The sequence below is a fragment of the Pseudomonas batumici genome, from assembly GCF_000820515.1.
GTDB classification, from domain to species: domain Bacteria; phylum Pseudomonadota; class Gammaproteobacteria; order Pseudomonadales; family Pseudomonadaceae; genus Aquipseudomonas; species Aquipseudomonas batumici.
On sequence record NZ_JXDG01000041.1, the window covers coordinates 1 to 91,601 of the forward strand.

The window sequence follows — 91,601 nt, forward strand, 5'->3', positions numbered from 1 at the left end:
ATCTTGTCGGTCGGCAGCACCACGCCATCGGCGAGGGCGCGCACCTGATCGAGACGCCGCTGCTTTTCGCTGCGCCGCCGCGTCCAGCGCGAGTCGGGGGATATTGTTGTTGTCATGACCACTCCACGGGTTCGCTGTCGTGGAGTTACCTTAGGAGCTAATGGGCAGAGGCATCAATCAAGCCGGGAACCAAATCATTACGGTTAGGTTAACGATAAAGTTTATTGAGGGATTGTGTGCCATCGTGAGTTTGGGAAGCGCAGAGCTGTGAACTTCGGCCACACGAACACCAAGTCGGCTTTGGAGATGGTTTGGACACCTCGGCGGCACCAACGTTTCTCTGGGGCAGTTCACTGCCAGGGCGGTGCAGGAAGTAGCGCTATCGCTTGATACACATGGGGGTCAGGCACGACTCGATCGTAGCCAATGATGAGGGGGAAAGGTTCAGCCCCATGCGCTCGGCGAGTTCGCGGAGTGGTCATCGCCGATCTCCCTTTCGGCTCTTATCAGGCCTCGGCGGAACAATGCTTCCACACCGCCGTCCGGTTCATGAAGGAAGGCGGTGCGCATGCGGTCAAACTCGAGGGAGGAGTTGAAATGCTACCCCAGGTCGAGAAACTCGTTCAGTCCGGCATTCCCGTCATGGCTCACATCGGCTTCACGCCGCAGATGGAACATCAACTAGGTGGCTATCGTGTTCAAGGTCGGGGCGAAGACGCGCAGCGCCTGATAGACACCGCCAAAGCGTTTGAAACAGCAGGGGCCTTCGCTGTTCTGATTGAGATGGTGCCCGGTGAAGTAGGCCGCGCGATAACCGAGGCTATTTCAATTCCGACCGTCGGAATTGGCGCCGGCAACCAATGTGATGCCCAGGTGCTGGTCTGGCAGGATATGGCAGGACTACGCAGCGGCCGCCTACCGCGATTCGTCAAACAGTACGCCGACCTTCGTTCGGTGCTTCACACGGCGGCAAGAGACTTTGCTCTTGAAGTGGGGGCCGGAACGTTCCCAGGTCCCGAACATACGTTTTAACTGCGCAGGAGTCGTTATGAAGAGCCCCAGAGAACGCGCGGCTGAAGGTTTACAGATAGGCGACCGCTTCATGATATTCCGTTGTTTTTCAGATGAGGACATTCGCCAATTTTCGCAAATTTCCCGCGACTACAATCCGGTTCACTGTGATGCACGCTATGCGCAACTGCGCAGGTTCAAAGCGCCCATCGCCCATGGCCTGCTCACAGCCAGTCTCATCACTGAAATTGGCGGGCAAATCGGCTGGCTGGCGACAGGGATGAACCTTGCATTCAAACGGCCGGTTTACCCGGGAGAGTCGATCGCCTGCCACTGGTTGATCCTTGACATCGATGAACATGGTCATGCAAAAGCCGAAGTCAGGGTACTCAACGCAGAGGGCATCACAGTGCTGGAGGCGACCACAACTGGCGTTCTCCCCGGAACCTTCTTTCCGTCTGCCGCCTTCTCTGTAGCAAAAATTAAGCAACCTGTTTCGGCTCCAATCACCAGCACTGTCGCTGCTATGCTTGAGTTCTTTTGAATGGGGTCGGCAACCGTGGCAAGCGAGTACTCACTGGCGGATGTGCTGGAAAGGATTTATCAAAATCAACTAGCCCTGGAAGCGGCCGTGATGGAGGTGACTCTGTGGGCTGAGCGGCAAAACGCCGCAGAGCGGGCGATCAAACCGTTTGTGATCGGACGTAAGGCTTGGCTCTTCAGCGATACGCCCAAAGGGGCAGACGCCAGCGCACAAATCTACAGCCTAGTCGAAACCGCCAAGGCTAACGGCCAGGAGCCCTATACGTGGCTGCGCCACGTGCTGGATCGGTTGCCGCACGCCTCGTCGGTCGAAGACTACGAAGCCTTGCTGCCGTGGAACTGCTCGCCAGAGATGCCACGGTAAACCGTTGTCCCGTCTTGCGGTAGGTGGGGTTCATGGAGCGCATACAATGCGCAGACCATCCTTGCTTCGTACATTGCCTATCGCAAACGCCGGCCCGAGCTGCATGCGAAATCGACCTACAAGATGCCCGGCGGCGTACTGATGGCCTGGTTCTCATTGGCGTTCATGGGGTTTGTTCTCTGCCTTCTGGCATTGAGACCTGACACCCGGATTGCCTTGATGGTGATGCCGGGGTGGTTTATTTGGCTGGCGATTGCTTATCAGTTGACCCACTCCAACAAGCCCAAACCCGTTGCGGATTCGGCAGGTCATTACAGCTGATGTTCATCTTTATCCGAGGGGCAACTCCGTAACGCCTGGAGTTGCTGTTTCACAACTCATTTGCAACGCAGGCTGGAATCGTTTTTCAACGATTCCAGCCTGCGTTATGGGCGGCCTGTTATTTGGCTACCGGCATTGAGAACTCCGCCCCTTTCCCGATAGCATCCGGCCACCGTTGCATGACGCTTTTATATCGGGTGTAGAACCTGATTCCTTCTTCCCCATAAGCGTGGTGATCACCAAACAACGACTTTTTCCATCCACCAAAGCTGTGCCATGCCATCGGAACCGGAATGGGCACATTGATACCGACCATACCGACCTTTACTTGTCGAGAAAACTCGCGAGCGACCCCACCGCTAGTCGTATAACAAGAAACACCGTTTCCAAATTCATGGTTATTGATGATGCTGATGGCTGTCGCCATATCCGGGACGCGTACGACCGCCAACACCGGGCCAAAGATCTCTTCTCGATAAATCGTCATATCGGTAGAGACATGATCAAATAAGGTTGCCCCTACAAAGAATCCGCTTTCGCGCCCCTTAACGGTATAGTCTCGACCATCAACGACCAGTTGCGCCCCCTCCTCAATGCCCTTATTGATATAACCCACTACTTTTTCTTTATGCGCCGCGGTAACGAGCGGGCCCATCTCGGAGTCGGGATTAGCGCCGTCACCAATCACCAGTTTTTTGGCCCTGTCGGCGATTTTTTCAACAAGCGCGTCACCTATATCACCCACTACAACGGCGACAGAGATCGCCATACAGCGTTCGCCCGCGGAGCCGTAAGCCGCGCCGATCAGAGCGTCTGTTGCTTGATCAAGGTCCGCGTCAGGCATCACCACCAAGTGATTTTTGGCACCGCCAAGGGCTTGTACGCGCTTTCCGAGTTTGTTGGCTTCGGTGTAAATGTATTGTGCAATTGGGGTTGAACCCACAAACGACAGCGCATCAACCTTAGGGTGCGCGATCAACGCATCGACAGCTGTTTTACCGCCCTGCACGACATTGAACACGCCGTCGGGCAACCCCGCCTCCTGAAGCAGTTGTGCCAGCATTATGCTCGCAGAGGGATCTCGCTCCGAAGGTTTGAGGATAAATGTATTGCCGCAAGCAATCGCGATGGGGAACATCCACATCGGCACCATGACTGGAAAGTTGAACGGGGTGATCCCTGCGACAACGCCTAACGGCTGCCGAAGGTTCCAGTTATCAATGCCACCGCCGATATTGTCGCTGTGATCACCTTTTAACAAATTGGGTATGCCGCACGCGAATTCGACGATCTCTATGCCACGAGTGACTTCGCCCATTGCATCGGAATGAACCTTGCCATGTTCTCGAGTGATCGCTTGTGCAAGAGCGACATGATTTTTATCCAGCAGCTCCTTGAATTTGAATAACACGCGGGATCTTTTGAGTGGTGAAGTCTCCGACCATTGAGGAAAAGCTGCCGAGGCGGCTTCTACTGCCGCATCCACATCAGTTGGAGATGCCAGAGCAACATTGCAAATGACGGCGCCTTTCGCCGGATCAAACACCGGAACGATGTCCCCGTCAGAATTAAATACAGTTTTGCCACCAATGAAATGCCCGATTGTGCTCATTACTTTACCCTGCTTAGTTAACGACCTTGCCGGCCATGTACTCACCAACCACTTGCTTCATTGCCTGTTCGGCAGCGACTTCGTAGACGATACGACCGGCGCTCATGACAACGACCCTGTCGACCAGCCCCAGCAATTCATCCAGATCCTCCGACACCAGCAGTACAGCGGCCCCGGCATTACGCGCCTCAAGTATTCTTCGGTGGGTTTCTTCGCACGCCAGAAAGTCCAGGCCAAAGGTCGGGTTGGACGCAATTAAAACGTTGACCTTCTGGGTTAGCTCTCTTGCCAAAACAGCGCGTTGAACGTTCCCACCCGATAGGGTGCTCATCCGGACACCCAAACCACCCGCCTTGACTTTAAAGTCCTTTACCAGGCTGGCTGCTTGCTCGGTCAACGCTTTTCTATCCAGCAGGATCCCTCGACGAATAGGCGGACGATCATAGTTTCTGAGCGCCAGATTCTCCGCCAGCGACATCCTTGGCACGCAGGCGTTCTTCAAAGGTTCCTGAGGCAGTCCATACACGCCCAGGTGAGTTATTTCGTGGCGCGTACCCTTGAAATCGTTGCCTGCAATTTTCACCGTACCGGTCTTGTCGCGCTGGCCCATCAAGGCCTCTACCATTTCGGTTTGACCGTTCCCTGAGACTCCAGCAACCCCGACAATTTCGCCGGCGAGTACGTCGAGATTGAGGCCTGAAACGACATTCAGACCGACGTCACCTTTTACGGTCAGGTTGTGAATGCTGAGCAATGGTGTGCCGACACTTGGTACACGTGAATCGCGCTCGACAATGGCTCGAGTGCAGGGAGCGCCAATCATTGCCTCAGCCATTTGTTCGTTTGTCAGATTGGCAACAGCGCCAGTGGCGATGCACATACCCTTGCGCAAGATCGTCACGTCGTCAGCAAATCGCCGAACCTCATCAAACTTATGCGTGATGAGAATCGCGCTGAGCTGTTTATGCCGGGTCAGTTGCTGGACATAACCGAGCACCTGATCTGCCTCGGCAGGCGTCAAGACCGAAGTAGGCTCGTCAAGAATCAACAGCCGGCGGCCGAGATAAAGTTGCTTGATAAGCTCCGCCTTCTGCTTTTCACCCGCAGAAAGCTGAGACACTCTTACATTCAAATCTATTGCGAATGGCAAGCCTTCGGTAATAGTAGATAAACGTTGCAGTTCTCTTTTCCAGTTGATCAACGCGGGTAACTTTGCGGCACTGACCACAAGATTCTCGGCGATGGTCATCGATGGCACGAGCGTAAAGTGCTGGTAAACCATCCCGATGCCCAGAGCATCAGCATCTTTAGGTGAGCCGATGGGACAATGCTTACCCTCGACGTGAATTTCACCCTCATCGGGCTGATAAAAACCTACCAGGCATTTGACCAAGGTACTTTTCCCGGCACCGTTTTCACCTAGTAGCGCGTGAACAGTTCCGGGGGCTATCGAAATACTCACTCTGTCGAGCGCTGTCATGTCTCCAAAGCGCTTGGTCATATTAAACAATTCATACTGTACGGCCGTCATGTCACGCACCTCTCCGTTCCTGGTCTGCGTTCCTATCTACCTGTGGTTATCAACGGTGCAAGTTCAGTTCACCAGGCGCATCCACGAAGGGCGCTGAACGTGAGGTTGAAGCGATCATAATTGCCAGGGTCAGAAGGTAAGGAGCCGCGTTGAACAAGTAGTAATATCCGGTGACGCCCATGCCCTGGAGCGCGGGGCCGATTGCGCCAGCACCACCAAACAATAGCGACGCCCACAGCGCCCGAAGTGAACGCCAACGTGCAAATATAACCAGCGCTACCGCCATGATGCCTTGGCCGCTCGATAGCCCTTCGCTCCAGCTGCCGGGGTAAGAGAGAGAAAGAAAACTTCCGCCTACCCCTGCCAGGAAGCCACCGGCCATGGTCGCGAATATGCGAGTACGCAACACCGGGAACCCCAACGCTTTAGCAGCATCCTCACTATCGCCAACGGTGCGTAACATCAGTCCCCAACCTGTTCGATTGAAGAAAAAGTACACTGCAATCGCCAACGCAATGCCGACGAGAAATAGCGCATTTACATCCAGAGCGGCTCGAAGTTGGGGAGTATCTGACCAGTACCCAAAATCAATGGACGGCAACGGAGGCGCTTTAGGCTGAATCAATGGTTTGCCCAGGCAAAAAGCCAACCCTGTGCCCAGTACCATCAGACTGATCCCGATGGCAGTATCATTGACTCGTTTCACGCTACAAAGAAGGCCATGAAGCAGACCAAACAGCATCCCGGCTACACCTGCTGCCAGAACGCCAAGCCAGGGTGAACCGCTGAGATATGAAACGGCATAACCGGCCATTGCGCCCAATATCAAGTTCCCTTCAAGTCCGAGATTGATTCTTCCGGACTTTTCAGTAATGCACTCGCCCAAACTCACAAATATGAAAGGCGTTGAGACACGAATCGCCCCGCCAATAATTGCAAGCGGCAAGCTGGCCCAACCGATATCGATGATATCCATGATCAGCTACCTTTGGCGTCGTTGGATTTCTGTGCCACTGCGTCAGCCAACAGCACACATACGAAGATAAGCCCCTGGAAGACCAGGATCGTGGCGTCAGGAAGATCCAGACGCCTCTGCAACAGGCTACCGCTTGCCTGAAGGCCCCCGATCAAACAAGCCACTGGAATGATTGCCAGCGGGTGATGCCTCGATAAGAAGGCAACCAGGATTCCGCTGGTTCCGTAACCTGCGATCAGCGATGAGTTCGCCGTGCCTTGCACTGCAGACACTTCGATTGCACCCGCCAGACCCGCCATCGCGCCAGCGATCGCCGTTGCGCCGATCACCCACCGGTTAACCGATATACCCACCATCCTGGCTACTTTGGCGCTACCACCTACGACCTTGAGTGCGAACCCCCAGAAGGTGAATCGCATGATAAAAAAAACCAGTAATGCCAATACGATGCTGATGACCAGTCCAATGTGCACATTGATCCCGGGAATCACCGGAAGCATGTAGCTTGGATCTATAGGGTAGGTAGACGGTTTATCCAGGCTTGCCGGGTCACGGAAAGGCCCTTCAGTGAGATGGTGAAAGAAGGCAATTCCAATGTAGGAAAGTAGCAAGCTGGAAATAGTCTCATTCAGCGCCCGGTACTGGCGTAACGCGCCAACAATCGCGAACCAGCCTGCTCCCATCAATGCACCCGAAGCGAGGATGAGAAGCTGCATCGGCAGAGCAGGTTCTCCTACAAATGGCAGCGAAACCATTGCCCCCGCGAGTCCTCCCAATACCAACGCACCTTCACCTCCGATGATGACCATCCCGGCCTGGGCCGGGATAGCTACAGCCAGCCCGACAAGGATCAGCGGCGCGGCGCGAGCCAGGGTGTCCTGCCACGCAAATCCGCTACCAAACCCACCGATATAAACGAGAGTGAAAACCTCCAGCGGGTTCTTTCCATAGCAGGCAACAAAAACGGAAAAGAGTAACGATGCAATGACAACGGCTGCAAAGAGATATCCGATGTTTGCCTGGATCGCACTTGGCTTCCAGGGAACTCGATGTGTGCTAACACTCAGTACCTGTCCCATATGCGCTCCTAAATCTCACCCACCACGCCTTCGACGAGGTAATTGATCGGATCAAGGGCACGGTCGCTATCCTTATAAGCAGTACCTTCAGGAATAACTAAGTTGCCTTTATTGTCTTTGAGTGGGCCAGAGTAAATGACTCTCGTGCCTGCAATCAGCTCCGCACGGGCTGTCTCGAAGGCACTCTTCGCCTCCGCCGAAACAGCCGATCCGAACGGCGTATTTATGACGAAACCTTCTGCTAAGCCACCGCGAAGAACGTGCGCGGGAGACCGGCCTTCTTGTACCCCTGCTACAAACTGCAGGTAGGGAACAATCCAGTGCCATTGGGCACCTGTTAAAAAGCCTTTGGGCCCAACATCCGCTTGACTCGAGTGATACCCGATAGACATCGCGCCACGCTTCTCAGCGGTTTCGATCACGACCTTGGGGCTATCGATGCTGCACGCAATCACATCGACACCCTGATCAACGAGCGAGTTGGCAGATTCCGCTTCCCTGACAGGCAGCACCCAGTCGCCCGTAAAAATAACGTTCACCGTTATTGCGGGGTCTACCGAACGAGCTGCGATGGTGAATGCATTAATGCTTCGAACTAAATTGGGTGTAGGTTTGGCCGCCACTACGCCGAGCTTTTTAGACTTTGTCATATGGCCCGCGACAATACCGCACAGGTACTGCGCTGCAAAAATATGCCCGTAAAATGTGCCGACATTATCTGGCATTCCCTCTGTCCATAGTCCACCCGTATGAGCAAACGTCACCTCTGGAAACTTTTTAGCCATCTCCAGTACATGAGGTTTGAAGAAACCAAACGACGTGGCAATGATCAACTTGGCGCCATCCTGCCGAATCATCCCCTCCATGCTTCGCTGGGCAGCGATGGTTTCCGGAACCCTCTCCTCTTCTACAACCTTTATCCCGGGGATTTTTTTCAACTCGGCTGCTGCCAGCGCGTGGGACTGGTTATATCCATAATCCTGCTTGGACCCTGAATATAAAATACCCACTGTCAATGGCGTATCAGAACCAAAAGCGAGGTTGTTCGTAATGCCATAGGCCATAACGCCTGATGCGGCCATTAGCTGTAGAAAGGTGCGACGGTCAAAATTGCCAGTACTCATGATGATCTCCAAAGCGACAGGGTGGGAGATAAAGCTGGGCAGTGAACGGGTGAAGCGCATCGCTGAGTGGGCATACTCGCCATCTATAAGCCGCCTCTATTTGTGTCTCTCAGCAACGATATTTCAGTTAATGCTTAGCTGACGGTGATGCCCGGCGCGTTACAGCGACGCAGGTCTTCTTCCAGCTCTTTTTTCTGGGACAGCGATAACGGTCGAATAGGAGGTCTGACGGAACCACCCACCAGACCGATCAGGTCGCACCAATGCTTGAGCGCTGCATTTGGCATATGGCCTCGCATCAGTGGATCCATAATCCATTTGTTGAACACTTGGCGCATCGGATCAATTTTGTCGAATTCGACACGTATAGCTGTCAACTCTTCGCCGTTATCAAATTGTCCGATGTAATTCGATACGGGACATATGCCGGGAACCTGGTAAAGATAGGGCTCCGGGTCTGCGTACAGAATCGGCTGTTGATGAGCAACCCGGCTATCAAAGTAGTGCTCCTCCAGCGGATCGGAAACGATCACGCCGTTACGTGCCGAAGACCTCAGCGCCTCGTTCTGCTGGTACGCGGTCGTCTTGAGCATTCTGATTTGAGGGATTTCACATACCTTCTCAAAGGTGCGGGCTGACAGTGCGCTGCCTGCAGCAGTTGCTGCGTTGAACAAGACCACCGGCATATCGAGTGCACTGCAAATCAGCTGGAAATAATCCACTTGCTGTTCTTCCGATCGCGGGCCCGCGGTGGGAACCATCAGCACAACATGATCTACGCCCTGCTGCTTTGCGTGCAGACCCAGCGCGAGGGTGTCATCTATCGATGCTGCAGTGATTACCACGGAGACCCCTAGCCGACCACCTGACTCGTTACATAGGGTTTCCACTACGCGCTTTCGTTCATCGATCGACAGTGCCCACACCTCGCCCATGAGTCCATTGCAGAAGACTCCGCGAATTCCTACCTCCAGGTACCGGCGCACGTTGTGCCTGAGTCCGTCCTGATCCAGCTCCAATGTAGGCAAAAATGGGGTGGGGATGGCCGCCCATACCTCAGTGCTCGACTTTTTCAGATTTGACGAAGCCACATCGCAGTCCTTTCAGCTATTTATTCGGTTTGTAGTATTTATCATGATAAATAGAACTGATGCAATAGGGTATACTGCCCGTTCGGCGCCATAGCGTTTGAGCCCGTCACGCTCGAGCCTGGTCGTCTAACGAATTTTCTGCGTCCATGGAGTCTTCTGATGTCGAGCGTTCCTCCTTCCATACCCTCCCCTGTGCGAATCAAGCAGCCCAAGCGCGCCGATTTGGTAACCGAGGATGTGAAGCGACTCATCACAGCGCGCAATCTCAAGCCTGGAGATCGCCTGCCAAATGAAAAAGATCTTCAAGAGCTTTTTGGTGTGAGTAAAAGCACGACCCGCGAAGCGTTGAAATCTTTAGAGGTTCAGGGATTGATTACGATCAGTACCGGCCCGTCCGGCGGAGCTACCATTCGCGAGGTTCCTTTGGAACGGACCCTGCAGCTGATGCAAAACTATTTGTTTTTCCAAGACATCAGCATGAAAGATCTCTATGCAGCCAGAACCATTCTGGAGCCCGAGCTGGCAGCAGGCGCAGTTGCCAATTTGACCGACGAGCAGCTGGCGAGACTGGAGGCGAATATAGAGACCTGCCAACCCGCCTGTGGCAGCAACGCTACATTGCTTGATCAACGCCAATCCGATCTGGATTTTCACGATCTGCTCGCCGAAGCGAATGGCGATCCTTTCCTTCGATTTCTTTGCCAATTGATCAATGAGCTGTTGCGCCGTCTTGTGGTCTACAGCACCGACACGCCTGCAGATGAACATGTGAGTTTCGGGTGCGCGAACGTCCGTTGCCACACAGCCATTTTGAATGCCGCGCGAAATCGCGATGCGGACGAAGTGAGAAGGCTCATGAAGGAACACATGGAAGAGGCAGAATCGTTCGTAGCTCGCCTGAATGGTTGTCTCGATGGCCGTTTGATTCTGGATTCCGAAATGGCCCCGCAACTGCGAGGATTCGAGCCTCGTTGACGGTCTGTCGGGACGGTGGTCAGAACCCGGCAGGCAGACGGGCTTTGTTGCGGATAGCCGCAAATGTGACGCATATCGACAGTCCGCGCCCATTGAGTCCTTGTTGAGTTTCAATGGTAGCGCAGTGATGCCGGGCAATGCCTGCGACCAGGGACAGTCCAATTCCGCTGCCCCGTTCTTCTGTACGCCCGCCTTGCGGTAGAACCGCTCGAAGATTAAGGCTCTCTCCTCTATGGGTACGCCGGGACCGTTGTCAGCTACTTCGAGATAGACGCGCCGATCTGTCCCTGCCCGGTAACCACAACTGACGTGTACATGCCCGCCTTTGTCGGTATAGCGCAGTCCATTGTCGACAAGATTGCGCAGCAGAATGCCTATTTCGTTAATATCGCATCGCACCATGCAGGGCGAGATAGCAAGTGACAAGGTGCGCTCTTGCTGGGTGGCGTAGATATCGAACTCATGGGCAACGTGCAGCACCAATTCGCTTAGGTCAGCGAGACCGTGATTGGGCGCTCGGCCGCCTGCCGTGAGTCGGGCCAGGTCCAACAATTGCTCGGTAAGACGCGAACTTTGCTGAGCCACCATCAGCAGCTTCGATAAAGCTACATCCTTGTCGGCTGCCAATGGTGCACGCAACGCTATCTGAGCGTGTGCCTGCAAAGTGGAAAGCGGTGCAGTTCGTGTGCCGCGTTACCAATGAATTGACGCTCGGCCTCAACCGCCTCGTCTAGCTGCTGGAGGATGTGGTTGAAGGAGGCAACCAGTGGATGAAGCTCCCTGGGTAATCTCGCTGTCGGCAGTTGTGTCAGATCAAAACTACGCCTCTCACGCATAGTCTTGCCCAAAGCTACGACAGGCATGAGCGTGTTGCGCAACACACACCACATCAGCGCTCCCGCCAGCAGTAACAGAAATGTCGCGAGCCCCACTGCAATCAGCGTTTGATGTTGAATTTCCTGATCGACAATGCTGCGCAGATTAGCCGCTTGCACGTTGACCAGGCCGGTACTGTCAGCCACGGAATAGACGCGCCAGCGTTGGTCTCCAATAACACTTGAGGTAGCGCCATCCTTGAAGTCAGGCCGCAGCGCTTCATTGGGCGCATTAGGCGTGCTTGCTACTAAATTGCGTTGGTTGAACCAAACCTGGAAAACCAGATTTTCCTTGTCAGCCAATGCCGGATTGCCCGGTTGCATGCCCTGTGTTCGCATGCCGGCTAATTTGCTGTTGGCGGGTATTGTCATGAGGATCTGGGTAGCGATGATCTTTAGTTTTTCATCCCAGGTACTGGTGGTGTTGTAGGTAAAGTAGGCCGAGAGTATGGCAAGAGCGCCCACCCAGCACAATGCAATCACCACGGCTGAAACCAACATTATTCGAGCATGCAGTGACGTGGGCTTCACGAGGCGGGTGACCCGATGATGTAACCGTGGCCGTGCACGGTGCGGATCAGATCATCGCCAAGCTTGCGCCGCAATTGATGGATGAATACCGCTATTGTGTTGCTTTCCACCAGGTGCGAGTTGCCGTAAACCCTGCCCTGCAGATAGTCACGGGGCACCACATGGCCAAGCCGATCAAGCAACGCCAGTAGCGTGCGGTACTCCTGAGCGCTGAGCGGCACGTTGACCCCTCCCTTACTGACCAACCTGCGACTGCGGTCGACTTGAAGGTCTCCTTGAGTAAACAGTGGAATGACATTTCCGCGACTACGACGTAACACAGAGCGCAAACGCGCCCACAGCTCGTCAAATTGAAACGGCTTGACCAGGTAGTCGTCTGCACCTGCATCCAGTCCTTCAATTCGCTCGCTCAATTGGCCCCGAGCCGTGAGTATCAACACCGGGGTCGCGTCGCAGTTCAAACGCATCGAGCGCAATACCGCCAGCCCTGAGTCGCCGGGCAGCCCTATATCCAGCAGTACAGCCGCATAGCCATGGTCGACCAGCGCTATGCGCGCAGCTTTGCCATCGATGGCACGATCGATGCTCCAGCCAGCCTGGCGAGCACCATCGCAGATGGCCTCGCCGAGCATGGCATCATCGTAAGCGCTCCATAAACCCCACCGACTCCAAGATGGGTGGCGCTTTCAGCTAGGCGACACCGGCGAGCAGTTCCACGGCAGGAGAGCTTCGTAGTCTTCAACCAAGGATGCCAGTGGTAGGCATTCCAGTGCGTGGCGTAGCCACGCATAGGGTTCTTGGCCGTTGGCTTTGGCGGTCTCGACCAAGCTATAAAGTTGTGCGCTGGCCGTAGCGCCCTTGGGCGTGTCGCTGAACAGCCAGTTCTTTCTACCGATGACGAAGGGCCGGATCGCACGTTCGGCAGCGTTGTTGTCTATCGGCAAGTAACCCTGCTCGACATACCGTTCAAGTTTGCTCCAGTTGCTCGCCAGGTAGCCGACGGCTTTGCCCAGTGGGTTCTGAGCCGTGACCTGTGGCTGCGTCTTTTCCATCCAGCTTTTCAACTGAGCCAGTACCGGCAGGCTGCGCTCATGGCGACCGGCTTGGCGATCTTGATCACCGCTATCCTTAAGGTCACGCTCGATGCCATAAAGCTTGTTGATCAGGTTCAGCGCGATGTCGGCGCGTCCCGTCTTGCCTTTGGGCTGCACTTTTTGCGCTTCAAAGAATTTGCGCCGCGCGTGGGCCCAGCAACCTAGGCGCTCGACGCCGGCCTGTACGCTCAGCACGTTGTAACTGGCGTAATCGTCGGTCATCACGTAGCCGCGATAGCCATCGAACAGGCGCAACGGCACCTCCTGCGCTCGGCTGCTGGTGTAGTCAAAAAGAATCACCGGCCTGTCTGGAGGACCACCGGTTTGCACCCACATCCAGGACTGGCTGCTTGGCTCCCGCCCCGGCTCCTTGAGCACCTGCACACGAGTTTCATCGCAGTGAATGATGCGGCTGGACAACAGGCTATCGCGCATCAAATTCAACAGGGGCTGAAAGTGTTCACCGCACTGGATGACCCAACGAGCCAGGGTCTGGCGCGGAATATCGACACCGTGACGCCCCAGCACTTTTTCAAAGCGATGAAGCGGCAAACCATCGACGTATTTGGTCGTCAGCAGCATCGCCAGAACGCTTGGGCTGGCCATGCTTTTTTCGATCAGTTGAGCCGGTTTGTCCGCAGTGACCGGTGCTGTCTCGCAGCCACGACAACCATAGACTTTACGAACGTGTTTGATCACGCGGATTTGCATCGGCACGATTTCAAGCTGCTCGCTGACTTCCTCACCGATGGCGTGTTTACGGCAGCCACAGGCACATGTCAGTTCATTCTCGGGAAGTTCGTGGATGACTTCGACACGCGGAAGATCAGCAGGCAGAGGCTTGCATTTACCACGACGCCTGGCCGGGGCAACAACTTCCTCTTCCGAAACTTCGTCGCCAGGTTCCGCAACGCTTTCCGCCTCATTGAAAAGGGCCAGTTGCGGCGTCGCTGGATCTACCGTTTGCTCAGTTTTACGCCCAAACGGTCGCTGGCGCAGCAGTGCGTTCTCTTCTTCAAGATGAACAATCTTGCCCTTGTCGGACGCACGCTCATTGATCATCTGCTCAAGCAATTGCTTGAGCAGAGCAGGATCATCAGGAAGGTCTTGGGGCATGGAAATCATGCCCGGAATTATACCGAATCAGGCCACGTATCGAGGCGTCAAAACTTGATGAGGGCGGTTGCGCCAGAGGTCAAAGCCGTCAAGCAGCCAGTTAAGTTCCTGCACGGTCAGGACAATGGCCTCGTCGGTGACAGCGGGTGATGTTTTGAAGCGCTCTGATTCCAGGCGCTTGAGCCACAGGCAGAAGCCATTGCGTTCCCAGTACAAAATCTTCACGCGGTTGCGAGGCTTGTTGAGAAAGACAAACAGTACGGGGTCGAACACTGCGACCTTGATGTCCAGCTCGACCAAAGCGGCCAGGCCGTCGATGGATTTTCGGAAGTCTACAGGCTTGGGATAGAGATAGACTTTTTCGACTTTGGCATCGGGTCACATCATGGTGAGCTGGCTCCGGAGGGAATTGGGAGCACAGCATCAGGGATCCGGTGGCGGCTTAGAATGTGGGTTTCATGGAGCGGTTACAATCAATGCGCAGGCGCTCGACGAAATTGACGACGGCGGGCACTTCAGACTAACAATGCGAACCTGCGTCGCTGCGCTCCGACTGCCTGGCCGGATGAGCGTGGAACAGGTGGCCGGATGTGTGTGGAATGACTGGCCGGATGGCGTGGAATCCGCATCCAGGAACGCCCAGCTTTCAAGGTCGCCCACATATGCTCGAAAGCGGCGGCGGGCATGTCCGGGTGCCTGACGATGTTGTGGCTTTGTCCTTGTAGTTCAGCCTCGGTAAAACCGCTGATCTTGATGAAATCCGAGTTGACGTAGGTGATGAAACTCTGTGTGTCAGTTGTAGAGAGGATGTTGGCATCCTGTGGGAGTTCGAGATTACGCCCCGTTACCGGCAGGTTCTGTCGCATAGCAGCTCCTAGAGACAGCGCTATTGGTGTTGGTTTTGGTAATGGCGCATCCACGCTACATTGAGCGACGATCTTGCATTACCACCCCCCGAACATCCCTGCTTTATGAGTCTCCCTCATAGGTAAACAACAGAACGTCTATCCCTTATAGCAAGGGTTTGCAGATGCAGAAAAATCAAGCCTCCATGGCGGTCAACCGGATGAGCGCCACCACTGAAGAAGTCACCGCCAACACCATTGCATTAAGAGGCAAAAGTAAAAGGGAGCGCCCATTAACACTCTTACAACACAATGAAACCTCCACAATGAAATGCGCCTACATGTGAAAGCCAGGCGCAACAAAGGCAGCAGCGCTTAGAATTTAATAAATCCGTTCAGCATCAATGTATCACCCTTACTTGTATTCCGGGCATAGACGTCGCTTTGATAAGTCGCGATAACGCCCCAATCCCGATTTGCATAGCCAAACTGCGGACCGACCTTAATTGATTTGGTACGATTACCAATATCATCGCCACGGAGTTGATCGTCACTCAACTGCGTTGAAACATACCCCCCGATACCCGCCAACCAGTTCTGAGTCAGGCGATAATTCACACCGTAGTCAGCAACCACCTGCACACCGGACTTATAATCGGTTTTGGGGTTTTCAAAACTATAGTTAACGCTGATCTTCGAGCTCACCTCGACCTGCGGCAATGGAAACCAAGTGAAGGCATAAGCGGCATAAATCGCCTTGCTATTGTTACCTGGATTGACCAGGGCATGCGGATCATATTTCCCCCAAGGGGTTACAAAGTCCAACTCCACGTTATGAAGGTAAGTCGGAGACTGCCAACTGACCAGGGCACCGAATAACGGATCGCCCATGCCATTCGAGTGGCCGCTACCGGCCGGCCCCAATGCAGGGATGTCCAAGTGACCATCAATGTAAGGGACTGCAACCTGCAATGAAACGTTACCGCCGAGCAATGTGAGCCCATCAAGCGTATGTGTTACCCTTAATGCGTGAGCGTGGATTTTTCCTTTTGCCTCAGGAAACACCTTATTCCCTTGTCCATCACGAACGGAATCAATGTCAATAAGTTTGTTGTAGCTGTAGACGGTGGTGTCGCCGGGTGCACCCACTGCACCACTCATGACGGTCACAATACCCTCTGGATAGCTGGAAGTGCCACCCTCGAGAGCCATTGCCTTACCGACGAACAGTAAAGCGCCCACACAAAAAGCCAGACGATAATCAGCTGAAATCTTCATCACGTTTTCCTTCTTGTTCTTATTTTCGGCAACAGTAATTGACGCACACGCAAAAGGAATAGCCGTTCGGCGCAAAACACCTGAACACTTATTCCCCCAGGAGAAATACCTCTCCCACCTCAGTCACTTCCAACTTCACAGCGGTCAAGTACTGACCAAGACAGGGGCCTTTTATGCACAGACCTGAAGCGATCTCAAACAACGCGCCGTGCCCACTGCAAACTATGTATCGGGAGTCGTTATCGAGATAGCGATCCTTCAGCAATGGCATGGTTGAGCCAGGCCAATGGGGGCAAGAATTTTTGTAGCCAACAATGCTACGGCCATCGTTGACTAAAAAAAGATCATCGTGACCTATGCTTTTCGTCCTGAATCCCAGAGCGCTACCTGGCGCAAGTTGTTCGAGATGGCAAAGCCTTAGGCGATTGGCGTTTGCCATCCTCGACTTAACCTCCTACTTATTCAGGTTTTCCTCCTGGCGCCCATTTTTCACGCCAGTGAAACAGGAACACCTGAGAATTATCGACAATGCCAGGTGCCAACCGTGGCGACCAATCATCATCATGTTGATCCATATCGGCGTCATACTCGATATGGCAGCCCATTGGGCTGTTAAAGTACCAGAACCAGTTCGAACCAAAACGATGGCGCCCCGGGCCCCAATACGATTCCCACCCTTTCTCAGCGAAGGCGTAGCCGGCTTTCATGACTTCCGTCGGCCCGCCCATATGGAACGTAAAATGCTCACATCCCTGCAGCTGAGGCGGCGTTTGGATGAAGAAGAGCGTGTGGTGATCCGAAGTGCCGGCAGGACGCAGAAACGGGCCCATTCCGATGAACTTGTCCGTGACCTTGAAGCCAAGACGATCGGCGTAGAAACGCTCAGCCTTTTCGGCATCAGGAACGAAATAAACCACATGGGAAAGCGTCCGCGGCTTGGGAGCGGGTTCTGCGGTGTCGATGCTGACGCCGGTGATGTTCGCGGGGCGGTGAACATCACCCGGAGCGTTTACCCGCTCTGCCTTCAACTGATGCGGCTTTCTTACCGAGATCTGAAACCCCAGCACGAAGCCGAGATCATCAACCAACTCCAACGAACCATCCGCCAAAACCTTGACTTCACGCTCACCGTCGAATTCTTGCTTGATGCTGTCCAGCGTGGCGGCGTCTTTCACGCCATACACGGTCTTGCGCAACATATTTGCAGTAGGCAAGTTCCAAGCAGGCAGGCTTGGATCATCGCCACGCTTGATGACCACACCGGTTCCGTCTAGCGCCTCGAACCGACCGTCCCCTACAGGCTCAAGACCGTAATCCTTCAGGAAGCGCTCGCAGAGCGCGACATCATCAACACCAAAATACAATGTGTCTGGGCCAAGGATGTTCATTTCAACACCTAATCAAAGATTGAGTTTTTGTTGTGTCAGGCCCACTCTTCAAATCGGGCCTGATATCTTCGATGTGCTCGTGAATGACACGCACACGTCACATGAACGGCTTACGTTCCTCAGGCCACCAGAGGCCAGCGATCGGTTGCCCCATCGTGTTGCGAAGCGTTCCGACTCCTTCGACGATCATTTCGACAACGTCACCCGGCTGGAGCCTGCGATCCAGTTCAAGAGCGGACCCTCCCCCCATCGTACCCGAACCAATTACATCGCCCGGCACAATGGTTTCGCCCAGGCTTGCCCAAGCAATGAGCTCAGCTATCGTCCACAATTTATTGGAGCTGTCTCCTTTACCCCACGTCTCGCCATTGACTCGAACTTCCATGCCGATCCGATCGAGATCTTTGAATTCGTCCACCGTGGTGATCCACGGCCCGATACCGTAGGCAAAATCCTTGCACTTGGTCGGCCCCATCTGAATCGGCATCTCGATCGCTTGACGATCCCGGGAGCTGAAATCATTGAAGATGGTAATGCCGAATAGATGATCAAGCGCGTTCTCAGGCCGCAGACTTTCGCCACGCTTACCGATGACATAGCCCAGCTCGAGCTCGTAGTCCATATGCTCGATATAGCCTGGCCACGGGACTTCCGCTTCATGCCCGATGACCGTATGGGGCGTGCCTTTGAAATAGCCAGGCACCTTTAGAAGGCTAGGAGTAGGCGCATGCTTGAATTTCTCATGAAAGCCTTTGATGTGGCCTACGAACGTCAAGCCATCACGCACGACCGATGGGTCTGATGCCGGCAACCACTGCACGTGCTCGAATGAAGTGGAGTACGCATCCGGCCGCTTTGCGTTGATCCTTTCGGCCGCCTGGATAAATGGCGCACCCAGGGCGATTGCCGCCGACATGCTGCCCGGGAAAACAGCCTCTGCGTACTTCAACGAAGCTTCACGAGTAGAGCCCTCCTTGACCAACTGCTCCTGGAGCACACGTTTCAGGTCGATGACGCGCTTCTCTTCTGGCACTACGAGCACCAGACGCGCTTCCGCTCCGTCGGGCCCATTTACAGAAATTCGGCCTAGCTTCATGTGTTCTCCCTCTTTTTATTGAAATGACTCTTGAGAGCCGGCATTTAGGTTTGCACGGCTAAAACATATACGGCACGTACCGTTTTGTAAAGTGCCGCACGTAGGTTGATCTATCTGCTGCATTCCCGAGCGATGGGCCTCCCCTGCGGCAGCGTGTTCAGCAACCCGATGGGCGCGGTGCCATCAACATTCGCTTTTTCGGTAAACGCCAAATATACTGATCGAATCGTTTCGTTATGCTTAAAAAATGTTCAAAATCAGCCAAACGGCGTCGTTCATCGGAGTAAAGGAACCCTATCAATGCAGGTCAAGAAAGCCGCATCGAGTGACAAATCACCTGTTGGTCGCCCGCGTAGCGAAGCGACGCGCCGTCAAATCCTGGATGCGGTTATCCACCTGCTGCAGGACAAATCGATCCAGGCCATCTCCATTGAAGCGATTGCTCGAGAGGCAGGGGTGAGTAAGGCGACCATCTATCGGTGGTGGGATTCAAAGGCGTCGGTGGTCATCGATGCGTTCATCGAAAACCACTTGGTAAAAACGACGTTTCCGCGTGGCATGCGCCCACGGGACGCCATAGCGCATCATTTTCGCTCATTGGTCGCACAGTACTCTGGATGGCCTGGGCGATTGGTTGCTCAACTTATTGCCGAAGGTCAATCCGACCCCAGCATACTTCGCGCCTTTCGGGAGCGCTTTCATTACGGAAGGCGAGCCGTTGTCAGAGAAATGCTTGAGGAGTGGAAAAGCAGCGGCGACATTCCAAGCGACAGCAACGTCGAAGTACTTATGGACTTGATCTATGCCCCAGTCTACATGCGCCTGATGATCGGGCATGCCCCTCTGGACGAGGCCTTTGCTGAATCACATATTAATTATCTCTGCCACTTGCTGGGCTCCAAGCCCTGAGCAGATTATTGCAACACAACATCCAAAAAGAACCGGCCTAGCGGCCGGTTCGTATCGGCAGGGCTAAACGCCCCGTTAGCAAGGCTGAGCGATAAACTGGTAACTCTCCATCAGCAATTTTGCGCTCTTTTCGCGGTTTTCCAGGGGATTTTGCTCATAGACTGAAAGTTGATAGGACGCATCGAAAATTCTTTTCACCCGATCAAATCGACGTTGGCTGTACATATTCAAAGCCTCATCAACAGGATGATCTGATAATACTTGGGCCAATACCACGGCATCTTCGACGGCCATGCCTCCACCGGAAGTAAGCTGCGGTGTCGGAGCATGCGCAGCATCGCCCAGCAACACGATACGGTTCCGGTGCCAAGGTGCAGGAACCAACGTGATATCAAACGGCCGAAACAGCACATCAGCAGGCGATTTTATTTGCTCCAATGCATCACGAATCAGAGGGGCATCATAGGAGCGAAGCCGTTCGATCAGTAACCCGTCAAGCTCATCATCAGGGTAGCGGAGGTGTTCTTGGCTGTTCTCCATGTGGAAGAGATAGCAGCTTTCTGCCGACGTTGGCAGAACACCAACCGCCGTACCATTCGCCGCTCGGAATATATGAAATCCGTCAAGAGATGCCGGTCGCCGAGCATTGAAACGCCAAACACTTTGCTTGGCAAATCTTGGGCGAAACTCCTGACCAAAAAACTGATCTCTCAATCGCGAGAACGCACCGTCAGCGGCGACCAGCAAATCATATTCCGCTTCGGAGCCATCGGTAAACCTCACCAACACAGCGCGGCCATCATCGCGCACCGACTCTATTGAAATATTTTTACTCAGTATTGCGCCACGCCGAGTCGCGTGCGACTCCAGGACATGTGAAAGTTCAGGGCGTTTGATACCACAGTTGTCCCCAATTGGACAAGCCATGATCGAACTCCCAGTTGAATCAAACTCACGGAACATATGAAAAGGCGCACCACGCTCCAAGCAATCACTTTTCAACCCGATCGAATCAAGCGCCCGCAAGGTGTTACCTAATAGACAGATACCCGTTCCTGCCGCAGAAATGCACGGTTTGTTATCGATGGCATGAACCTCAATACCACGATCCGCAAGTGCACAGGCTAACGCACCGCCGCCGATGCCAGTGCCTACAATCAGTACCTTATTGATCTTTTGCATTTTGCTCCACCCTTAACTTATTTTTGTATTTAGGACAGACAATGATTTCATAAGAAGGGAAAGCCCCCTCAACGCCTGACGATTAAGAGACTAGAAAGCCGTGTTAGACGCCCCCTTCAACGCGAGCATTTCGCGCGCCTCGTCAGGGGTAGCGACTCCAAAGCCCAACTCCTCAATAATCTTCCTGATTTTTCGAACCTGGGCCGCATTCGAAACGGCCAGTTCGCCACGACCGATATACAAGCTATCCTCCAGCCCCACCCGGACGTTTCCTCCCATGATGGCAGCAAGCGTCGCCAGGGGAAGCTGTTCTTTACCCGCACCCAGCACAGACCAGTGGTAGTCGGAACCAAACAAACGATCCGCGGTACGCTTTTGATGCAGCACATCCTCGATGTGAGCCCCCATGGCGCCGCGCAGCCCAAAAATTGTCTGAATGAACAGCGGAGGCTTAACCAGGCCCTTGTCCAAAAAGTACTTCAGCGTGTACAGGTGGCTGACGTCGTAGCACTCAAACTCAAAGCGCGTCCCGGATCCGCCAATGGTTTGCAAGATCCACTCAATATCGGAAAACGTGTTTCTGAACACGAGATCTTTGGTGGCATTGAGATGCTCCACTTCCCAGCCATACTTCCAATTTCGTTCCTTGCTGGCCATCTCGGAAAGGTTGAGATTTATTGACCCCATGTTCAAAGAACACATCTCCGGCTTCAAAGCGACGCCGGCAGCCGCCCTTTCGTCAATGGGCATGCCCGGACCGCCACCGCCAGTCGAAACGTTCACAATCGCATCCGTTTCGGATTTGATCCGGGACACGAATTGACGGAAAATCTCAGGATCGCCGGTAGGCCGACCATCCTCGGGATTACGAGCATGAAGATGAACGATCGCGGCTCCCGCCTTGACTGCTTCAATGGCTTGATCGGCAATCTCTTCAGGCGTAACCGGCAGATAAGGCGACATCGACGGCGTATGCGCCCCACCGGTAATGGCCGCAGTAATGATGATTTTTCTCACAGCGCCTCTCCTTCATTCAATGCCAGCAAAACAAACAGCATTCGGCAATTGCGACCTGACCGATTCGACCAACTGTGGTTGGTGGCTCGCTGAACCAGAACGTCGCCAGGGTGCATGACGGTCTCACCCCGATCCATCAGGGCGACAATTTCACCTTCGAGTACCACGGCGTAATCAAGCGACTCCGTCTTGTGGAACCAAAAATGCCGCGGTTCGTTCTTGTCCCGAACACCTTCACTGTCGAGAAACTCGACCAGCTTTTCTTGGTCATAAGTCTCGTCAGGGGGGAAGTCGACGATGCGAAGCAACGAACCTTCTTCAGAATGGAACCCGAATTTGTGTCCTGCCGGCGCAGGGTCCAGACCCACAGCGCGTCCTGCCCCTGTGGCCCAGACAACCTGAGCGACAGGCTTACCAGGTTGAGCGAGCACATTGGGCGTATTTCCATCGCTGGTGAAAACCGATTCGCCGGCTTGGTTATGCCCCGTCACGATCCGGCGAACAGGCTTGTAATCCAATTTAGTCATATTATTCATTTAACTGCCTTTAAAAACGATACGTATAGTATTTTAATTATCTAAAATTTTTTGCCGTATCACGCTGCCTGGAAACGATTGACCGCCATGACCAGAAAGGTTGCCGAGGCACTGGCAACGAGCAGTTCGCGCTGTGGGTCATACAGCTCAGCTTTGGCGAATGCGATCTGACGCCCCACACGTTCCACAGAAGCAACGGCCTTCAACAGCGACGGTCGAGCCGCCGCCTGCATGTTCACTGTGATGCTTGTTGTGGCGCAGGTTTGACCACAAGGGAGCTTGCTGAGCACAGCAAACGCCATGGCATAGTCGAGCATGGTCATCAATGTACCGCCACAGACCACCCCGTTACCTTGAATGGTCGTTGCAGGTGCTTCGAAACTGAGTTCGACCGTTCCAGGCTGGCCTTTAACCAGGCGTGCGCTGAGCGCGCTTAGCCCAGCGGTCAGCTCAAGAGGGATATCGAACCGAGCCTCTGAAATGACACACTCCAAGAAAGCGCGGTCTGGATTGTCAACGATCGTCTGCATTACCTGTCACCTCAACCGTTGTGACTGACGCACTTTTGCCGCTGCACACCCAGCCCGGCAATCTCGCCAACCATGATGTCGCCGTCGTGCAAGAAGCGATTGTAGTGAGTGCCATTACCTGCGGGCGAACCGGTGCAGATAACATCGCCCGGCAAAAGCTTCGCGTATTTCGAGATATAGGCAATCTGCTGTTCGATGCCGAACAACATGTCCGCGGTAGTTTCGTCTTGCATCGTCTGACCGGACACGGTCAATCGCATGGAGAGATTGTGCGGATCTTCTATGAATTGCTTTGGAACCAGGTACGGGCCAAGCGGAAGAAAACCGGGTTGACCTTTTGACCTCATCCAATCCGTACCCAGCATTTTGTAATCGGTACGAGGGATGAGGTCACGCGCGGAGATGTCATTGACGATCGTATAGCCGGCCACATAATCCATGGCGTCCTCCGCCCGAATGTTATAGCCCTCCTTGCCGATCACCACGGCCAGCTCCAGCTCCCAGTCCGGCTTGGTGGTAGTGGGTGGCAGCACCAAGTCCTCATAGGCACCCGAGATCGCGGAGACGGGCTTGGTGAACACATAGGGTTCTCCATTCGCCACCCTTTGATCCATCATCTCTTCAGCCCACTTCCTGAGCTCTTCCTTACTCAAACCTTCGGGCCCGACATTGGAGTCAACGGTCAGATCAACGACATGCTTGCGGTAGTTCGCGCCCGTGCAGAATACCTGGCGGGGAAGGTCAATGGCGGGGTGGAAGGTCAGTTGATCTTCAGCGTACCAGGAGGAAGTGGATGGTTTTCCTGCAACCCGCTCAAGCGCGGCCAAGCTGGTTTCCCAATTTTCGAGTAGCGCCAGGACGCTTTTCCCCTTAAGGGCGTCGACACCAAATTCCTCGGCCAAACTGCCGATGGATGCGACCTTGCCTTCTACAAAGAGCCCAGCGAAACGTTGCTGAGGAGTGGACTTCAAAGAAAACGTCCCAAGCGAAAATTTCTTCATTTTTCTCTCCGAAAACTGTTACAGAAAAGAGCAATCTACAATTTGCTCATACGTGGACTCTGCGCCTGGCAAACCCAGCTCAGCTCGCTGCGCGATAAGAAGCTCTATGCCTCCGCGATCAGGGGTCAGCGTTTTAGGGAATGTGTTAATCAGCGCTGTTACCGCTTCCGAGGGAAGACCAAGATCCTCCAGGGACTCTTTCAGCCTGACCTCGTTTGCAGGCAAGGTGCTCAAGGATTCCTGCAGCAGGAAAACCCAGGTTTTCAAGCTCTCGAGGGCATGTCCTGCTGACTTCCTCACCACCAAGCCCTGGCCAGGGAAGCTGGGGAACACGTCTTGAATCGTTGCGAGCTTGTTGTGCCCGCGCTGTACAGCCATGGTGTCGAACGGGGGGCCTAGCAAGGTTGCATCCCCCTCCCCTTCGATGAGCGCGGAGAAACGCTCACGTACACCGCCTATGGGCGTGAGTCGATAGTCGTTCAGGCCCAATCCGGTTTGCTGCAAGAGCGCCCTGAGTGCGATGACAAACCCATTCTCGGGCGCATCCACGAGAATCTTGGCGCCGGCCAAGTCCCGCGGCGAGAACACATCAGGGGATCCGATCAACTGAAGCGGCGTAGTGGTTTCAACCTGGGCAATGACCACGAAGTCTTGAGGGCCTTGCCGCTGATTCCAGTGCAGCACGTTGTCGATCGAGGTTACGACCGCGTCGACTGTGCCTTCACACAGCGACAGGTACTGCTCATCAGAAGATTGCGTCCTGGAGGACTCGAAATTGAAACCGGCTGGCGTTTGCCAGGAGGCTGCCACGGCAATGGCAGGAGGGACGAACCACATCACACGAAGAGTGTTATTGGACATTTTTTTATTCTCGTTCTGGGTGCCACAAATCTAATACTAGACGTATCGTATTGTCAACGAGCCAGGTCAATGTGCTGAGATCCCTCTAACAAGCTCATAAAATCAAACAGATATGTGCTCATCCCAGGGATTTCGATGGCTATCCATCAGGACGGTGGCGTTACAGGTCCAAGACCATACGAGACGTCTTGCTTCCAGAGCAGCAGACAAAGATCGTTTTACCCGCCTGTTTTTCTGCATCGCTGAGAATTGAATCGCGATGGTCTGGTGTCCCTTCGAGCACGCGGACTTCACAGGCACCACAGATGCCTTCGCGACAGGAATGCATCACCTCCACGCCAGGGTGGTTGGAAATTACTCCACTCAGTGAAAACCCGCTCGCCCGCTCCGACACCCCTGGTCAGTGACGAGCCTGAAACTCGGTCGTTGTAGCACAGGAGCAAAACACCGATTCGGCATGGGAATCAGGGCTTGATTTTTTTGAGATCCTCGAGCAACTCCAGCAAATCCTGCATTTTCTTCTCGCCGAATTGCCGCTGGATCTCGAGGTAATTGCGCTCCATTCCCTCGCTCATCGACAAGAAGCACTGGTGCCCCTGCCCCGTCAGGCTGAGGAAAATGCGTCGCTGGTCTTCAGTCGATTTCCTGCGGATCACCAAGCCATCGCGCTCCAGGCGCTTGAGCACACCACTCATGCTCGGTTTGAGGATACAGGCCTGATGAGCCAACTGATGACTTTCCAGTTCTCCCTGCTGGCGCAGGATCCTAATCACTCGCCATTGCTGCTCGGTCAAGTCATGTTCGTTCAAGCCGGGTCGAAAAAATGCCATCACTGCTTCGCGGGCCTGGAGCAAAGTGAGGGTCAGGGAAGGTCTGGGGTTGGCCATGGGGACTGGGCTGAGTAGAGGAGCCGACAGCTTAAGGTCGACGCTCCAACAGCGCAACCGGCTGAAACAGCAGGACCTTGCGCTAAAAGCAAGGCCTCAGCGTGCTCCGTATGACAGGCCTGGCATCCCAGCGGCGCCATGCCGTTTCTTGGGCAGAACCAAACCCGACTGCACAGGAACATTACCTGTTAGCGAAAGCCCGGTTGTCGTTGACGATACTCTCCGGGCGTCATCTCGGCATAGCGCAGAAAGAACCGGCTGAAATACGCCGGATCCCTGAAACCGAGCAAGTAGCAGATTTCATTGACCGAACTGCCAGTGAATAACAGCAAGCGCTTGGCTTCCTGCATGACCCGCTCGAGCACCAGGCGCTTAGATGGCAGGTCGGCAATACGACGACACACATCATTGAGTCGCGCCTCGGTAACACCGATAGCTTCGGCATAGCGGTGAAGCGCCCAGTGTTCAAGGTAATGGGCTTCGATCAATGCATTGAATCGATGAAATATCTGCAAGTCCTCACGCCGCGCGGGCGTTGCCTTCAGGGAGTTGGCGCATAGGCGCAGCAGGCTGACCATGATCAGCCTCGTCAGGCTTAACAGTGCGGCACTGTGCCCGGCGACTGCGCTATTCATTTCGCGTCGTAGCTCCTCGAACAGAAACTCCAGGCGCCGCGCCTCACCCTGCAACTCAGGTTCAAGGCGGCCAAGCGCCACGCAAGCAGGGGCCAACTGCGCACCGGGGGCCAGCCCGGGGTCGCTTTCGATCAACTGCCAGACCAGTTGCTGGCGCACGGTGAGCACATGCCCATCAGCGTCTGCTTCAGTAACAAAGGAATGGGCCACTGTCGGTGGCGTAAGGAAAAACATCGGCCCCGACTCAAGGTACTGCTGATCATCCAGATAGACCCGCACCGCACCGCTCTTCACGTAATGCACCTGAAAGAACCGGTCATGCCGGTGCACCGGCATGTTGCGACCGAAAAATCCCGCCAAATTACCGAGTTTGTCGTAGTGCACTTCGGCATCGCTGTAGCGCTGGTCGTAGACCTGACCGATGTTGATATTGGGGATCGGCTGACGATCGCTCATCACGAGATGCTCTTTCTTGTTGGGGTATTGGCCGTGCAACGGGGTCCATCCTGCGCCGGTTTTCGGCAGCTCACCAGCGCCGAACGACTCTGCCACGCTTGACGATAGTTAACATATTAATTATAACGTTAATAGGTTAACGAATTTTCGACGGAGCAGTCACTGCCCCGCCACTGCCAGGAGAAAAGCATGAGCCGTGCCCTGCATGATGTTGCGAGCGGCACCCTGTTCGGCGTTGCGCTGAACTATCAGGGGTTGCTGAACCAACGTATCGCCGAATTCGAGCAAGCGCCTTACCAGAAAGCACCGGTCAAACCGGTGCTGTTCATCAAGACGCCCAACACCCGCAATGGCCAGGACGGCGTAGTGCCGCACCCGCACGGCGAACGTCTGCAAGCGGGCCCGGCGCTGGGTGTGGTGATCGGTAAAAGCGCCAGCCGCGTCAGCGTTGAAGATGCTTTGGAGCACGTAGCCGGCTACACCGTCGTCAATGAGTTCAGCCTGCCGGAAGACAGCTACTACCGCCCGGCGGTGAAAGCCAAGTGCCGTGACGGTTTCTGTTCCCTGGGCCCGGAGCTGGTGACGCGTGACCAGGTCGCCAACCCGCACCAGTTGAGTCTGAAACTCTTCGTCAACGGTGAACTGCGCCAGCAAAACTCCACGGCCAACTTCGTGCGCGACATTCCCCGACTGATCGCAGAGATCAGTGAATTCATGACCCTGCACGCCGGCGATGTGCTGATCACCGGCACCCCGGAAGGCCGTGTCGATGTCCAGCCCGGCGACACCGTCGAAGTCGAAATCAGCGGCCTCGGTCGCCTCGTCAACCACATCGTGGCCGAGTAACAGGAGCTTCCATGAAACACGCCCGTATCCGCTTTGAAGGCGAAGTCCACCGCGTCCAGGTCGAAGCGCATAACGCCGTGCGCCTGACCGATGGCCGCCTGCTAGCCGAGCATCAGGTCGAGTGGCTGCCACCGGCCACCGGCAGCATGTTCGCCCTGGGTCTGAACTACGCCGATCACGCCGCAGAACTGGCTTTCAAACCACCGACCGAGCCGCTGGCCTTCATCAAGTCCCCCGGCACCTACACCGGCCACAATCAGACCACCTGGCGTCCGGATAACGTCGCCTACATGCACTACGAGTGCGAACTGGTGGCGGTCATCGGCAAGACCGCGCGCAACGTCAAGCGCGAGGATGCCCTGGAGTACCTGGCCGGCTACACGGTGTGCAACGACTACGCGATCCGTGACTACCTGGAAAACTACTACCGGCCCAACCTGCGGGTGAAGAACCGCGACGCCACGACGCCCGTCGGCCCATGGATCGTCGACGTCGCCGACGTGCCAGACCCGGGCAACCTGAAATTGCGCACCTGGATCAACGGTGAACTGCGTCAGGAAGGCACAACCGGCGACATGATCTTCGACATCCCTTACCTGATCGAGTACCTGTCCAGCTTCATGACCCTGCAGCCCGGCGACATGATCGCTACGGGCACGCCAGAGGGCCTGGCCGATGTGGTGCCTGGCGATGAAGTCATTGTGGAAGTGGAAGGCGTCGGTCGCCTGGTCAATCGAATTGTCAGCGAAGCGGAATTTTTCTCCGCCCGTAAAGAGGCTTGAGCAGCATGATCAAACACTGGATCAACGGCCGTGAGGTCGAAAGCAAAGATGTTTTCGTCAACTACAATCCAGCCACCGGCGAAGCCATCGGTGAAGTCGCCAGCGGTGGCGCCGAGGAAGTCGCCCAGGCCGTGGCCGCGGCCAAGGAAGCCTTCCCGAAGTGGGCCAATACGCCGGCCAAGGAGCGCGCCCGACTGATGCGCAAGCTCGGCGAACTGATCGAACAGAATGTTCCGCATCTGGCGGAGCTGGAGACGCTGGACACCGGCCTGCCGATCCACCAGACCAAAAACGTGTTGATCCCGCGCGCCTCGCACAACTTCGATTTTTTCGCTGAAGTCTGCACCCGCATGGACGGTCACAGCTACCCGGTCGACGACCAGATGCTCAACTACACCTTGTACCAACCGGTGGGTGTCTGTGGTCTGGTGTCGCCGTGGAACGTGCCGTTCATGACGGCGACCTGGAAGACCGCGCCGTGCCTGGCGCTGGGCAACACGGCCGTGCTGAAAATGTCCGAACTGTCACCGCTGACGGCCAACGAACTGGGGCGACTGGCCGTCGAGGCCGGGATTCCCAAGGGCGTGCTCAACGTCATCCAGGGTTACGGTGCCACCGCCGGTGATGCGCTGGTTCGCCACCCCGACGTACGCGCGATTTCCTTCACCGGCGGCACCGCCACCGGCAAGAAAATCATGCAGACCGCCGGCCTGAAAAAGTACTCCATGGAGCTGGGCGGCAAGTCGCCAGTGCTGATCTTTGAAGATGCCGATCTGGATCGCGCCCTCGACGCGGCACTGTTCACTATCTTCTCGCTCAACGGCGAACGCTGCACTGCCGGCAGCCGGATCTTCATCCAGGAAAGCGTTTACCCGCAGTTTGTCGCCGAGTTTGCGGCCCGGGCCAAACGCCTGATCGTCGGCGACCCGCAAGACCCGAAAACCCAGGTTGGCTCGATGATCACCCAGGCCCACTACGACAAGGTCACTGGCTACATCAAGATCGGCATCGAGGAAGGCGCCACCCTGCTCGCCGGTGGCCTGGAACGTCCGGCCAACTTGCCAGCACACCTGAGTAAAGGCCAGTTCATTCAACCGACAGTGTTCGCCGACGTGAACAACAAGATGCGCATTGCTCAGGAAGAAATCTTCGGTCCGGTGGTGTGCCTGATTCCGTTCAAGGATGAAGCCGAAGCCCTGCAACTGGCCAACGACACTGAATATGGCCTGGCGTCCTACATCTGGACTCAAGACATCGGCAAGGCGCATCGTCTGGCCTATGGCATCGAGGCCGGCATGGTGTTCATCAATAGCCAGAACGTGCGTGACCTGCGTCAGCCGTTCGGTGGAGTGAAAGGTTCCGGCACCGGTCGTGAAGGTGGCCAGTACAGCTTCGAGGTGTTCGCCGAAATCAAGAACATCTGCATTTCCATGGGCAGTCACCACATCCCACGCTGGGGTCTCTGAACAAACGGTGGTTGCTGAAAACTGCGATGGGTCGCGCATCGGCTCATCGCAGATTTCATTGGCCGCCAGATTGAATCGAAAAACAACAATTTCAGGAGAATCATCATGGGCGAAGTTGTCCTGGCCGCGAAGATCTGCCACGTACCTTCAATGTACCTGTCGGAACTGCCTGGCAAGCATCACGGTTGTCGCGAAGCGGCGATTGCCGGGCACAAGGAAATTGGCCGGCGCGCCCGTGAACTGGGTGCCGATACCGCCGTGGTGTTCGACGTGCACTGGCTGGTCAACAGCGGCTATCACATCAACTGCGGCGAGCGATTCCAGGGCATCTACACCAGCAACGAACTGCCTCACTTCATCAAGAACATGGAATACGCCTACCCGGGCTGCCCGGAACTGGGCGAGTTGATCGCCGCCGAGGCCAATCTGGCCGGGGTGCGCAGCATGGCTCACAACATCCCGAGCCTGGAGCTGGAATATGGCACGCTGGTGCCGATGCGCTACATGCACATGGGGGTCCCCGACGAGCAGAAGCTCAAGGTGATTTCCATTGCCGCCTGGTGTGCCTGGCACCGCCTCGAAGACAGCTTTGCCTTTGGCGCCGCCGTGCGCCGGGCCATCGAGAAGAGCGACCGCAAGGTGCTGGTACTGGCCTCGGGGTCGCTGTCGCACCGTTTCTCCGATGACCGCGAAGCCGAAGCCAACATTCATAACTGGACCCGCGAGTTCGACAAGCAGATGGACCTGCACGTGGTCGAGATGTGGAAGCAAGGCCGCTTCAAGGAGTTCTGCGCCATGCTCCCGGACTACGCCGAGCACTGCTTCGGCGAAGGCAAGATGCACGACACGGCGATGCTCCTCGGCCTGCTCGGCGGGCCCGAGTACAACAAGCCGGTGGAAGTGCTGACCGAGCCCTTCGGCAGTTCCGGCACGGGCCAGATCAACGCCATTTTCCCCCTCTGAGATGCGCTCACGGGCAACCGCCGGGTTGCTCGTGGCCCAGGAGACGCACATGCCACATTTCATCGCCGAGTACACCGACAACATCGAACAGCAGACGAACCTGCCCGCGTTGTTCGAAAAGGTTCACGCCGTCCTGGGAGACAGCGGCGTATTTCCCCTGGGCGGTATTCGCAGTCGCGGGGTGCGCCTGGACACCTGGCGCATGGCTGACGGCAAGCACGATTACGCCTTCGTCCATATGACCCTCAAGGTCGGTCACGGTCGCGACCTGGCAACCCGGCAGAAAGTCGCCGAGCAACTGTTCAACGTCATCACTGAACACTTCGCCGAACTGCAAGCACAGCGGTTGTTGGCGCTGTCATTCGAAATGATCGAGCTGGACCCGGAGCTGAATTTCAAACAGAACAACGTGCATGCCTTCCTGAAGAACCAGGTGGGCTGATTCACGCCCGCCCTCCGCCAATGGCCACTCAGACAAAAAAGTACAACATCATGAGCACAGCCAATATCGCCGACAGCCGCACCGTTGCCGAGCGCGATCGCACCCACGGCATAGTAACTCGGCGACTGCTGCCATTGCTGCTGGTCTGTTACCTGTTCGCCCACCTGGACCGGATCAACATCGGTTTCGCCAAGATGCAGATGAGTAGCGACCTGAACTTCAGCGATACAGTCTACGGCCTCGGTGCCGGGCTATTCTTCATCGCCTACGCGCTGTTCGGTGTGCCGAGCAACATGGCCCTTGACCGGGTGGGACCACGGCGCTGGATCGCCAGCCTAATGCTGGTCTGGGGAGCACTGTCGAGCAGCATGTTGTGGATCGATAGCGCCAACGGTTTCTATGTTCTGCGCTTTCTGCTGGGGGTGGCCGAAGCGGGTTTCTTTCCCGGGATCCTGGTCTTTCTCAATCGCTGGTACCCGGCCCGGCGCCGCGCTCAAGTCACGGCACTGTTTGCTATCGCCGTGCCCATGGCCGGAGTGATCGGCGGGCCGCTGTCCGGCGCCATTCTCGAGCGTTTCCATGACTTCGGCGGACTGCGCGGTTGGCAGTGGATGTTCCTGATCGAGGGCGCGCCAGTGATTATTCTCGGCCTGGTGCTGCTCAAGTGCCTGCCGGACAGCTTCGAAACGGTGAAGTGGCTCAACCCCACACAGAAACAACAACTGCGTGCGCAACTCAGCAGTGAAGAACAACGCAAGTCCATCACCTCCTTCGGCGGCATCGTGCGCAATCTGCAGGTCTGGCTGCTGGTGGCGATCTATTTTGCGGTAATGCTGGCGGTCAATACCCTGGCGTTCTGGATGCCGACCCTGATCCACGGCAGCGGCATCGGTCGCGACAGCCAGATTGGCCTGCTCAGCGCCGTGCCCTACCTGGCCGGGTGTTTCTTCATGATCGGTTGCGGGCGCTCGTCAGACCGCAATCTAGAACGTCGCTGGCACCTGTGCGTGCCGCTCCTGATGGCCGCCGCCGGTATTGCCGTGGCCGGCCTGGCGCCGGGCAATCCGCTGTGGGTAATGGGCGGACTGATCGTCGCCGGCATGGGCGCCAGTGCCGCGTTGCCGATGTTCTGGCAACTGCCCCCGGCATTTCTTTCCAACGGTAGCCAGGCTGCCGGCATCGCGATGATCAGCTCGTTCGGCAGCGTCGCCTCGTTTCTCGCGCCCTACCTGATCGGCTGGATGCGCGACACCACCCAGAGCGCCAGCCTGGCCCTGTATGTCCTGGCATCGTTTATCGCCCTTGGCGGCTTCCTGGTCCTGCGGACCCACGCGGCCATCGTCAACCCACAGTAAAGAGATCTTCGTCATGCTCGATCAACAGCAAATCCTGCAAGCCGCCGCCCGACTGGACCGCGCTGAACGCTCCCGGGAGCAGGTCCGGCAATTTTCCCTCGATCACCCGGCGATCACCATCGAAGACGCCTATGCCATCCAGCGCGCCTGGGTCGCGCAGAAAATCAAGGACGGACGCAAGCTGGTCGGGCACAAGATCGGCCTGACCTCCCGGGCCATGCAAGTGTCCTCGAACATCAGCGAACCGGATTACGGCGCCCTGCTCGACGACATGCTCTTCGATGAAGGCACCGACATTCCTTTCGAGCGCTTCATAGTTCCGCGGGTGGAAGTGGAGCTGGCGTTCATCCTCGGCAAACCGCTCAAGGGCCCGAACTGCACTATTTTCGACGTGCTCGACGCCACCGAATGGGTGATCCCGGCGCTGGAGATCATCGACGCACGGATTCAACAGATCGACCCGCAGAGCAAGGCGACGCGCAAGGTCTTCGACACCATTTCCGACAACGCCGCCAACGCCGGCGTGGTCATGGGCGGGCGCGCCGTGCGGCCGACCGAAATCGACCTGCGCAAGGTGCCGGCGGTGTTGTATCGCAACGGCGTGATCGAAGAGTCCGGGGTTTCCGCCGCCGTGCTCAATCATCCGGCCAAAGGCGTGGCCTGGCTGGCGAACAAGCTGGCGCCTTACGACGTCACCCTGCAACCGGGGCAGATTATCCTCGGCGGCTCGTTTACCCGCCCGGTGGCCGCCAATCCCGGCGATACCTTCCATGTCGACTACGACATGCTCGGCTCGATCTCCTGCCGCTTCGTCTGATCCCTGGAGGACCATTTCATGGACATGCCCATCAACCGCTTCAAACAAAGGCTGCAAAGCGGCGAAACGCAAATCGGCCTCTGGCTTGGCCTGGCTGACGCCTACTGTGCCGAGTTGGCAGCGAATGCCGGTTTCGACTGGCTGCTGATCGACGGCGAACATGCGCCCAATGACCTGCGCGGGATGCTCGGCCAGTTGCAGGCCGTCGCATCCTACGCGAGCCAGCCGATCATCCGCCCGGTGATCGGCGATAGCGCGCTGATCAAGCAGGTGCTGGATATCGGCGCCCAGACCTTGCTGGTGCCCATGGTCGAAAGTGCCCAACAGGCACGGGAACTGGTGCGCGCGATTCACTATCCGCCCCAGGGGATACGCGGCGTCGGCAGCGCGCTGGCGCGGGCATCACGCTGGAACAGCATTCCCGGTTACCTGGACCAGGCCGATACACAGATGTGCCTGCTGGTGCAGATCGAGAACCGCGAAGGCCTGGCCAACCTGGATGCCATCGCCGCGGTCGAGGGGGTCGACGGGGTGTTTATCGGCCCAGCGGATTTGAGTGCGTCCATGGGCCATCGCGGCAACCCAGGGCATCCCGAGGTTCAGGCGGCCATCGAGGACGCCATCGTGCGGATCAAGCGAGCCGGCAAGGCCGCCGGTATTCTCAGTGCCGACGAGGCGCTGGCCCGACGTTATATCGCGCTGGGCGCTGCGTTCGTTGCCGTGGGTGTCGACACCACGGTGCTGATGCGTGGCCTGCAAACTCTCGCAGGTAAATTCAAGGATGTTCCGGCCTCGACAAGTGCGGGCGGCGTGTACTGAACACACCGCCCCTCCGTAGGAGCAGCCGGTCAACGTTCGATGCTCGCTCCTACAGAGGCGGTGTTTGCATTGGCATTCAACGCCTGATGGTCTTCAACTCATTGAGCAGCCCGAGCAAGGTCTGCAATTTCTCCTCGCCCAACTGCGCCTGCAGCCGCTGGTAGTTCTCTTCCATGCATTGGCTCATGGACTCAAAGCTAGCCTTGCCCTTCTCGGCCAGGCTCACCAGCACCCGCCGCTGATCCTGCTCGGCCTTGCGCCGCTGAACCATACCCGCCGCCTCCATGCGCACCAGAACACCGGTCATGCTCGGCTTGAGGATGCAGGCCAGCTCGGCCAGTTGGTAGATCTCCAGCTCGTCGTGCTGGCTGAGAATGCGGATAACCCGCCATTGCTGCTCGGTCAAACCATGCTGGTTGAGCGAGGGACGGAAGAAACTCATGGCCGCTTCACGGGCCTGCAAGAGGGTCAACGTCAGGGACTGTCGGGGTTTGAGCATCGGCGTCAGGATCACGGCATATTTAGTTAATAATTTAACGAAATTCTAGCATTGTCCAACCCGCTACACCTACACCTACACCTACACCTACACCTACACCTACACCTACACCTACACCTACACCTACACCTACACCTTCCAGATGATGTTGCGTTTGTCCCTGTCTACCATGAAGCAAAACGGCGCCCCAGGCGCCGTAGAACATTGAAGGCCGCTCAACAATGGCTGATGAGCTTCTTCAAGACCGTCTTGAAGGTTTCGATCTGCTCTTCGCTGAAATCGGCAAACACCTTGTCCTGCTGCTCCCGGGCAATCGCCCAGAGGTCCTCGGTCTGCTCAATGCCGGTGGCGGTCAGGCGCACGCGGTGGTCATCGTCGTTGACCAGGCCTTTGCGCTTGAGGTTGGCCACCGCTTCATCAATTTCCCGCACAGGCATCGCCACCTCGCGCAACAGATCGCTCACGCTCAGGCCGGCGTCGCTCTCCAGCACCATGAGCATCCGCGCCTCGCTGGTACGTAGGCCGGTAGACAATTGCCGAGGTTGGTAGCTGGACTGATATGCCCGTACCGCCTGGGTCATCAAGTAATACAGGTTGTGGCTCAGGCGCCCCTGGAAATGACTGCTCGGCGGTTGGTTTTCATCACGTTTGGTCATGCGGGTATGCGGCAGGACCATGGAGTAGGCGCCCTGGTGATAGAGCAAAGGCGAGCGGCCGAAGTCATCGAAGGCGATGACTTTACCGATCATGATCCAGTGATCGCCACCGTCTAGCTGCTGATATTTCTCGCAGTGAAAACGCGCCGAGCAATCGGCGAATACCGGCGAACCACCCTCGCCCGCTTCGAATTCGATTTCGGCGAAGCGATCTTCCTTGGGGCGGGCGAAATTGTTGGAGAGGTCGATCTGGTCCGCCGCCAGCACGTTGACCGCAAAATGGCTGGCCTGCTCGAATACCTCGTGGCTGTTGGAGCGTTTGTCGATGCTCCACAGCACCAGAGGCGGATCCAGGGACACCGAGTTGAAGCTGTTGGCCGTAACGCCGACCTTGCGCCCGGAAGCGGTGGCGGCGGTGACCACGGTCACGCCAGTGGCGAAGTTGCCCAGGGCCCGGCGGAAGGCCCGTGGATCGAAGGTCGTTTCGATGGCGGCGCAAGCGCTGTTTTGAGACATGCAAGACTCCCGGACTGCTTCCAGGAGCAGTCCTGATTGTTGTTATGGGGGCGTTGTATAGCCGTTCGACTTAGGCCAGGCTCGGATCGGGCTCCAGGCCCATCAGCTCGCGGCCGAGGATCTGCGCACAGACGTCATAATCGGTGTAGGCATGGGCCCCGGTCATGTGCGAGTCGCGGAACAGACGCTGCATCTCATTGTGCTCGAACCAGGCGTTGCCACCGGCGACTTCGAACAAGCGATCTACAGCCTGAATGCACATCTTGGTCGCGTACGCCTGGTTAGTGCGCCAGAACGCCAGGGCCTCGCGACTGGGATAACGATGCTGCTCACTGTGCTCGGCGTGTTCCTGCCAGGTCTTTTCGAGAAAGGCCCGGGCGGCAGCCACCTGATGAGTCGACTCGGCCAGGCGCATCAATGCCGGGGTCGCCGCACCGACCGCCGCCCCGGTGTACGCACGCACGCGGGTCTTGGTTTTTTCACGGAACACTTCCAGCATCCGCTCGGCCACCCCCAGGCTCACGGTGGCGAAACCACTGGCGAAGTAAGGACGATAGGGCGAGTAGAAAATCTTGCTGTCCGGGTACAGGCCGAAACCTGCGGACTTGCCTTCCATCATGTCCTTGGCTTTCTGGATCCGATGTTCTGGCACCAGCACATTGTCGATGATCAAGGTCTTGGTGCCGCTGCCTTTCATGCCGGCGGCGAACCAGTCGTCACGGATCTGGTAGTCACTGCGTGGCACTACCGCAAAGCAGTAGTCTTGGGAGCCCTCAGCGTTTTTGCGACGGAAACCAACAATCGCCCATTCGGCGTGATCGGAACCGCTGCTCCAGCCCATTTCACCGCTGAACAGGACACCGCCTTCAGTTTCTTCAGTGCGGCCGAACGGCGCGATACTGCTACTGGCCGTGGCATCCGGGTCATCGCCCCAGACCTCCTGCTGCAATTTGGCCGAGAACAGCGCCAGTTGATGGCTGTGGGTACACAGCAGGCTCATCGCCCACGCGGTGCTGGCACAAGCGCCGGCGAGCAACGCAATGCAGTCGGCAAATTGTGGCAGTGAGATTTCCATGCCGCCGAACTGGCGCGGCTGGAAGGCACGGTGCAGACCGATGCTTTTGAGCAGCGCAATGTTCTCGTCGGGGACCTTGCGCTCCTGCTCGGTCCGAAAGGCATTGGCGGCGATGGTCGGCAGAATGGACTTGAGGTCTTCGAGGAGCGGGTTTGACTTTTTCATGGATGGCCCTGCTTATTATTGGATGTCCGGCAGACGTTCAAAGCTGTGCAACGGCGCCGGATGCAGGGCCAGTATGGTGCGATCGATCACGCTGAAAAATGCATCTTCCAAAGCCAAGATTGTACTTTCCATAGGCAACCAGCCAAGCAGGGCACACACACCTGCAATCCATCTGACAGACACCGACATGCCCCTCCGCGGTCAAAACAAATCTTCACGGATAGATACACCTTCCTGACCTCAATGGTCAGGGCAATCGCTGGCGGGGTTATAGTCGAGCAGCCCCTCGGCAATGGCGAAGCGGAACATCTCTTTGAGCCAGCCTCGGCACTTGCCAGCAGTAGACAAGGCGTTGCGTTTCTCTATACGGCGGATTGTCATGAGCAGATCAGCCCGCTGTATCTCTGGCACCAGGAGCTTGCCCAGTCCGGGCAGGATATCTTTCTGAAAGAAACGATCGATCTGCACCAGCGTGCATTGCCGCCCCATGCTCAAGCGCTTGGCCTTGAAGGCCCGCCAGCGCGCAAATACGGCCTCAAAGGCATTGCTCAACTCAGCATCGTAATCGAGCTGCTTACGTCGGTGCAGACGCGGATCAATGCCCTTGACGACCAGCGATCGCGCTTCCTCTCGCAACTCGCGAGCGTCCTTCAAGGAAATTTCCGGGTAAGGCCCCAGGGACATTCTCTTGGTCTGCCCTCTCCACTGGAACCTGAAATGCCAAAGCTTGGAGCCATTGGTTGGCACCATGAGCGAAAGGCCTCGGCCATCACACAGGTAGTAGCTACATTTTTGAGGTCTAGCCTGCCGAACGGCAGTATCGGTTAAAGACATACGGCACCTCCGTCCGAGTCTCTCCCAACAGTGGGCTAGCTCGGGACTGATGACATGAACCCCTCAATTGACGGGGGCAGTGTGATCAGCGAGGTGAAGCGTACGAATCGTTTTTGAGAGACCAGAGCTGTCCGTTTTCGATGACAAGATTCAGGACAACTTTTTTCTGGCTGGCAGGAGCCCTTGATGGAACTCCACAATCGGCATAGGGGACGGCCTTCATAGGCCGCTCCCCTGCCACACCACCCGGCATGCGGGTCCGCACCGGGCGGTTCGAGAGATTGAGGTTATGAGAGTCGCACCAGCCCCATCCTGTCAAACCGTGCCACATCCAATACTCGATTGAGCTCAAATCGGCTGTTAGCCACCAGCGGCAGGCGTTTCCCGCCACCTTCTGCGCTACACGGTCATTCGCACCCAGTGCTCGCAGCTCACGATAAATCGTCGAATTACGCTTCCACTGCTTGAGTTGGACCGCCCTCAATCGGTGCCTTATCCACTCGTCCAGCTTGCGCCAGACTTTCGGCGTCTGTGACAGCCCAAAGTAGGTTTTCCAGCCCAACAGATAAGGGCGTAGGTTCTCGACAACTTGTCGCAGACTGCGACCGCCTGATCGACGGGTCAGTTCGCGTATTCGTTGCTTGAACCGCTTGCGCGCCTTGACCGCCACGGCTCTTTTGACACCTTGTGGAGAGGCCCAGAAGGCGTATCCCAGAAACTTGCGACCGAACGCGCTGGCCACCGCACTCTTGCTTTCGTTGACACTCAAGTGCAGCTTTTCATACAGCCGCTTGAGCAGGGCCATCACCCTCTGCCCTGCCTTGTGGCTGCGAACATACACATTCGCATCGTCTGCATAGCGCACAAAACAATGGCCTCGGCGTTCAAGCTCCCGATCCACTTCGTCCAACAGCACGTTCGCCAGCAATGGCGACAGCGGACCGCCTTGCGGCGCCCCGCCACGGTTTTTCTCGACCACACCATTGATCAGTGTCCCCGCATCCAGATAGGCACGGACCAAGCGGATAACCGCCCGATCCAAAATCCGTCTGCGTAAGCGATCAATCAAAAATATCGTGATCGACCCGGTCGAAGAACTTCTCCAGGTCCACATCAACCACCACTTTTCGACCCGAAGACACATGGCGCTGAGCCGCCAACACCGCGTCCTGCGCACTACGTCCCGGGCGAAAGCCATAGCTGTGTTCACTGAAAGTTGGATCGAGTAGTGGCTGCAAAACTTGCAGTAGCGCTTGTTGGATCAAACGATCGGTGACCGTCGGGATACCCAACTCGCGTTCGCCGCCATCGGGCTTCGGAATGACCACACGTCGTACCGGACTGGGCCGGTAGGCACCAGAGAGGAGCTGTTCACGAATCACTGCCCACTGACTCAGCAGATGCTCGGCGGTCTGTTCAATGTCCAGACCATCGACTCCCGCTGCGCCTTTGTTGGCCTTAACCCGTTTCCACGCCCGTTTCAGGTTTTCTCTCGCAAAGGCTCGTTCCAGCAGCCCTTGCCCTGCGTTATCGGATTCATCTTGCGGGCGATTGACCTCGTCACTGATGGGACTTCTCACGGCTTCACCGCTCGTTGTCTCCACCCGCCCCGCGTTTGGCAGGCATCTGACTTCCGGTTTTTCGCATCAACATGGCCTATAACGCTTTCTCTCGTTCGGCCCTTCGTCAAAAAAAAAGGACTACTACGGCCTCTGCTGACTTCTCGCTCCGGCTTGCGCCGTCGCCCTTTCAGGCATGAGGCGAGATCTCCCCAGGTAAGAACGCAATCCTTCACCGCACAACCGCCGGATTTACGCTGCCTGACCTTTGACCACAAGAGCTTCGCGGTTAGTTGCCCGCTCGCCCTGATCGGCATCGCCTTGTATCCGGTTCTTGTCCATCGGCTCGCGGCTTCGATTCACGCTTCCTCCCCACATTCGGTCGCCCTCATGCAGTTGCGCTTCACTTCGTTCGCTGTGGTCAGCTTACGGCGGGACTTTCACCCACAAGATTGCGCCCATGCTGGGCGCACAACGAAAAAAGCGACCCTAAGGTCGCTTTTTCAAAGGCTTAAGGACCATCATCAGATTTTGATGGAAGTCCTTGTAACCATAATTTGGAGCGGGAAACGAGACTCGAACTCGCGACCCCGACCTTGGCAAGGTCGTGCTCTACCAACTGAGCTATTCCCGCGTCTTGGTGATGCGCATTTTATAGATTCTACGCACCCCGTCAACCCCTTGATTCAAAATAGTTTTATTTTTTTTCAGGATTTTCGGCAGTGACCTTCAGATGCGGCCACGCCGCCCGCAGATACTGCAGCATCGACCACAGGGTCAATACCGCCGCCGCCATCAGCAACGCATACCCCACCAGCACCCAGAAACTGAAATCCGAGGGGTTGGCCAGCAGGATCACCAACGCCAGCATCTGCGCCGCGGTTTTCCATTTGCCCATGTTGGAGACGGCCACCTGTGCCCGCGCGCCCAACTCGGCCATCCACTCGCGCAGGGCCGACACCACGATCTCACGACCGATGATCACCGCCGCCGGCAAGGTCAACCACAGGTTGCCATGCTCCTGCACCAGCAGTACCAATGCCACGGCCACCATCAGCTTGTCGGCCACCGGATCGAGAAACGCGCCGAACGGCGTGCTCTGCTCCAGGCGACGGGCCAGGTAACCGTCCAGCCAATCCGTTGCCGCCGCAAAGGCAAACACCGAACTGGCCGCCATGTAGCTCCACTGGTAAGGCAGGTAAAACAGCAAAATGAAAATCGGAATGAGTACAACGCGTAGAACGGTGATCAGATTAGGGATATTCATCGGCACAACTGGCTACGAGGTTGGAAGGCATTCTACTCGCTGTGCAGGCTTGCATAAATCGACTCAGCGAGCTTTTTACTGATCCCGGGTGCTTTGGCGATCTCGTCGATGCTGGCACGGGACAGCTCCTGCAATCCACCAAAATGTTTCAATAGTTCGCGACGACGTTTCGGCCCCACCCCCGCCACCCCCTCCAGGGTCGAGGTACGCCGGGTCTTTCCACGCCGCGCACGGTGCCCGGTAATGGCAAAGCGGTGGGCTTCGTCGCGGATCTGCTGGATCAGGTGCAGCGCCGGCGAATCGCCTTTCAAGGTGAACTCATGGGCCGCGTCGTTGAGGTACAAGGTCTCGAAGCCGGCCTTGCGCGTCGCCCCCTTGGCTACTCCGAGCAGGATCAGGTCCGGCACCGCCAGCTCATCGAGCACATCGCGGGCCATGGACAACTGCCCCTTGCCGCCGTCCACCAGCAGGATGTCCGGCAGCTTGCCCTCGCCGTCCTTCAGCTTGCTGAAGCGTCGGGTCAGCGCCTGGTGCATCGCCGCATAGTCGTCGCCGGCGGTGACGCCTTCGATGTTGTAACGGCGATAATCGGACTTGAGCGGACCTTCCGGGCCGAACACCACGCAGGACGCTACCGTCGCCTCGCCGCTGGAGTGACTGATGTCGTAGCACTCCAGGCGCTGCGGCGGCTCGTCCAGGCTCAGCACCTCGGCCAGGGACTCGAAGCGCGCCGCCATATGCTGACGGTCGGCCAGGCGCGCGCCCAGGGCCTGTTCGGCATTGGTCACCGCCAATTGTTGCCAGCGCGCCCGGGTACCGCGCACCCGATGACTGATGCTCAGTTCACGCCCGCGCAGCCCGGCGATGGCCGCGATCAGCGTCGGAAAGTCCTCGTGGACCACATTGACGATCAGTTCGCCAGGCAGGTCGCGCTCGGGACTGCCGATGAAGTACTGGCCGAGAAACGCCATCAGCACTTCGGAGACATCCTCCTCGATACCGACCTGCGGGAAGAAATTCTTGCTGCCCAGCACCCGCCCGCCGCGCACGCTGATCAGGTGCACACAGGCGCCGCCCGGATTGACGAAGGCCGCAACCACGTCGACATCGCCGCTGCCGCCTTCCATGCTCTGCTGGTCCTGGACCCGACGCAGCAGCGCGATCTGGTCGCGCAACTCCGCGGCCCGCTCGAAATCGAGGGTGCTGGCCGCCTGCTCCATGCCGGCGCTCAACTCGTCGGTCAGGGCGTTGCTGCGCCCTTCGAGGAACATCACCGAGTGACGCACATCCTCGGCATACACCTGGGGCTCCACCAACCCGACACAAGGCCCCTTGCAACGCTTGATCTGGTATTGCAGACAGGGCCGGGTGCGGTTCTTGAAATAGCTGTCCTCGCACTGGCGGACCAGGAAGGTCTTTTGCAGCAGGCTCAGGCTTTCACGAATCGCCCCGGCACTGGGGTAAGGCCCGAAATACTTGCCCTTGGCTTTCTTGGCCCCACGGTGGATGCTCAGGCGCGGATAATCGCCGTCCGAGAGAAAGACATAGGGGTAGGATTTGTCGTCGCGCAGCAGGATGTTATAGGGCGGCCGCCATTCCTTGATCAGCGTCTGTTCCAGCAACAGCGCTTCGGTTTCATTGGCGGTGATGGTGGTTTCCACCTGGGCGATACGCCCCACCAGTGCCGCGGTCTTCGGCGCCAGGCCGGTCTTGCGGAAGTAACTGGCCAGGCGCTTCTTCAGGTTCTTGGCCTTGCCCACATAGAGCAGGCGTGCGTCGCCGTCGAACATGCGGTAGACGCCGGGACGGCCACTGCACGTTGCAAGGAAGGCACTGGAATCGAACAGGTCAGTCATTGTCAGCCGGCATCGACCATGCCGTGGCGAACCGCCAGGAGCGTCAACTCGACATCGCTGCTGACCGAGAGCTTCTCGAAAATCCGATAGCGGTAGGTATTCACGGTTTTCGGCGACAGGCAGAGCTTGTCGGAGATGATCTGGACCTTCTGGCAGCCGACGATCATCAACGCAATCTGGATCTCCCGCTCGGACAAGGCGTCGAAAGGCGAGTCACTGGCCGGCTGGAAGGACTTGAGTGCCAACTGCTGGGCGATCTGTGGACTGATGTAGCGCTGCCCGGAAAACACCAGGCGAATCGCCTGGACCATTTCCGCCAGGCCCGCGCCCTTGGTCAGGTAACCGGCCGCCCCGGCCTGCAGCAAGCGCGTGGGGAACGGGTCCTCTTCACACACGGTCACCGCCACCACCTTGATCTCCGGGTGACTGCGCAATAGCTTGCGCGTGGCCTCCAGGCCGTCGATGCCGGGCATCTTGACGTCCATCAGGACCACATCGGGCTTGAGCTCCCTTGCCTTGAGCAACGCCTCCTCTCCCGATTCAGCCTGCCCCACGACCTGCAAACCATCGATGTCCGCCAACATACGCGTAATGCCTGTACGCACAAGATCATGGTCATCGACTACTAGCACCCTAATCAAGCAGACACCTCACGAATTTGGTCTTATCAGGTTATTGACCACCTTAGCAAAAAACCGGAGACCTGACCTAGCTCAAGCGTCACATAAGAATATCAATGCGCTATAAGCGCTTGCCGGGCGGCAAGCACATTTCACCGGGAACTCAGCGGCTCAGGTGTCCCGAGGACGGGCTCGGCCCTTCAGCATATAGGGCCCGGTGGTTTCGGCCAGGGTCGTGGTCAGTCGATCGATCGCTTCCTGATCCTCCTTCTGCAGCACCCGGTAGTTACCCAGCACTTTTTCTTCCACCTGGCTGAGGTTGTCCAGCTGCACCGGAGTCGCCTGCCCTGTCAGTACGTAAAGTACATCCACACCCCGCGCGGCCACCCGGGACAAATAGTCGGCCTTCGGTGCGCGATCACCGCTTTCGTACTTGCCCTGCGCGTTAGCCTCAACGCCTCCGATTTCACCAAAAGCCTTCTGCGACAAACCCAGTCGCTCTCTCTCTTGTCGCAATCGCGAACCAATTCCACTCATTTGGAGGTAAGATCCCATTTTGAACACCCTTAAGGGTGATACACTCAACCAGAATTGAACGAACTTGAACGGTTTTGAACTATGCCCGGTATCCGCACCGCCGCACAAGCCAAGGCTTGGCTGGAACATCAAGGAAAATCGGTTCAGGAGTTTGCGCGCGAGCATGGCGTCGACCCGGCAACCACCTATCAAGTGCTCGCCGGACGAAAGAAGGGACGGCGTGGGGAAGCCCACAAGGTCGCGGTCCTGCTGGGCATGAAGGATGGAATCATCCCATCCGACAGCACCAACCCGAGCGAATGACGCCGGCCTTTTCAGGCTCGACAGGCACCTCATTGGGCGACATGTAGGAACACTCCCAAAGTATCGTCAGTCATTACCAAGTGTCGGTTCTAGACCGTCAGACTCATGCGTAAAAAGCACTCGTCCTCGCCGACCACGGCCAGGCCCTGACGCAAATACAGCCGCTGGGCCGGGTTGCTCTTGAACACGGTCAGGCGTAACTCCCGACGTCCCTCCCTGAAAGCGATGTCCCGTGCCTGCCCGATCAGCCAACTCCCCAAGCCCTGGCCCCGCCCCGACTCGACCAGCTGCAACTCGCGGATATACAGCGACCTGGCATCGCGACTGAAACTGACAAAACCCAACACCTGCTCGCCGTCGCACAACAGCTCGTTCTGCCGCCCGGCCCAGGCCACGTCAAAGGCCTCTTCCTGCCAGAGCAGGCCGTACTCACAGTAGTACACCATCATGTTCTGGCGCGTGAGCTGCCGGGCAAACGCCAGGTCCTCGTCCAAGGCCGGGCGAAAACGCCAGCGCCCGCTCACAACCCCATCACCGACACCACCTCGCCAGACCATTGACCGGCGACACGACGCCCGATCACCAGCACATCGCCCTCCCCCTCAGCCGCCACCACCTGCTGCCCGCCGGCCGCCCAGAGCGCGCTGCGACCCGCCGACTGCCAGCCCCCGGTCATGCCACCGTGGTTGGCCATCAGCACGGCCATTGCGTGCTCCCGGGCATAGCCCTGCAACAGGGCGGTGTCAGGTGCATAACCGTTCCCAGTGATCAACACACTGGCGGCGTAAAGATTAGCCTCAGATTGCGCAGCCCGTAGCGGATGACTGGCGTGGGAAAAGTCAGCGCAGACCGCCAGAGCAATTCGCTCATCAGCCATTGTCAAGGGCTCACCACCGTTGCCCGGGGTAAAGGCGATCTCCTCGCCATCATGCAGGTGCTGCTTGCTGTAGACCTGCAAGGAACCGTCGGCACCGAACGTCAATGCACCGATCAGCACCGGCTCTTCAGCGCCCAGGCGTATCGGCATGCCCACCACCGTTACCAGCTTCAGCTCCCGGGCCAGCTCGCGCAACGGCGCCAGTACCGGGGCATCTGGGGTAATCGCCAAGCCGGCGGCCAGGGCCTTTTCATAGCCGGTCAACGACAACTCGGGGAACAGCAGGAACTCCACGCCCCGTTCCGCGGCCTGGCGCATGAAGGCCAGGTGTCGGCCGATGTTGGCCTGCAGGTCCCCGGGAATCGAGACGGATTGGGCAGCGGCAAGGGTGAACGCACTCATGGTCAGTCCTGACAGTCAGCTCGGAAATATCCTCAGAGTGTGTCATAAACATCTGAGGCATTTAAGCGATAGAAGCGACTGCCTCGGCCTCATAGAATTTTCTGATTGAACAGGGCGATACCGCTCTAGTAAGCTCGGCGACATTCCCACGGAGTTGCACCATGCACCTGACTCAATCCCTGCCTCGCCACACCGACAGCGCCTCGCGCCCGGTCGCGGCTGCCCGGATGAGTACGCTCGGCACCCCCGTGAACTTTTATTTTGGGTATTGGTTTAGCCACTGGCGCGCCTGATACCCAACCGGCGCCCACTGTTTCAGGGGTCGCCTACCAGAGAATTCTCAACCCCCGGTCGGCCTCCCGACCGGGGGTTTTGTTTTTTCAAGCCCCGCACATTTTGCAACCGACTGTTTGAATCGAAGGAATACCGACATGAACCACACCACCTATTACCGCTACGACATCACCAGCGCCTGGCGATTTAGCAAGCTCCGCTCGGGACAGCACGCCGCCTCCGAACGGTCACGCACAGGTGGCACGCACACACTCACAGCCAGTCCGGTTGATTGTCGAACACCCCAGTAGGGCCGCGCGCGGGAAGCCCCCGCCGCCTGCCCAGGAAGCCCGAACATGAATTCTTCTCTCTCTGCCCTGCCGTCATCCGCCCTGCCATCGGCCAACGAGCCGCTGACCCAGCGCTTGCCCAGCACCCTGCAACTCAAGCAGCACCTGCCACTCAATGCCAGCCTGAGCGACCAGGTCGACCGCCACCGCCACGCCGTGCGCGCCATTCTCAACGGTGAAGACCCGCGCCTGCTGGTCGTCGTCGGTCCCTGCTCGATCCATGATCCGCAATCGGCCCTTGAATACGCGAGCCGGCTGGCCAATCTGGCGAGCGACGTCAGCGACCAGATGCTGCTGGTGATGCGCGCCTACATCGAGAAACCCCGGACCACGGTGGGCTGGAAGGGCCTGGCCTACGACCCGCACCTGGACGGCAGCGACGACATGGCCGGCGGCCTGGCCCTGTCCCGCGAACTGATGCGCGAGATGCTGCGCCTGGGCCTGCCGATTGCCACCGAACTGCTGCAACCCATGGCGGCCGGCTATGTCGACGACCTGCTGAGCTGGGTCGCCATTGGCGCGCGGACCACGGAGTCGCAGATCCACCGGGAAATGGCCAGCGGCCTGCCCATGCCGGTGGGCTTCAAGAACGGCACCGACGGCGGTGTCGGCATCGCCGCGGACGCCATGCGTTCGGCGGCCCATGCCCACCGGCATTTCGGTGTCGACAGCCAGGGGCATCCGGCGATCATCCAGACCCCGGGCAACCCGGACACCCACCTGGTGCTGCGCGGTGGCCATCGCGGGCCCAACTACGATGCCCACAGCGTGGCCCAGGTGCGGGCCGGCCTGGCCAAGCAGTCGATTGCGCCACGGATCATGGTCGATTGCAGCCACGCCAACAGCGGCAAGGACCCGCTGCGCCAGCCGGCGGTGTTCGCCGATGTGCTGGAGCAGCGCTTGCGTGGCGACCGCTCGCTGGTGGGCATGATGCTCGAGAGTCATTTGTTCGAAGGGTGCCAGGCGTTGAGCGCGAACCTGCGTTATGGCGTTTCGATCACCGACGGCTGCCTCGGCTGGGAGGCGACCGAAGCGTTGCTGCGCGGGGCAGCGGAACTTTTGCCGGGAAAATCCGGCCTGAATCCGGTAATCTCAACACTTTCTTGAAAGGAGCATCACCCATGGCCAAAGCCACTGCCCGTCACATCCTGGTTGCCAGCGAAGCCAAGTGCAACGAACTCAAGGCCCAGATCGAAGCCGGCGCCGATTTCGCCGAGATCGCCAAGGCGAACTCCACCTGCCCGTCCAGCCGCGACGGCGGTAACCTGGGCTCGTTCGGCCCTGGCCAGATGGTCAAGGAATTCGATACCGTGGTCTTCAGCGCCCCGATCAATACCGTACAAGGCCCGGTGAAAACCCAGTTCGGTTACCACCTGCTGGAAGTGACCAGCCGTCAGGATTGATCCCTGTGGCGAGGGGGCCTGCCCCCTCGCCATGGTATTCGGTTTCCCTGATACTTCGAACCGGCTTCCAAGGCTGAAGATGCGACTGGCCCTATCCCTGCTACTCACCGCCCTGACCCTGTTTCCCGGCCTGTCTGCCATCGCTGCCCCCGCGCAGCACGCGTTGACGGTCTACGGCGAACCGGCCAAGTACCCCGCCGGCTTCAGCCACTTCAACTACGCCAATCCCCTGGCCCCCAAAGGCGGCAGCCTGCGGCGCTCGGCCATCGAGATCGGCCAGTTCGACCATATCCTGCCCTATGTCGACAAAGGCACCGGCGTCACCGAGATCGACGGCTGGATCTACTCGCCCCTGGCTGTGCGCTCCCTCGACGAGCCCTACACCGTCTACGGCCTGGTGGCGGAAAAGATGCAACGCAGCGACGACGGCCTGTCCCTGCGTTTCTACCTGAACCCCAAGGCCCGCTTCGCCGACGGCACGCCAATCACCGCCGAAGACGTGCGCTACACCTACAACCTGCTGATGACCCAGGGCAGCCTCGCCTATCGCCTGCAATTCGAAGCGGTGAAAGACGTGGAAGTCGAGTCGCCGACCCAGGTCCGCTTCGACTTCAAGAACAACGACAACCGCTCGCTGCCCCTGGATATCGCCAGCCTGCCGGTACTGCCAGAACACTGGTGGAAAACCCGCGATTTCGCCGACGGCGGCGGTTACGAGACCCCGCTGGGCAGCGGCCCTTACCGGGTGACCAAGATCGACTCGGGACGCAGCATCACCTTCAGCCGCAACCCCGACTGGTGGGGCAAGGACCTGCCGGTCAACCGCGGTCTCTACAACTTCGACCGCTTCACCCTCGAATACTTCGGCGACACCGATGTGGCCCGCCAGGTCCTGCGCGGCGGCGCCTATGACTACAACCGCGAGTTTTCCGCCACCGCCTACTCCATCGGCTACGACAGCCCGGCCCTCACCGATGGCCGCCTGCAAAAGGCCCATCTGGCACAGGAGGCACCGCAATCGGCGCAGGGCTACCTGTTCAACCTGCAAAAGCCGATGTTCCAGGACCGCCGCGTGCGCGAAGCCCTGGCCATGCTCTGGGACTTCGAGTGGAGCAACCGGCAGATGATGCGCAACATGTACATCCGCCAGCAGAGCTTCTTCTCCAACACCGCCCTGGCCGCGCGGCAGTTGCCCGACCAGGCGGAACTGGCGATCCTCGAACCGCTGCGCGGGCAGATTCCCGACGAAGTCTTCACCCAGGTCTTCGAAGCGCCGAAAACCGACGCCAGCGGCAACCTGCGGGACAAGCAACTGCAAGCCCTGGCCCTGCTCGAACAGGCCGGCTGGAAACCCGACGGCGACCGCCTGGTCAACGCCCGGGGCGAACCGCTGAGCTTCACCTTCCTCAATGCCCAGAACGGCATGGAGCGGCTGCTGCTGCCCTACAAGCGCAACCTGGCACAGATCGGTATCCGCATGGACATCCGCCGCATCGACGCCTCGCAGTACGTCAACCGCCTCAAGGACCGCGACTACGACATGATCGTCAGCGGCTACCCGGTCAGCACCTCGCCGGGCATCGAGCTGTACAACTACTTCGGTTCCGCCGCGGCCAACGACCCCGGCTCCAGCAACTTCATGGTGCTGAAAAATCCTGCCGTGGACAGCCTGATCAACGGCCTGGTCAAGGCCGATACGCAAGCGAAGATGCTCAGCTACGCCCATGCCCTGGATCGGGTGTTGCAATGGAACTACTACTGGATCCCCAACTATTACCCACCGGGCACCTCGACGGTCTGGTGGAACCGCTTCGGCTTCCCCAATGAGCAGGCCAGCAATGCCCCTGCCGTCGAAACCTGGTGGGAAGTCAGTCCGACCCCGCTGACCAACGAACAGATGACCGCCGAGCTGATCAGGCGCGGCAGTTCCGGAGGACAGCACTGATGCTGGCGTACACCTTGCGGCGCTTGCTGCTGATCATCCCGACGCTGCTGATGATCCTGCTGGTCAATTTCGTCATCGTCCAGGCTGCGCCCGGCGGGCCGGTGGAACAGGCCATCGCCCGCCTGCAGGGCATCGGTACCGCAGGGGGGGCCGGCGCCCTGGGCGGTGGCGGCGACGCGCTGCAAAGCGCCTCCCGGGCCAGCCGTGGCCTGGACCCCAAGATGATCGAAGCCATCGAGCGCCAGTACGGCTTCGACAAACCGGCCCCCGAGCGCTTCTGGCTGATGCTCAAGCACTACGCCAGCCTGGATTTCGGCAAGAGCTTCTTTCGCGGCGCCCAGGTCACCGACCTGATCCTGGATAAAATGCCGGTGACCATTTCCCTCGGGCTCTGGGCCACGCTGATCACCTACCTGGTGTCGATTCCCCTGGGCATCCGCAAGGCCACCCGTCACGGCAGCCGCTTCGACGTCTGGAGCAGCACTGCCATCGTCATCGGCTACGCCATGCCGGCGTTCCTGTTCGCCATGCTGCTGATCGTCGCGTTCGCCGGCGGCACCTCGCTGAACTGGTTTCCGGTGCGCGGGCTGGTGTCGGACAACTTCGACCAGCTCTCGACCCTGGGCAAGGTCGCCGACTACTTCTGGCACCTGGTGCTGCCGGTGACCTCGCTGGTGATCGGCGGTTTCGCCACCCTGACCATCCTCACCAAGAACTCGTTCCTCAACGAAATCACCCGCCAGTACGTGGTCACGGCTCGGGCCAAGGGCCTGAGCGAACGCCGCGTGCTCTACGGCCATGTGTTTCGCAACGCCATGCTGCTGGTGGTCTCGGGTATACCCCAGGCCTTTATCAGCGTGTTCTTCGCCGGTTCCCTGCTGATCGAGGTGATTTTCTCCCTCGACGGCCTCGGCCGCATGAGCTACGAAGCGGCGGTGTCGCGCGACTATCCGGTGGTATTCGGTTCACTGTTCATCTTCACCCTGTTCGGCCTCCTGATTAAAATCGTCGGCGACCTCTGCTACACCCTGGTCGACCCGCGTATCGACTTCGCCGCGAGGAACGCCTGATGCCCAGACTCTCGCCCGTGAGCCGGCGCCGGCTCGACCGTTTCAAGGCCAACCGCCGGGGCTGGTGGTCGCTGTGGCTGTTCGCCGCCTTGTTCGTCCTGAGCCTGGGTGGCGAGTTGATCGCCAACGACAAGCCGCTGGTGCTCAACTACCAGGGCTCGCTGTATTTCCCGGTGTTCAAGCGCTACACCGAGCAGGAGTTCGGCGGCCAACTGCCCTTCCAGGCCGACTATCGCAGCGACTACGTGCGCCAACTGATCACCAAGGATGGCGGCTGGATGCTGTTCCCGCCGATCCCGTTCAGTGCCGACACGCCCAACTACGACCTCAACAAGCCAGCCCCCAGCCCGCCCACCACGGTGAACTGGCTGGGTACCGACGACCAGGCCCGGGACGTGCTCGCGCGGGTGATCTTCGGCGCCCGGGTGTCGATCCTCTTCGCCCTAGCCCTGACCGCCATCAGCGCCCTGATCGGCATTGCCGCCGGCGCCCTGCAGGGCTACCACGGGGGCTGGATCGACCTGTTCGGCCAGCGCCTGCAGGAGGTCTGGTCCGGCCTGCCGGTGCTGTACCTGCTGATCATCCTGTCCGGCTTCGTCGAACCGAATTTCTGGTGGCTGCTGGGGATCATGGCGCTGTTCTCCTGGCTGGCCCTGGTGGACGTGGTGCGCGCCGAGTTCCTCCGCGGGCGCAACCTGGAGTACGTCAAGGCCGCCCGGGCCCTGGGCCTGACCGACCGCAAGATCATCCTGCGGCACATCCTGCCCAACGCCATGAACGCCACCCTGAGCTACCTGCCGTTCATTCTCACCGGGGCGATTTCGACCCTGACGGCGCTGGACTTCCTCGGCTTCGGCATGCCCGCCGGCAGCGCCTCCCTGGGCGAGTTGATCGGCCAGGGCAAGCAGAACCTGCAAGCGCCCTGGCTGGGCTTCACCGCTTTCTTCACCCTGGCGCTGATCCTGTCGCTGCTGGTGTTTATCGGCGAGGCGCTGCGTGACGCCTTCGACCCCCGCTCATGAACCATGGCGAGCGCAATGACCGACAACCTGATTGAAATCCGCCACCTCAACGTCGACTTCAGCGGCCAGCACGCCGTGCGCGACCTGTGCCTGGATATCCGCGCCGGCGAATGCCTGGCGCTGGTGGGCGAGTCCGGCTCGGGCAAATCCGTCACCGCGCACTCGATCCTGCAACTGCTGCCGCGTAGCGGTTGCCGGGTCCTGGGCAGCGTGCGCTATCGCGGCCAGGAACTGCTGGGGGCCGATGACAGTACCCTGCGCAGTCTGCGTGGCAACCGGATCGCGATGATCTTCCAGGAGCCGATGACCTCCCTCAACCCGCTGCACAGCGTGGAAAAGCAGATCGGCGAAACCCTGCTGCTGCACAAGGGCCTGGGCGGCAAGGCGGCCCAGGCGCGGATTCTCGAACTGCTGGAACTGGTGGGTATCCAGAAACCCCGGGAACGCCTCAAGGCCTACCCCCACCAACTGTCCGGCGGGCAACGCCAGCGGGTGATGATCGCCATGGCCCTGGCCTGCGAGCCGGAGCTGCTGATCGCCGACGAACCCACCACCGCCCTCGACGTGACGGTGCAACGCAAGATCCTCCTGCTGCTCAAGTCCCTGCAACAACGCCTGGGCATGTCGCTGCTGCTGATCAGCCACGACCTCAACCTGGTGCGCAGCATCGCCCAGCGGGTCTGCGTGATGAAAGCCGGGCAGATTGTCGAGCAGGCGGACTGCGAAACCCTGTTCAAGCGCCCCGAGCATCCCTACAGCCGCGTGCTGCTGGATGCCGAGCCCGCGGGCGAGCCACTGCCGATGGGCAACAACGAGGTGGTGTTGCAGGTCGACGACATGCACGTGCAGTTCCAGGTCGGTGGCGGGCTGTTCCGGCGCAAGCAATACCTGCGCGCAGTGGATGGCATCAGCCTCAGCGTGCAGCGCGGCAAGACCCTGGGCATTGTCGGCGAGTCCGGCTCCGGCAAGTCCACCCTGGGCCAGGCGATCCTGCGCCTGCTGGACTCCAGAGGTGCCATCCGCTTCCAGGGCCAGGCCCTCGACGGCCTGAAGCAGAAACAGCTGCGGCCCTGGCGCAAGCAGATGCAGGTGGTCTTCCAGGACCCGTTCGGCAGCCTCAGCCCGCGTATGTCGGTGGCCCAGATCATCAGCGAGGGCCTGGAGGTGCACAGCGCCAACACCCCCGCCGAGTGCGACGCCCTGGTGATCCGCGCACTGGAAGAAGTCGGCCTCGACCCGCAAAGCCGCCACCGCTACCCCCACGAGTTTTCCGGCGGCCAGCGCCAGCGCATCGCCATCGCCCGGGCCCTGGTGCTCAAGCCGGCGCTGATCCTGCTGGACGAACCGACTTCGGCGCTGGATCGCACGGTGCAGAAACAGGTGGTCGCCCTGCTCCGTGATCTCCAGGAAAAACACTGTCTGACCTACCTGTTCATCAGTCACGACCTGTCGGTGGTACGCGCCCTGGCCCATGACCTGATCGTGGTCAAGGACGGCCAGGTGGTCGAGCGCGGTGCCACCGACGTGGTGTTCGACGCCCCGCAGCATCCCTATACCCGGGAACTGCTCGCCGCCACCCTGCTAGCCTCGACTTGATAGTTCCTACTTGATCGATCGCCGCCAACCGGCAACGGACGAACCCGCCATGACCGACACCGAAAGCCTCAAGGACTATCAGCAGGTTCGCCTGCTGGCGATTCGTTCGCTGTTCGAAATCATCGAGCAATCCAGCGAAGGCACGGTGATCGTCGACCGTGACGCCAACATCGTCTGGATGAACGAACGCTACGCCCGGCGCTTCGGCCTGGCCAACGCCGGCGAAGCCATTGGCCGGGCCTGCGAGAGCGTGATCCCTGGCAGCCTGCTGCGCCAAGTGGTCCGCACCGGCCAGCCAATCCTGCTGGACCTGCAAGACACCCCCAGGGAACCGCTGGTGGTGATGCGCCTGCCGATCCACGATGCCGGCGGAGCGGTGATCGGCGCCATCGGCTTCGCCCTGTTCGACGAACTGCGCAGCCTGTCGCCGCTGCTCAAGCGCTTCCAGAGCATGCAGGCCGAACTGGCGTCGACGCGGTCGCTGCTGCGCGCGCGCCAGGCCAAATACACCTTCGCCCATTTCATCGGCACCAGCGCCGCGAGCCTGGAGGTCAAGCGCCGGGCCCGGCGCGGCGCCAGCAGCGACTCGCCGGTCCTGCTGCTGGGGGAAACCGGCACCGGCAAGGAACTGCTCGCCCAGGCCATCCACAGTGCCTCGCCGCGAGCGCACAAGGCCTTTGTCAGCATCAACAGCGCGGCGATTCCGGAGACCCTGCTGGAGGCCGAATTCTTTGGCACCGCGCCGGGGGCCTTCACCGGTGCCGATCGCAAGGGTCGTCCCGGCAAGTTGCAGATCGCCCAGGGCGGCACGCTGTTTCTCGATGAGATCGGCGACATGCCCCTACCTCTGCAAAGCAAGTTGTTGCGGGTGTTGCAGGAGAAGGAGTTCGAGCCGGTGGGCTCCAACGAGGTCCTGCACAGCGATGTGCGGGTGATTGCCGCCACCTCCAGCGACCTTGAGGCGGCCATCCGCCGCGGCGAGTTTCGCGCCGACCTGTATTACCGGCTCAATGTCCTGCCGATCCAGGTGCCGCCCCTGCGCGAGCGCCTGGAGGATCTGCCGGCGTTGAGCGAAGCGATTCTCGAGGAGCTGCGCAGCCAGCATGAACTGGCGGCCGAGGCCCTGGAGCTGCTGGGTCGCCACGCCTGGCCGGGGAATGTCCGCGAGTTGCGCAATGTGCTGGAACGGGCGGCGCTGTTGAGCGATGCGCAGGTGTTGGATGCGGCTGACATTCGCGGGGCGATCGGTACCTTCAAAGCGTTGGAACACCCGCAGGTGCAGGCCACGGAGTCCGTGCGCAACGAAACCTTCAGCGCCGCCCGGGAGCGTTTCGACCGGCAATTGATCGAGACGACCCTGGCGCGATGTGCCGGCAAGGTGGTGGAGGCCGCGAAGCAATTGGGGCTGGGGCGGTCGACCTTGTACAAGAAGATGGTGGCGTTGGGGATTGCCGAGTCTCAATAAAGAGATATGCGTCTCGTTAGAGAGAGTGCCCTGCACTCTCATCGCGAGCAAGCTTGCTCCTACAAGGCTTCGGTTGAATTCGCTCTCGTGCACGACTCAATACTGTAGGAGCAAGCTTGCTCGCGATGAGGCCCTCAAGGACACCAACGTCTCACTACAGAGACAAAAATCTCGCCACCCCGTCATATCTATAAAAAACACCATATATTTCAACAACTTAAATACATGGCACAAAACTCGCTAACCCTACGGGAGATTCAGACCTAACCTACAAAAATAACAATTGGAGACACACCATGAGTGTGATCATCGCCCTCGCGGCGCTGGCATTGCTGATGCTGGCCGCCTACCGTGGCTACAGCGTCATCCTGTTTGCCCCCATCGCCGCCCTCGGCGCCGTCCTGCTCACCGACCCATCCGCCGTCGCCCCCGCCTTCACCGGGGTGTTCATGGAAAAAATGGTCGGTTTCGTCAAACTCTACTTCCCGGTGTTCCTGCTCGGCGCCGTGTTCGGCAAGCTGATCGAGCTGTCCGGGTTCTCCCGCGCCATCGTCGCCGCCGCCATCCGCCTGTTCGGCACCCGCCAGGCGATGCTGGTGATCGTGCTGGTCTGCGCCCTGCTCACCTACGGCGGCGTCTCGCTGTTCGTGGTGGTGTTCGCGGTCTACCCCTTCGCCGCCGAGATGTTCCGCCAGAGCAACATCCCCAAGCGCCTGATCCCGGCCACCATCGCCCTCGGCGCGTTCTCCTTCACCATGGACGCCCTGCCCGGCACGCCGCAGATCCAGAACATCATTCCCAGCACCTTCTTCAACACCACCGCCTGGGCCGCGCCCTGGCTGGGACTGATCGGCACGCTGTTCGTGTTCTGCGCCGGCATGCTGTTCCTGCAGCGCCAGCGCCACCGCGCCCAGCGTGCGGGCGAAGGCTACGGCATGGAGCTGCGCAACGAGCCGGAAACCGCCGAGGACATCCGCCTGCCCAACCCCTGGATCGCCCTCTCGCCGCTGCTGCTGGTGGGCATCATGAACCTGCTCTTCACCCGCTGGATTCCGCTCTGGTACGGCAAGACCCACAGCCTCAGCCTGCCGGGCATGGCCACGCCGGTACAGACCGACATCGCCAAGCTCACCGCCATCTGGGCGGTACAGGCCGCCCTGCTGGTGGGCATCATCATGGTCCTGCTCTTCGGCTTCCAGGCCATTCGCGGCAAGCTGGCCGAAGGCAGCAGGAGCGCGGTGAGCGGCGCCCTGCTGGCGGCGATGAACACCGCCTCGGAATACGGCTTCGGCGCGGTCATCGCCTCGCTGCCAGGCTTCCTGGTACTGGCCGACTGGCTCAAGAGCATTCCCAATCCGCTGGCCAACGAGGCCATCACCGTCACCCTGCTGGCGGGGATCACCGGCTCCGCCTCCGGCGGCATGAGCATCGCCCTGGCGGCGATGTCCGACAGCTTCATCAGCGCCGCCCATGCCGCGAATATCCCGCTGGAGGTCCTGCACCGGGTCGCGGCCATGGCCAGCGGCGGCATGGACACCCTGCCCCACAACGGCGCGGTGATCACCCTGCTGGCCGTCACCGGGCTGACCCACCGGGAAGCCTATAAAGATATTTTCTGCATTACCCTGATCAAGACCCTGGCGGTCTTCGTGGTGATTGCAACCTTCTATGCCACCGGCATCGTCTGAGGAATCGACTATGAGTCTCAAAGGTAAAACCGCCCTGGTCACCGGCTCCACCAGCGGCATCGGCCTGGGTATCGCCCTGGGCCTGGCCCGGGCCGGTGCCAACGTGGTCCTCAACGGCTTCGGCGATGCCGGCGCGGTGATCGCCGAGGTCGAGCAGTTTGGCGGCCGGGTCGGCCATCACCCGGCCGATGTCGGCGACCCGGCGCAGATCGCCGAGATGTTCGCCTACGCCGAGCGCGAATTCGGCGGCGTGGATATCCTGGTCAACAACGCCGGTATCCAGCATGTGGCCGCCGTGGAAGAGTTCCCGGTGGAGCGCTGGGACGCGATCATTGCCATCAACCTGTCGTCGGTGTTCCACAGCACACGCCTGGCGCTGCCGGGGATGCGGGCCAGGGGCTGGGGACGGATCGTCAATATCGCCTCGGTGCATGGCCAGGTCGGCTCCGTGGGCAAGGCGGCCTATGTCGCGGCCAAACACGGGGTGATCGGCCTGACCAAGGTGGTGGGCCTGGAAACCGCCACCAGCAACGTCACCTGCAATGCCATCTGCCCGGGCTGGGTGCTCACCCCGCTGGTGCAGAAACAGATCGATGACCGCGCCGCCGGTGGCGTCGATCCGCAACAGGCGCAACACGATCTGCTGGCGGAGAAACAGCCGTCACTGGAGTTCGTCACTCCATCGCAGCTGGGCGAACTGGTATTGTTCCTGTGCAGCGAGGCCGGCAGCCAGGTGCGCGGCGCAGCGTGGAATATCGATGGTGGCTGGTTGGCACAGTAAATAAGGAAACACCATGGCCGAAGTCCTCTGGCGCCCCGGCGCCGAGCGTGTCAGCAAGACCCGGATCGAAGCGTTCCGGCGCTTCGTCAATCATCGCCACGACCTGCAACTCGACGACTACCCGGCCCTGCACCGTTTCAGCATCGACCGGCGGGAGGACTTCTGGCAGGCCATCGTCGACTTCTTCGACGTCGAATTCCACACCCCGGCCAGCGTCGTACTGACCGAGGGCCCGCAGATGCCCAGCGCCCACTGGTTCCCGGACGCCACCTTGAACTTCGCCGAACACCTGCTGCGCCGCCGCGACGATCACCTCGCAGTGATTGCCGTCAGCGAAGACGGACGCCGGGAAACCCTGACCCATGCTGAGCTCGCCGCCCAGGTCGCCGGCTTGCAAAGAAGCCTGCGGGTCGCCGGAGTCGGCCTTGGCGATCGGGTGGCGGCATGCATGCCCAATACCTGGCAAACCCTGGTGGGCATGCTAGCCAGCACCAGCCTGGGCGCCATCTGGTCCTGCTCCTCGCCGGACTTCGGCACCCAGGGGGTGATCGACCGCTTCGGCCAGATCGAACCCAAGGTGCTGATCACCTGCGCCGGCTACCGCTACGCCGGCAAGGTCATCGACCAGACCGCCAAGCTCAACGAAATCCTCGAACGCCTGCCCGGCTTGCAGCAACTGCTGATCGTGCCCTACGCCCACCCCGAGACGCGCATCGAGGACTTCCGCACCCAGGCCCGGGTGGCGTTGTGGAACGACTTCTACCAGGCCGGCGGCGATCCCGAATTCACCCCGGTGCCGTTCGCCCATCCGTTGTACATCCTCTACTCCAGCGGCACCACCGGGGTGCCCAAGTGCATCGTCCACAGCACCGGCGGGGTCTTGCTGCAACACCTCAAGGAGCACGGCCTGCATGTCGACCTGGGGCGCGACGACTGCCTGTTCTACTACACCACCTGCGGCTGGATGATGTGGAACTGGCTGGTCTCGGGCCTGGCGGTCGGCGCCACGCTGGTGCTCTACGACGGCTCGCCGTTTCACCCCGGCCCGCAACGCCTGCTGGACCTGATCGACAGCGAAGGCATCAGCGCCTTCGGCACCAGCCCCAAGTACCTGGCCGCCCTGGAAGACGCCGGGCTCAGCCCGCGCCGGAGCCATCGGCTGGACAGCCTGAAGACCCTGCTGTGCACCGGCTCGCCGCTGTCGTCGCACAGCTACGACTATGTCTATCGCCAGATCAAGGAGGAGGTCTGCCTGTCCTCCATGTCCGGCGGCACCGATATCGTCTCCTGCTTCGTCAGCGGCAATCCGGTGCTGCCGGTGGTACGCGGGCGGATGCAGTGCAAGAGCCTGGGCATGGCGGTGGAAGTCTGGGACGACAACGGCCAGCCCTTGCTCGGTGCCAAGGGCGAGCTGGTCTGCACCCGGCACTTTCCGGCGATCCCGGTGGGCCTGTGGAATGACCCCCAGGGTGAGAAGCTCAAGGCCTCCTATTTCAGCCAGTTTCCCGGGGTCTGGGCCCAGGGCGATTATGCCGAGGAGTTCGCCGACGGTGGCCTGATGATTCATGGCCGCTCCGACGCGGTGCTCAATCCCGGCGGCGTGCGCATCGGTACCGCGGAAATCTATCGGCAGGTGGAAAAGGTCGAGCAGGTGCTGGAGAGCATCGCCATCGGCCAGCAATGGCAGAACGATGTGCGGGTGGTGCTGTTCGTGCGCCTGCGTGAGGACGCCGAACTGGACGAGGCCCTGGAACAACGGATCCGCCAGGTGATCCGCGCCAACACCACGCCGCGGCATGTACCGGCGAAGATCCTGGCGGTCACGGATATCCCGCGCACCCTCAGCGGCAAGATCGTGGAGCTGGCGGTGCGTAACGTGGTGCACGGCCTGGCGGTGAAGAATACCGATGCGCTGGCCAATCCCGAGGCTTTGGAGCAGTTCAGGAATAGAACGGAGCTACAGTCTTGAAGCCGGTCTTGAAGCCGGCCCTGAAGCGAACGGCAGGTCCCCGCGAAAACGCACCACCACCGCGCTGAAACTGCCGAACAACGAATGACCGGCCACCAGGATCCGCCCATCGTCTTGCAGGGCCAGGGCGGTGACGGTATCCAGGCTGCGGCCCAGACTGGTGCGCACCCAGCCGCGCCCGCCGGCGAAGTCGCGGTCCGGTTGCCCGTCGGCCAGGTAACGCGCCAGCACAAAGTCCGAGCCAAAGCCCATCACCGTCGAGCCCGCCACCAGAATCGACCCGTCGGCTTGTACCGCAAGGCCGGCCCAACGACTGGCCGGGGTGTCGATATCGAGCTGGACGGTATCGGCGTCATTGAAGCCGCGGTCCACGGCGCCCTGGGCGGTGAATCCCTGCAAGACACCACGCAGGGGGTTGAAGCGGTTGCCGACACACAGCAGGCGCCCGTCGCGGCCGGCAGCCAGTTTCGTGACCAGGGAACTGGCCCCGGCAAAACCGAACGAGAGGAAGCCCCGGTCGCCAAAGCCATGATCGAGGCGACCATCGGCCTCGTAGCGAGCAATCAGCCCCAACTGGGGAAAGTCCACCGAGCCGCCCACCAGGATCTTGCCGTCGACCTGGACCCGCACGCAGCTCAGCCAGGAGTTCATCAGCAAACGCCGGACCATGACAAAGCCGCGCCCGTTGAAGGCCGGGTCCAAGGTGCCGTCGGGTTCGAGACGGATCAACAGCCCGACATAATCGGCAAAGGTGTAGGTGTGATTGGCAACCAGCAGGATCTTGCCGTCCGCCTGCAGCGTACCCGCGCAGGCCTCGACACCCGGCAGCCCCGGCGGCAGCCAGCCGTCCCGCGGGCCCTCGGCGAGCCCACCGGGCAAGCGCAGCACCTTCACGCCCTGGTTGCCAAAGGTCGGATCGAGGCACCCGGCGGCATCAAACCGCGCCAACGCCGGCAAGCTGTGCTCGTCGTCCAGGTAGTGCAGGCCGAACAACAGGATGCGGCCATCGGCGAGCAACTGCACACCGCTGGCCGTGGCCTCGGCGCCGGCTTCGAAACGACCAGATACATAGCCGCCGTCGCCGAAGGACTCGTCCGGCGCGCCGTCGTCATGCAGTCGCGCCAGACCAAAACAGCAACCGTCGGCAAAACCCAGCTTGAGCGCCACCAGGACCTTGCCATCGGCACAGGACAGCACGTCATTGGCCTGGCTCGACAGGCAACCGGGGAACTGCAACCTGACCGTACCCGACTGCCCGAACGTCGAATCCGATTCGCCTGCCGGGCTGAGCCGGTGGCCTCGCAGTTCCTCCAGCATCATGAGCGGGTCCTCCCTGGGATCGACACCCTTCCATGCCGTGCCGGTAGGCACGGGCTGCCGGCTATTCAATCGAGCCTTCCCACGCCCCACAACTGTCAGAAATAACAGTTCTACGGTTTTTCCGAGCCAGAACACTGACTTTGCAGTCCTTTCCAGGCCTGCTGAACAATCGAGCGGCTTTCCGGGTCCGGGTGGACTAGGCGGCGACCTGTTGCGCACCCCGTGCCGACAAGGTCACGGCGCGCACCGAAGCGCCGGCCTCAAGCCCGAGCTCCTCGGCGGTCCGGGCCTCGACCACCAGGGTGCCGGCGGCGACCCGGGCCGGCGCGGCGGCGATCCGGCACTCGGCGAACCGACGATTGTGGATCAGGTAAGGCTCGGCATGGTCCCCCGGCGTGCCGATACTCAACACCAGCACCTGGCTCTCGCGCACCGCGCGAATGTCATCGGTGGCACACTCGATCAACGGCCCGCCGTCGAAGATGTCGACGTAGTCCTTGAAACCGAACCCTTCGGCCTTGAGCATGCCCAGCGCCGGCTCGGTATTGGGATGGACCCGGCCGATCACCGCTTGCGCGTCTTTCGGCAGCAGGCAGGTGGGCAGCGGGAACTTGGGCATCAGTTCGGCGATAAAGGTCTTGTTGCCTTGGCCGGTGAGGAAGTCGGCGTCGGCGAAATCCATCTTGAAGAAGTGCCGCCCCAGGCCTTCCCAGAACGGAGAGACGCCCTGCTCGTCGGAGTAGCCGCGCATCTCGGCGATCACCTTGTCACCGAAGCACTCGCGGAATTCGGCCAGGAACAGGAAGCGCGCCTTGGACAACAGCCGACCGTTCAGGCCCTCGCGATGCTTCGCACCGAGAAACAGCGAGCAGAGCTCGGAATGGCCGGTCATGTCGTTACCCAGGAACAGGGTCGGTAGATGCTGGTTGATCGACAGGTTTTTCGACGCCGCGACCAACAGGCCGACCCGGTAGTTGTACCAGGGCTCGCGCAGGCCGACGGCACCGGCCAGGGCGCTGATGCCGACGACTTCGCCCTCGGCGGACTCCAGGACGAACAGGTAGTCGGCATCGGCGCGCTCAGCGCTGCCGGCGAAAGTCTTTTGCGCCCACTCCAGGCGATGTTGCAGACGCTGCGGGTCGGCGGGCAGCGTGGTCAGGCCGGCACCGGCGCTTTGCGCCAGGGACAACAGGGCCGGCAGGTCGGACAATCGGGCGGGACGAACAATCATCGGGCGCACTCCACGGTGGAAGGATGCTTGGGCAGGAACACTTCGGCCAACATGCAGCGGGCACTGCCGCCGCCAATCCGTTCAATGGTGTCGATCTTCACGGGCAAGGGCGTGGCGTAGCGCTCGACCTGTCGTCGCTGCCCGGCATCGAGCGACGCCCAGGCCGTGCGCGACATCACCAGCAGCAGCTCGCCCCGGCGGTTGTGCACTTCCAGCATGTTGCCGGCGAAGGACTCCAGCTGGCCCCAGTCCAGGGCCAGGATTTCCTTGCCGCTGGACTCCAGGCGCTGGCGCAGGCCATCGCGTTCGGTCGGATCACTGAGAGCCTGCAGGCAGACCACGGCCAGGTGCTGGCCGACACTCATCATCACGTTGGTGTGGTAGATCGGCACCCCTGCCCGGTCCACGGCATTGAACCCGCAGAGCTCGTAGCCGAGGTGATCGAGCACCGGCTGCAGGGCCGCGGCATGGGTGCGGGTGGAATAGCCGGCGTAGCAGATCCGCTGCTCGCGGTCGAACACCATGCTGCCGGTTCCCTCAAGAAACAGGCCCTGGGCCTCCAGGCCGGAAAAGTCCACGCACTGCAGTACCTGGTGCTGCTCGCGCAGCCAGTCGAGCACGCCCTTGTTGCGCTCCAGGCGACGGTTATGACCCTGCATCGGATAGATCACCAGGGTGCCGTCGGGATGGCTGCTCCAGCAGTTGTTGGGAAAGATCGAGTCCGGGGTATGCGGCAAGGCGCGGTCCTGGTGCACCAGGACCTCGACGTCGTGGGCGCGCAAGTCTGCGACATACTGGTCGAATTCCTCGAGCGCCTGCTGCTGGACGTTTTCACCGCCCTGGGCCTGCTGCTGGAAACGGTTGTTGGCGGCGGTGTCGGGGTTGAAGGCGAAGCTCGCCGGACGCACCATCAAGACGGTATGGGTGGTTTGCATGGGCACGAATTCAATGAGGGGTTGAGGTGCTCATTGTCTGTTCACGCCCGGGAAAAACCCGGTTGATAAGCCGGTGGCGAAGGCTGGAAACGGCTGAAAGATTTGCCTGGTGCAGCAGAATCGGCGAGGTATGAATGGCTTGCCTTGACCTGGCCTCGCAACAACGGTCAACGCGGAGAACTGTAGGAGCCAGCTTGCTGGCGATGGCGTCCGGAAGGGCGCCGCAAGGCTCAAGGGCCTCATCGCCAGCAAGCTGGCTCCTACAGTTTGGCGTTCGCCGATGTTACTCCATCGAGGTCTTGACCATCGCCAGTTCAGGATGACTGACCAGCTTGTCGATGTGCAGCTCCGGATCGTCCAGCCAGGTTTCCGTCAGCACCCGGTAATGCTCCATGTCACGACAACGCATGCGCAGGCTGTAGTCGAACGCGCCACTGATCAAGCGACACTCCAGCACCTGGGCACAGGCCCGGGTCTTGGCCTCGAAGGCTTTCTGCGCCGCCCGCCCGCTCTGGTTCGACAACGCCACCAGCACCAGCAGCGACAGGCCCGGCGAGAGTTTCTTCTCGTCGACAATCGCCCCGTAGCCACGGATCACCCCCAACTGCTCCAGCTTGCGCACCCGTTCCAGGCAAGGCCTGGGGGTCAGGTGCACGCGCTCGGAGAGCTTCTGGTAGGTGATACGCCCGTCGTGGCGCAGCACCTCGATAATTGCCTGGTCGATGCGATCCAATACGATCGACAGGTCACGAATATCCGCCATGAATGGCTTGCCTCACTTCAAACGACCAGAAAGAAACTGTTGCAGACGCTCGCTTTGCGGATGGTCGAGCATCTGGGCACCGCCCTGCTCTTCGACCCGGCCTTGATGGAGGAACAGCACCTGGCTGGAAACCTGCCGGGCAAAGCCCATCTCGTGCGTGACCATGAGCATTGTACGACCTTCTTCGGCCAGCGCCTGAATCACTTTCAACACCTCGCCCACCAGCTCCGGGTCCAGCGCCGAGGTCGGCTCGTCGAACAGCAGGATCTGTGGCTCCATGGCCAGGGCCCGGGCAATCGCCACGCGCTGTTGCTGGCCGCCGGAGAGAAACGCCGGATGCTGTTCGGCCACCCGCTGGGGCAAGCCGACCTTGTCGAGATAGGCCCGGGCCCGCTCCTCGGCCTCCTTGCGGGACACGCCCAGCACCCGACAGGGGGCCAGGATAATGTTCTCCAGCACCGTCAGGTGGCTCCACAGGTTGAAATGCTGGAACACCATGGCCAGTCGGGTGCGCAGGCGCTGCAACTGCGCCGGGCTGGTGACCTTCATGCCGCCCGGCGCCGGATGGGTGGCGATCAGTTCGCCGTCCAGCTCGATGCGGCCTTCGTCGGCGCGTTCGAGGAAATTGATGCAGCGCAGCATGGTGCTTTTGCCCGAACCGCTGGCGCCGATCATGCTCACCACGTCGCCGGAGCGGGCCTGCAGCGACACACCCTTGAGGACCTCGTTATCGCCGAAGCGTTTGTAGAGGTTTTCGATATTCAATTTGTACATGGAAACTCCCGGGCGCAGCCCTGGAAAAATGGGAGGAACACACACCCTGTAGGAGCCGGCTTGCCGGCGATGAGGCCCTTGAGCCTTGCAGCGATCATTCGGCCGTCATCGCCGGCAAGCCGGCTCCTACAGGTCAGGCGGTGTTTGCAAGATTGATTCAGTGCGCAGGACCGAGGAAGTTCAGCCAACGTCGTTCCGCCAGCCGGAACACGCCCACCAGGCCGAAGGACAAGCCCAGGTAGAGCAACCCGGCAATACCGAAAGACTGGAAGGTCATGAAGGTGGCCGAGTTGGCATCCCGGGCGACCTTGAGGATGTCCGGGATGGTCGCGGTAAAGGCCACCGACGTCGCGTGCAACATCAGGATCACTTCGTTGCTGTAGTACGGCAGCGCCCGGCGCAAGGCCGACGGCAGGATCAGCCGCAGCGACAGTCGCCAGCCGCTCAGGCCATAGGCGTGGGCCGCCTCGATCTCGCCGTAGGGAATGCTGCGGATCGCCCCGGCGAAAATCTCCACGGTGTAGGCGCAGGTGTTGAGCACGAACGCCAGCAAGGTGCAGTTCATCGCATCGCGGAAGAAAGCCTCCAGCAAGGGCTGCTCACGGACCACCGCCATGCCGTAGATCCCGCTGTAGCAGATCAACAGCTGGATATAGAGGGGCGTGCCGCGAAACACGTAGGTAAACGCCTGCACCGGCCAGCGCAGCAACGGATTGCGCGACACCCGCAGCAGCGCCAATGGCAGCGACAGCACGAAACCCATGGCGATGCTGGCGCACAACAGCCAGAGGGTCATGGCCAGGCCCGTCAGGCTTTCGCCGTCCGTGAACAGGAAGGGTTGCCAGTATTGCTGGAACAACTCGATCATCGTGCCGACTCCCGCACACCCAGGTTGAAACGTCGCTCCAGGCAACGCAGCACGTAGTTCGAAGCGCTGGTGATCAGCAGGTAGAGCAGCGCCGCCAGCACCAGGAAATACATCATGTTGAAGGTGCTTTTACCGGCGTCCTGGGCGACCTTGACCAGATCGGCCAGGCCGATGATCGACACCAGCGCCGTGGCCTTGAGCAGTACCAGCCAGTTGTTGCCCAGGCTCGGCAGGGCGAAGCGCATCATCTGCGGGAAGACCACACAGCGAAAGCGCTGCCAGGCGCCCAGCCCATAGGCGGTCGCGGCCTCGGTCTGGCCGTGGGGAATGCTCAGGATGGCGCCGCGAAAGGTCTCGGTGAAATATGCACCGTAGATGAAGCCCAGGGTCACGACACCCGCCACGAAGGGATCGATCTCCATGTAGGGCCAGTCCATGGCCTCGGTCAGGTGGCTGAGCCAGCCTTGCAGGCTGTAGAAAATCAGCAGCATCAGCACCAGGTCCGGAATACCGCGAATCAGCGTGGTGTAGAGGGTCGCCGGCAGATTGAACAGCCGTAGCGGCGAGAGCCTGGCCGTTGCACCGAGCAGCCCCAGGGCCATGCTCACCAGCAGCGACAGCGCCGAGAGCTTGGCGGTGATCCACACGCCATGCAGCAACAGCGGGCCATAGCCTTGCAGGCTGGCGGCATCCAGGCCGAAGAATTCGAGAAAGGTCGTCACATCGATCACCCGTCGTCCAACGCCACGCGCCACCGCCGCACGGTCGGGGCCGTACGGGGGGGCGTGGTCGCCGGGATCAGTTGTTGTAGAGGTCCAGGTCGCCGAAGTATTTCTTCTGCAGTTGGGCGTAGATGCCCTTCTCGTGCAGCGCCTTGATCGCGCCGTTGATCATGCTCTTGAGTTCGTCGTTGCCCTGGCGCACACCGATGGCGATGTCCATCGGGATCAGCGGGTCACTGATCCCCTGGCTGTTCTGGAAGGCCTGGCCCTGGGGCGACTTGAGGAAACTCATTTCAGCCTGCAGCTTGTCCTGGATCGAACCGTCGAGACGGCCATAGACCAGGTCGGCATAGACCTGGTCCTGATTCTGGTAGGCGCGCAGCTTCACCCCACCCGGCGCCAGGCGCGCCTTGGCATAAGCCTCCTGGATGGTGCCCTGCATATAGCCGATGGTCTTGCCCTTCAGGGATTCGGCGGTCGGTTGCAGCCCCGAGTCCTTGCGGGTGACGATGGCCGTCGGGCCGGCGTAGAGCCGGTCGGTGAAGTCGATCTGCTTCTTGCGCGGCTCGGTGACGGTCATCGACGACTCGATGGCGTCGAACTTGCCGGCCTTGAGGGCGGGGATCAGGCCGTCGAAATCATTGCTGACCCAAACGCACTTGAGCTTGAGTTCCTCGCAGATGGCGTTGCCCAGATCGATGCCGAAGCCCTGCACGCCGCCGTCGGCGGTGCTGGATTCAAACGGCGGATAAGACGGATTGGTGCCGAAACGCAGCTCTTTCCATTCCTTGGCGCTTGCGCCGCCGCAGCAAAGCGCCAACGCCAGAACAGGTAAGGTCAGCCATTTATGAGTCATCTTCAGAGTCCCGGATTTATTTGAAGTTATCGCGTGCGGGCGGGGGCCGGCACACTGTTGGACAGGGGCAGAGAATGGGCGGCCAGGGCCGCGCTATCGTTCTTATTGTTATTGAATGAGCCCACGCTCTTGAGGAGCGGCGCTCGTCCTCTCGCGGCCGCTCGGAGGAACCTCGCCGCAAGGAGGCCAGAATGCCAACTCGCGGAACCGGGCGGGTGTCGTAAGCCCGCGCCGAAACAGCCGGAAAAGGCCCGTGACGAGCAGGTCACAGCCGATCCTGTCGAGACACGCTGCGCAGTGGGAGGCGTTGTTCGCATTGCAGCCCAAGCACGGCTAAGGTCTATGGACGGCATGCGTGCTCGGAGTCAGCCCAGGCAAAAATGCAGACTCGACCTGCGATTATTCCGGTTGTACACGACAAATTTGCACTGTTACGATCGGGCATCGTTCGCCCGCCGAACACACCGAAAAAGACAATAAAAGCAGGGAGTTAGTGATGACTGCTCGGGTTTCATCCTCCGCCACCCAGGACCTCGACACCCCAGGTCCCGACGTCCTCGCCGACGTGCGCAACCATATCGGTCACCTGACCCTCAATCGCCCCGCCGGGCTCAACGCCCTCACCCTCGACATGGTCCGCGCCCTGCAGCAGCAGCTCGACGCCTGGGCCCACGACCCACGGGTCCGCGCGGTGGTCCTGCGCGGTGCCGGCGAGCGGGCCTTCTGTGCCGGCGGCGATATCCGCTCGCTATATGACAGCTACAAGAGCGGCGGGCGCCTGCACGAAGACTTCTTCGTCGAGGAATACGCCCTGGACCTGACCATCCACCACTACCGCAAACCGGTGCTGGCACTGATGGACGGCTTTGTCCTCGGTGGCGGCATGGGCCTGGTGCAAGGCGCCGACCTGCGGGTGGTCACCGAACGCAGCCGCCTGGCCATGCCAGAAGTCGCCATCGGCTACTTTCCGGATGTCGGCGGCAGTTATTTCCTGCCACGCATTCCGGGCGAGCTGGGTATCTACCTGGGGGTCAGCGGCGTGCAGATCCGCGCCGCCGACGCCCTCTATTGCGGCCTGGCCGACTGGTACCTGAGCAGCGACAAACTGGCCCTGCTGGACGAACGCCTCGATCACCTGGAATGGCATGACACGCCGCTCAAGGACCTCCAGGGCCTGCTGGCCAAACTCGCCGTGCAAACCCTGCCCGACGCGCCGCTGGACGCACTGCGCCCGGCCATCGACCACTTCTTCGCCCTGCCGGATGTGCCGAGCATGGTCGAGCAACTGCGCGAAGTGACCGTCGCCGACAGCCATGAATGGGCGCGGGAAACCGCCGACCTGCTGGAGACCCGCTCGCCCCTGGCCATGGCCGTGACCCTGGAAATGCTCCGGCGCGGCCGCCATCTGGCCCTGGAAGACTGCTTCGCCTTGGAACTGCACCTGGATCGCCAGTGGTTCGACCGGGGCGACCTGATGGAAGGCGTGCGCGCCCTGCTGATCGACAAGGACAAGACCCCACGCTGGAACCCTCCGACCTTGCGCGAACTGGACGCCGAGCATGTCGCCAGCTTTTTCCATGGCCTCGACGCGAACGGGAACTGAACCATGCACGATATTGAACTGAGCGAAGAACAAGTGATGATCCGCGACATGGCCCGGGACTTCGCCCGCGGCGAGATCGCGCCCCATGCCCAGGCCTGGGAAAAAGCCGGCTGGATCGACGACGGCCTGGTGGCCAAGATGGGCGAACTGGGCCTGCTGGGCATGGTGGTGCCCGAGGAATGGGGCGGCACCTATGTCGACTACGTGGCCTATGCCCTGGCCGTGGAAGAAATTTCCGCCGGCGACGGTGCCACCGGCGCGCTGATGAGCATTCACAACTCGGTCGGCTGCGGACCGATCCTCAACTACGGCAGCCAGGCGCAGAAAGAAACCTGGCTGGAACGGCTCGCCACCGGCCAGGCCATCGGCTGCTTCTGCCTCACTGAACCCCAGGCCGGCTCGGAAGCCCACAACCTGCGGACCCGCGCCGAATTGAAGGACGGCCAGTGGGTGATCAATGGCGCCAAGCAGTTCGTCAGCAACGGCAAGCGCGCCGAACTGGCGATTGTCTTTGCCGTCACCGATCCCCATCTGGGCAAGAAAGGCCTCTCGGCCTTCCTGGTGCCTACCAACACACCAGGCTTTGTCGTCGATCGTAGCGAACACAAGATGGGCATCCGCGCCTCCGACACCTGCGCGGTGACCCTCAACCAGTGCAGCGTGCCCGAGGCCAATCTGCTGGGCGAACGCGGCAAGGGCCTGGCCATTGCCCTGTCGAACCTGGAAGGCGGGCGCATCGGCATCGCCGCCCAGGCACTGGGCATTGCCCGCGCGGCCTTCGAAGCGGCGCTGGCCTATGCACGGGAGCGAGTGCAGTTCGACAAGCCGATCATCGAGCACCAGAGCATCGCCAACCTGCTGGCCGACATGCACACCCGGATCAACGCCGCACGACTGCTGATCCTCCATGCGGCGCGCCTGCGCAGTGCCGGGCAGCCGTGCCTGTCGGAGGCGTCCCAGGCCAAGCTGTTCGCCTCGGAAATGGCCGAGAAGGTCTGCTCCTCGGCCATGCAGATTCATGGGGGGTATGGGTATCTGGAAGATTATCCGGTGGAGCGGTACTACCGGGATGCGCGGATCACGCAGATCTACGAAGGGTCGAGCGAGATTCAGCGGATGCTGATTGCGCGGGAACTGAGGCACTACCTCGTGTGACGCCAAAAGCATCGCGAGCAAGCTCGGCTCCTACAGGTTATCGGTTGGTCACAAATGAGTGGTTCAACCAAAATCCTGTAGGAGCCGAGCTTGCTCGCGATGGGGCTGTCAGCCCCACACAAATCCTACGCCTTGACCAACGCCTGGCACTCCACCTCCACCCGCGCGTCCATCAGTAGCTTACCGGCCTGAAAGGTGGTCCGCGCCGGTCGACTGCCGGCCTTGAAATGCTTCATATACACGTCGTTCATCGCGGCAAAATCCTTGATATCGGCGAGGATCACCATACACCTCACAACGTTTTCCATGGACGAGCCGTTGCGCTCCAGCGTCCCGCGTATCCGTGCCAAGGCCTGCTCCATCTCCCCCCGAATACCGCCACTCACCAACTTGCCGGCATCATCGCTGCCCAGCACACCCGACAGGTACAGCCACTCGCCGACACGGACCACTTTGGAAAACGGAAGACTCGGTTGTTCACCCAGAAATTGCAGTTTGGGCCGCAGCGTGGCAGCAGGCCACTCAGGCAGATAACGGGAAACAATGGCTGCGTACTGGCCCGAATCCTTGAGCGACTGCAACGCCCGGTTCAGTGCTTCACGCAGCTCGCGGTCCTGCTGACGCACACCGATGGCAATCGCGCTGCCCAAGCGCTCATCGATGACCACGGGCCCGGTAAATTCGAAACCCTTGCCCTGTGGTGTTTTCAAAAAGGCTTCGGCGATTTCCAGGGTGTCCTGTAGCGTCGCGTCGATTTCACCGGCCAGCAGGCTGCGGACTAGTTCATCGTTCAAGGCGTAGCTGCGAATAGCAATACCCTGCGCCCCCCACTGGGCTTTTGCATAGGCTTCGCGGCTGGTCCCCCTCAGTACACCGATCTGCTTGCCCTTGAGCGACGTGACCTCCGGCAGCAGGCCACTGCCCTTGCGCGCCACCAGGCGGCTGCTCAGCGAGTAGAGTGGATCGCTAAAGTCGATCTTCTGGCGGCGCTCGGGCGTCGGGGTCATGGGCATGATCGCATCGAACTTTCCGGCTTCGAGCGCCGGAATCATGCCCGCATAGTCCTGGTCGACCCAGACGCAGCTGCGCTTGAGCTCGGAACAGAGGGCATTGCCCAGTTCGATGTTCAGGCCAACCAACTCGCCTTGTGCATTGCGACTTTCAAAAGGAGGGACCAGGGCTTCGACACCAAAACGGATCTCAGCCCCCGGGCTTGTGGCGGCCACACAAAGCGTGGAAGCGCTCAACAGGGCAATCGCGACAAAACCGCCCCTGCAGAATATACGTGACCACCTGGCAAAAACATCCATAGCAACGTCCTTCAGATAGAGAGATCGAAGAGTGTCGATGACACCCGCTTGTAGCGAACAAGCGATCTTTCTACGAAGGCGTTACTGCCTCAACGGGACCTATCGTCAAAGCTTGTGGGACAGGTCTGAGTTTTACTCGCGTAAATCCAGACCCACCCCATACGGCGAACAGTACGCCTCAACGATCCTTGAACTGCGCCTCACGCTTGGCGATGAACGCCGCCATGCCTTCCTTCTGATCCTGGGTGGCGAACGCCGCGTGGAACACCCGACGCTCGAAACGCACGCCTTCCGACAGGCTGACCTCAAAGGCACGGTTGACGCTTTCCTTGACCATCATGCTGATGGGCACCGACTTGCTGGCAATCAACGCCGCCACCTTCAGCGCTTCCTCAAGCAGATCATCGGCCGGCACGATCCGCGCCACGATGCCGCAACGCTCGGCTTCCACCGCATCGATAAAGCGCCCGGTCAGGCACATTTCCATGGCCTTGGCCTTGCCCACCGCACGGGTCAGGCGCTGGGTGCCGCCCATGCCCGGCAGCACGCCGAGGTTGATTTCCGGCTGGCCGAACTTGGCGTTGTCGCCGGCCAGGATGAAGTCGCACATCAGCGCCAGTTCACAACCGCCGCCCAGGGCAAAACCGGACACCGCGGCGATAATCGGCTTGCGCCGGTTGGCCACCCGGTCACTGTCGCTGAACAGGTCGTCCAGGTAGATCTGCGGGTAGGTCAGTTCGGCCATTTCCTTGATGTCGGCCCCCGCCGCGAAGGCCTTCTTCGAGCCGGTCAGCACGATGCAGCCGATGTTCGGATCGGCTTCCAGGGCGTCCAGCGCCTGGTTCAGCTCGCTGACGATCTGGGCGTTCAAGGCGTTGAGCGCCTGCGGGCGGTTCAGGGTAATCAGGCCGACACGGTCCTTGATGTCCAGCAGAATGGTTTCATAACTCATCGATAGATTCCTTGATCACAGGTTGCGCGAAATGACCATGCGCTGAATGTCGCTGGTGCCTTCGTAAATCTGGCAGACCCGCACGTCGCGGTAAATCCGCTCCAACGGGAAGTCGTTCAAATAGCCATAGCCGCCCAGGGTTTGCAAGGCTTGCGAGCAGACCTTCTCGGCCATCTCGGATGCGAACAACTTGGCCATGGAGGCCTCCACCAGCGCCGGCTTGCCGCTGTCACGCAGGGCTGCGGCGTAGTGCACCATCTGCCGGGCCACGGCGATCTGGGTGGCCATGTCCGCCAGGCGGAACGCCACGGCCTGGTGCTCGATCAGCGCCTTGCCGAAGCTTTGCCGCTCGCGGGCATAGTCCCGCGCCGCCTCGAACGCGGCCCGGGCCATGCCCACCGATTGCGCGGCGATGCCGACACGACCGCCTTCCAGGTTGGCCAGGGCGATGCGGTAGCCCTCGCCCTCCTCGCCCAGGCGGTTGGCAACCGGCACCTTCACGTCCTCGAAGAGGATCTGGCAGGTGTCGGAGGCATGCTGGCCAAGCTTGTCCTCGACCCGTGCGACGACATAGCCCGGCGAGTCGGTGGGTACGATAAAGGCGCTGATACCGCGCTTGCCCGCGGCCGGATCGGTCACCGCGAAGACGATCACCACCCCGGCGTTCTGCCCGGAGGTGATGAACTGCTTGCAGCCGTTGAGCACGTAATGGTCGCCCTCAAGCCGGGCACGGGTCTTCAGGCCGCTGGCATCGGAGCCGGCCTGGGGTTCGGTCAGGGCGAAAGCGCCGAGCATGGCGCCGCTGGCCAGCGGCGGCAGGAAACGGGCTTTCTGCTCCTCGCTACCGAACTTGAGGATCGGCACGCAACCGACCGAATTGTGCACGCTCATGATGGTCGAGCAGGCGCCGTCGCCGGCGGCGATTTCTTCCAGGGCCATGGCGTAGGCCAGGTAGCCGGTGTCGCAGCCGCCCCACTGTTCCGGGACCAGCATGCCGAAAAAGCCCAGCCCGGCCATTTCGCCGATGGCTTCCTTGGGAAAGCGGTGCTCGCGGTCCCATTCGGCGGCGAAGGGTTTCAGGCGCTCCTGGGCAAAATCCCGGGCTACCTCGCCGATTTGCTGTTGTTCATCGCTGGGTAACATGGCAACTCCAAAGCTCTTTACGAAACTAGTACAGGCACTCGACCGCCATCGCCGTGGCTTCGCCGCCGCCGATGCAGATGGCCGCGACCCCGCGTTTCAGGCCTTTCTGGCGCAGGGCCGAGAGCAGGCTGACCAGAATCCGCGCGCCGGACGCGCCGATCGGGTGGCCCAGGGCACAGGCGCCGCCGTGCACGTTGACCTTGTCGTGGGGCAGTTCCAGCTTCTGCATGGTCACCAGAGTGACCACGGCGAAGGCTTCATTGATTTCGAAGCGATCGACCTGGTCCAGGGACCAACCGGTTTTCTTCATCAGTTTCTCGATCGCCCCCACTGGGGCCACGGGGAACAGGCCCGGGGTATCGGCGAACGCCGCATGGCCGTGAATCACCGCCAGCGGCTTGAGGCCACGCTTCTGTGCTTCGGACTGACGCATCAGCACCAGCGCCGCCGCGCCGTCGGAAATCGAACTGGAGTTCGCCGCCGTGACCGTACCGCCTTCGCGGAACGCCGGCTTCAGGCTGGCGATCTTGTCCAGCTTGGCCTTGGGTGGTTGTTCGTCGTCGCTGATCAGTCGCTGTTCCTTGCCCACCGTGACCGTCAGGGGCACGATTTCCTCGCGGAAGCGGCCCTCGCGGATGGCTTCCTGGGCGCGGGTCAGGGACGCCACGGCAAAGGCATCCTGGGTTTCACGGCTGAAACCGTGGTTCTCGGCGCAATCCTCGGCGAAGGTGCCCATCAGGCGACCCTTGTCGTAGGCGTCTTCGAGGCCGTCGAGGAACATGTGGTCGAGCACCTGGCCGTGGCCCATGCGGTAGCCGCTGCGGGCGCGGTCCAGCAGGTACGGCGCGTTGGACATGCTTTCCATGCCACCGGCCACTACCACCTCGGCGCTGCCGGCCAGGAGCATGTCGTGGGCGAGGATGGTCGCTTCCATGCCGGAACCGCACATCTTGTTCAGGGTGGTGCAACGGGTGGACTTGTCCAGCCCGGCCCCGAGGGCCGCCTGGCGGGCCGGTGCCTGGCCGAGGCCGGCGGACAGCACACAGCCGAACAGCACGTGCTCGACCGCTTCCGGCGCCACGGCGGCGCGCTCGACGGCGGCGCGGATGGCGGCGGCGCCCAGTTGCGGCGCGCTGAGGCTTTTCAGGTCGCCCTGGAAGCCGCCCATGGGGGTGCGCACGGCACTGACGATAACGATGGGATCGTGGTTACTCATGATCGATTCTCCTATTTCGCGGCCATGCGCAAGGCGCCGTCGAGACGGATCACCTCGCCATTGAGCATGCTGTTTTCAATGATATGCCGAACCAGCGCGGCGTACTCGGAGGGCTTGCCCAGGCGTGGCGGGAACGGTACGCCGGCCGACAGCGAAGCACGGACTTCGGGGGTCATGCCGGCCATCATCGGGGTTTCGAAAATGCCCGGGGCGATGGTCATCACGCGAATGCCGAAGCGGGCCAGTTCGCGGGCGGCCGGCAGGGTCAGGCTGACGATGGCGCCCTTGGAGGCGGCATAGGCGGCCTGGCCGATCTGGCCGTCATAGGCGGCGGCGGAGGCGGTATTGATGATCACCCCGCGCTCGCCGTCGGCGTCCGCCTCGGTCTCGGCGATGGCGGCAGCAGCCAGGCGCAGCAGGTTGAAACTGCCGATCAGGTTGACGTTGATCACCTGGCTGAAGCTGTCCAGCAGATGGGGGCCGTTCTTGCCGAGGATCTTTTCACCGCGCACGATGCCGGCGCAGTTGACCAGGCCGTGCAGCCCGCCAAAGGCGTCGACCGCGGCCTTGACCGCCGCCTGGGCCTGGGCCTCCTGGGTGATGTCGGCCACCAAGCTGCGGGCTTGCGCGCCGAGTTTTTCCGCCTGGGCGGCAACGGCCTCGGCATTGAGGTCCACCAGCATCACCTTGGCACCGGCGGCCACCAACATTTGCGCGGTGGCCGCACCGAGGCCGGAAGCCCCGCCGCTGACCATGAAAGCCTTGTCTTGAATGTTCATTGCATCTGTCCTTCGTTAAAACCGTAAACAACTCTGATGATCGACACTGTCCCCTTGTAGGAGCTGGCTTGCCAGCGATGAGGCCCGCAAGCCTTGCATCGCCAATCCGGCCGTCATCGCCAGCAAGCCGGCTCCCACAATTGAGCATTTCAGCGCCAATCCCTGTTTCGTGTACTCAGGTGCCGGCCTGGGCCTTGGCGATTTCCTGATTACGCAAGATAAAACGTTGCAACTTGCCGCTTGGCGTCTTGGGCAGCTCGTCGACGAATTCGATTTCCCGTGGGTAGGCGTGGGCCGCCAGGCGCTTGCGCACATGCAGGCGCAACTCTTCGGCCAACTGCGGCTCGGCACGGTACTGCGCGCCGAGCACCACGAAGGCCTTCACCACCTCGGTACGCTCCGGGCAAGGCTTGCCGACCACCGCCGCCTCCACCACCGCCGGATGTTCCACCAAGGCGCTTTCCACATCGAACGGACCGACCCGGTAGCCCGAGGTGGTGATCACGTCGTCATTGCGCCCGACGAAGCTGATGCTGCCGTCCGCATTCAGCTCCACGGTGTCGCCGCTGAGGTAGTACCGGCCGACGAAGGCCTTGGTCTCGAAGCCCTTGTAGCCGTTGAACCAGAACATCGGCGACTGCGAGCGGTCCAGCGCGAGAATCCCCGGCTGCCCGACCGTCAGCTCCCGCTGCTGCTCGTCCAGCACCACGATGCGATGCCCGGGCGAGGCAAACCCCGCCGAACCGATATGCACCGGATGTTCGAGGCCGTGGTGATTGCACAGCACCATGCCCATTTCGGTCTGGCCGTAGTGATCGAGAATGGTCACCCCCAGGGTGTCGGCGAACCAGCGGATCACCTCCGGGTTCAGCGGCTCGCCGGCACTGCTGACCACCCGCAGGCGGCCCTTGACCCTGCCGGCGAAGGCCTCGCCCGCGGCAATCAGCAAGCGGTAGGCGGTGGGCGATCCGGTGAGGTTGGTGATGCCGTATTTCTCGATGATCCGGCAGGTGCTTTCCACACTGAACGGGCCATCGTAGAAGGTGATGGGATGACCCATGCCCAAGGGCCCGGTGATGCCGAAGTAAAGGCCGTAGGCCCAGCCCGGATCGGCGACGTTCCAGAACGCGTCCTCCGGGCGCAGGTCGACCGCGTCGCGGGTGTAGTTCTGGAACGCGATGATCGCCTTGAGCGGCACTTCAAGGGGTTTCGCCGGGCCGGTGGTGCCCGAGGTGAACATCAGCAGGAACGGGTCCTCGCCCGTGAGCAGCACCGGCTCGCAGTAGGCCGGGTAATTGTCCAGTTCGGCCCAGAAGCTGAAATCGCCGCGCGCGATGCCCTGCCCCTTGGGGCCGCCGACCGTGACGATGGCCGGGCAGTCGGCGACTTCGCTCAGTTTGCCGCGGTTGGCGGCGTCGGTGACCACCAGCTTGGCGCCGGAGCTGCCCAGGCGATGCTCGATGGCCTTGGGGCCGAAGGCGGTGAACAGCGGCTGGTAGATGGCACCGATGCGCCAGGTGGCGAACAGCGTGACCAGCAGTTCGACATTGCGCGGCAACAGCGCGGCGACCTTGTCGCCACGGCGCACGCCCTGGGCCAGCAGGAAGTTGGCAAAGCGCCCGGCCTTGTCCTGCAACTCGCTGAAGGTGTAGACCGCACTACTGCCGTCGCGGCCTTCCCAGAACAGCGCGATCCGCCCCGGCAAGGCATGCCGGTCGCAGCATTCGATACAGGCGTTGAGCGCCGTCAAAGTCCCTTTGAGGCCCGCTTGGGCCGCTTGCTGATAATCGAAGTCCGCCGTGGCAGTCTGATAGTCGCGCATGTCCGGAATCTCTCGGTCTTGTTATTGGAAGGAACCGTAGAAAAATCCTGGAAATAGTCGCGCTGTCAGGGACTTGGGACAATGGTCAAAGCTTTCAACCTGATTGACTGGTTTGGCCAATAACCGGGCCTCCTACAGGTTGCGCGCAAGACGGGTCAGTGCACCTCGTTGAGGATCAGGCTGCGGTAATGTCCCGGATTGGACCCGGACCATTTGCGAAAGGCCTTGTAGAACGAACTGGCGTCGGCGAAGCCCAGCCGTGTGGCGATCTCGGCGAAGCTGATCGACGGTTCCGCCAGCCAGGCAATCGCCCACTCCTTGCGCACGCTGTCCTTGAGGCCCTGGTAGGTCTGCCCTTCTTCCGCCAGCCGGCGACGCAGGGTCGAGGCCGACATGCACAATTGCAGGGCCAAGCCTTCGGTTTCCGGCCAGTCCGCGGCGGGCAGCTGGCGCAGGTCCTGGCGGATCCGGCTGGCCAGGCTCCGGGCATCGCGGTACTTGACCAGGATATTGGCCGGTGCCAGCGCCAGGAACCGCTGCAGTTCCCCGGCACTGCGCTTGATCGGCAGGTCCAGGCAGTCGGCGGAAAAGATCATCCGGGTGCGCGGCCGGTCAAAGCGCAGGTTCTCGGAAAACATCACCCGATAGTCTTCGCGATAATCCGGCTCGGCGCAGCGCAACTCGATGGCCAGGATCGGGATACGCCGCCCGGCCAGCCAGCAGGCCACGCCATGGACGATCATCCAGTAGGTGAAATAGGTGAACGGCCGCAGTGCCTGCCCCTGCGGCTCCAGCAGGACGATTTCCGCCAGGCTCTGCTGGCGCACCAACTGGGCCGGCAGGCGTTCGAGCATCAACGAGAGGAAGCCCAGCACCGCGTCCAGCCCGGCGGCCACCGTCGGCTGCGCCATGCCCGCGCGGCACAGGTAGGCGAAACTGCCGGCGCGCAGCTTGCGCGGGTCCATGCCGAAGAACTCGTCATCGTTGCGCCGCGCCAACAGGCGCCACAACCGCGCGTAATCGCTGGCCGGGACCCGGGCATCGGCCTGTTCCAGCAGCGCCGGGGCGATCCCGAGCTTGTCCAGCACCTGAATGGTGTCCGCACCGGGGGCGCAACTCTGCAGCAGTGCCTCGTGCACCAGGTGGATGGAGATGGTGTCTTTTTCCGACATTGGCCGTCACTCAAGCCCTGTACTGATCCGTGTGGCGGCTATCTTAACAGCGCCCGTCCCCTGTAGGAGCCAGCTTGCTGGCGATGAACGTCGCCACACCGCGATCATACTGATGCCCCGCGTTATCGTTGACGACCATCGCCAGCAAGCTGGCTCCTACAAGTCGGTGTTTCAACACACTTCATGAACAGGCGCACCACGCTTTGCGCCTTGCCCCGTTCGCCGTGGGTCTTAGGATGTACGCAACCCTCACAAGGAGTCACTCCATGTTCGCCGGATTCCGGAAAGACCAGCGCCACGTCAACGGTGTGGACATTGCCTACCGCATCGGCGGCAGCGGGCCAGGCCTGCTGCTGCTGCACGGCCACCCGCAGACGCATGTCATCTGGCACAAGGTCGCCGGTGACCTGGCCAAACACTTCACCGTGGTCGCCGCCGACCTGCGCGGCTATGGCGACAGCACCCGGCCAGCGGCCGACGAGCAGCACCTCAACTACTCCAAGCGCGAGATGGGCCGCGACGGCGTGGCCCTGATGGAGTCCCTGGGTTTCAGCGAGTTCTCGATCCTCGCCCACGACCGCGGCGCCCGCGTCGCCCATCGCCTGGCCCTCGACCATCCCCAGGCTGTGCAACGCCTGGTGCTGCTGGATATCGCCCCGACCCTGGCGATGTACACCCAGACCGACGAAGCCTTCGCCCGCGCCTACTGGCACTGGTTCTTCCTGATCCGCCCGGCACCGCTGCCGGAAACCCTGATCGAAGCCAACCCCGAACAGTACCTGCGCAGCGTGATGGGCAGTCGCAGCGCCGGCCTCAAGCCCTTTACCGACGAAGCCTTCAGCGAATATGTGCGCTGCATCAGCCTGCCCGGCAGCGCGCGCGGCATCTGCGAAGACTACCGCGCCAGCGCCGGCATCGACCTGGAACACGACCGCGCCGACATCGAGGCCGGGCGCTCGCTGAACATGCCGCTGCTGGCGCTCTGGGGCGCCGAAGGCACCGTGGGCCGCTGCTTCGATCCGCTGCGCGAATGGCAGAAGGTCGCCACCGATGTGCGCGGCAAGGCCCTGCCCGGCGGTCACTACCTGGCCGAGGAAGTCCCGGAACAGTTGCTCGGCGAAGTCCTGGCCTTCCTGCGCTGAACCGCTGGCCCCCAAGGCACTGATCCACCCCTTCCCCCATGGGCCTCCGCCAACGGCCCATGACGGGATCGGCTTGCCCCCTCTTCCCCCAAACCCGCGACGAGACAATAACAATGACAATCCGCAAACTGCTGGGAACCCTGTATATCCAGGTGGTCATCGCCATTGTGCTGGGGGTGTTGATCGGTCACCACTGGCCGCAGACCGGCATCGACCTCAAGCCCCTGGGCGACGGTTTCATCAAGCTGATCAAGATGATCATCGGCCCGATCATCTTCTGCACGGTGGTCTCCGGCATCACCAGCATGCACGACGTGAAACAGGTCGGGCGGGTGGGCGGCAAGGCGCTGCTTTACTTCGAAATCGTCTCCAGCCTCGCCCTGGCGATCGGCCTGCTGGCCGCCCATGCCTTGCACCCGGGCTCGGGTTTCAATGTCGATGTGAAAACCCTCGACACCTCGGCCATCGCCAACTTCGTCGGCCAGGCCCAGCATGGCGAAGGCGTGACCGGTTTCCTGCTGCATGTAATCCCCACCACCTTCTTCGACGCCTTCGCCCAGGGCGAGATCCTGCCGGTGCTGTTCGTCTCGATCCTGTTCGGCCTGGCGCTGGTGATGGTCGGCGAAAAGGCCCGCCCGCTGGTGGGGGTGATTCACCAGGCCAGCGAGGTGTTCTTCCGCATCGTCGGCATGATCGCCCGGGTGGCGCCGATCGGCGCGTTCGGGGCGATGGCCTTCACCATCGGCAAATACGGCCTGGGCTCGCTGCTGCCGCTGATGAAGCTGGTCGGCACCTTCTACCTGACCGCCTTCATCTTCATCATCTGCGTACTGGGCAGCATCGCCCGCTATGCCGGTTTCAGCATCTGGCGCCTGCTGGGCTACATCAAGTCGGAACTGCTGATCGTGCTCGGCACCAGTTCGTCGGAGTCCGCCCTGCCGCAACTGATCCAGAAGCTGGAAAGCCTGGGCTGCTCCAAGGGCGTGGTGGGCATCGTGGTGCCCACCGGCTACACCTTCAACCTCGACGGCACCAATATCTACATGACCCTGGCGGTGCTGTTCCTGGCCCAGGCGACCAATATCGACCTGACGCTGGAGCAACAGCTGACCTTGCTGGCGGTGACCATGCTCACCTCCAAGGGTGCCGGCGCGGTGGTCGGTGCCGGCTTCGTCGCCCTGGCCGCGAGCCTTGCGGTGGTGCCGACCGTACCGGTGGCGGCGATGGTGCTGATCCTCGGGGTGGACCGGTTCATGGCCGAGTGTCGCTCCCTGACCAACATCATTGGCAACGCCGTGGCCTCGCTGGTGGTGGCGGCCTGGGAAGGCGAACTGGACCGCGACAAGATGGCGCCGATTGCCCTCAAGCGCGAACGCAAGGCCCTGGCTGCCCAGGCGGCGACCGATACGACCAAGGCAACCACATAACCCTGTGGGAGCCGGCTTGCCGGCGATGGCGGCCACACAGTCGATGCAAGTCTCGCGGGCCTCATCGCTGCGATGCGGCGTCCCGACAAGCCAGCTCCTACAGGGTGTGGGGCAACACGATACGTTGCGGTGATACGCCAAATTGTGGGAGCCGGCTTGCTGGCGATGACGGCCACATAGGCGATGTAGGACTTGCGGGCCTCATCGTCGGAACGCCGCCCGCAGCAAGCCGGCTCCTACAAGGTTCGTGCAATGCTTGAGACTCCGGCGCTGCCACGATGCTTTCGCCCTTCCCATCCAATGCTATTCTGGCGGCTCCTGCCGCCAGTGTTCGTTGCTTCGTCCATGAGCCCAAAGAAAGACACCGTGCCCCTGCCCGAAGACCTGCGCGTATTCCTGACCGTCATCCGCAAGGGCGGCTTCGCGGCCGCCGCCGATGAACTGGGCCTGTCGCCCGCCTACGTCAGCAAGCGCATCCAGATCCTCGAAACCACCCTCGCCACCCGCCTGCTGCACCGCACCAGCCGGCGTATCGCCCTGACCGAAGATGGCGAGCGGGTGCAACGCTGGGCGGTACGCATCCTCGAGGACTTCCAGCAACTCAACGACGAACTGTCCGAAGCCCACGACAGCCCCAGCGGCCGCCTGCACCTGTGCAGCAGCTTCGGCTTCGGGCGCAATCACGTGGCCCCGGCGCTGTCGTTGCTGGCCGAGCGCTACCCGGACCTGGAGATCCGTCTGGACCTGTTCGACCGTGTGGTGGACATCGTCAGCGAGGGTTTCGACCTGGAAATCCGCGTGGGCGACGACATCCCCGGCCAGCATATCGGCCGGCGCCTGGTGAGCAATCGACGGGTGCTGTGCGCGGCGCCCGCCTACCTGGAACGGCGTGGCATGCCGCAGCAGTTGAGCGACCTGGAACAGCACGACTGCCTGGTACTCAAGGAACGCGACAACGCCTTCGGCATCTGGAACCTGGAGCGTGACGGCAGCCAGGACAGCGTGCGGGTGCGCGGGCCGTTGTCATCCAACAGCGGCGAGATCGTCCTGCAATGGGCCTTGGATGGACGCGGCATCCTGCTGCGCTCCCTGTGGGACGTCAAACCGCTGCTGGAACAGGGTCGACTGGTGCGGGTGCTGGACGACTACACCCAGAGCGCGAATGTCTGGGCGGTGTACCCGACGCGACTGGCGTACTCGGGCAAATTGCGGGTGTGTGTGGAGTTTCTGCAGGAGCACTTTCGACAGCTGTCGATCTAGCAATACCTGTAGGAGCGAGCTTGCTCGCGATGGACGTCAACGATAACGCTGGGCACCTGATACCCCGCGGTGTCCTGACTACCATCGCGAGCAAGCTCGCTCCTACAAAGGACCAATGCTCGCTTAACTGAACGTATTGGCTTCAGGCCAACCAGGGATTGGCCTGCAAATGCGCCCGTTCGAACGCCCTGATCTCCTCGCTACGCTGCAAGGTCGTGCCGATGGCATCCAAACCCAGCATCAACGCGTTCTTGCGCAGCGCATCGATCTGGAACTCGATGACACTGCCATCCTGCAAACGGATCTGCTGAGCCTCGAGATCAATGGTGATCTCGGCACTCTGCGACTGGCTCACCACCTGCCCCAGCCGCTGCACGGTCGCTTCGTCCAGGGTGATCAACAACACCCCGTTGCGCTGGCAGTTATCGTAGAAGATCCCGGCGAAACTGCTGCCGATCAACGCCCGGATCCCCACCTGCTTCAAGCCCCACACCGCATGTTCACGGCTGGAGCCGCAACCGAAGTTCGGCCCGACCACCATGAAGCGGGCATCTTTCCAGGCCGGCTGGTTCAGCACGAACCCGGGGTTGGGTTCACCCGAAGGCAAGACCCGCAGGTCGAAGAACAACCCGCGGTCCAGCCCGTTGCGATCGATCCCCTTGAGAAACTGTTTGGGCATAATCACGTCGGTGTCGATATTGGCCGCCAGCATCGGCGCGGCCTTGCCGGTGACTTGGGAAAACGGCTGCATGCTCATGGCCTTGGCTCCAGGTGGCGAATATCGGTCAGGTGTCCGGCAATGGCGGCCGCGGCGACCATCGCCGGGCTCATCAAATGCGTACGGGCCCCGGCGCCCTGGCGCCCTTCGAAATTGCGGTTGGTGCTGGAGGCGCAGCGGTCGCCGGGCTCCAGCACGTCGTCGTTCATCGCCAGGCACATCGAACAGCCCGATTGCCGCCACTCGAAACCGGCCTCGATAAACACCGCCGCCAACCCTTCGGCCTCGGCCTGATCACGTACCTGGGTGGAACCGGGCACGATCATCGCCCGCACATGCCTGGCCACGTGCTGGCCGCGCACCACCCGGGCGGCATCCCGCAGGTCCTCGATCCGGGCGTTGGTGCAGGAGCCGATAAAGGCGTGGCTGATCACGATCTGGTTCAGCGGCATGCCGGCCTCCAGCCCCATGTAGTCCAAGGCGCGGCGCATGTCCTGGCGCAGGATCGGGTCGCTGATGTCTTGCGGATCCGGCACGCTTGCGCCGATGGGCGCCGCCTGATCCGGGCTGGTGCCCCAGGTGACCATGGGTTCCAGCGTCCCGGCATCCAGCTCGACTTCGCGGTCGAAGCGCGCGCCGACATCGCTGTACAAGGTCCGCCAGGAGGCCACGGCCTGCTCCCACAGCTCGCCCTTGGGTGCCCGGGGCTTGTCCTTGAGATAGGCGAAGACTTTCTCGTCCGGGGCCATGAAGGCACCGCGCGCCCCCGCCTCCACCGCCATATTGCAGATGGTCATGCGCGCCTCGACGCTCAGGGCATCGATGGTCGAACCACGGAACTCGATGGCATAGCCGGTGGCCCCGGAAGCGCCGATCCTGCCGATCAGCGCCATGATCACGTCCTTGGACGTCAGCCCCGGCGCCAGCTCGCCGCCGACCGTCACCCGCATCGTCTTCAGGCGTTTGTAGACCAAGGTCTGGGACGCCAGCAGGTGCTCGATCTCCGAGGTCCCGATACCGAAACCGAAAGCCCCCAACGCGCCATAGGTGGTGGTGTGACTGTCACCGGCGGCCACTACCATGCCCGGCAGGATAAAACCCTGTTCGGGCGCAATCACATGTTCGATGCCCTGGCGCTTGTCAAGTACGTCGAACAGATCTATACCGAAATCTTCACAGTTCTCGGCCAGGTAGGACACCTGCCGCGCACCTCCGGCATCCGGCATCGCGGCAATGCGCTTGGGCGCGGTGGGGTTCACATGGTCGACCACGGCCAGGGCGGTATTCGCCCGCCAGATGCCGCGCCGGGCTTCGCGCAGGCCGCTGAAGGCCTGGGGGCTGGTGTATTCGTTGATGACCTGACGGTCGATATACAGCAGGACATGGCCCTGGTCATCGAGGCGACACACCGTATGGGAATCGATGTGCTTGTCGTAGAGGGTTCTGGTTTGAGTCATGGTGGCGCTCGCAGGAAGGAAAGTACGCGAGGCTGTCGGATCACGGCGGCAGGCCGACAGACGTCGCGCCCATCATAGGCGGCGGCAACGGTCCATCAATGGCGGGAGGGTGATGGCTGGGAACATGGATCGTGTTGGATCGGACGAGTAGTCATTGTCATCAGTGACTTATAACCGACACAATAGAAAGGTACTACACGATATAACCATGCAACCGACAGCCCGCAAAAGAACGGCCGACTTGAGCTATAAAATGGACAGGACAGGAACTGAAAGGAATTCTGATGATCACAGACACAGATAACGGTACCAAAAAGCTTGGAGTACTGCTTGCCATGAGACCCAGCCTATCGAATCTCGTCAAGTCACAGAAAATAGCATTTGGCCTTGCGTTGGCGGGCATTGCGGCGCTGTTCGGCGCCAAACGACTGATTGAGTGGGCACTTAAGGAGCCGGTGGCCGAGTCCTGGGTCGATCTGACGCTGGTACTGTCGGCCTACCTGTATTTTTTCATGATCCCTGCCCTCCAGGCCCATATCAGCAAAAAGCTGAGGAAGCGTGCCGCCCGCCGTCAGAGGCAGGCACCCGACCAGGTCACCGCACCCGTCAGCGTGACGGTGACCACGACGCCATGGCCGGAGAAACAACCACAAGAGCGCCTGGCCCGCCCCGTGCCGCGTCGAGACCAGACCGCCAGGACCGGACGCTGAGCCGCTGACACTACACGCAAGACAGAACGGGGAGCCAAGGCTCCCCGTTTCGTTATCTGGCCAATAGGTAAGCGGATCAGGCCTTCGTATTGATCGACATGCTGGCGCCGGAACTGGCGAACTGCTGCAGGTTCAGCAACACGTTAATCGCCCGCTTGTACTCCGGGATCATATGGTTGGAGAACTGCTCGTTCGAGGTGCCGCTCTGCAGGGTGCTGATCTGGGTGGCGAAATAATCCAACGCGTTGAATTTCTCGCCCGCCTTGTTTTTCGAGCCGGCGGTGGACAGCAGGCCGGCGGTGGACGCGCTGATCAGGCCATGTTCCTTGAGGACATTGCTGTATTTGGTCAACTGATCCGGCGTGACCGATTTCGGGTCGAAGCCCTGGAACTGCGACTGCAGCTTGTCCTTCTGCATCTTCGCCGTGTCGAGGGCGGTCGGATCCCGGGGGATGTTGTTGAGCACCTGCTTGTTCTTGATTTCCTGCAGGTTGGCTTTCTTGGTATCGGCGGCCTTGCGCTCAAAGACCCGGGAACTGAGGGCCGTGGCCCAGGCGGTGATCGAACCTGTGCTCATCTCCAGCCTCCGATAACCTGAAGGCGAGAGATATCGCCGTGATGCTTACGTCCTTGCAAGGCGCGCATGGGGGTGTCCTGTCATAAAATGGAAATGGGAGCCGATTCCAGTTAGGTAACAGAACTGTACAACATATGTATGTATTCCGTTACAAAAAATCCCGATTTGAAGGAAAGCGCCCTCCCCTCCTGCGCCTTCTGGATGAATCCGTTATTCATCCTGCGCCCTGAAATCTACAAGGCTTGGTGCTAGCCTTGTGCACCTAGCGCTTATTGGCTCGTTCGAAGTGCCGAACGCTTATCGCGAGAACAGGGAATGCCAAGAGAAACCAGCCAGCGTGTCCAGAGTGCCCCCGTTGAAAGCGGTCCACTGCGCGAGTCGTTGCCGCGCCACGCGTTCGAACGTATCCGCCATTTCTTTCTCTTCTGCTTCTATGTGGAGCTGACCTGCGACTACGTGGAGACACTGCACGGCATCAGCTTCGACCCTCGCCATGTGACAACGCATTGCGCGACGCACCAGGTCGACAGCGGCACCCGACTCAAAAGCGGCGCACCGCTCAACAAGAAGTCCAAACAGCCACTGGAAGAAAGCACGACCGGACACAGCCGCATGGATGCCGCGCACTTCAATAACCTGGGACTGACGGCGGACTTTCTGAGGCGGCTGGAGAGGCTGGGGGACGACGACGAAATGGTCAGTGAACTGCGCAGCCGCTGTATCGACATGTGCCGCAACACACGGTTATTGCCCCAGGCCATCAACCTCGGGCCGGACAAGGTCATTGACCGGGTCCATGAAACCGTGCGCCTGAGGACCTTCGACGCTTCGGCCACGGAACCCTGCATCTCGGTGACGAATATCCGCCTCTACCTGGATATGGCTGTCTCGGCGTTGAGAATCATGGCCGACAGGAAGGAGGATGAACCCACACTGCAGGCCACCGGAGACCTTTACATCGAAGGCCTGGTGCGCGCGGAATCGGAACTGGCCCGCACACTCAAGGATGAAGTGGAGGGGATGGTGGCGGAGGTCAATCGGCACGTGGCGCAGATGCTCGCAGACCAGAAGCAGATCCAAGGAGGCGGCGCGAAGAAAAGAAGCTTGTCGACCATGCTGAGTGCGCCGACCGTCAGTACTTCGACGGGGTCGGCTCCCCGCCGGATAATCCGGGCCAAGCGCATGGGCCGCGCAAAGCCGCCTTCGCCGGGTGTCGACGATATCTTCAGCAATAGTTTTTATGCGGATATGTGAGTGATGGCTGCGATCGCATCGTCCAGACAGGACAACTCTCTTTCCCTTGAGTGAAATTTCCTAGAAAATCCAACCCGCTTGCGCCTGCCTATTCCGCTGGCTAGTCTGCTCCTTGTCACTGCTCATTCAGTGATCGGGTTTAGTCGCCCGCGAAACTACGGCGCACAGCGCCATCCTTGAGACGGGCGCTTTTTTATCGCCTGCACTTTATGGTGGTCGTGCGCAGGGCACCTTCGGGTGCGCCGGTTCCCTAGTTTCCGGTCGACTAACCTGCGCGCGGCCGCCACCCATCGTTTAGTCGCGATCAGCGGCGGCTCCAATCAAACTAGGGAGTTATGCGATATGTTCAAGATCACCCCCAACCCACCTACTTTATCCAGTGCCGAGGCCATCGACCCGCAAGCGGCCGAACGGGCTTTTGCTCATTACAACCTGACGCCCGGGGCCAATCCAAAACCCACCCGTGCGACACCGACACGGGACCTGTTGCCTGAAGCGCAAAGCCAGGAAGAGGCTTTGGTCAATGCGTATTCCATTCTGCAATCCGCTGCAGCCACAGCTTATGAAAACGCCGACAACCAGACCGGCGCCAACCGCAAGGTGGCGATGGGCGTGGTGCATTTGATTGAATTGGCGCAGTTGTGGGTGGATTCGGTATTGGATAAGCGTATGGCCGGCGTCAGTGGCTGACATGATGTAGGGCGCGGGATGGGGAGTCAGGCTCCCCGTTTCGTGCGACATTATTCGATATTTCAGCTTATTGCTGTAAGAAAAAGTAGGAATGCTGGGCTCAATCGCCCCTTCTATCGAAGACCGGCCCGCCTCACTTTTTGCTTTCAACTCAAGTATTTAGCCGTTAAGGAAGTGCCATTCAAATCCGTCCCATTTTCACTGGGATTGGTAGTTTCTAGCGCAGTACCTGCGCCTTTTGCACCACTTAAGCAACCGAGAACGATGAAAAATAAAACGATAATTTTCCATCTTCAAGATCACTCAATTGATAACGCATCCTATCAAGGCCAGAATCCAGCTTATTAACGTTCATATGCATCAGTTGAGTTAATCCGCCGCCAAAATCACGGGACGTAAATTGGCTAATATCAATGAATCTGATACGCACGACATCAGTCCCTACCTTTTCAGAGGCCGAAATCGATAGAGATAAATCATAAGCCATCCCATCCTCATTCAACTGAATACTAATTTCATGCAAGCAGTTGTGAGCAACAAGCAATTCATTCAATTCTGGAAGACCAATCATTATGGACCCTCGTCTCTTTCCCATTGGAGCCATAGCCTGGACCATATTCATATGGTATGCATGTGCGGGTCGGAATGATATTCCGCAGGCTTTCCTTGGTTCCCATATCCGTGATTAGTGTAATCCGTTCTTTTAACCTGCCGGCCATACTGGTCGTACTCGATCACAACCCAAATGGGTGTCACCTTTTCTTAACAAGCTTGACAACCTGCTTACCAGTGAGCCGTCGAAGAAACTCAATTGCCACAGATGGCACCCTTGAAGTCATATACTTGACGCCCATTTCAGGAGGAGAAAATAAATCTGAGAGTCATCTGGCCGACCTCCCCTTTTCGTCCACAACCATCAAATAATCTCCAAAAGTTCCAAATCCGATCTAACCTCTTCCGCATCAGAATCAGAAAGGCGTGCCAAGAGCGTTTCCAGCCCATGAATACCGATTAACTCCCTTATATCTTTCGAAGCAATATTGCATGCAATTTCCGGCTCTCTGCCAGCGGAAAGCATAAGCCCTGCCGTATAAAGCATCAGCTCCTCTGTCGGACTACTAAAACTACCATCCAGCTCATTCAATGCATATCCGACCTCTAACTCCCCCTCAACCCAAGAAAACCCTATCTTCTTATTCTTTCTAAGCTTAAGGCGACAGTAAATCGGATAATAGAAAAAATATCTTTTGCTGAATTTCTTTATAGCTTAACAATATAGACATAAATCAGTTCCTCAGCACTACGGTGCCCCTAAAAAATGGGACCGATGAAAAGAGGACAGATTCATTTTCAGACATAGCCAGCAGGGCACCTTTCCAAAGTCACTCAATACGAAAACCAACCACCCTCGACCTTACCAACAAAACGAGCGGTACCTGTCAACGCCCCTAAAAATAAATCTGCCCCTAACTTAAGCCTTCAAAAAACGAAACAACATCATCCAACGAGACCTCCCACTCTGAAATCTCATTCCCATCCTCATCAATTTTTTCTCGAGGACCGACATAAGAGTTCGGATCGGACACATCAAATTTTTCTCCGACCTCGTCTAAAAAGACAATTGAGTTCTGAACATATACTTTAGATCCTACATAGTACAGAACCCATACGGTAAGAAAATTTGCCTTTTCTGGATCAAGCATAGATGTAACCAAGACAGAATGCTCACCACGAGCATACCCAGTCGTAAATGCTGCACGCCAACTCTCAATATACTCTCTTCGCCCCCAATAAGAAACCGGCGCATAGAAAAACTCCTGACTACCTGATAGATGTATAACCCCTTTTAGAGATGCAACACCAAAAGAGTCGGACAACACATGATCTAAAAAAATACCAAAACCCATTAGTTTTTCACTCTATTTAGATTTTTATCGTAAGTTCCTACACGCTGCCCTTTCCGATTAAAAACTTTCCAACCATCAGAAACGTTATGACCATCTATGTCTGGAGTTATAAACTCCTTCCCATTTGAAAATACTGGTTGACCATGAGAGTCAAATGGTGCTTTTTGTGGGGGAATGCGCCTATCATATCCTAAATTACCAGCAGCCTCTTTAAGCAGCGTTCCCCTAGACTGTGGTAACTCAGGGTCACTACCACTTTTACCCCCTGAAACTGGCTTCCCATCAATACTACAAGGCCCAACGTTATGCACCCAAGTCTTCAGCTTGCCTACATAGAACGTATGACCAATGTCTACCGTCAGGTTATACGTTTTCCCCTGGGGCTGGAACAGCTCCAACGATCGAACCTGGCTTGAGACGTTTTCAGTCGCGCCATCGCCCAGTGACTGAAGCAAATCCCCCGGTTTAAGGTCGATAACCGGGATAAAACCATGTCGTGCCGGAACGTAAAACGGATGCCCAGGTGTTACCAGCAGCGTTTCGCTCTCGGCCTTGCCATCTGTACGGATGCCTTCCAGCTTGAGTCGATAGATCGGTTGATCAGTGCGGACGTGAGTTGCAAGGATGGCAGCAGCGAAGGGCTCGCCTCCTTTTTCGGGCTTGCTCCAAACGATATCGCCGACCTTGAGCGAATCGATAGCTCGCTCCCCCGAAGGAGTGGCGACCATGGTTCCTGCTGCAAAGCAGCAAGGCCCGATGACTGGCTCCGGATTCAGCTTACCATCTGGCAACTTCTCGCCATTCTTGGCCAGCAGCGCCCGCTCATTCGCCTCCTTGAGAATATCGTCTAGTTTTTTACCAACCGCCTCACTGACCTTCTCAGTAACTTTTGCTCCTGCCTTCCCGGCATTTCCAGCGCCTGATACCGCTGCAACAGTCCGCATGAAGAAAAGCGCCTGTTGGGCAGTAGATACGTCAACCCCATAGATCGCGTTGAGTTTGGCCGCAATGTCATCATTGAACGCTGTTGCCGCCCCTTCACCGATGGCATGACCACTTTCCTTGAACCCATCAGGGATGCCAGTGATCGCACCTTTGACCCCCTCCCAAATACCCGGAACCACAGTTCCTGGGTTCTGAACCACGAACTTGGCCAGATCCACCGCACCATTCTTCAGGTCGACGCCGGAGTCCTTCATCTCCTTGATCAGACCTTCACTCAACGGACGGCTGATACCGCTTTGTACGAACTGGCGATAGAACTGCGGATCAGCCGTGTCGGCAAACATCTCTGGCCGGAACAACTGCTGGCCTTTCGCGGTGAACAGAGCCTGCTGTTCACCCAAGTCATTGGTAAAAGTCTTGCCGGTGCCCGCCAAAAATTTCGCTGCAGCGTTATCAGTGCCATCGCTCAAGAGAGCACGCCACAGGTAATCGACATCCTTCAACGCCTGCTGGCTCAACCGCTCCGTCGCTTCCTGCTCACTGATGTCCTGACTGGCAGCAAATTCCTTGGCATGCTCCCGAATCCATTTGTCTTCATCCGCGTGCAACTGCCGGTTGTACTGGCTTGCATTTTTTGCAACCCAGGCCCCTTTCTCCATCTTGCTGGCATCGGTGTCGCTTTGAGCTGCTGCCGCCAGGACGCCAACGATCTGCGATGACATGGTCAACAGACCTTTGTCATCTTTAACCAGCGCGCTCAGGTGATTGACCAGAAGTTCATTGGCTCCAGCTGCCAGAGCTCCGGTTTTAAAGTCGCCCCCTGTTGCTTCAGCCAACAGCCCGCCGACCATCGCGTGAATAGCCGCTTTCTGCGGCGTGCCATCCTCGTATTTCCCGAGAGTGTAATCACCCACAGCCTTGAAACTGACTGCCGCCAAGGTATTGAACAACGCCCCCTGCAGCGCATCGCCCATGCTGCCGCCCTGCCCCAGGGATTTACTCAACAGCGTTGAGGTGCCCGCTTGCAGAGTCTGGTTCGCAGCAAACTGCCCAACCCCCGTCCATGTGTTGAGAGGAGGACTGGTAATTTTTCCCGTTATCGGGTCAGTCTTGGTCCCTGTCCAGCCATCGAAATACTTCGCAGTCAGTCCCGCCGTCAGGCCCGAGATGGCATACCCCTTGAGGGCATCGGACGAGGTGACATCCTTGAAGACCGCTCCCAGGTTTCCGCCATTGTTGATAAAGCTAGTGGCCGCGTTTGTAGCGGCGCCCGTGGCTACAGCCGCTGTGGCGGCGGATAAGGCTCCGCCAGTACTTGCGCTTATCGTCCCAGCATTGACCGCCGTCGCTATTGCGCCCCCCTCCGCCCCCATAGCCCCCATAACGGCAGGCCCGACAACAGCCGCCATCACGATGGCAATGATCAACTGCGAAGCTGGCCCAAGCCCCGAGTTACTGTATTGGTAGGAGTCGTGAATCTCCTTTACCAGGTGCCAATCCACATCACCGTGCTTCTCGGCGTCCTTGAGCCAGGCCATTTTCGGGTCAGCCTTCACCATCGCATCGATGGTCTGGCTGACCGACTGCTGGTCGACCTGCTTGAGGTCGATTTTCAGACCTTCGACGGCCTTGATGGTGATGTTGCCGGCGGCGGCCATCTGGGTCTGACGCAAGGTCTCGTCAGTCTTGCCGCTGCCTTTGGAAGAAACCCAGAAAGCGTTGTTGTTGGTCTTCTCGTGACTCTCCTGATGAAGGTCCTTCTGCCCTTCGAAGGTAATACCCCCACCACTCTCAATCGTCAGATCCTTACC

88 protein-coding genes, 1 tRNA gene and 5 pseudogenes are annotated in these 91,601 nt (G+C 59.7%); 34 read left to right on the forward strand and 60 right to left on the reverse strand.

The window, feature by feature from the left end:
- Nucleotides 1-468: 468 nt before the first annotated feature.
- The 4 genes and pseudogenes from panB to UCMB321_RS15895 all read left to right on the forward strand — a co-directional run.
- Nucleotides 469-1,032: pseudogene (panB, locus tag UCMB321_RS15880) on the forward strand (3-methyl-2-oxobutanoate hydroxymethyltransferase); the annotation flags it as partial.
- A gap of 16 nt (nt 1,033-1,048) precedes the next feature.
- Complete coding sequence (locus UCMB321_RS15885; RefSeq protein WP_052451253.1) at nt 1,049-1,555, forward strand: MaoC family dehydratase; 507 nt, start codon at nt 1,049-1,051, stop codon at nt 1,553-1,555.
- Nucleotides 1,556-1,675: 120 nt separating this feature from the next.
- Nucleotides 1,676-1,918, forward strand: a pseudogene (locus UCMB321_RS15890) (transposase domain-containing protein); the annotation flags it as partial.
- A gap of 54 nt (nt 1,919-1,972) precedes the next feature.
- A pseudogene (locus UCMB321_RS15895) lies at nt 1,973-2,239 on the forward strand (amino acid transporter); the annotation flags it as partial.
- A 118-nt stretch (nt 2,240-2,357) separates the two neighbouring features.
- Here UCMB321_RS15895 and UCMB321_RS15900 read toward each other — a convergent pair.
- From UCMB321_RS15900 to UCMB321_RS15925, 6 genes are all read right to left on the reverse strand, one after another.
- Complete coding sequence (locus tag UCMB321_RS15900) at nt 2,358-3,851, reverse strand: CoA-acylating methylmalonate-semialdehyde dehydrogenase (RefSeq protein ID WP_040068499.1); 1,494 nt, start codon at nt 3,849-3,851, stop codon at nt 2,358-2,360.
- A 13-nt stretch (nt 3,852-3,864) separates the two neighbouring features.
- A complete protein-coding gene (locus UCMB321_RS15905; RefSeq protein WP_040068656.1) occupies nt 3,865-5,382 on the reverse strand; it encodes an ABC transporter ATP-binding protein in 1,518 nt (505 codons plus the stop codon).
- 49 nt (nt 5,383-5,431) lie between these two features.
- Nucleotides 5,432-6,352, reverse strand: coding sequence for an ABC transporter permease (locus UCMB321_RS15910; RefSeq protein ID WP_425338574.1), 921 nt, complete (start codon nt 6,350-6,352; stop codon nt 5,432-5,434).
- Nucleotides 6,353-6,360: 8 nt separating this feature from the next.
- Nucleotides 6,361-7,437 carry an ABC transporter permease gene (locus UCMB321_RS15915; RefSeq protein ID WP_052451254.1) on the reverse strand — a complete coding sequence of 359 codons (1,077 nt, stop codon included), beginning with the start codon at nt 7,435-7,437 and terminating at the stop codon, nt 6,361-6,363.
- Between the two features lie 8 nt (nt 7,438-7,445).
- A complete protein-coding gene (locus UCMB321_RS15920) occupies nt 7,446-8,561 on the reverse strand; it encodes a BMP family ABC transporter substrate-binding protein (protein ID WP_040068660.1) in 1,116 nt (371 codons plus the stop codon).
- 134 nt (nt 8,562-8,695) lie between these two features.
- On the reverse strand, nt 8,696-9,652 hold the full coding sequence (locus UCMB321_RS15925) for a dihydrodipicolinate synthase family protein (RefSeq protein ID WP_040068503.1): 957 nt from the start codon (nt 9,650-9,652) through the stop codon (nt 8,696-8,698).
- Nucleotides 9,653-9,811: 159 nt separating this feature from the next.
- Here UCMB321_RS15925 and UCMB321_RS30140 point away from each other — a divergent pair, with 159 nt between their 5' ends.
- Complete coding sequence (locus UCMB321_RS30140) at nt 9,812-10,627, forward strand: FadR/GntR family transcriptional regulator (RefSeq protein ID WP_040068505.1); 816 nt, start codon at nt 9,812-9,814, stop codon at nt 10,625-10,627.
- A 198-nt stretch (nt 10,628-10,825) separates the two neighbouring features.
- Here UCMB321_RS30140 and UCMB321_RS31785 read toward each other — a convergent pair.
- From UCMB321_RS31785 to UCMB321_RS15955, 6 genes and pseudogenes are all read right to left on the reverse strand, one after another.
- Nucleotides 10,826-11,215 (reverse strand): annotated as a pseudogene (locus tag UCMB321_RS31785) (sensor histidine kinase); the annotation flags it as partial.
- Nucleotides 11,216-11,268: 53 nt separating this feature from the next.
- A complete protein-coding gene (locus UCMB321_RS29525; RefSeq protein ID WP_052451256.1) occupies nt 11,269-12,003 on the reverse strand; it encodes a methyl-accepting chemotaxis protein in 735 nt (244 codons plus the stop codon).
- A 26-nt stretch (nt 12,004-12,029) separates the two neighbouring features.
- On the reverse strand, nt 12,030-12,665 hold the full coding sequence (locus UCMB321_RS15940; protein WP_040068508.1) for a response regulator transcription factor: 636 nt from the start codon (nt 12,663-12,665) through the stop codon (nt 12,030-12,032).
- Between the two features lie 54 nt (nt 12,666-12,719).
- Nucleotides 12,720-14,252, reverse strand: a complete 1,533-nt coding sequence (tnpC, locus tag UCMB321_RS15945) for an IS66 family transposase (RefSeq protein WP_040068510.1) — start codon at nt 14,250-14,252, stop codon at nt 12,720-12,722.
- An 18-nt stretch (nt 14,253-14,270) separates the two neighbouring features.
- A complete protein-coding gene (gene tnpB, locus UCMB321_RS15950; RefSeq protein WP_040068512.1) occupies nt 14,271-14,543 on the reverse strand; it encodes an IS66 family insertion sequence element accessory protein TnpB in 273 nt (90 codons plus the stop codon).
- A 215-nt stretch (nt 14,544-14,758) separates the two neighbouring features.
- A complete protein-coding gene (locus UCMB321_RS15955) occupies nt 14,759-15,109 on the reverse strand; it encodes a PAS domain S-box protein (protein WP_040068514.1) in 351 nt (116 codons plus the stop codon).
- A gap of 164 nt (nt 15,110-15,273) precedes the next feature.
- On the opposite strand from UCMB321_RS15955, the gene UCMB321_RS30745 reads away from it, so the two are divergent.
- On the forward strand, nt 15,274-15,435 hold the full coding sequence (locus tag UCMB321_RS30745; RefSeq protein WP_157015972.1) for a hypothetical protein: 162 nt from the start codon (nt 15,274-15,276) through the stop codon (nt 15,433-15,435).
- A gap of 28 nt (nt 15,436-15,463) precedes the next feature.
- Here the strand turns inward: UCMB321_RS30745 and UCMB321_RS15960 are convergent, their stop codons facing one another.
- From UCMB321_RS15960 to UCMB321_RS15975, 4 genes are all read right to left on the reverse strand, one after another.
- The gene (locus UCMB321_RS15960; RefSeq protein WP_040068516.1) at nt 15,464-16,366 is read right to left on the reverse strand and encodes a SphA family protein; all 903 of its coding nucleotides are present in this window, start codon (nt 16,364-16,366) and stop codon (nt 15,464-15,466) included.
- A gap of 88 nt (nt 16,367-16,454) precedes the next feature.
- Nucleotides 16,455-16,805 (reverse strand): Rieske (2Fe-2S) protein, encoded by a 351-nt coding sequence (locus tag UCMB321_RS31790; protein WP_040068518.1) that lies wholly within the window; start codon nt 16,803-16,805, stop codon nt 16,455-16,457.
- 19 nt (nt 16,806-16,824) lie between these two features.
- Nucleotides 16,825-17,754 (reverse strand): VOC family protein, encoded by a 930-nt coding sequence (locus UCMB321_RS15970; protein ID WP_040068519.1) that lies wholly within the window; start codon nt 17,752-17,754, stop codon nt 16,825-16,827.
- Between the two features lie 97 nt (nt 17,755-17,851).
- On the reverse strand, nt 17,852-18,850 hold the full coding sequence (locus tag UCMB321_RS15975; protein ID WP_040068521.1) for a fumarylacetoacetate hydrolase family protein: 999 nt from the start codon (nt 18,848-18,850) through the stop codon (nt 17,852-17,854).
- A gap of 105 nt (nt 18,851-18,955) precedes the next feature.
- Between UCMB321_RS15975 and UCMB321_RS15980 the strand changes: the two genes are divergently transcribed.
- The gene (locus tag UCMB321_RS15980) at nt 18,956-19,759 is read left to right on the forward strand and encodes a TetR/AcrR family transcriptional regulator (RefSeq protein ID WP_209437182.1); all 804 of its coding nucleotides are present in this window, start codon (nt 18,956-18,958) and stop codon (nt 19,757-19,759) included.
- Nucleotides 19,760-19,834: 75 nt separating this feature from the next.
- On the opposite strand, the gene UCMB321_RS15985 is transcribed toward UCMB321_RS15980, so the two are convergent.
- From UCMB321_RS15985 to hpaA, 9 genes are all read right to left on the reverse strand, one after another.
- Nucleotides 19,835-20,941, reverse strand: a complete 1,107-nt coding sequence (locus tag UCMB321_RS15985; protein ID WP_040068525.1) for an FAD-dependent monooxygenase — start codon at nt 20,939-20,941, stop codon at nt 19,835-19,837.
- Nucleotides 20,942-21,031: 90 nt separating this feature from the next.
- A complete protein-coding gene (gene kce, locus UCMB321_RS15990; protein WP_040068527.1) occupies nt 21,032-21,958 on the reverse strand; it encodes a 3,5-dioxohexanoate:acetyl-CoA acetone transferase in 927 nt (308 codons plus the stop codon).
- Nucleotides 21,955-22,494, reverse strand: a complete 540-nt coding sequence (locus UCMB321_RS15995) for a cupin domain-containing protein (RefSeq protein WP_040068529.1) — start codon at nt 22,492-22,494, stop codon at nt 21,955-21,957. Before UCMB321_RS15995 ends, kce begins: the two co-directional genes overlap by 4 nt.
- Nucleotides 22,495-22,553: 59 nt before the next feature.
- Nucleotides 22,554-23,024 (reverse strand): PaaI family thioesterase, encoded by a 471-nt coding sequence (locus UCMB321_RS16000; protein ID WP_040068532.1) that lies wholly within the window; start codon nt 23,022-23,024, stop codon nt 22,554-22,556.
- Between the two features lie 11 nt (nt 23,025-23,035).
- Nucleotides 23,036-24,025 (reverse strand): fumarylacetoacetate hydrolase family protein, encoded by a 990-nt coding sequence (locus UCMB321_RS16005; RefSeq protein ID WP_040068534.1) that lies wholly within the window; start codon nt 24,023-24,025, stop codon nt 23,036-23,038.
- 18 nt (nt 24,026-24,043) lie between these two features.
- A complete protein-coding gene (locus UCMB321_RS16010; RefSeq protein ID WP_040068537.1) occupies nt 24,044-24,886 on the reverse strand; it encodes an ABC transporter substrate-binding protein in 843 nt (280 codons plus the stop codon).
- A gap of 160 nt (nt 24,887-25,046) precedes the next feature.
- Nucleotides 25,047-25,280, reverse strand: coding sequence for a 2Fe-2S iron-sulfur cluster-binding protein (locus UCMB321_RS30160; protein ID WP_280806657.1), 234 nt, complete (start codon nt 25,278-25,280; stop codon nt 25,047-25,049).
- 70 nt (nt 25,281-25,350) lie between these two features.
- A complete protein-coding gene (hpaR, locus tag UCMB321_RS16015; protein WP_040068539.1) occupies nt 25,351-25,773 on the reverse strand; it encodes a homoprotocatechuate degradation operon regulator HpaR in 423 nt (140 codons plus the stop codon).
- A gap of 188 nt (nt 25,774-25,961) precedes the next feature.
- Nucleotides 25,962-26,864 (reverse strand): 4-hydroxyphenylacetate catabolism regulatory protein HpaA, encoded by a 903-nt coding sequence (gene hpaA / locus UCMB321_RS16020; RefSeq protein WP_040068541.1) that lies wholly within the window; start codon nt 26,862-26,864, stop codon nt 25,962-25,964.
- A 189-nt stretch (nt 26,865-27,053) separates the two neighbouring features.
- On the opposite strand from hpaA, the gene UCMB321_RS16025 reads away from it, so the two are divergent.
- From UCMB321_RS16025 to hpaI, 8 genes are all read left to right on the forward strand, one after another.
- On the forward strand, nt 27,054-27,710 hold the full coding sequence (locus tag UCMB321_RS16025; RefSeq protein WP_040068542.1) for a fumarylacetoacetate hydrolase family protein: 657 nt from the start codon (nt 27,054-27,056) through the stop codon (nt 27,708-27,710).
- An 11-nt stretch (nt 27,711-27,721) separates the two neighbouring features.
- Complete coding sequence (locus UCMB321_RS16030; protein WP_040068545.1) at nt 27,722-28,492, forward strand: fumarylacetoacetate hydrolase family protein; 771 nt, start codon at nt 27,722-27,724, stop codon at nt 28,490-28,492.
- 5 nt (nt 28,493-28,497) lie between these two features.
- The gene (gene hpaE, locus UCMB321_RS16035; protein ID WP_040068547.1) at nt 28,498-29,958 is read left to right on the forward strand and encodes a 5-carboxymethyl-2-hydroxymuconate semialdehyde dehydrogenase; all 1,461 of its coding nucleotides are present in this window, start codon (nt 28,498-28,500) and stop codon (nt 29,956-29,958) included.
- A gap of 105 nt (nt 29,959-30,063) precedes the next feature.
- Entirely contained in the window at nt 30,064-30,921 is an 858-nt protein-coding gene (gene hpaD, locus UCMB321_RS16040) for a 3,4-dihydroxyphenylacetate 2,3-dioxygenase (RefSeq protein ID WP_040068549.1), read from the forward strand.
- A gap of 49 nt (nt 30,922-30,970) precedes the next feature.
- Complete coding sequence (locus UCMB321_RS16045; RefSeq protein ID WP_040068551.1) at nt 30,971-31,363, forward strand: 5-carboxymethyl-2-hydroxymuconate Delta-isomerase; 393 nt, start codon at nt 30,971-30,973, stop codon at nt 31,361-31,363.
- Nucleotides 31,364-31,413: 50 nt separating this feature from the next.
- On the forward strand, nt 31,414-32,718 hold the full coding sequence (locus UCMB321_RS16050; protein ID WP_040068662.1) for an MFS transporter: 1,305 nt from the start codon (nt 31,414-31,416) through the stop codon (nt 32,716-32,718).
- Between the two features lie 13 nt (nt 32,719-32,731).
- Nucleotides 32,732-33,535, forward strand: coding sequence for a 2-oxo-hept-4-ene-1,7-dioate hydratase (gene hpaH / locus UCMB321_RS16055; RefSeq protein WP_040068553.1), 804 nt, complete (start codon nt 32,732-32,734; stop codon nt 33,533-33,535).
- Nucleotides 33,536-33,553: 18 nt separating this feature from the next.
- Entirely contained in the window at nt 33,554-34,354 is an 801-nt protein-coding gene (hpaI, locus tag UCMB321_RS16060) for a 4-hydroxy-2-oxoheptanedioate aldolase (protein WP_040068555.1), read from the forward strand.
- A gap of 76 nt (nt 34,355-34,430) precedes the next feature.
- Here the strand turns inward: hpaI and hpaR (UCMB321_RS16065) are convergent, their stop codons facing one another.
- The 11 genes and pseudogenes from hpaR (UCMB321_RS16065) to UCMB321_RS16110 all read right to left on the reverse strand — a co-directional run bounded on the left by hpaR (UCMB321_RS16065) (nt 34,431) and on the right by UCMB321_RS16110 (nt 43,938).
- Nucleotides 34,431-34,853 (reverse strand): homoprotocatechuate degradation operon regulator HpaR, encoded by a 423-nt coding sequence (gene hpaR / locus UCMB321_RS16065; protein WP_040068664.1) that lies wholly within the window; start codon nt 34,851-34,853, stop codon nt 34,431-34,433.
- 215 nt (nt 34,854-35,068) lie between these two features.
- Nucleotides 35,069-36,025 carry a p-hydroxyphenylacetate 3-hydroxylase reductase component gene (locus tag UCMB321_RS16070; RefSeq protein WP_040068557.1) on the reverse strand — a complete coding sequence of 319 codons (957 nt, stop codon included), beginning with the start codon at nt 36,023-36,025 and terminating at the stop codon, nt 35,069-35,071.
- Between the two features lie 70 nt (nt 36,026-36,095).
- Entirely contained in the window at nt 36,096-37,265 is a 1,170-nt protein-coding gene (locus tag UCMB321_RS16075) for a p-hydroxyphenylacetate 3-hydroxylase oxygenase component (protein WP_040068560.1), read from the reverse strand.
- 15 nt (nt 37,266-37,280) lie between these two features.
- Nucleotides 37,281-37,454, reverse strand: coding sequence for a hypothetical protein (locus UCMB321_RS30750; RefSeq protein WP_157015974.1), 174 nt, complete (start codon nt 37,452-37,454; stop codon nt 37,281-37,283).
- Between the two features lie 51 nt (nt 37,455-37,505).
- Nucleotides 37,506-38,099 (reverse strand): tyrosine-type recombinase/integrase, encoded by a 594-nt coding sequence (locus UCMB321_RS16080; protein WP_052451259.1) that lies wholly within the window; start codon nt 38,097-38,099, stop codon nt 37,506-37,508.
- Between the two features lie 287 nt (nt 38,100-38,386).
- Nucleotides 38,387-39,752: pseudogene (ltrA, locus tag UCMB321_RS16085) on the reverse strand (group II intron reverse transcriptase/maturase).
- 464 nt (nt 39,753-40,216) lie between these two features.
- Nucleotides 40,217-40,292 (reverse strand) — tRNA-Gly (locus UCMB321_RS16090).
- A gap of 63 nt (nt 40,293-40,355) precedes the next feature.
- Nucleotides 40,356-40,925 (reverse strand): CDP-diacylglycerol--glycerol-3-phosphate 3-phosphatidyltransferase, encoded by a 570-nt coding sequence (gene pgsA, locus UCMB321_RS16095; protein ID WP_040068562.1) that lies wholly within the window; start codon nt 40,923-40,925, stop codon nt 40,356-40,358.
- Between the two features lie 32 nt (nt 40,926-40,957).
- Nucleotides 40,958-42,781 carry an excinuclease ABC subunit UvrC gene (gene uvrC / locus UCMB321_RS16100; RefSeq protein ID WP_040068564.1) on the reverse strand — a complete coding sequence of 608 codons (1,824 nt, stop codon included), beginning with the start codon at nt 42,779-42,781 and terminating at the stop codon, nt 40,958-40,960.
- 2 nt (nt 42,782-42,783) lie between these two features.
- A complete protein-coding gene (gene gacA, locus UCMB321_RS16105) occupies nt 42,784-43,422 on the reverse strand; it encodes a response regulator transcription factor GacA (protein WP_040068566.1) in 639 nt (212 codons plus the stop codon).
- A gap of 150 nt (nt 43,423-43,572) precedes the next feature.
- A complete protein-coding gene (locus UCMB321_RS16110) occupies nt 43,573-43,938 on the reverse strand; it encodes a helix-turn-helix domain-containing protein (RefSeq protein ID WP_040068568.1) in 366 nt (121 codons plus the stop codon).
- Nucleotides 43,939-44,019: 81 nt separating this feature from the next.
- On the opposite strand from UCMB321_RS16110, the gene UCMB321_RS16115 reads away from it, so the two are divergent.
- Nucleotides 44,020-44,241, forward strand: a complete 222-nt coding sequence (locus UCMB321_RS16115) for a DNA-binding protein (RefSeq protein ID WP_040068570.1) — start codon at nt 44,020-44,022, stop codon at nt 44,239-44,241.
- An 89-nt stretch (nt 44,242-44,330) separates the two neighbouring features.
- Here the strand turns inward: UCMB321_RS16115 and UCMB321_RS16120 are convergent, their stop codons facing one another.
- Nucleotides 44,331-44,765 carry a GNAT family N-acetyltransferase gene (locus tag UCMB321_RS16120; RefSeq protein WP_040068572.1) on the reverse strand — a complete coding sequence of 145 codons (435 nt, stop codon included), beginning with the start codon at nt 44,763-44,765 and terminating at the stop codon, nt 44,331-44,333.
- A complete protein-coding gene (locus tag UCMB321_RS16125) occupies nt 44,762-45,520 on the reverse strand; it encodes a carbon-nitrogen hydrolase family protein (RefSeq protein ID WP_040068574.1) in 759 nt (252 codons plus the stop codon). The genes UCMB321_RS16120 and UCMB321_RS16125 overlap by 4 nt, the downstream gene beginning before the upstream one ends.
- A gap of 629 nt (nt 45,521-46,149) precedes the next feature.
- Between UCMB321_RS16125 and UCMB321_RS16130 the strand changes: the two genes are divergently transcribed.
- The 10 genes from UCMB321_RS16130 (at nt 46,150) to UCMB321_RS16175 (ending at nt 59,082) form a co-directional block, all read left to right on the forward strand.
- The gene (locus UCMB321_RS16130; protein WP_040068577.1) at nt 46,150-47,250 is read left to right on the forward strand and encodes a 3-deoxy-7-phosphoheptulonate synthase; all 1,101 of its coding nucleotides are present in this window, start codon (nt 46,150-46,152) and stop codon (nt 47,248-47,250) included.
- Between the two features lie 14 nt (nt 47,251-47,264).
- A complete protein-coding gene (locus UCMB321_RS16135; protein ID WP_040068580.1) occupies nt 47,265-47,546 on the forward strand; it encodes a peptidylprolyl isomerase in 282 nt (93 codons plus the stop codon).
- A 79-nt stretch (nt 47,547-47,625) separates the two neighbouring features.
- Complete coding sequence (locus UCMB321_RS16140; RefSeq protein ID WP_040068582.1) at nt 47,626-49,491, forward strand: extracellular solute-binding protein; 1,866 nt, start codon at nt 47,626-47,628, stop codon at nt 49,489-49,491.
- Nucleotides 49,491-50,561 (forward strand): microcin C ABC transporter permease YejB, encoded by a 1,071-nt coding sequence (locus tag UCMB321_RS16145; RefSeq protein ID WP_040068585.1) that lies wholly within the window; start codon nt 49,491-49,493, stop codon nt 50,559-50,561. Before UCMB321_RS16140 ends, UCMB321_RS16145 begins: the two co-directional genes overlap by 1 nt.
- The gene (locus UCMB321_RS16150; RefSeq protein WP_040068588.1) at nt 50,561-51,583 is read left to right on the forward strand and encodes an ABC transporter permease; all 1,023 of its coding nucleotides are present in this window, start codon (nt 50,561-50,563) and stop codon (nt 51,581-51,583) included. Before UCMB321_RS16145 ends, UCMB321_RS16150 begins: the two co-directional genes overlap by 1 nt.
- Before the next feature lie 15 nt (nt 51,584-51,598).
- The gene (locus tag UCMB321_RS16155) at nt 51,599-53,179 is read left to right on the forward strand and encodes an ABC transporter ATP-binding protein (protein WP_040068590.1); all 1,581 of its coding nucleotides are present in this window, start codon (nt 51,599-51,601) and stop codon (nt 53,177-53,179) included.
- Between the two features lie 49 nt (nt 53,180-53,228).
- Nucleotides 53,229-54,644, forward strand: a complete 1,416-nt coding sequence (locus tag UCMB321_RS16160) for a sigma-54 interaction domain-containing protein (protein ID WP_040068593.1) — start codon at nt 53,229-53,231, stop codon at nt 54,642-54,644.
- 296 nt (nt 54,645-54,940) lie between these two features.
- Entirely contained in the window at nt 54,941-56,332 is a 1,392-nt protein-coding gene (locus tag UCMB321_RS16165) for a GntP family permease (RefSeq protein ID WP_040068595.1), read from the forward strand.
- Nucleotides 56,333-56,342: 10 nt separating this feature from the next.
- Nucleotides 56,343-57,113 carry a 3-hydroxybutyrate dehydrogenase gene (gene hbdH / locus UCMB321_RS16170; protein ID WP_040068598.1) on the forward strand — a complete coding sequence of 257 codons (771 nt, stop codon included), beginning with the start codon at nt 56,343-56,345 and terminating at the stop codon, nt 57,111-57,113.
- A gap of 13 nt (nt 57,114-57,126) precedes the next feature.
- On the forward strand, nt 57,127-59,082 hold the full coding sequence (locus UCMB321_RS16175) for an acetoacetate--CoA ligase (protein WP_040068600.1): 1,956 nt from the start codon (nt 57,127-57,129) through the stop codon (nt 59,080-59,082).
- On the opposite strand, the gene UCMB321_RS16180 is transcribed toward UCMB321_RS16175, so the two are convergent.
- From UCMB321_RS16180 to UCMB321_RS16215, 8 genes are all read right to left on the reverse strand, one after another.
- On the reverse strand, nt 59,071-60,402 hold the full coding sequence (locus UCMB321_RS16180; RefSeq protein WP_052451262.1) for an NHL repeat-containing protein: 1,332 nt from the start codon (nt 60,400-60,402) through the stop codon (nt 59,071-59,073). The two genes, UCMB321_RS16175 and UCMB321_RS16180, sit on opposite strands and share 12 nt — an antisense overlap.
- 196 nt (nt 60,403-60,598) lie before the next feature.
- Nucleotides 60,599-61,633 carry an arginine N-succinyltransferase gene (gene astA, locus UCMB321_RS16185; protein WP_040068602.1) on the reverse strand — a complete coding sequence of 345 codons (1,035 nt, stop codon included), beginning with the start codon at nt 61,631-61,633 and terminating at the stop codon, nt 60,599-60,601.
- Nucleotides 61,630-62,568 carry a citrulline utilization hydrolase CtlX gene (gene ctlX, locus UCMB321_RS16190; RefSeq protein ID WP_040068604.1) on the reverse strand — a complete coding sequence of 313 codons (939 nt, stop codon included), beginning with the start codon at nt 62,566-62,568 and terminating at the stop codon, nt 61,630-61,632. The genes astA and ctlX overlap by 4 nt, the downstream gene beginning before the upstream one ends.
- Before the next feature lie 283 nt (nt 62,569-62,851).
- Nucleotides 62,852-63,331 carry an Lrp/AsnC family transcriptional regulator gene (locus UCMB321_RS16195; protein ID WP_040068606.1) on the reverse strand — a complete coding sequence of 160 codons (480 nt, stop codon included), beginning with the start codon at nt 63,329-63,331 and terminating at the stop codon, nt 62,852-62,854.
- A 12-nt stretch (nt 63,332-63,343) separates the two neighbouring features.
- The gene (locus UCMB321_RS16200) at nt 63,344-64,105 is read right to left on the reverse strand and encodes an ABC transporter ATP-binding protein (RefSeq protein ID WP_040068608.1); all 762 of its coding nucleotides are present in this window, start codon (nt 64,103-64,105) and stop codon (nt 63,344-63,346) included.
- A gap of 157 nt (nt 64,106-64,262) precedes the next feature.
- Complete coding sequence (locus UCMB321_RS16205; protein WP_040068610.1) at nt 64,263-64,973, reverse strand: ABC transporter permease; 711 nt, start codon at nt 64,971-64,973, stop codon at nt 64,263-64,265.
- The gene (locus tag UCMB321_RS16210; RefSeq protein ID WP_040068671.1) at nt 64,970-65,695 is read right to left on the reverse strand and encodes an ABC transporter permease; all 726 of its coding nucleotides are present in this window, start codon (nt 65,693-65,695) and stop codon (nt 64,970-64,972) included. The genes UCMB321_RS16205 and UCMB321_RS16210 overlap by 4 nt, the downstream gene beginning before the upstream one ends.
- 76 nt (nt 65,696-65,771) lie before the next feature.
- Nucleotides 65,772-66,551: a transporter substrate-binding domain-containing protein gene (locus tag UCMB321_RS16215; protein WP_040068612.1), complete on the reverse strand. Its 780-nt coding sequence runs from the start codon at nt 66,549-66,551 to the stop codon at nt 65,772-65,774.
- Between the two features lie 496 nt (nt 66,552-67,047).
- On the opposite strand from UCMB321_RS16215, the gene UCMB321_RS16220 reads away from it, so the two are divergent.
- Both UCMB321_RS16220 and UCMB321_RS16225 read left to right on the forward strand, forming a co-directional pair.
- Nucleotides 67,048-68,154 carry an enoyl-CoA hydratase/isomerase family protein gene (locus tag UCMB321_RS16220; protein WP_040068613.1) on the forward strand — a complete coding sequence of 369 codons (1,107 nt, stop codon included), beginning with the start codon at nt 67,048-67,050 and terminating at the stop codon, nt 68,152-68,154.
- Between the two features lie 3 nt (nt 68,155-68,157).
- On the forward strand, nt 68,158-69,309 hold the full coding sequence (locus UCMB321_RS16225) for an acyl-CoA dehydrogenase family protein (protein WP_040068615.1): 1,152 nt from the start codon (nt 68,158-68,160) through the stop codon (nt 69,307-69,309).
- A gap of 125 nt (nt 69,310-69,434) precedes the next feature.
- Here the strand turns inward: UCMB321_RS16225 and UCMB321_RS16230 are convergent, their stop codons facing one another.
- From UCMB321_RS16230 to UCMB321_RS16260, 7 genes are all read right to left on the reverse strand, one after another.
- A complete protein-coding gene (locus UCMB321_RS16230; RefSeq protein WP_052451263.1) occupies nt 69,435-70,619 on the reverse strand; it encodes a transporter substrate-binding domain-containing protein in 1,185 nt (394 codons plus the stop codon).
- A 178-nt stretch (nt 70,620-70,797) separates the two neighbouring features.
- Nucleotides 70,798-71,571 carry an enoyl-CoA hydratase gene (locus UCMB321_RS16235; RefSeq protein WP_040068618.1) on the reverse strand — a complete coding sequence of 258 codons (774 nt, stop codon included), beginning with the start codon at nt 71,569-71,571 and terminating at the stop codon, nt 70,798-70,800.
- A gap of 15 nt (nt 71,572-71,586) precedes the next feature.
- The gene (locus UCMB321_RS16240) at nt 71,587-72,714 is read right to left on the reverse strand and encodes an acyl-CoA dehydrogenase (protein WP_040068621.1); all 1,128 of its coding nucleotides are present in this window, start codon (nt 72,712-72,714) and stop codon (nt 71,587-71,589) included.
- 25 nt (nt 72,715-72,739) lie between these two features.
- Entirely contained in the window at nt 72,740-73,930 is a 1,191-nt protein-coding gene (locus tag UCMB321_RS16245) for an acetyl-CoA C-acyltransferase (RefSeq protein ID WP_040068623.1), read from the reverse strand.
- An 11-nt stretch (nt 73,931-73,941) separates the two neighbouring features.
- Complete coding sequence (locus UCMB321_RS16250; RefSeq protein WP_040068626.1) at nt 73,942-74,709, reverse strand: SDR family NAD(P)-dependent oxidoreductase; 768 nt, start codon at nt 74,707-74,709, stop codon at nt 73,942-73,944.
- Between the two features lie 175 nt (nt 74,710-74,884).
- The gene (locus UCMB321_RS16255; protein WP_040068628.1) at nt 74,885-76,531 is read right to left on the reverse strand and encodes an AMP-binding protein; all 1,647 of its coding nucleotides are present in this window, start codon (nt 76,529-76,531) and stop codon (nt 74,885-74,887) included.
- Between the two features lie 155 nt (nt 76,532-76,686).
- Nucleotides 76,687-77,703, reverse strand: coding sequence for an AraC family transcriptional regulator (locus UCMB321_RS16260; RefSeq protein WP_040068631.1), 1,017 nt, complete (start codon nt 77,701-77,703; stop codon nt 76,687-76,689).
- A 266-nt stretch (nt 77,704-77,969) separates the two neighbouring features.
- Here UCMB321_RS16260 and UCMB321_RS16265 point away from each other — a divergent pair, with 266 nt between their 5' ends.
- From UCMB321_RS16265 to ttdR, 3 genes are all read left to right on the forward strand, one after another.
- On the forward strand, nt 77,970-78,845 hold the full coding sequence (locus UCMB321_RS16265; protein ID WP_040068633.1) for an alpha/beta fold hydrolase: 876 nt from the start codon (nt 77,970-77,972) through the stop codon (nt 78,843-78,845).
- 113 nt (nt 78,846-78,958) lie between these two features.
- Complete coding sequence (locus UCMB321_RS16270) at nt 78,959-80,272, forward strand: dicarboxylate/amino acid:cation symporter (RefSeq protein ID WP_040068635.1); 1,314 nt, start codon at nt 78,959-78,961, stop codon at nt 80,270-80,272.
- Between the two features lie 345 nt (nt 80,273-80,617).
- Nucleotides 80,618-81,532: an L-tartrate utilization transcriptional activator TtdR gene (gene ttdR, locus UCMB321_RS16275; protein WP_040068638.1), complete on the forward strand. Its 915-nt coding sequence runs from the start codon at nt 80,618-80,620 to the stop codon at nt 81,530-81,532.
- Nucleotides 81,533-81,674: 142 nt separating this feature from the next.
- On the opposite strand, the gene leuD is transcribed toward ttdR, so the two are convergent.
- Together leuD and leuC are read right to left on the reverse strand one after the other, a co-directional pair.
- The gene (gene leuD / locus UCMB321_RS16280; protein ID WP_040068640.1) at nt 81,675-82,289 is read right to left on the reverse strand and encodes a 3-isopropylmalate dehydratase small subunit; all 615 of its coding nucleotides are present in this window, start codon (nt 82,287-82,289) and stop codon (nt 81,675-81,677) included.
- Nucleotides 82,286-83,707, reverse strand: a complete 1,422-nt coding sequence (leuC, locus tag UCMB321_RS16285; protein WP_052451264.1) for a 3-isopropylmalate dehydratase large subunit — start codon at nt 83,705-83,707, stop codon at nt 82,286-82,288. Before leuC ends, leuD begins: the two co-directional genes overlap by 4 nt.
- A 284-nt stretch (nt 83,708-83,991) precedes the next feature.
- On the opposite strand from leuC, the gene UCMB321_RS29535 reads away from it, so the two are divergent.
- A complete protein-coding gene (locus UCMB321_RS29535; RefSeq protein ID WP_052451265.1) occupies nt 83,992-84,417 on the forward strand; it encodes a hypothetical protein in 426 nt (141 codons plus the stop codon).
- A gap of 76 nt (nt 84,418-84,493) precedes the next feature.
- On the opposite strand, the gene UCMB321_RS16295 is transcribed toward UCMB321_RS29535, so the two are convergent.
- A complete protein-coding gene (locus UCMB321_RS16295) occupies nt 84,494-84,994 on the reverse strand; it encodes a hypothetical protein (protein WP_040068642.1) in 501 nt (166 codons plus the stop codon).
- Between the two features lie 315 nt (nt 84,995-85,309).
- On the opposite strand from UCMB321_RS16295, the gene UCMB321_RS16300 reads away from it, so the two are divergent.
- Together UCMB321_RS16300 and UCMB321_RS16305 are read left to right on the forward strand one after the other, a co-directional pair.
- Nucleotides 85,310-86,248 (forward strand): hypothetical protein, encoded by a 939-nt coding sequence (locus UCMB321_RS16300; RefSeq protein WP_040068644.1) that lies wholly within the window; start codon nt 85,310-85,312, stop codon nt 86,246-86,248.
- Nucleotides 86,249-86,590: 342 nt separating this feature from the next.
- Nucleotides 86,591-86,938 (forward strand): DUF6124 family protein, encoded by a 348-nt coding sequence (locus tag UCMB321_RS16305; protein WP_040068646.1) that lies wholly within the window; start codon nt 86,591-86,593, stop codon nt 86,936-86,938.
- Nucleotides 86,939-87,185: 247 nt separating this feature from the next.
- Here the strand turns inward: UCMB321_RS16305 and UCMB321_RS16310 are convergent, their stop codons facing one another.
- The 4 genes from UCMB321_RS16310 to UCMB321_RS29540 form a co-directional block, all read right to left on the reverse strand.
- Nucleotides 87,186-87,509 carry a hypothetical protein gene (locus UCMB321_RS16310; RefSeq protein ID WP_040068679.1) on the reverse strand — a complete coding sequence of 108 codons (324 nt, stop codon included), beginning with the start codon at nt 87,507-87,509 and terminating at the stop codon, nt 87,186-87,188.
- A gap of 345 nt (nt 87,510-87,854) precedes the next feature.
- Nucleotides 87,855-88,082 carry a hypothetical protein gene (locus tag UCMB321_RS16315; RefSeq protein WP_157015976.1) on the reverse strand — a complete coding sequence of 76 codons (228 nt, stop codon included), beginning with the start codon at nt 88,080-88,082 and terminating at the stop codon, nt 87,855-87,857.
- A gap of 322 nt (nt 88,083-88,404) precedes the next feature.
- On the reverse strand, nt 88,405-88,845 hold the full coding sequence (locus UCMB321_RS30755) for a hypothetical protein (RefSeq protein WP_157015978.1): 441 nt from the start codon (nt 88,843-88,845) through the stop codon (nt 88,405-88,407).
- Nucleotides 88,845-91,601, reverse strand: a 2,757-nt coding sequence (locus UCMB321_RS29540) for a DUF637 domain-containing protein (RefSeq protein WP_209437183.1), incomplete at its 5' end; no start/stop codon positions are given. The genes UCMB321_RS30755 and UCMB321_RS29540, both read right to left, overlap by 1 nt.

Coding starts and splice junctions, on each gene's coding strand:
- UCMB321_RS15885 (WP_052451253.1), top strand. CDS start 1,049: ATGAAGAGCCCCAGAGAACGCGCGGCTGAAGGTTTACAGATAGGCGAC.
- UCMB321_RS15900 (WP_040068499.1), bottom strand. CDS start 3,851: ATGAGCACAATCGGGCATTTCATTGGTGGCAAAACTGTATTTAATTCT.
- UCMB321_RS15905 (WP_040068656.1), bottom strand. CDS start 5,382: ATGACGGCCGTACAGTATGAATTGTTTAATATGACCAAGCGCTTTGGA.
- UCMB321_RS15915 (WP_052451254.1), bottom strand. CDS start 7,437: ATGGGACAGGTACTGAGTGTTAGCACACATCGAGTTCCCTGGAAGCCA.
- UCMB321_RS15920 (WP_040068660.1), bottom strand. CDS start 8,561: ATGAGTACTGGCAATTTTGACCGTCGCACCTTTCTACAGCTAATGGCC.
- UCMB321_RS30140 (WP_040068505.1), top strand. CDS start 9,812: ATGTCGAGCGTTCCTCCTTCCATACCCTCCCCTGTGCGAATCAAGCAG.
- UCMB321_RS29525 (WP_052451256.1), bottom strand. CDS start 12,003: ATGTTGGTTTCAGCCGTGGTGATTGCATTGTGCTGGGTGGGCGCTCTT.
- UCMB321_RS15940 (WP_040068508.1), bottom strand. CDS start 12,665: ATGCTCGGCGAGGCCATCTGCGATGGTGCTCGCCAGGCTGGCTGGAGC.
- tnpC (WP_040068510.1), bottom strand. CDS start 14,252: ATGATTTCCATGCCCCAAGACCTTCCTGATGATCCTGCTCTGCTCAAG.
- UCMB321_RS15955 (WP_040068514.1), bottom strand. CDS start 15,109: ATGCGACAGAACCTGCCGGTAACGGGGCGTAATCTCGAACTCCCACAG.
- UCMB321_RS30745 (WP_157015972.1), top strand. CDS start 15,274: ATGCAGAAAAATCAAGCCTCCATGGCGGTCAACCGGATGAGCGCCACC.
- UCMB321_RS15960 (WP_040068516.1), bottom strand. CDS start 16,366: ATGAAGATTTCAGCTGATTATCGTCTGGCTTTTTGTGTGGGCGCTTTA.
- UCMB321_RS31790 (WP_040068518.1), bottom strand. CDS start 16,805: ATGGCAAACGCCAATCGCCTAAGGCTTTGCCATCTCGAACAACTTGCG.
- UCMB321_RS15970 (WP_040068519.1), bottom strand. CDS start 17,754: ATGAACATCCTTGGCCCAGACACATTGTATTTTGGTGTTGATGATGTC.
- UCMB321_RS15975 (WP_040068521.1), bottom strand. CDS start 18,850: ATGAAGCTAGGCCGAATTTCTGTAAATGGGCCCGACGGAGCGGAAGCG.
- UCMB321_RS15985 (WP_040068525.1), bottom strand. CDS start 20,941: ATGCAAAAGATCAATAAGGTACTGATTGTAGGCACTGGCATCGGCGGC.
- UCMB321_RS15995 (WP_040068529.1), bottom strand. CDS start 22,494: ATGAATAATATGACTAAATTGGATTACAAGCCTGTTCGCCGGATCGTG.
- UCMB321_RS16000 (WP_040068532.1), bottom strand. CDS start 23,024: ATGCAGACGATCGTTGACAATCCAGACCGCGCTTTCTTGGAGTGTGTC.
- UCMB321_RS16005 (WP_040068534.1), bottom strand. CDS start 24,025: ATGAAGAAATTTTCGCTTGGGACGTTTTCTTTGAAGTCCACTCCTCAG.
- UCMB321_RS16010 (WP_040068537.1), bottom strand. CDS start 24,886: ATGTCCAATAACACTCTTCGTGTGATGTGGTTCGTCCCTCCTGCCATT.
- hpaR (WP_040068539.1), bottom strand. CDS start 25,773: ATGGCCAACCCCAGACCTTCCCTGACCCTCACTTTGCTCCAGGCCCGC.
- hpaA (WP_040068541.1), bottom strand. CDS start 26,864: ATGAGCGATCGTCAGCCGATCCCCAATATCAACATCGGTCAGGTCTAC.
- UCMB321_RS16025 (WP_040068542.1), top strand. CDS start 27,054: ATGAGCCGTGCCCTGCATGATGTTGCGAGCGGCACCCTGTTCGGCGTT.
- UCMB321_RS16030 (WP_040068545.1), top strand. CDS start 27,722: ATGAAACACGCCCGTATCCGCTTTGAAGGCGAAGTCCACCGCGTCCAG.
- hpaE (WP_040068547.1), top strand. CDS start 28,498: ATGATCAAACACTGGATCAACGGCCGTGAGGTCGAAAGCAAAGATGTT.
- hpaD (WP_040068549.1), top strand. CDS start 30,064: ATGGGCGAAGTTGTCCTGGCCGCGAAGATCTGCCACGTACCTTCAATG.
- UCMB321_RS16045 (WP_040068551.1), top strand. CDS start 30,971: ATGCCACATTTCATCGCCGAGTACACCGACAACATCGAACAGCAGACG.
- UCMB321_RS16050 (WP_040068662.1), top strand. CDS start 31,414: ATGAGCACAGCCAATATCGCCGACAGCCGCACCGTTGCCGAGCGCGAT.
- hpaH (WP_040068553.1), top strand. CDS start 32,732: ATGCTCGATCAACAGCAAATCCTGCAAGCCGCCGCCCGACTGGACCGC.
- hpaI (WP_040068555.1), top strand. CDS start 33,554: ATGGACATGCCCATCAACCGCTTCAAACAAAGGCTGCAAAGCGGCGAA.
- hpaR (WP_040068664.1), bottom strand. CDS start 34,853: ATGCTCAAACCCCGACAGTCCCTGACGTTGACCCTCTTGCAGGCCCGT.
- UCMB321_RS16070 (WP_040068557.1), bottom strand. CDS start 36,025: ATGTCTCAAAACAGCGCTTGCGCCGCCATCGAAACGACCTTCGATCCA.
- UCMB321_RS16075 (WP_040068560.1), bottom strand. CDS start 37,265: ATGAAAAAGTCAAACCCGCTCCTCGAAGACCTCAAGTCCATTCTGCCG.
- UCMB321_RS30750 (WP_157015974.1), bottom strand. CDS start 37,454: ATGTCGGTGTCTGTCAGATGGATTGCAGGTGTGTGTGCCCTGCTTGGC.
- UCMB321_RS16080 (WP_052451259.1), bottom strand. CDS start 38,099: ATGTCTTTAACCGATACTGCCGTTCGGCAGGCTAGACCTCAAAAATGT.
- pgsA (WP_040068562.1), bottom strand. CDS start 40,925: ATGAATATCCCTAATCTGATCACCGTTCTACGCGTTGTACTCATTCCG.
- uvrC (WP_040068564.1), bottom strand. CDS start 42,781: ATGACTGACCTGTTCGATTCCAGTGCCTTCCTTGCAACGTGCAGTGGC.
- UCMB321_RS16110 (WP_040068568.1), bottom strand. CDS start 43,938: ATGAGTGGAATTGGTTCGCGATTGCGACAAGAGAGAGAGCGACTGGGT.
- UCMB321_RS16115 (WP_040068570.1), top strand. CDS start 44,020: ATGCCCGGTATCCGCACCGCCGCACAAGCCAAGGCTTGGCTGGAACAT.
- UCMB321_RS16125 (WP_040068574.1), bottom strand. CDS start 45,520: ATGAGTGCGTTCACCCTTGCCGCTGCCCAATCCGTCTCGATTCCCGGG.
- UCMB321_RS16130 (WP_040068577.1), top strand. CDS start 46,150: ATGAATTCTTCTCTCTCTGCCCTGCCGTCATCCGCCCTGCCATCGGCC.
- UCMB321_RS16135 (WP_040068580.1), top strand. CDS start 47,265: ATGGCCAAAGCCACTGCCCGTCACATCCTGGTTGCCAGCGAAGCCAAG.
- UCMB321_RS16140 (WP_040068582.1), top strand. CDS start 47,626: ATGCGACTGGCCCTATCCCTGCTACTCACCGCCCTGACCCTGTTTCCC.
- UCMB321_RS16145 (WP_040068585.1), top strand. CDS start 49,491: ATGCTGGCGTACACCTTGCGGCGCTTGCTGCTGATCATCCCGACGCTG.
- UCMB321_RS16150 (WP_040068588.1), top strand. CDS start 50,561: ATGCCCAGACTCTCGCCCGTGAGCCGGCGCCGGCTCGACCGTTTCAAG.
- UCMB321_RS16155 (WP_040068590.1), top strand. CDS start 51,599: ATGACCGACAACCTGATTGAAATCCGCCACCTCAACGTCGACTTCAGC.
- UCMB321_RS16160 (WP_040068593.1), top strand. CDS start 53,229: ATGACCGACACCGAAAGCCTCAAGGACTATCAGCAGGTTCGCCTGCTG.
- UCMB321_RS16165 (WP_040068595.1), top strand. CDS start 54,941: ATGAGTGTGATCATCGCCCTCGCGGCGCTGGCATTGCTGATGCTGGCC.
- hbdH (WP_040068598.1), top strand. CDS start 56,343: ATGAGTCTCAAAGGTAAAACCGCCCTGGTCACCGGCTCCACCAGCGGC.
- UCMB321_RS16175 (WP_040068600.1), top strand. CDS start 57,127: ATGGCCGAAGTCCTCTGGCGCCCCGGCGCCGAGCGTGTCAGCAAGACC.
- UCMB321_RS16180 (WP_052451262.1), bottom strand. CDS start 60,402: ATGATGCTGGAGGAACTGCGAGGCCACCGGCTCAGCCCGGCAGGCGAA.
- astA (WP_040068602.1), bottom strand. CDS start 61,633: ATGATTGTTCGTCCCGCCCGATTGTCCGACCTGCCGGCCCTGTTGTCC.
- ctlX (WP_040068604.1), bottom strand. CDS start 62,568: ATGCAAACCACCCATACCGTCTTGATGGTGCGTCCGGCGAGCTTCGCC.
- UCMB321_RS16195 (WP_040068606.1), bottom strand. CDS start 63,331: ATGGCGGATATTCGTGACCTGTCGATCGTATTGGATCGCATCGACCAG.
- UCMB321_RS16200 (WP_040068608.1), bottom strand. CDS start 64,105: ATGTACAAATTGAATATCGAAAACCTCTACAAACGCTTCGGCGATAAC.
- UCMB321_RS16205 (WP_040068610.1), bottom strand. CDS start 64,973: ATGATCGAGTTGTTCCAGCAATACTGGCAACCCTTCCTGTTCACGGAC.
- UCMB321_RS16215 (WP_040068612.1), bottom strand. CDS start 66,551: ATGACTCATAAATGGCTGACCTTACCTGTTCTGGCGTTGGCGCTTTGC.
- UCMB321_RS16220 (WP_040068613.1), top strand. CDS start 67,048: ATGACTGCTCGGGTTTCATCCTCCGCCACCCAGGACCTCGACACCCCA.
- UCMB321_RS16225 (WP_040068615.1), top strand. CDS start 68,158: ATGCACGATATTGAACTGAGCGAAGAACAAGTGATGATCCGCGACATG.
- UCMB321_RS16230 (WP_052451263.1), bottom strand. CDS start 70,619: ATGGATGTTTTTGCCAGGTGGTCACGTATATTCTGCAGGGGCGGTTTT.
- UCMB321_RS16235 (WP_040068618.1), bottom strand. CDS start 71,571: ATGAGTTATGAAACCATTCTGCTGGACATCAAGGACCGTGTCGGCCTG.
- UCMB321_RS16240 (WP_040068621.1), bottom strand. CDS start 72,714: ATGTTACCCAGCGATGAACAACAGCAAATCGGCGAGGTAGCCCGGGAT.
- UCMB321_RS16245 (WP_040068623.1), bottom strand. CDS start 73,930: ATGAGTAACCACGATCCCATCGTTATCGTCAGTGCCGTGCGCACCCCC.
- UCMB321_RS16250 (WP_040068626.1), bottom strand. CDS start 74,709: ATGAACATTCAAGACAAGGCTTTCATGGTCAGCGGCGGGGCTTCCGGC.
- UCMB321_RS16255 (WP_040068628.1), bottom strand. CDS start 76,531: ATGCGCGACTATCAGACTGCCACGGCGGACTTCGATTATCAGCAAGCG.
- UCMB321_RS16260 (WP_040068631.1), bottom strand. CDS start 77,703: ATGTCGGAAAAAGACACCATCTCCATCCACCTGGTGCACGAGGCACTG.
- UCMB321_RS16265 (WP_040068633.1), top strand. CDS start 77,970: ATGTTCGCCGGATTCCGGAAAGACCAGCGCCACGTCAACGGTGTGGAC.
- UCMB321_RS16270 (WP_040068635.1), top strand. CDS start 78,959: ATGACAATCCGCAAACTGCTGGGAACCCTGTATATCCAGGTGGTCATC.
- ttdR (WP_040068638.1), top strand. CDS start 80,618: ATGAGCCCAAAGAAAGACACCGTGCCCCTGCCCGAAGACCTGCGCGTA.
- leuD (WP_040068640.1), bottom strand. CDS start 82,289: ATGAGCATGCAGCCGTTTTCCCAAGTCACCGGCAAGGCCGCGCCGATG.
- leuC (WP_052451264.1), bottom strand. CDS start 83,707: ATGACTCAAACCAGAACCCTCTACGACAAGCACATCGATTCCCATACG.
- UCMB321_RS29535 (WP_052451265.1), top strand. CDS start 83,992: ATGATCACAGACACAGATAACGGTACCAAAAAGCTTGGAGTACTGCTT.
- UCMB321_RS16295 (WP_040068642.1), bottom strand. CDS start 84,994: ATGAGCACAGGTTCGATCACCGCCTGGGCCACGGCCCTCAGTTCCCGG.
- UCMB321_RS16300 (WP_040068644.1), top strand. CDS start 85,310: ATGCCAAGAGAAACCAGCCAGCGTGTCCAGAGTGCCCCCGTTGAAAGC.
- UCMB321_RS16305 (WP_040068646.1), top strand. CDS start 86,591: ATGTTCAAGATCACCCCCAACCCACCTACTTTATCCAGTGCCGAGGCC.
- UCMB321_RS16310 (WP_040068679.1), bottom strand. CDS start 87,509: ATGATTGGTCTTCCAGAATTGAATGAATTGCTTGTTGCTCACAACTGC.
- UCMB321_RS30755 (WP_157015978.1), bottom strand. CDS start 88,845: ATGGGTTTTGGTATTTTTTTAGATCATGTGTTGTCCGACTCTTTTGGT.